Raw genomic sequence first — 84,996 nt, 5'->3', positions numbered from 1 at the left:
CCAGCACCCCGTCCCCCAGGTCCCACGCCTCCGCGCCTGGACTGGAGAGGACCGGGACCCGCCCGCCCCGCGGGACTGGCGCTCGCGGCGCGGCCCGGGGGTCCCCTGCCCCGCTCTCCAGCAACGGGTCCTCCAGCAGCCTCCGCTCGACGCCTGCTGGCACCGGCAGGCCGTCCCGCCGCATCCGGTCCGCGGTCTGCGTCACCCCGAGCGCGGCCCACATCGCGAACGGGCCGAGCTCCCACTGGAAGCCCCGCGTCAGCGCCACGTCCACGTCCCGGGGTGAGCGCGCCACCGCGCCCACGCAGCGGGCCGCGTGGGACAGGATTCGCGACACCACCTCCCAGGCGAAGCGGCCGGCCCGGCCCTCGTCCGCGATGAGCTTGCGCAGCCGCGCGCTCGCGTCGTCCTCCGCCAGCAACGGCCGCAACGTCCGCGTCAGCGTTGGGTCCGACTCCCGGCGTGCCGCCGGCGAGGGAGGTCCCGCGCGCCATCCGGGTGGAAGCTGGAAGCCAGCGCGCTCCTCTGGCAGCTCCGCGTGGCAGCGCTCCACGACGTCCACGAAGGCGCTGGCCCCCCAGTCCTCCAGGGCCTGGAAGCAGCCCCGCTCGCGCGAGAACAACAAGGCCGTCAGCCCCTCCACGTCCCCCAGCGCCAGCCCGTGCGCCTCCATCCGCTGGAGACAGGTGACGAACGCGTGGGCCGCGGCGCGCTCGGCGACGAGGTGCGGCGACTCCCGGGCCACCACGACGCTCAGGCCCAGCACGTCCCGCGCGAAGGCCCTCGCCTGTTCCACCCGGACCGCCTCCGTCCCGGGGCCCGGCACCAGCTCTACCAGGCGCGCCCTCCTCACGGGCGGCAGGAAGTGCATCCCCAGGAAGCGGCGGAGGAAGTCAGGAGCGCGCCCCGCCACCAGCTCGCGCAGCGGCAGCCGGGACGTGTCCACGGCCACCAGCGCCTGCGGTGCGAGCAGGGGCTCCAGCCGCGCGAGCAGCTCCGACGTCCCGGCCCGCGTCCCCTGCGTGGCGTCCACCACGAGCCCGCAGCCGCGCAGCGCCTCCGCGTCACCCGGGAGCGCACCTGGCGTCACGAGCCTCGCCAGGGAGCGGTGGAAGAACGGGGACGGCGTGGCGTCCAGGGCCCGCGCCAGGCCCTCTGCCGCGGCGCCGGGGCGCTCCACGTCGAGCAGGAGCACGGGGACGCCCACGTTGGCCAGGTGCGCGGCGAGCCCCAGAGCCGGGGCCCCCGTGCCCAGCACGGCGACGCGTTGGATGCGGGAGGCCATGGGCCCTCAGCTCCCCGTCCAGGGCCGGAGCACCCTCCGGAAGAGCTGGAGCAGCGGCTCGGCGCTCGTCCGCGGGAAGAAGTGGCCTCCGGGGAACATCTCCAGCGTGAAGGACTCCCGGGTCTGCTCGGCCCACTCCTCCAGGGCCACGCGCGCCACCGCCTTGTCGTCCTCGCCGCCCAGGACGGTGAGGGGCACCGGGAGCGGCGCCTCGCGCCGGTAGGTGTACGACTCGATGACCGCCCAGTCCGCGCGGATGATGGGCATCAGCATGTCCATCAGCCCGGGGCTCGCGAGCACCTCCGGGGGCGTTCCCTCCAGGCGCACGAGGAACTGGAGGAACTCCTCGTTGGACATCAGGTGCACCTGGGGCGACCACCGCGAGTGCTGGGGCGCGGCGAACGCGGAGATGAACAGGTGGCACGGCAGGGGCGCGTGCCGGCGGCGCAGCTCGCGCACGAGTTCGAAGGAGATGAGCCCGCCCATGCTGTGACCGAACAGCGCGAAGGGCCGGTCGAGCAGCGGCTCCAGCGTGTCCGCCAGTCCCTGGACGAGCGGCTCCAACCGCAGGCTCGGCAGCTCGCGGATGCGCGCGCCACGCCCCGGCAACTCGAGCGCGCACCCCTCCACCGACTCGGGCAGGTCCCGATGCCAGGTCCGGAACACCGAGGCTCCTCCCCCCGCGAAGGGCAGGAAGAAGAGCCTCACCCGTGCCCCGGGCCGAGGCACGGGACGGACGAGCCAGCGTGAATCAATCACCCCCGCCCGTCCTTGCCCGTGGAGCGGTCCCCGGGCGAGGCCGGAGGCGCGGAGGTGGACGCCTTCTTCGCGGGCGCACCGATGCCCTGGACGAACGCCTGCACCGCGTGGATCTGCTGCTGCGTGAAGATGAACCGCGTGTCGCGCTTGTCCGTCTCCTTGGAGCCGCCCGAGATGGCGCGCGGCAGGAAGGGATAATCACTGAGCAGCGCCTTCACCGCGAGGATGACCTGGCGGTCCAGCACGTGGCCCAGCCCGTCCAACCGGCCGCGGGACTGACAGGGCTTGCCCGCGTTGACGTCCGCCTTCAGCGTGGCGGCCATCCGCGTCAGCTCCTTGGACTTCTGCGCGTCGCGCTGGCCCTCGGCCAGCCGGGTCAGCGTCTCCTGGAGCGTGCGCGCCGTGAACATCTGCACGTCGCGGTGCAGGAGGCTCCAGCCCACCTGGAAGAGCTTCACCAGCTCCTGGCGCTCCAGCAGGTCCGCGGCGTCGTCGACGGTGGGGTCCCCGGGCCGGTTGCCCGCGGCCTCCCGCAACAGCCGCTCCATGCCCAGGTTGCAGACCGCCACCGCCGCGTCCGCGGCCTCCAGCGGACGGAACGCGCGGCCCGCATAGGCGCACCCGGAGATGAGGACGTTGGCCAGGTAGCTCAGCTCCCGCAGCCGGTCCATGTACGCCTTCGGCTCGCGGTCGCGGACCGCGAGGACGGCCCGCTTGAACAACGGCTCCGCGTGCGCGGCCTGTGGCTCCCCGGCGGCGAGCAGCGGGTGCTGGGCCGGCGCCTCCAGCACCTCCGCCTCGCGCAGCTCCTGGAGGAACTTCACCACCTTCTGCGACGGCGCGCCCTGCGGCAGGGCCTGCGTGGGTCCCTTCTTCGCCGCCTCCTTCGCCGCGCGATCCAGCGACTTGAAGTAGGACTGGGTGATGGGGTCCGGGGCGCGGGAGGCCACGAGTTCCTCCGTGGGCGTGACGCGCGCCAGGTTGAGGAAGCTGGCCGCCGACGAGGGCGCCACGTAGCCCTCCGCCTCGCGCCGGTCCTCGCGGTCCGCCGCCACGTCCGACTCCAGCATCTCCTCGCTGTTGAGGACGTTGAACAGACCGCCGTTGTCGTCGATGTACTCCGTGGAGATGTAGCAGCAGCGATCCAGCATCCGCATCAGGAAGTCATGGTGGTTCTTGTCCAGCTCCACCAGGACCGCGATGAGCGAATCCCAGCTCAGATGATCCTTGGCGATGATCTGGTATTCGGCGAACTCCTCATACAGACAGCTCTCCAGGGCCTTGTCCGTCAGGTCATCGTCGTCCGAGCGGCTGTTGCCAGACATCCGCTCGGCCATCGCGTCGATGTTGATGACCAGCACGTGCTTGCAGACGGCCAGGGTGACCAGGTCCTCGTCCAGCTCCGCCAGCTTTTGCGCGGCGAACTCCACCCCGGCCTCCATCATCACCTGGAGCCAGAGGCTGAAGCGCTCCGCGTCGAACGTCTGGTCCTTGCCAGGCTTCGCGCTGCGCCAGAGGTCCTCGTCGAAGATCTTCTTGAGCTGTTCGGTCGTCGCCAGGGCGACGATCTCCCCGGAGTCCTCCAGGCCGATGTGGTCGATGAGCTTGGAAAGCACGGGGGCTTCCAACCCCTGCACGATGCTGACCAGCTCCGGCTCCTCCAGGATGCGTGTCAGGAGTTGCTGCGGACGGCTGTTCGAAGAGGTCGACAATGCCTTCGTCATGACTTCTCCCCAAGCAATGCGCCTGCCCCACGGCGCTTCGCCAGACGAATACTAGAACGCCCCGAGCACTGACAGTCTTTTCTGGAATCCACTGAATTCAAGTGGACTCTCGTTCCTGGATGCCATTCCGGGCGGAGGCCGGCGGGACGGGGAGCTGGAGGCCGGCCACGTAGTGGGCGAGCTCGGAGAGCGTGCGGTGCGCGACCACGTCTCCCGGTTCCAGCATGACCCCGAAGTCCTCGCGCAGCTTGGCCACCATGAACATGACGTTGATGGAGTCCAGGCCGTACTCGCTGATGTCCGCGTGCATGTCGATCTCCGACTCGGACACCTTGAGGATGCGGGCGGCGGCCGCGCGCACCTTGGGCGCCACGCGCGTCTGGACGTCCGACTCCGGGGCGGGCGGAGGCGCGGGAGGGGCGTCCGCCTGGGGCTGCGTCCGCGCCCGGATGGCGTCCGCGATCTCCGCGATGCTGCCGCCGGACACCACCGTCATCGGTTCGAAGGCGGCGCCGAAGGCCGACTTGAGGCGCAGGATGATGGTCATCATGTCGAAGTGGTCCACCCCCTGGTCCTGGAGGGACTGGCGCGGGTCGAAGTCAGACGCCTGCCGCTTCATCACCTCCGCGGCGACATGGAGGATGCGCGCCCCCGGTTCATCCGGCTCGGGTGCGGCCCGGACAGGCTCGGCGACAGGCTCGACGGCTGCCTTGGCGGCGGGCTGAAGGACGGGCTCCGGCGCGGCCTGCGTGAACCAGCAGCGCTTCCGGTCGAAGGCGTACGTGGGCAGGTGGATGCGCCGCGGGCCGCCGCGGTGCAGCGAGGCCCAGTTGACCGTCGCGCCGCCGACCCACTGGCGGGCGAGCTCGCGCGGGTCGTGGGCGTGGCCGGTATCGCGGCCCTCCCCGGTCGCGGTGCCCTCCCACAGCCCGTCCACCGGCGCGCGGCCGGACAGGAACGCGTCCAGCTTCTCCACCACGTCGTCGAGCGACGTGACGACGAGCGCCAGCCGGGCGCTCCACGCCTTGCGGCCCACCTGCAGGGTGTAGAGCACGTCCTCGAGCGACAGCCGGTCGCGGTGCTGGCGCAGGAAGGTCCGCATCCGCTCCGCGCTGGCCCGCAGGGACTCCGGGCGCTTCGCGGAGAGGACGAAGACACCGGGGGCGGCCAGGGCCTGGCGGTGCGTGGCCTGCGGTGAGGCAGCGTGCTCCTCCAGGATGACGTGCGCGTTGGCGCCGCCCGCCCCGAACGAGCTGAGCCCCGCGCGCCGCTTCGCGTGTGCTCCGGCGCTGGCGGGCAGCTCCCAGGGGGCGAGCCGCTGCTGGACGTGGAAGGGCGAGCCTTCGAAGGCGATCTTCGGGTTGGCCGTGTCCGCGTGCAGCGTGGGCACCAGCATGCGCTCCTTGAGCTGGAGGACGACCTTGGTGAGGCCGGCGATGCCCGCCGCGGACTCCAGGTGGCCGATGTTCGACTTCACCGACCCCAGGGCACAGAAGCCCACCGCGGGCGTCCGGGTCCGGAAGGCCTTGGTGAGCGCGGCGACCTCGATGGGGTCGCCGAGCGCGGTGCCGGTGCCGTGCGCCTCCACGTAGGAGATGCTGTCCGCCGGGACGCCGGAGCGCTGGAGCGCGGTGGCCACCACCTCCGCCTGCGCGTTCAGGTTGGGCACGGTGAAGCCGCTCGTCCTGCCGCCGGTGTTGATGGCCGTGGCCTTGATGACGGCGTGGATGGGGTCGCCGTCGCGCAGCGCCTCGCGCAGGGGCTTGAGCAGCACCGCGCCCACGCCCTCCCCGTCCACGAAGCCGTCCGCGCCCGCGCCGAACGCCTTGTTGCGGTCATCCCGGGCCAGCATGTTCACGCTGCACAGCCGCTGGTAGTGCAGCGGGTGGAGGATGAGGTTGACGCCGCCCGCGATGGCCAGGCGGCACTCGCCCCGCTTCAGGCTCTCCACCGCCAGGTGCAGCGCGGTCAGCGACGACGAGCACGCGGTGTCCACCGTGAGGCTGGGGCCGTGCAGGTCCAGGTGGAACGAGACGCGGTTGGACAGGGTCCAGTGCGCGGCGTTCGCCCGGGTGAAGCCGCCCCGGGCGTGCACCTCGCCGCTGAACAGGTCGTAGTCCTGGTTCATGGCGCCCACGAAGACGCCCACGCGCCGGTCGACGGCGTCCAGCGCGGCGGGGCCCTGGGCCGCGTCCTCCAGCACCTGCCAGGCCGTCTCCATGAAGAGCCGGGCCTGCGGGTCCAGCACGTCCGCGTCCTCCGGCACCATGTTGAAGAAGGCCGCGTCGAACTGGTCCACGCCGGAGAGGAAGCCGCCGTGACGGCTGTAGACCTCCGCGCCCTGCGCCTCCGGACGCCAGCGCTCGGAAGGAACGGGCGTGATGGCGTGGCGGCCCTCGCGCAGGTACTTCCAGAAGGACTCCAGGTCCTCCGCCTGCGGGTAGCGGCCCGCGCATCCGATGATGGCGATGTCACCGTCCGCGGCCTCTGGGTGAACGGGAGCGCTGGGCTCCGGCGTCACGGGGGTGGACGGAGCCCGCGGCTCCGGCGGCGTCGGCGCGCCCCCGAGCAGCCGTTCGAGCGCGTCGCGGGACGTGGCGAGGAAGTGGTCCGTGAGCTTCACCAGCGTCAGGTGCTCGAAGAGCAGCGTGGAGGGCTGCTGGCCCAGGTCCGCCTCGAAGCGGGCGACGATCTTGAGGTTCACCAGCGAGTCGACGCCGAAGCGGTCCAACGGGACGTCATCCGGCAGCCGCTCCTTCGAAAGCCCCAGCAGTTCGGAGAAGACGCCCCGGACGTAGTCGAGCACGCGGCCCCGGAGCTCCCCTGCTCCGGCGGCGGACCGGGGCGTGGACGGCGCGGATGCTCGCGGTGCGAGGGGCGCGGCCTGGGACTCGCGGGCCTCCGCCTCCGTCCACGTGAGCCCGTCACTCACCGCCATCACCAGGCACTGGCGCGACACCTGGGGCGCGGCGATGGGCGAGCCCAGCGCCAGCGCCGGCTGGAAGCCGCCGGCCTTCAGCACCCGCAGCCACTGGCCCGCGTCGAGCAGGGGCGAGCCCTCCATGCGGACGCGGGCATCGTCGAAGCGCCACCAGCCCTTCATCAGGCCGAAGGTCATGGTGACATAGCCCTGCACCGCCGTGGCGTCGCTCACCACGAGCAGGCCCCCCGGCCGCAGCAGGCGCTTGAGGTTGGCGACGGTGCGGCGGATGTCGCGGGTGGCGTGCAGGACGTTGGCGCCAAAGGCGATGTCCACGCTGCCCGGCCCCAGGTCCTGCCGGTCCACCGGCGTCTCCACGTCGAAGGTGCGGAAGTCGGCGAACGGGTGGCGCGCGCCGTACCGCTCGGCGCCGTGCCGGACGAACGCCTGGGAGATGTCCGTGTAGAGGTACTTCACCCGGCCGCCCAGCCCGTCCAGCCGCTTCAGCACGAACTCACTCGTGCCGCCCGTGCCCGCGCCCACCTCCAGCACGGTCACCGTGGCCGTGGGGTCCTGCGCGAGCCGCCGCTCCACCTGCGCGCGGATGGCCTCCGCGCAGAGGTGGTTGAAGTAGTCCGACAGCGCCGAGCCCCGGTACACGCCCTCCACGAGCGACGTCGAGCCGCCCGGGAACATCACCTCCGGGGCGTCCACCCGGCCCGTGAGGACCTCCGGGTAGGCCTGGGCGCAGGTGCGCAGCAGCCGGACGTGCGGCTCCAGCACGGGGAACTCCTGGACGAGCCGCGCGGCGTCCGCCCGGCCCGCGGACTCCACGCGCGGCGTGGTGAGGAGCAACCGGCCCTCCGCCATGAGGAAGCCGCCGCGCACCAGGATGCCCAGCAGCGCGTGGAACAGCTTGCGGTGCGTGTCCACGACGCCCAGCCGGGCGCCCAGCTCCTCCGAGGAGGTGCGCTCTCCGGCGCGCAGGAACACGCCCATCCGCTGGAAGGTCTCCAGCAGGAGCGCCTGGCCCAGCCCGTCCAGCCGCTCGAAGCCAGCCTCCAGGTGCCGCAGCGACTCCAGGTCCGCGGGGACGGAGGGCACGGGCTCCAGCGCCACCGGCCCGCGCTCCGCCGCGAACAGCTCCTGGCGGCCGGTGGCGTGGACCCGGACGGTGCCCAGCAGCTTCACGTCTCCCTTGAGCACCACCACCTGGCCCAGGTGTTCGCGCCGCGCGAGGACCCGGCGGACAATCTCCCAACCCTCCGCGGGCTCGATGGAGTCCACGCCGCGCCGGGCGAGCTCGCGGCGGTAGCGCTCGCTGGCCACGATGCCCACGCTGCCCCAGTAGCCCCAGTTGATGACGACCACCGGGAAGCCCGCACCGCCGCGCTCCAGTGCCGCCTGGGCGTCCTCGAAGCGCGAGGCCGCGGCGTAGTTGCTCTGGCCGGCGTCACAGCTGAAGGACTCCGCGGACGAGAAGAACAGCATGAAGTCCAGCGGGGTGCCCCGGAAGACCTCGAACAGGCCCTGCGTGCCCAGCACCTTGGGGGCCAGCACCTCGTCGAGGACCGGCTCCTCCAGGGTCGCGAGCGTCGCGTCCTTGAGGACGATGGCGGAGTGGATGACTCCGTCCACGGCGCCGAAGCGCGCGCGGGCCCGGGCGTGCGCGTCCCGCAGCTGGGACAGGTCGCTCACGTCCGCCGGGACATAGAGCACCTCCGCCCCGAGCGCTTCGAGCTCACGCAGCTGCTCCTGCTTGCGCGCGTCCACGGCGCTCCTGCCCACGAGCACCAGCCGGGCCTTCACCGTGCGCGCCAGGTGCAGCCCCAGCTCGTAGCCGATGCCGCCCAGGCCTCCCACGATGAAGTACACCCCGCGCGCCTTGAAGGGCTCCGCGCCGGGAGCGGCCGGCAGCACCAGCCGATCCAGCCCCAGCTCGTAGCGGCGGCCCTCGCGCAGCGCGACCTCCGTCTCATGGGCGCGGGCCTGCTCGTCGAGGATGGCGCGGGCCAGGGTGGGGCTCGCGGGCTCACCGCCGCCCACGTCCACCTGGGTCACGCTCCAGCGGACCATCTCCCGGGAGAGCGACCGCACGAAGCCGCTGACCGCCGCGGCCATGGGGCGCGGCTGCTCGTCCCCCAGCACGCGGTGCGCATCGCGCGTCACGACCTTCAGCTCCAGCGAGCGCTCCGCGAAGCCTCGCGCCAAGAGCCGCTTCACGCACCGGAACAGGGAGCGCAGGTGCTGTTCCTGGCGCGCCTTCACGTCCAGGACGCGAGCCTCCGCGGGGGCTCCGGAGAGCACTTCGCCGCCTCCGGCGGACAGCACGTACAGGACACCGGGCGCGCCTTCGCCCAGGTCCGCGGGCACCTGCCCGTCATGCAGCGCGATCCGCTGGAGCTCCGTGCCGCGCCGCCCGGCCTCCGCCACGAGCTCCGCCGCCAGCGCGGCCTCCTCCGGCTGATCCGGACGGTAGAGGATGCCCCCGCGAGCTGCTCCGGAAGACGCCGTGTGCGGGGCCTCCATCGGCTGCTCCCGCCAGCGCGGCGCGAACAGCATGCCCCCGGTGCGGTCGGACATCGGCCGCAGCACCACGTCGTCGAAGGCCGCCCGGACGACGCCCGCGTCATCCAGCAGCAGCACCTGGAAGGACGCCGCCGCCGCGTCCTGCTGGCGGACGTACGCGAAGCCCTTCGCGGGCAGCGCGCCGGGGATGCGCACCGCGCCGATCGCGAACGGGACCCGCGCCGTGCCGGCTCCGGATGCCGCGTTCCCCAGCCCCAGCAGCGAGACGGCCTGCAGCACGGTGTCCAGCAGCACGGGGTGGAGCGGGCGGCGGGACAGCTCGCCCGCCGTCTCCGGGGTGGACTCGAAGGCCGCGAGCGCCTCGCCCTCCCCTGCCTGGCAGGCCTTGAGGCCACGGAAGCGCGGCCCGTAGCCGAGCCCCAGGGCCTGCGCCCGCGCGTAGAGCGCGTCCGCGTCGATGGAGGTCCGGCACCGCTCCCGCACCGCGCCCAGCGCGACGGGGCCCGGTGCGTTCCCAGCGTCATCCGGGTGAAGCTCTCCGGAGGCGTGGACGGTGCGCGCGCCGCTGGCATCCTGGCTGCGCAGGACGAGCCGGAGGACCGCGCCCTGCCGCGTCACCGCCACCTCCACGTCGCGATCCGTGGTCACGACGAGCGGCTGGTGGAATGCCACCTGCGCCATCCGCGTCCGCTGCGTCTCACCCAACAGCCGCCCGGCCTGGGCCATGAGCTCCAGCCACGCCGTGCCCGGCATCACCGGCTGGCCGTGCACCTGGTGATGCGTCACCAGGACGTCCTTAGCCGAAAGCCGGGTCTTGAGGACGAGCCCGCCCTCCTCCAGGCCCATCTGGAAGGTGGACGCCTCCGCCTGGAGGGGCGCGGTGCGCTCCGTCTTCCGGAACCAGCAGCGCTCCTTCGCGAACGGATAGGTGGGCAGCGCGAGCGGCTCCGGACGCGGCCCCTTGCGCAGGCGGGCCCAGTCCACCCGGACGCCCAGGGTCCACAGCTTCGCCACCTTCGCGAGCGAGCCGCCCGCCAGGAGCGCCTCCAGGTACTGCTCGCCCTCGCGGCCCTCCAGCAGCCAGTCCGCGTCCGAGCCCTCTTCGCGCTGCCGCTGGTGGTGGAGGTCGGAGCCCGAGCCGTTCGCGCCGTCCGCGAAGCGCAGGAGCTGCTCACGGACCTCGCGCGGCGACGACGCCACGAAGGCCAACCGCTCCTCCATGGCCGTGCGCCCCGTCTGGAGCGTCCACGCCAGCGCGTCGAGCGGGAGGCCTTCCGCGTGCTCCCCGATGAAGTCCGCGAGCCGCCGGGCCTGGACCTTCAGCCGCGCCTCGTCGCGGGCGGAGAGGACCACGACCTCGGACGGCGCGGGGACGGGGGCGCGCGCCGGAGCGGGAGCGGCGTACTCCTCCACCACGAGGTGCGCGTTGGTGCCGCTGAAGCCGAAGGAGCTGATCGCCGCCCGCCGGGGCGCGCCGGGCGCGGGGACCCAGTCGGACAGCTGCGTGACGACGTGGAACGGCGTGTCCTGGAAGCCGATGAGGCTGTTCTCCCGCTCGAAGTGGAGCGACGGCGGCAGCTGGCGGTGCTTGAGCGCCAGCAGCACCTTGATGAGGCTGGCGACGCCCGCCGCCGCGGACGTGTGGCCGATGTTCGTCTTCACCGACCCGAGCCCGCAGAAGCGCGTGCGCGGCGTGAAGGCGCGGAACGCGTCCGTGAGGGCCTTCACCTCGATGGGGTCCCCGAGCTTCGTGCCCGTGCCGTGCGCCTCCACGTACGTGAGGGTCTCCGGATCGATGCCGAAGCGGCGGTAGAGCGAGACCTCCAGCGCTGTCTGCGACTGGGCGCTGGGCGCGGTGATGCCGTTGGTGCGGCCGTCCTGGTTGGTCGCCGTCCCCTTGATGACGCCGAGGATTCGGTCGCCATCCCGCCGCGCCTTGTCCAGCCGCTTGAGGATGACGGCGCCCACGCCCTCACCGGGCACGAAGCCGTCCGCGCCCTGGTCGAACGTGTGACACCGGCCGGTGGGCGACAGCATCCCCGCCCCGTCCATCTTCGCGTAGGAGCTCTCCGACAGGTAGAGCGTCACGCCGCCCACGAGCATCAGGTCCGCCTCGTCGCTGACCAGGATCTGGCGGGCCAGGTGCATCGCGACCAGGGACGAGGAGCACGCGGTGTCGAGCTGCATCGCCGGGCCCTTGAGGTTCAGGAAGTAGGCGATGCGCGCGGCGAGGATGGAGTTCGCGTTGCCGGTCATCGCCTGGGCCTGGCGGACCGCCGCCGGGTCCGTGCCCAGCAGCTCGTGGTAGTCGTTGTTCATGACGCCCACGTAGACGCCGCAGCGCTGGCCCTCCAGCCGCTCCGCCGCGTAGCCCGCGTCCTCCAGCGCCGCCCAGGCCGTCTCCAGGAACAGCCGCTGCTGCGGATCCATCAGCGCCGCTTCGTTGGGCGAGATGTTGAAGAAGAGAGGGTCGAACGCGTCGACGTCGTCCAGGAAGCCGCCCCAGCGGCAGCGGTGTCCCGCGCGCGTGGCGTCCCACCGCTCGGAGGGGACCTCGCGCAGGGAGCACACGCCGTCCTTCAGGTTGCGCCAGAACGCGTCCACGTCCGGGGCGCCCGGCAGCTTCGCAGCCATGCCGATGATGGCGATGTCCTCGGACCCGGCCTCCGCCAGGGCGGTGCGCACGGGCTCGCGCTGGACCTCCACGGACGGCGGGGGCGCGGCGGCGGCCACCGGCGCGGGAGTGCGCACGGGCTCCACCGGCGCGCGCCACAGCTCCAGGAGCTCGTCACCGGGGAGGGACTCGTCCAGTCCGGGGGACTTCGCGCTGGCCCGCACCTCCACCACGGGCACGGCTTGGGGCACGGGCGCGGCTTGCGGCGCGGGGGCCGGGGCCACGACGGGTTCCGGTGCGCTCGGGGGCGCGGCCGTGCGGGGGGCCAGCTCCTGGAGGACCTTCGCCAGGCGGGGGATGTCCCCGTAGTCGAAGAGCTGCACCGCCTCCAGCGACGTGCCCATCCGCGCGTTGAGGTTCTTCACGAACTCCAGGGCCAGGATGGAGTCCAGCCCCATCTCCGCGAACGAGCGGCTTTCGGAGAGCTCCTCCTCGGGCACGTGGAGCGTGGCCGAGAGCAGCCCCTTGAGCTGACGGCGGAGCGTGGCTTGCGACACGGCCGGGGCCGGCGCGGACGGCACCGGGGCGGGCACGGACGGCGCGGGGGCCGGCCGCGCTTCCGGCACGGGCGCGGCGCGCTGTTCATCCAGGACCCGCGGGGACTCCTTTGCCTGGGGCTGCTTCAGCTTCAGCTTCATGACCGCCTTGTCCTTCCACCCGGTTTCCACCGCTTCCCCTCGCGTCGTCGCCGCGGGCCGCGCGAAGCGCTCCGCGTCACACCAGAACCGCTTCCGCTCGAAGGGATACGTCGCGAACGAGACGCGCCGGCGAGGCTGCCCCGCGTGCAGCGCGCTCCAGTCGACCTCCGAGCCATCCACCCAGGCCCGGCACAGCGCCTCCAGCGGCTCGGTGCCCGGGATGCGCGCTCCGGAAGGCCGGGCCTGGGCCTTGCCGCGGAACACGCCTTCTTGCGCCGTGCCGCCTTGCGCGAACGCCTCCAGCTTGCGCTCCAGGTCGCGCGGGTCCGACGCGATGACGGCCAGGCGCTCCGTCATGGCCTCGCGCCCCTCCTGCGTCGTGAAGGCGAGGTCCTCCAGCCGCACGCCGTCCAACGCGCCCGACCGCACGTCGCCCAGCAGCCGCCGGGCGTACTCCGTGAGGGCCGCTTCCGTGCGCGCCGACAGCAGCAGGGCCTGGGGGCCCGAGGCCCGCGCGGGCAGCGGAGGCGCGACGTACTCCTCGATGGCGACGTGCGCGTTGGCGCCGCCGAACCCGAACGAGCTCACGCCCGCCACGCGCAGCGAGCTGCCGTCCGCGCCCACCCGCGACTCCCACGGCTGAAGCCGCGTCGCCAGTTGGAACGGCGTGTCCTCCAAGCGGATCTGCGGGTTCACCTGTTCAAGCGTGGCGTTGGGCGGGATCCGCTTGTGCGCCAGCGCGAGCAGCACCTTCGCGACACCCGCGGCGCCCGCGGCGGCCTCCAGGTGGCCGGTGTTCCCCTTGAGCGAACCGATGGCGCAGCGGGCCTGACCGCCGTACGGCAGGTTCCACTCGCGGTAGAGCGTGTCGAAGGCCTTCTTGATGCCGTTGACTTCAATCGGGTCCCCGAGCGGCGTGCCGGAGCCGTGCGCTTCGATGAGGGACACGCGGTCCGGGGCGATGCCCGCCTTGCGGTAGACGGTCGTCAGCAGCTCCGCCTGCGCGTTCGGGTTGGGCGCGGTGAGCGAGTGCGCCCGCCCGCCGTGGTTCGTGGCGGAGGCCCGGATGACGCCGTAGACGTGGTCCCCGTCCGCGAGGGCCTTGTTCAACGGCTTGAGCATCAGGGCCACGACGCCCTCGCCCCGGACGTAGCCGTTGGCGCCCGCGTCGAACGCGCGCAGGCGGCCGTCCGGGCTCAGCATGCCCGCCGAGTCGAAGGCCACGAAGAGCGCCGGGCTGAGCAGCAGGTTGACGCCACCCGCGATGGCGGCGTCGCAGCTGCCTTCGCGCAGGGCCTCGCAGGCCCGGTGGATGGCGATGAGCGAGCTGGAGCAGGCCGTGTTGCACGGCTCGCTCGGCCCGTGGAAGTTGAACTGGTAGGAGATGCGGTTCGCGAGCAGCGCGTGCGCGGTGCCCGTGGGCGCCAGGGCCTCTCCCTCCAGGCCCCGCTCCTTCAGCAGGCCGCCGTAGTCGGAGGTCGCCACGCCCACGAAGAGGCCCGTGCGGGAACCCGACAGGCTGGACGGCTTGTAGCCGGCGTCCTCCAGGGTCTTCCAGACGGTCTCCAGGAAGAGCCGCTGCTGCGGGTCCATCAGCTCCGCCTCGCGGGGCGTGATGCCGAAGAACGCCGCGTCGAAGCCGTCCACGCGCGGCAGGAAGCCGCCCCACTTCGCGCGCGTGCGGCTGGTGTCCCAGCGGTCCGCGGGGATCTCCTCCGTCAGCACGTCGCCCGCTTCCAGGTGCCGCCAGAGCTCGCGCAGGTCGCTGGAGCGCGGCAGCTCGCCCGCCATGCCGATGACGGCGATGCCTTCGTCTCCGGGGCGCGCGGCGGGAGCCCGGACTTCCGGCACGGAGGCGACGGGAGCGGGCACGGGCGCGGGTGCACTCTCCGGCGGCGCCGTGGGGCGCGAGTGCTTGCGGATGGCGTCGCCGTGGTTCTTCATCAGGAACCCGGCGAACTCGCGGATGGTCGCGTGCTCGAAGAACGACGCGGGCGTGATGTCGAGCCCGTAGTGGTCGTTCATCCGGTTGGCCAGCTCGGTGAGGATGATGGAGTCGAAGCCGTAGTCCACGAGCTCGTCGTCCACGCTGACCGCGCCTCGGTCCACCTTCAGCAGCGAGACGACCTCGTCCACGATCCGCTGCCGCAGCGCCTCGATGACCGCCGAACCGTCCACGACCGACTCCTCGATACGGGCGGGAGAGGTCCCCCCGGTGGAAACTGGTGCATCCATGAATGCCGCGGGTGCTTCGGCCGGCCCGGCCACGTCGGCCAGGCTGGCGGTGCGCGCGGGGTCTCCGTACGCGACGACGACGTGCGGCTCGGAGATCCGCAGCGTCGCTTCGAACAGCGCGAGCCCCGCCGGGGTGTCCAGGGCGCGCATGCCCAGGGTCTTCTCCACCAGCCGCTCCAGCTCCGCGGTCACGGGGAGGCCGCCCTCCTTCCACAAGGGCCAGCTCACGGACACGGTCCGGCCCCGCCGGAAGCCCGCCTCGCGCAGGCGCTCCCGGTGGTGGGCGAAGTGGTCCATCACGGCGTTGGCGTAGGCGTAGTCCCCCTGCCCCGCGTTGCCGAGCACCGAGGAGACCGACGAGCAGAGCGCGAAGAAGTCCAGCGGCACGTCCCGCGTCGCCTGGTCGAGCGCGAACAGGCCCTCCAGCTTGGGCCGCAGGCACTCCTCCATCGCGGCGCGGCCCCTGCCGGCCTGGAGGGTGCGCAGATTGCCAGCGGCGTGGATGACGCCGTGCAGGTCGCCCAGCTCCGTCCTCGCGCGCTCCACGGCCTCGCGCACGGCGTCCGCGTTCGCGACGTCGCAGCGCAGGTAGAGGACGCGAGCCCCCTGCCGCTCCAGCTCCAAGATCCGCTCCCGCTGGGCGGTTCCCAGCTCGGAGCGCCCCAGGAGCGCCAGCCGCGCCTGGAACTTCGAGGCGAGGTGGTGCGCGAAGACGAAGCCAAGCGCTCCCGCTCCACCGGTGATGAGGTAGACGCCGCCCTGACGCGGCGTGGGGCCCTGGCGCGTCCAGGCCTTGGGGGACAGCTCTCGGAGGACCCGGAGGAACCGGCCCCCGGCGCGGTGGAGCACGGGCGCGGAGTCCTCACCGTCGCGCAGCTCCGCCACGATGAGCCCCGCGAGCGCTCCGGTGCCCGGGACCGTCACGCCGACGGTGCGGCAGCGAAGGGCCGGGTTCTCCGTGGCGAGCGTCGCGAACAGGCCGTCCACGCCGCCGTGGACCGGAATCGCCGCGTCCGCGTGCAGGGGGTGGAAGAAGAAGAGGCGCGTGGGGCCCAGCAGGTGCGAGCGCGCCATGGCCCCCGCGATCCGCACGAGGGAGTAGAAGCCCTCGTCCTTCTGGCGCTCGAGGCCGGTGGAGTCCTCGGGAGGACCGTCCAGGGCCCACAGATGGAGGAGGTCCACCGCATCGCGCGCGCCCGCGCCGCAGGCCGTGAGGAGCGCCGAGTAGGACTCCTCGTCGTCAGGCCGGACCTCGAAGGTGTCGGGACCGAGCGCGCGGAACGACGCACCCGGCCGGACCTGGACGGTGCGGACACCGGGGGTCAGGGCCCGCAGGCGCTGCCCCAGTTCGGCGTGGAGCGCGGCATCCCGGGTGAGGATGATGGTGACTCCGGCCGGCGCGGGAGTGCTCGCGTTGGACGTGAGGTCGCGCCTGCGCCACTCATACCGGAGGAGCCGCGCGGAGGAGGCCGACCCCGCGCTGGTGGCGGACGGGCTCCGGGCTTCCGTCGTCCGCGTGGGGCCAGGGCCAGCGCCGTCCGCAAGAGCGGCAGGCCGAGCCGCCGTGGAGGTGGGCGAAGCTTCCGCCACGATTGAGGCCTCTTGAGCGGCGGCGGGCGCGGCCCAGCAGCTGCGGCGCTGGAAGGGATAGGCGGGCAGTGGCACCAGCGTGTGGTGCTCGGCGGGGACCAATCGGGCCCAGTCGCATGTTCCGCCCGCGAGGAAGACGTCGCCAAGCGCGGTGAGCACCTCGCGGTACCCGGCCTCCGACAGCTCCTGCGTCGTGAGCTTCCGCACGAGCGCGTTGGCGTCCGGCATCGACTCCGCCGGACGCGGCGGGGACAGCGGGAGCCGGTGTGCTTCCAGCGCCCTGCCGACAAGTGCCTCCAGTTCCTCCCGGCTGCTCGCGACGAACGCGATGCGCCGGGCGTAGTGCGGGCGCTTGCACAGCAGCGTGAACGCGACGTCCCCGAGCGAGCACTCGTGGCCACTCAGCCACGCCTTCAGGTCCACCAGCGCGGCCCGGAGCGAGTCCTCCGTCTTCGCCGTGACAGGCACCAGCCACGCGGGCTTCACCGGCGCGGTGAGACGCTCGCGCCGGGGCGCCTCCTCCAGGACGACATGGCAGTTCGTCCCGCCGAAGCCGAAGGAGTTGATCGCCGCCATGCGCGGCTGGCCGTCGTGACCTTGCCAGGGCGTCTGTTGCCGGGCGACGCGGAACGGACCGTCGGCGAAGTCGATGAGGGGGTTCAGCTCCTCCAGGTGCAGTGACGGCGGCAGCGCTCCATGCTCCAGCGCGAGCAGCACCTTGATGACGCTCGCGATGCCGGCGCTGAACGTGGTGTGGCCGATGTTCGGCTTCACCGAGCCCACGGTGCAGAAGCCCACGTCCCGCGTGGACTGCTGGAAGGAGCGCGTCAGCGCCTCCAGCTCGATGGGGTCTCCCAGCGCGGTGCCCGTGCCGTGCGCCTCCACGTAGGTGATGCGGCGGGGCTGGATGCCGAAGCGCTGGTAGACGTCGCGCTGGAGCCGCTCCTGCGCCGCGGGGTTGGGCGCGGTGATGCCGTTGGTGCGGCCGTCCTGGTTGACGCCGAACCCCCGCACGACGCCGCGGATGGCGTCGCCGTCACGCAGCGCCGCGTCCAGGCGCTTGAGGACCACGGCGCCCACGCCCTCGCCCAGCGCGATGCCGTCCGCCTTCTTGTCGAAGGTGCGGCACCGCCCCGTCCGGGACAGCATCCCCGCCTTGCTCGCCTTGATGTGCAGCTTCGGCGTCACCATGACGTGGACGCCGCCCGCGATGGCCAGCTCGCTCTCCCCCGTCAGGACGCTCTGGCACGCCACGCTCAGGGCCGTGAGCGAAGACGAGCACGCCGTGTCCAGCGTCATCGCCGGACCCTTGAGGTCCAGGAAGTAGGAGATGCGCGCGGCCAGCACCGCGGGCGACAGGCCGGTGAAGGCCTGCGCCGTCGTGGCCTGCTGGGTCTCCGCGAGCAGTTCCTCGTAGTCGCTGACGGAGGCCCCCACGAAGACGCCGCAGGTGCGGTCCTTGAGGTCCTCCGGCCGCAGCCCCGCGCTCTCCAGGGCCCGGTAGGACTCCTCCAGGAAGAGCCGTTGCTGCGGGTCCATGATCTCCGCCTCCATGGGGGAGATGCCGAAGAACCCGGGGTCGAAGCGGTCCACTCCGTCCAGGAAGCCGCCCCACCTGCTCACCGTCCGCCCCGGCGCGCGGGGGTTCGGATCGTAGTAGCGGGCGTTGTCCCAGCGCTCGGCGGGCACCTCCGTGATGGAGTCCACACCGTCCATCAGGTTGCTCCAGAACGCCTCCGGATCCGCCGCCCCGGGGAAGCGGCCGGAGTAGCCGATGATGGCCACCGCCCGCTCATCGCCGTCGCGCGAGGCCACCGGCGCGGCGTGCTGCCGCGCGGGCGTCACGGAGAGGTCGTCTGGCTGGAGGCGCCGGACGCGCAGTTCGTGGATCGCGAACACGACCTGGCCGCTCGCGTCCAGCAGGTCCATGTCGAACGCCATGGCCTCGCCGTCATTGGACAGCAGCCGCGCCACGGCGGTGTGCGGTGCTCCGTCCACGTCTCCAGGCATGTCCACGCGCCTCGCGCCCACGGGGACGTAGACGCTCGCCGGATCACCGGACAGGTGGATGGCGGTGCTCAGCGCCGTCATCAGCAGCCCGTTGACGATGGGCGGCTGGAGCAGGAAGCGCGGCTCCCACGCGCGGCCCTCCTGCGAGGGCTCGATGCGCGAGACGGACACGCCCGCCTGGACGCGCAGCCCGTCCATCGTCTGGTAGAACGGACCGATACCCAGGTGCGGGTTGCGGCCGTAGACGTCGTCCTGGGACAGCGTGAGGGGCCAGGACCCGAAGTCCGGCGGCGGCACGGTGGACGCGCCCGCGGGGCCGGTCAGCTCCCGCACCTGGCCCTTGAGGTGCAACCGCCCCGTCGGGCCTCCGTCGCTCTTCACCGCGAAGCGCCATCCGGCCGGCTCCTCGCGGAACAGCAGCGTGAGGGAGGTGGGCGCGTCATGGGCGCCAACGACCGGCGCACTGATGACCAGGTCATCCAGCTCCACGCGCGACAGGCCCAGGCGCGTCTTCGCCACGGAGTACACGAGCTCCAGGTACGCGTCCGTGGGGAACAGCGGACGGCCGAAGACCTCGTGCGCGCTCAGGCACGGGTTCTCCGACGCGGACGTCTGGAACGTGAATGTCAACGAGCCGCTCATGACTCCCCTGCTCCGTTCGACGACCGGGAGGCCGCGGACTCGGACACGGCGAAGAACAGGCGCTTGTCCGCGCGAGGTTCCGGCGCGCCTCCCGCCGCCACGGCCTGCGCGATGTAGGCGCCAAGCCGCTCCAGCGACGGATGCTCGTAGACCTTGCTCGGGCTGACCTTGATGGCGAAGCGCTGGTTCACCTTGTCCATGAACTCGATGCCGAGGACGGAATCGAGGCCCAGCTCCACCAGCGGACGGGAGGCTTCGATGGCCTCCGGGTCGGTGAACAGCACGCCGGCCAGCAGCGCGCGCAGCACCTGTGTCGTCTCCGGCACGGAGCTGACCGCCGCGGGAGCCGGGGCCTGCTGGGGCGCCACCGCGGTCGGGGGTGTCTTCACGTCCAGGCTCCGGGCCAGCCCGCTCAGGGTCTGCTCGCCCTGGAAGTGGACCGTGCGCAGGGACGTCCCGAACTCCTCGTTGACCTTGCGGAAGAACTCATCCGCGAGCACCGGATCCAGCCCGAGGTCCGCCAGGGGCTCGTTCACGCCCACGGCCGCGGCGTCCACGAAGAGGACCTGCGCCAGCAGGGCCCGGAGGCGCTCGACGGGAGGCAAGGCGCCAGGCCGGGAGGACTCCGGGACGGGTGCGGCGGCCACGGGCATTGGCGCGGCGACCGGCGCCGGGGGGACGGCCACGAGCGTCGGCGCGGCGACCTGCGCCGGGGGGACGGCCACGGGCATTGGCGCGGCGACCGGCGCCGGGGTGACGGCCACGGGCATTGGCGCGGACGATTGAGACGCGACGGGCTTCGTCACTTCGGCCGCCACGGGGAGCCTCAGCGTGAGCTTGCCGGGACGCGCCACGGGAGCCTCCGCGGCCACGGGCGTCACGGGCGCCCGGGGCGGAGCCTGCACCGGGGGCGCGACCGGCTCCACCACGGGCCTGGGCTCGGGGACGGCCTGCGCCGCGACGGGCATCGGCGTGTGCAGGTCGTACCAGTGGGCCTCCTCCACGAACGGATAGGTCGGCAGCGGGACGCGGCGGCGCGCGCGGCCTTCGTGCAGCAGGCGCCAGTCCACGTCCACGCCCAGGGTCCACAGCTGGCAGAGCTTCGGGAGCCGGCCGTTGCGCGCGAGCGTGCGCAGGTACAGCGCGCCTTCCTCGCCCTCGATGAGCAGGCCCACCGCCGCGCCGTGCTCCGCCTTTCGGCCCAGGAACACCCCTTCCGTCTCCGGGGCCCCCGACGTGAAGGCCTTCAGCTTCGCGAGCAACTCCTGCCGGTTCGACGCGAGCACCGCCAGCCGGACGGCCATGGCCTCGCGGCCCACCTGCGTGGTGTACGCGACGTCCTGGAGCGCGACGGCCGGGCCCCGGGCCTCCAGGTCCTGGAGCAGGTCCGCCGCGTACCGGCGGAGGACCGCGTCCGTCCTCGCGGAGAGGACGAACACCTGGGCTTCCGCGTCCTCCTGACGGGGCGCGGGGGACTCCACGTGCTCTTCAATCACCAGGTGGGCGTTCACGCCGCCGAAGCCGAAGGAGCTGAGGCCCGCCACGCGAGGGCCCCGGGGGCTCTCCCACGCCTGGAGCGAGCCCGGGAGGTAGAACGGCGACCCCTCCAGGTCCACGTAGGGGTTGCGCTCACGGAAGTGGGCGTTGGCGGGGAGCTTCCGGTGCTTCAGGGCCAGCAGCACCTTCACCAGCCCGGCCATGCCCGCGGCGGCCTCCAGGTGCCCGGCGTTCGTCTTCACCGCGCCCAACGCACAGCGCGCGTCCGTGGCGGTGTCCTCCCCGGAGAGCTGGCGGAAGGCCTTCTTGAGCGCGTTGACCTCGATGGGGTCGCCCAGGCTGGTCCCCGTGCCGTGCGCTTCGATGTATGAGACGCGCGACGGGGCGATGCCCGCCTCCCGGTAGGCACGCACGAGCAGGTCGGCCTGGGCGTTGGGGTTGGGAGCGGTGAGGGAGTTGGCGCGGCCCGCGTGGCCCACCACCGCGGCGCGCACGATGCCGCGGATGGTGTCACCGTCCTCCAGCGCCTTGCGCAGCGGCTTGAGCACCACGGCGGCGCACCCCTCGCCGCGCACGTAGCCGTTGGCGTCCTTGTCGAACGTCTTGCACTGCCCGTCGGGGCTCAACATCCCCGCCTTGTCGAACGCGAGGAAGAGCGTGGGCGCGAGCAGCAGGTTCACACCGCCCGCGATGGCCACGTCGCACTGGCCGTCACGCAGGGCCGCCACCGCGCGCTGCACCGCCACCAGTGAGCTGGAGCAGGCCGTGTCCACCGGCTCGCTGGGGCCGGTGAAGTTGAACAAGTAGGAGATGCGGTTGACGAGGATGGAGTGGAACACGCCCGTCGACGTGAGCCCGTCGATGGGTGCGTTGCGCGCGCGCAGAAGCTCCGTGTAGTCGGAGGTCGCGACCCCCACGAAGAGCCCCACCCGGGCTCCCCACCAGTCCGACATCCGATAGCCGGCGTCCTCCACGCCCTGCCACAGCGTGCGCAGGAAGACGCGCTGCTGCGGATCCATGAAGTCCGCTTCCCGCGCGGAGATGCCGAAGAACTCCGCGTCGAAGTGCTCCGGGTGCGGGATGAAGCCGCCCCGCTTGCCGCGCACCGCGTCCAGCAGGCCCGGCACCGCCTGGCCATAGGCCGCCTTCCACCAGTCCCAGCGCTGCTCGGGGATGGGGGTGACCAGGTCCTCGCCCGCCTCCAGGCGCTTCCAGAACTGCTCCAGGTTCTCCGAGCGCGGCATGACGCCACTGACGCCAATGATGGCGATGGCGTCCTGTGCCGTCCGCGAACCCACGGGCTCGTGACGCACGGGCGCCGCTGCCGGAGGAGCCTTTGCCGCCGCTGGAGCCATGGGGCCGGCCATGGCCGGTGCACGGCGCGGTTCGACGGCGACGGCGGGCGCCGCGGGTACGGCGGGCGTCGCCGGCCGCACGGAGGCCACGTGGTCCGCCAGCGAGGCCAGCGTGGCGTGCTCGAAGAAGATCGCGGGCGACAGCTCCGTGCGGAAGTGCTCGTTCAGCGCGTTGGCGAACTGGGTGAAGGTGATGGAATCGAAGCCGTACTCGCGCAGGTCCTCGTTGGGGTGGATGTCCTGGCGGCCCACGCGGAGCAGCCGCGACATGATGGCCACCATGTCCGCGCGAACCTGTCCGGCCGCGTCCCCGGCCGGAGCCTCCGCGCGGCGGGCGGGGGCCTGGGCCCCGAGCAGGCCGTCAATCCTGTCCTTGTTGCCAGCGATGACCATGAGCTGCGACTCCCTGAATGTGAGCGCTCGTTCGAACGCCTTGAGACCTTCATCGCGAAGCAGCGGACGCAGTCCCATCGTCGTCGCCAGCAATGCCTCGCTCGCCGGATCCACCGTCATGCCGCCGTCGCGCCAGAGCGGCCAGTCGAGCGACACCGTCTGCCCGGACCGCTCACCCCGCTGCCGCAGCGCCTCGCGTTGCCACGCGAACGCATCAAGGAAGGCGTTGGCGTACGCGTAGTCACCCTGCCCCGTGTTGCCCAGCACCGCGGACACCGAGGAGAAGAGGACGAAGGCGTCCAGCGGTTCACCGCGGGTCGCCGCGTCCAGGTGCATGGCGCCCAGCAGCTTCGGGCGCAGCACCTCCTCCAGTTCCCGCCGCGTCTTCTTCAGCAGGAAGGCATCGCGGCGGACGCCCGCGCCATGCAGGACGACGTGCAGGGCACCGAAGTGCTCGCGCGTCGCGCGCACCCAGGCCGCGACGTCCTCCTGATTGCTGACGTCCCCCTGGAGATGGAGGACCCGCGATGCATCACCCAACCGCGCGAGCCGGGCCTGCTTCGCCGCGTCCAGCGCGGAGCGGCCGGTGAGCACCACACGCGCGTCGTGATGGCGGACGAGGTGCTCCGCGAAGAGCAGGCCCAGGCCTCCAGCGCCACCGGTGATGAGGTGCACACCGCCCCGCCGGAGCGCGGATGCCGCGCTGGCCGGAGCCTCCACGCCCGCCCAACGCCGCGTGAGCCGCAGCTCCCCGTCGTAGGCGACGTCCGAGCAGCCCGGGGACACCGCGGAGAGCTCCCGCCACAGCAGCGCCGCCGTTTCCCTCGCGGGTCGGGCGTCGAGGCCCACGCTCGCGCAGGAGAGTCCGGACTTCTCGCGCACCAGGGTCCGCAACAGGCCACCGGGCGCGGCGAGCACGGGGCTCGCGTCGGTGCCCGTGGGGTACGCGTACACCAGCGACACCTGGGGTGCCGCGCGCGCCTGGAGCAACGCCTGGAAGAGGAAGAGCAGCGAGAGTCCGCTCGCGGCGATCCGCGCATCCAGCGACGCGGCCCGAGCCTCGCCCGAGCGCAGCGACGCCACCTGGAGGATGCGCGTGGGACGGATGCCTTCGCGCAGCAGGGATTCGACGAGCGACTGGTAGCTGGCGGGATCCTCCACGTCCACCGTGAAGCCACCCTGCGACGGGCCCAGGGCCACGGGAACCAGCCGCGCGCCCTCCCCCGCCGCGTGCAGCTCCGTCCGAAGCGCGGAGACGAGAGCCTCGTCCGCCCCCAGCACCAACACGTCGCCCGAGGTGGGCGCACGCATGGCGGGCAGCGGCGTCTCATGCCACTCCGGCCGGTAGAAGTACGGACCGGTGCCCGGCGCTGCTTCCGGCTCCGGAGCGGCCATGCGGCCCAGGAACACGTCGCGCAGCGTGGCGAACACGCGCCCCGTGCCGTCCGCGAGGTCGATGTCGAAGCGGAAGCCCTCGCGCGAGGGCTCGCCCCTCCGGACGTGGGCGTGCGGTCCCTGACCGGGCTCGCCCAGCACGTCCAGCGCGCCCAGGGAGAACGGCACATGGGCCTCCGTGGCGTGCCCGGCATGCAGTAGCAGCGCCAGCGCCGACTGCAATGCGCCGTCCAGCAGGGACACCCACGCGTCCTCACGCCGCTCCCGGGGGTCGACCTCCAGGCTCGCCAGCGCTTCGCCCGTGCCCAGCGACACCCGTCCGATGCGCTGGAACCTCGCGCCATACCGCAGGCCCAGCGCGCTGAAGGCGGCGTAGCAGGCCGCCCCCGTCTTCAGGACCGGGCACCTTTCGCGTGCGCCCCTGAGGTCCAGCGCGTGCACCGGCGCCGCGTCCCCCGCCAGCACCGAGCCTTCGGCGTAGCAGCGCCGCTCCGTGCCCGCCCCCGACCAGAGGCCGAAGCGGATCCGGTCCTCCTTGGATTCGAGCGACAGCTCCACCTGCGCGCTGCCCCGCACCGATAGCGGCCTCATCCACACCGCGTTCCGGATGCGGCGCACCCGCGCTCCAGGGCCCGTGAGCCCTTCGGTGGCGAGCAGCTTCGCGAGCATGAAGACACCCGGCAGCGTTGGCTCACCGTGGAGCACGTGGTCCGCGAGCAGCGGCTCCTGCTCCGACAGCGTCTGCTCTATCGCCGGGCCGTCGTTCCCAGGATGCTCCCGCCGGCCGAGCAGCGGCTCCTGCTCCGGCAGTCCCTGAGCGGGCGCCGGTGGCGTGGGCGCGTCGATCCAGAAGCGCTCCCGCCGGAACGGGTACGTCGGCAGGCTCACGATGCGGCCTGACGCTCCGTCCAACGCGCGCGCCGGGTCCAGGCTCCCGCCCTGCCGCCAGGCCTCCGCCAGACGGTTCAGCTCCGTGGAGCGGGCGTCCTCACCAGCCGCGGCTTCGCGCGGATACGCCGCGAGCGCTGCGCGCAGCATGTCCCGGTCGCGGGCCACCACCGCCCACCGGGTGTTGAACGCGTTGCGTCCCACCATCAGCGTGTGGGCGACATCCGCCAGGGAGCACGCCCGGCCCTCCTCGGTGTCGAGGAACGCCAGGAGCCGCGCCACCTGCTCCTTCAGCCGCTCCGCGTCGCGGGCAGAGAACACGAACAGCCGCGGCGCCGGAGCCTCCTCGCGGACGGCCTCCGCCCGCGGGAACTCCTCCAGGATGAGGTGCGCGTTCGAGCCCCCCGCGCCGAACGAGCTGATGGCCGCGATCCGGGCCCGTCCGGACGGGGCCTCCCAGCCGCGCGTCTGCTTCACCACCTGGAACGGCGTCCGTGTCAGGTCCAGCTTCGGGTTCTCCACGTCGCCATGCAGGCTGCGCGGGAGCACCTGGTGGCGCATCGCGAGCGCGACCTTGATGACCGCCGCGATGCCCGCCGCGGCCTCCAGGTGCCCGATGTTCGACTTCACGGAGCCGATGGGACAGGGACGCCCGGGCCCCCGCTGCTCACCGAACGCGAGCTGGAGGCCCCGGATTTCAATGGGGTCGCCCAGCGACGTGCCGGTGCCGTGGCACTCCACGTAGCCGATGTCCTCCGGCCCCACCGCCGCGCGCGCCATCGACTTCTGGATGAGCTGGGCGTGCTGCTCCGGATTGGGGACGGTGAACCCCGCGGCCTTGCCACCGTGGTTGCTCGCCGAGCCCCGGATGACCGCGTGGATCCGGTCGCCGTCCGCCAGCGCCGCGGCGAGCGGCTTGAGCAGCACCGCGCCCACGCCCTCGCCCGGGACGTAGCCGTCCCCGCCCTCGCCGAAGCTGCGGCAGCGGCCGTCCGAGGACAGGAACTTCGCCTGGCTCAGGTAGATGTACTTGCCCGGGTGGATGGACAGGTTGACGCCACCGGCGACCGCCATGTCGCACTCGCCCGTCAGCAGGCTCTGGCAGGCCAGGTGGATGGACACCAGCGACGACGAGCAGGCGGTGTCCACCGCGAGGCTCGGCCCCTTGAAGTCCATGAAGAAGGAGGCGCGGTTCGCGATGGCCCAGGACAGCGAGCCGGGGCCCTTGTAGTCGCCCTGGAGCAGCCCCTTCTCGTGCGCGAGCAGTGAGTACTCGTTCCACATGGAGCCCACGAACAGGCCCACGCTCTGCTGCGCGTAGCGCTTGCGGGCCGCGTAGCCCGCGTCCTCCAGCGTCTCCCAGACGCACTCCAGGAACAGCCGCTGCTGAGGATCCATCTCCTCCGCTTCCTTGGGGGAGATGTTGAAGAACAGCGGGTCGAAGCGGTCCACGTCCTCGAGGAACCCGCCCCAGCGGCCATAGGAGCGCGCCCCCACGTCGGAACGGCTGCCCTGGATGGCGCTCGCGTCCCACCGCTCCAAGGGGATTTCCTGGATGCAGTCGACGCCGTCCACGAGGTTGCGCCAGAAGTCCCCCACCGTCCGCGCGCGGGGAAAGCGTCCGCTCATCCCGATGATGGCGATGTCGTAGCCCTGGCGGACCGGCGCGGCGCGAACGGGCTCGGGCGGCGCGGGAGTGGCCACGGGAGCCTCTGGCTCCGCGGGCCCCGACAGGCCCTCCTTTTCAAACCAGGCCACGAGCTTCTGGAGGTTCGGGTGCTCGAACAGCAGCGTGGGCGGCAGCTCCCGGAACGTCCGGTTCAGCTGCGACATCAGCTCCTGGAGGATGAGCGAGTCGAGCCCCATGGTGAAGAACGACTCCGTCGCGTCGAAGCCGGGACCGGGCAGGCCCAGCCGCGTCGCGACGAGCTCGCGCAGGTAGGCCTCCACGTCGCGCTTCGGCGCGCCCTGCTCCCGGGCTGGCCGGACCGGGGCCGCGGGGGCCTCCGCTCCCTGCACGAGCACCTGCACGTGCTCCTGCTGGGACAGCGCGGCGGTGAAGGCCTTCACGCCTTCGGCCACGGGGATGGGCCGCAGGTGGCGCAGCGCTCCGGTGAGCCCCTCCGCCATGCCCACGCCTTCCCACAGCGGCCAGTTCACGACCCGGCTCCGGCCCGGCGCGCCGCTCCGGTCGCGGAAGGCCATGAAGGCGTCCAGGAAGCTGTTGCCCGCGGCGTAGTCCGCCTGCCCCACGTTTCCCGTCAGGGCCACGATGGACGAGAAGCCGATGAAGAACTCCAGCGGCTGCGAAAGCGTGGCCTGGTGCAGGTGCAGCGTGCCCGCGAGCTTCGGGGCGAGCACGCGCTGGAAGTCCTCCCAGCCCTTGGTCATCAGCAGCCGGTCGTTCAGCACGCCGCCCAGGTGCAGCACGCCGTGCAGCGGACCGAAGTCCCGGGTGATGCGGCGAACGACGCCGTCGACCTGGGCGCCGTCCGTCACGTCGCAGCGCAGGAAGTGGACTTCACACGCGCGGGACGCCAGGTCCCCCAGCGGCGCCCGCACCGAACGGCCCAGCACGAAGACCCGGCAGGCCACGCGCGACGCCAGCGCGTCCAGCAGGGCACGGCCAATGCCGCCGCCGCCGCCCACGAGCAGGTAGTTCTTCCCGGCGCTGAAGGGGTTCACCGCCCCGGCCAGGTCCACCACCACGCCCCGCAGCTCCCGCATGAGCCGGCGTCCGTGGCGCCACGCCACCGGCTCCTCCGCCGGCTGCGCGGCGGTGCCTTCGCGAAGCAGCGCGTCCAGGCCCGCGTCGCCCGCGGTGTCCACGTCCACCAGCACCACCTGGAGCCGGGGACTCTCCCGCATCGCCGTCTTGGCCAGCCCCAGCAGCGCCGCCGCCGCGAAGCCCGTGCCCCGGTCCGTCGCGGTCGCGACGAAGGCCTCGCGCACGGCCACGACGATGCGCAGCTCCCGGTCGCTCGCGCGGGACAGGTGCGCCTTCACCAGGTCGAAGAGCGTGCGCAGGGCGCGCTCCGCCTCCGCGAGTCCGGAGGACTCCAACGCCTCCAGGAAGTAGAGCGTGGCCGCGCCGGATGCGCGCGTCAGCGCCTCCACCAGCGCCGCGACGTCACCCTCCGGGGACACCGCCCGCACGGTGCCGTGCACCGGTCGCGCCCGCTCCACGAACGCCTGGACCCGCGTGCCGACGACAGCGGCGCTCGGGGCCGGAGTCCGCGCGGCGGGCAGAGGAGCTTCGCTCCAGTGCGGCGCCTTCATCTCCCAGCCAGCGGGAGTCCTGGCCGCCAGCGAGCTGTCCGCGCGCTGGTAGATGACCTCGTGCAGCTCCAGCACCCGCCGGCCCTCCAGGTCCTGGCCGGTCACCTCCACGCAGAAGCGGTGCTCACCGCCCTTCGCGGGCTTGCGCTCCAGGTGGAGCCGGAGGACCTGCGGCAGCGCCCCGAAGCACCGCAGCGCGCCCACGAACGCCGGGACGAACCGGTCCTTTCCGAAGACGAGCGGACCGCCCACGTACCCAGTCAGCAGGCCCGCCTGGAGCACGGTGTCCAGGATGTGGGGCAGCAGCGCGTCGCCCTGCTCGCGCAGGCCCGCGGTGGACAGCTCCGCGAAGCACGACGCCTGCGCGCCGCCGAAGCGCCGCAGCAGCCGCAGGGACTCGCCGTACTGGAAGCCGCTGGCGGCCAGCCCCGCGTAGAGGGTGGCCACGTCGTGCACCGTGTAGAGGCCGTCCGTCGCCATGGGCGCGTCGCTCCGGGCGCGCCCTTCCCCTTCCCGCCCCACCTCCGCCTGGCTCAACCCGACGCCGTCCGCGGACACGCGCGACACGTCACCGTCCAGCACGGCGCGCAGCTCCACGGGCTGGCTCACGATGCCCGGCGTGTGGAAGACGACGTTGCGCAGCGACGCGCGCTCCCCCAGCCCCGCGTCCCTCGCCGCGCGCAGGGACAGGCTCATCATCAGCGCGCCGGGGATGAGCCGGTGGCCCGCGACCACGTGGTCCCGGAGGATGGGGTCCTCCGGCGACAGCGCGAGCCGGGCCCCCGTATCCGGGGACGCGTGCGACGGCGCCTCGGACACCTCACGGTCGCGGATCCAGAAGGCCTCGCCTTCGAAGGGATACGGCGGCAGCGGCGCCCGCGCGTAGCTTCCCGCGGGGTGCAGCCGCTCCCAGGCGATGGCCGCGCCCCGCTCCCACAGCGACAACACGGTGCGGTCGAAGAGCTCCCCCAGGTCGGTGGCCTCCGCCGCGTCCAGGCCGGGCTCCTCGATGACGTGGAGACCCGAGGGCGCCTGTCCTGACGGCGCCTCCAGCGCGGCCTGGAGCCAGTCCTCGCGGTCCGGCTGCCAGGCGAAGCGCTCCAGCAGGGGGTGCGGCTCCAGGCTCGGCGCCGCCTCCGCCGCGGACTGCGCGGCGCGGGCCAGCGACGCCAGGTCCGGCGTGTCGGACACCATCAACTCCACCGCCGCGGGCCTGGACAGCAGCCCCTCCGCGACCAGGCCGATGAGCTCCGTCAGCCGCGCGTCCGGGGCGAGCGGACGGGACTGGAAGCTCCACTTGGTGCTGAGCTTGCGGAACGCGCTCTCCACCGCGACGAACAGCAGCAGGCGGCGGCGGTCCTTCCCGGCGCCGGACACCTGGGCGTCGTGGAGGAAGCGCTCCATCGTGAAGCCCAGCGGGGAGAGCGCGCCATCCCACTCCTCCAGGAAGCGCTGGAAGGTGCGCTGCCCGTGGAACAGCTGCCGCGCGCGCGTCACACAGGCCGCGAGCGCCTCGTCCGGAAGCTCCACGTCCGCGACGAGGTGGGCCAGGTACTCCGGCCGGATGGACACCGAGGGGATGATCCGGCGGCTCACGGGATCGAGCACGCCCATGGCGGGGGAGCGCACGCGCGCGTTCCCCGGCTCCGCGCCGGACACGAGCGCGAGCGCCTCTTCTGGCGGGAGCATTCCGGAGAGGGCGAGCGCGACGGCGAAGCCGTGCTGTCCGCCGTGCACCTCCCGGGGGTGGAAGCCCAGGTCGCCCAGCGTCGCCCAGAAGGCATACCGGACGAGGCAGGACAGCACCGGCCGCGCCTTCTGGGACCATGACGCCGCGCGGAAGGCCGTCGCCAGGCCGCCGCGCACTCCCGGCACCGTGCACGCCTTCAGCAGCGCGTCCACGCGGTCGCGGAACAGCGCGTTGCCCTCATAGAGCGGCCGCACGCTCCGGAAGCCGGTGACGGCGTGCTCGCGAAGGACCAGCGTGCCAGGCGCGGTGGAAGGCCCCGCGGCCGTCCGGCCCGCGCCGTCCAGGAACGCGCGCAGCTCCGCGGCGCTCCCGACGAGCGCCCCGCGCCGCAGCGGATAGTGGGCCGCGGCCACGGCGTTCGTCACGCACACGTCGCCCAGCGCCGCGTCCTCCAGGCCGTCCTTCTCCAGCCACTCGCGCCACTGCTCCGCCCGGCGCGCGAAGCTGCCCGGCGACTTCGCGGACAGCAGGAACAGGTGCTTGCGGCCCGCATCGCGCAAGGAGCGGGCCGGCTCCGCCGCGTCCTCCAGGTGCTCCTCCAGCACGACGTGCGAGTTCGCGCCGCCGATGCCGAAGGAGCTGACGCCCGCCCGGCGGGGCTCGCCCGTGACGGGGCGCGGCCAGGCGGAGGGCTCCTGCGCGACGGTGAAGGGCGTCTGGGGAAAGTCGATGATGGGGTTGAGCGTCGTGACGTTCAGCGACTTCGGCACCTGGCCGTGCCGCATCATCAGCAGCACCTTGATGACGCCCGCGACGCCCGCCGCGGCCTCCAGGTGGCCGATGTTCGTCTTGACCGAGCCCAGCTTCGCGAACCGCACGTCCGGCGTGGAGTGGCGGAAGGCCCGCGTCAGCGCCTCCACCTCGATGGGGTCTCCCAGCGACGTGCCGGTGCCGTGCGCCTCCACGTAGCCGATGCTCCGGGCGCTGATGCCCGCGGACTCGATGGCGGCCAGGATGACGTCCCGCTGCGCGTCGATGCGCGGCGCCGTCATGGACGCCGTGCGGCCTCCGTGGTTGACGGCCGAGCCCTTCACCACGCCATGGATGCGGTTGCGGTCCCTGCGCGCGTCGTCCCGGCGCTGGAGCAGCAGCACGCCCACGCCGTCCCCCGGCACGTAGCCGTCCGCGTCCTTGTCGAACGTGCGGCAGCGCCCGTTGGGGCTCAGCATGCGGGACTTCGACCAGGTGACGTACTTCCAGGGGTGCAGGTTGAGGCTGACGCCCGCGACCAGCGCGTAGTCGCTCTCGCCCCGCTCCAGCGAGCAGCGGGCTTCATGGAGCGCCACCAGCGAGGAGGCGCACGCCGCGTCGATGGTGAAGCTCTTGCCCTGGAAGCCGAAGGCGTACGACAGGCGGTTGGCCAGGATGCAGACGTAGTTGCCCGTGCCCGCGAAGCTGTCCGCCTGGACGTCCGGGTGGACCGCCTCCTGGTGGTAGTCCGTGGCCATCACGCCCGCGAACACGGAGGTCCGCTTCGCGCGCAGCTCCGACAGCGGGACGCCCGAGTCCTCGATGCAGTGGAGCGTCTCCTCCATCAGGAGCCGCTGCTGCGGATCCATGCTCTTCGCCTCGCGCGGCGAGATTTCGAAGAAGCGGTTGTCGAAGCGCTCCACGCCGTCCACGAGCCCGCACCAGCGGCTCACCGACGTGCCCGGCCGGTCGATGTCCGGCGAGTAGAACTTCCGGGTGTCCCAGCGGCTGGGGGGAATCTCGCGGATGCAGTCCCGCCCGGCCATCAGGTTGTCCCAGAACGCGCGGGCATCGCCGGCCAGGGGGAAGCGGCAGGCGAGCCCGATGACGGCCACCCCGGGTGCCTTTGCGCTCGCGGCCATCACGCCACCCCTGCCGCGCCAGCGCTCGGACGCATGCCCACGAGCAGCCGCGAGAGCTTGCCCAGCGTCTGGTTCTCGATGACCTGCATCGGGTTGATGCTGAGCTCCAGCGCGTGGTTGAGCTGCTTCACCAGCTTGATGGTCATGATGGAGTCGAGCCCCATGTCCTTGAACTCGACGCCGTCCTGGATGGAGTCGGGCTGCGTGCCGAGGATGGCCGCCAGCGCCACGCGGATGAGGCCCAGCTCCCGGCCGGGCTCCTCCGCGGCCTCCTTCTTCGCGGGGGCCTCCACCGCCGGAGTGGCGCGGCCCAGCGCCCTGGGTTCGAGGCTCGGCTCGAAGGGCACCTCGTCGAACCAGTAGCGCTTGCGCGCGAACGGATACACCGGCAGCGACAGCCGCCGGGGCTTCGGGCCGGAGCGATTCAGCGCCCGCCAGTCCACGTCCTCGCCCGCCACCCAGCGAGCGCACAGCGCGTCAGGCTTCAGGGCTTCCGCGCCCTGCGCCGCGGACTCCTGGCCCCCACCGCGCAGCCCCTGGAACCGGCCCTTCGCCGGAGCGGAGCCCACGTGGATGGCCCCCGCGGGGCCCGCCTCTCCGCGCAGGAAGGCGTCGACGAGCCGGGTCAGCTCCGGCACGTCCCGCGCCACGAAGGCCACGCGCTCCTTCATCGCCATGCGCCCCGTCTGGAGCGTGTGCGCGAGGTCCCGGAGCGACAGCCCGCCCGCGCTCCCGGAGGCCACCGGCGCGGCGAACGCGTTGAACACCGCCCCCAGCGTCTGCGCGCTGGCCAGGGCCTTCACCTGCTGCGTCGTCCCCAGCCGCGCGTTCGCCTCCTCCACCAGCCGGGAGAGCGCGTGCGCGCCGAAGCCCAGGTCCACCCGGAGCTCGTCCTCGTCGAGCGCCGCCTCCGCCACGCCCAGGATGCGCGCGGCGACGTCCCGCAGCACCGCCCTGCCCTCGTGCGCCGGGACCGCCGGGGCGCCCCCCGCGTTGGCCCGCAGGTGCGCCGCCAGCCGGCCCAGGGAGGCCTTCAGCACCTCCGGGGTCTGCGCGGAGACCGGCACCACGAACGGCCCCGCGTCCGGCGCGGACACGGCGGGCCTGGCGGCGACGTACTCCTCCAGGACGACGTGCGCGTTGACGCCGCCGAAGCCGAAGGAGCTCACCGCCGCGCGGCGCGGCAGCGATGCGCCGTCGTCGCCCACCAGGGGCTCCCAGGGCTTCGTCTCTTCCAGGATGTAGAGCGGCGAGTCGTCGAGCTGGATGTACGGGTTCAGCTTCTCGAAGTGGGCGTTCTTCGGCAGCACGCCATGCTTCAGCGCGAGCGCGGCCTTCACGAGCCCCGCGATGCCGGCGGCGGTCTCCAGGTGCCCGATGTTCGTCTTCACCGCGCCGATGCCGCAGTGCTTGCGCGTTGACACCGGCTGGCCCCTGCGCCGGGCGAACTCCTTGAAGACGTCCTTGAGGGCGTTGAGCTCGATGGGGTCCCCGAGCGCCGTGCCCGTGCCATGCGTCTCGAGGTAGCCGAGCGAGGACGGGTCGAGGCCCGCCTGCTCCCAGGCGGCGACGATGACGTCGCGCTGGGCCATGGGGTTGGGTGCGGTGATGGAGGCGGTGTGGCCGCCGTGGTTCATCGCCGCGCCCTTGATGACGCAGTAGATGGGGTCGCCATCCTCCACGGCCTGGCGCAGCGGCTTGAGCAGGACGGCGCCCACGCCCTCGCCGCGCGCGTAGCCGTCCGCCCGGCTGTCGAAGGTCCGGCAGCGGCCATTCGGGCTGAGCATGCCCGCGTCGTTGAAGGCCACGTAGAGGTTGGGGCTCAGCAGCGTGTTGACGCCACCGGCGACGGCCACGGTGCACTCGCCGCGCTGGAGCGCCTCCACGGCCTTGCGCACCGCCACGAGCGAACTGGAGCACGCGGTGTCCACGGGCTCGCTGGGGCCGGTGAAGTTGAGCAGGTACGAGACGCGGTTGGGGAGCATCGCGTGCGCGTTGCCCGTGGCCATGTGCGCGGTGGCCTGACGCTCCAGCAGCAGGTTCGTGTAGTCGTGGTTCGCCACGCCGACGAACACGCCCACGCGCTCGCCCCAGTGCGACAGCGGATCCTGGCCCGCGTCCTCGAAGGCCTTCCACACGGCCTCGATGAACAGCCGGTGCTGCGGGTCCATCAGCCGCGCCTCTTGCGGCGACAGGCCGAAGAACTCCGGGTCGAACTGGTCCACGCCCGGCATGAACCCGCCCCAGCGCAGCGCGGGCGCCTCCTTCGCGAGCACCCCCGCGTTCCAGCGTCCCGAGGGGACCTCCGTCACCAGGTCATGGCCCTGGAGCAGGTGCTCCCAGAAGGCCTGGGGGTCTTCCGAGCCCGGGAACACGCCGCTCACGCCGATGATGGCGATGGGCTCGGACGTGGACACCGGGGCCGCCGGAGCGGCCCGCACCTCACGCGCGGGAGCACGCGGCGCTGGCACCGGCGCCACGGGGGCACGCCCCTGGTAGTGCGCGGCGAGGGTGCTCTCGAACTTCTGGTGGAGCGTCCGGGCGAAGCCCTGGATGGACACGTGGCCATAGAACAGGGGCGGCGTCGCGTCCAAACCGAGCCGCGTGTTCAGCGCCTCCACCATCTGCACGACGCGCATGGAGTCCAGGCCGTACTGGCTCATGTCGTCCTCCACGCTGAGCTCCTCCGGCCGCACCTTGAGGACGTGGCAGAGGATGTCCTTCAGGTCCTCGCCCACCGCGGCCACCAGGGCCTCCGCGTCCCGCGCGGGGACGGCGGTCTCCACCGGAGCGGAGGAGTGCGAAGGCGTCACCGGCGCCGGTCCAATCCAGCACCGGCGCCGAGCGAACGGATAGCCGGGCAGCGAGAGTCGCGCGGGCGGCGTGCCCGCATGGAGCGAACGCCAATCCACGCGCGTGCCCGAGACCCACTGCTCCGCGACCTGGAGCAGCGCGTCCCGAGTCCGAGCGGTTCCCACGTCCCGCGCGGGGCCTTCGTCCGTGCCTCGGACGTGCCCCATGCGCAGCCCCGGCAGGGCCTTGCTGGAGAGGAAACCGTCCAACGACTCGCGCAGCTCGCCGAGTGATTCCACGACGAACGCCGCGCGCTCCTCGAGCGGCTCGCGGCCGACCTGGAGCGTGTACGCGATGGACGCGACGTCGGAGTCGAACAGCGTGTCCCGGTGCCGGGAGAGGTGGTCCGCCAGGTTCCGGGCATGGGCCTGGAGCCGCTCCGCGCTCTTCGCCGACAACGGCACGAGCACCGGCCGGGCCGTGGCGGCGCCCTGCCGGGGCCGGGCCTCGCGGTACTCCTCCACGATGAGGTGGGCGTTCGCGCCGCCCGCGCCGAAGGCACTGATGCCCGCGCGCAGCGGAGCCTCCTGGCCGTCCTGCGACGGGCCAGGGCGCCACGGGGCCAGCGCGCCCTGGAGGCGGAAAGCGGAGTCCGCCAGCTCCAGCTCCGGGTTGGGCGTCCCGGCGTGCGGCGAAGGGAACAGCTCCCGCGTCCGGAACTGGAGCAGCACCTTCGTCAGCGCCGCGATGCCCGACGCGGACTCCAGGTGTCCGACGTTCGCCTTGATGGAGCCGACCGCGCAGAAGCCCTTCTCCGGCGTGTGCCGGGCGAAGGCCTGCTTCAGGCCTGACACCTCGATGGCGTCCCCCATGGAGGACCCCGCCGCGGCGCACTCCACGTAGGAGATGGACCGCGCCGGCACGCGGGCGCGGCGCAGAGCCTCGTCGATGACGTCCGCCTGGGCCTGGGGATTGGGCGCCAGGTAGCCCGCCGTCTTCCCGCCCGCGTTGATGCTGGAGCCCTTGATGACGCCGTGGATGAGGTCCCCGTCCGCCCGCGCGCGGGCCAGCGGCTTGAGGACCACGAGCCCCGCGCCCTCGCCGTCGATGAAGCCGTCCGCCCGCTCACCGAAGCTGCGGGTGCTGTCGCCCTTCGTGAGCAGGCCCGCGTGGGCCAGCCGCTCCAGGTGGTCCGGGTGCAGGATGAGGTTGACGCCGCCCGCCAGGGCCAGCTCGCACTCGCCGCGCAGCAGGCTCTGGCAGGCCAGGTGGATGGCGGTGAGGGACGCCGAGCACGCGCTGTCCACCGCGAAGCTGGGGCCGCGCAGGTTGAACCAGTAGGAGATGCGGTTGGCGATGGACCAGAACCGGCTGCTCGAACGGTTCGGCGTGCCCTCCGCCGAAGCGCGCGCACCCAGCCATTCGTAGTCCGGGTTCATCGCGCCAATGAAGACTCCGGCCTTCAGCGGCTGGCTCAGGAGCGCGCCGCGCGGCTGGCCCGCGTCCTCCAGCGCGTGCAGGGCCAGCTCCAGCAGGATGCGCTCCTGCGGATCCATCTCCTCGGCCTCGCCGGGCGAGATGCTGAAGAACAGCGGGTCGAACCGGTCCACGTCCTCCAGGAAGGCGCCGTGGCGGACGCCGCCCTCCGCCCCATTCCAGCGCGCGGCGGGGATGGCGCTGAAGGCGCTCCGACCCGCGCGGAGGTTGTCGAGCAGCGCGTCCAGCGTCGGCGCGCCGGGGTAGCGGCCGGAGAGCCCCGTGATGGCGATGTCCTGGGACTCGGCCTGCTGGGGACGCTCCTCGGAGGGCGTGCCGCGCGAAGGACGCCGCTCGAAGGAGACGGTCTCCTGGCGCGGTGCCGGAACGGACGCGGCGCCGGCGGTGCCCACCACCCGCGTCAGCTCCGCGACCTTGTGCTGCTCCAGGTATCCCGCGAGCGCGCGCACCGTGAGCTGTTCGAAGAGCAGCGTGGACGGCAGCCGGCCCAGGTCCTTCTCGAAGCGGCGGCGGACCTCCAGGCCCAGCAGTGAGTCGACGCCGTACGCGTCGAAGGTCGCGTCGTCACCCAGCGCGCCGGGGGACTGCTTGAGGACCTCCGCGAACACGCGCTTGACGTAGGCGCGGGTGCCGCCCTCCACCGGCGCGGTGACCGGAGCGGACACGGGCGAAGGACGCACGGGGGCGGCCTCGCGGACCACGGGCTTCGCGGCGGGGGCACGCGCCTCACGCGCACGCACGGCGATGCCGTCGCTCTGCGCCAGGAGGACGCTCTGCCACTCCTGGCCGGGGGACAGGCCCGGGAGCCCGCACGCGGACGCGCCCAGGAAGCCCTCGCGCGCCAGGAGCATCTTCCACGTCTCGCGGCTGACGACCGGCGAGCCCGGGATGCGGTGCTCCTCGTCGCGGTACAGCCACCAGCCCTTCATGGTGCCGAACGTCAGCGTCGCGAAGTCGCGGGCGGCGATGGTCTCGTTGAGGACGAGCAGGCCGTGCCGGCGCAGCATCCCCTTGATGCGGCGCAGGGTGGCGCCGAGGTCCGCCGTGGCGTGCAGCACGTTGGTGCCCAGCACCAGGTCCACGCCCTCCAGGTCCGCGTCCCGCTCCAGGTCCAGGGTGCGGTACTCCACCGGCACCGGGCTGTCCCGGAAGCGCTCGCGCGCCTTGTGCAGGAAGTGGACGGACAGGTCGGTGAAGACGTAGCGGACGCGCTCCGCGTACGGACGCAGGGCCTCCAGCACGAAGCGCGTGGTGCCACCGGTGCCCGCCCCCACCTCCACGAGGACCAGGGGCCGCCCGGGCTGCTCGGCCAGCCGCGCCTCCACGAAGGCGCGCACGGCCTCCGCGGTGAGCGCGTTGAGCAGGTCCGAGTGGAGGCTGGACGCGTAGACGTTCTCCACCAGCTCCGTGGAGCCGTCCGGGAACATGACGTCCATGGATGAGCGCCGGCCCGTCCACACGTCGGGAAGCGCCTCCACGCACCGGTCCAGCAGGTCCATGTAGGCGGCCAGGTCCGGCAGCCGCGTCAGCACGTCCGCGCGCAGCGCCTCCAGCGGACGCTCCCCGGCGGCGGCCCTGGCGCGGATGGCCAGGCACTCGCGGTAGAGCCGCGCCTGCTCCGGAAGGACCTCGTCCGCGCGCGGCTCGCGGTCCACCAGCGTGCGCCTCAGGCCGCGCCGCGCGTACTCCTCGAACAGCTCGAAGGCGGCGACGACGCGGCGGGCGGGCTCCTCGGGCCGCGAGCGCGCGAAGGCCTCCACCTGCTGACGGACCCCCGCCAGCAGCGCGGCGCCCGCGTCCCGCTGGACGGAGACGACGGTGCGCGTGCTCGCGTGGATGCGACCCAACACCCGCGCGTCGCCCTTGATGGCCACCACCTGCGGCAGGGGCAGGCCCAGCACCTGCTCCAGGGCGCGGAAGCCCTCCCGCGGAACGATGGAACCGAAGCCCTCCTCGCGCAGCAGCTGGTTGTACTCCGGCGTCGCCACCGCGCCGACGGTGCCCCAGAAGCCCCAGTCGATGACCTTCACCGGGAACGGGAACGACTGGGACAAGAGGAGCGCGAGCGCGTCCTGGAAGCGGCTGGCCGCCGCGTAGTGGGACTGGCCCGCGCCCCCGGAGATGCCCACCGCCGACGAGAAGAACACGAGGAAGTCGAGCGGCTCCCCGGCGAGCACCTCCGCCAGGACGAGGCTGCCCGCCACCTTGGGCGCGAGCACGCGCTGGAGCCGCGCCCGGTCCAGCTTCTTCAGCAGGGCGTCCTGCAGCACGAGCGCGGAGTGGAACACGCCGTGGATGGCGCCGAAGCGCTCCTTCACCCGGGCAACGGCCTGGCGCAGGGAGGCGGCGTCGGTGACGTCCGCCTGCATGAAGACGACGTCCCCACCGTGCGCGCGCAGCGCCTGGAGTCCGCGCTCCATCGCTTCATCCGGCGCGCTCCGGCCCAGCAGCGCCACCCGCGCGCCCCGTTGCCCCAGCAGGTGCTCCGCCAGCGCCAGCCCGATGCCGCCCAGGCCTCCCACGATGAGGTACGTGCCTCCCTGGCGGAAGATGGGGGCCTCGGACGCGGGCGCATCGAGCGCGCCCAACCGCCGCTGCATCAACGTCCCGTCGCGCAGCGCGACCTCCTCCGGCAGCTCCGCGCCCTGTGCCTGGAGGTAGCGCCGCAGCACGTCCGAGCGCAGGTCCTCCAGCGGCTGCCCGGCGCCCAGGTCCACCACGCGGAAGCGGCAGTGGGGGTACTCCCCCGCGAGCGAGCGCAGGAAGCCCCCCAGCGCCGCGCCCGTCAGCAGGAGCGGCTCGTCCGCGCGCGTACGCAGCGCGCCGACCGTGAACACGAGGACGTCCAGCGGCCCGGCGAGCGCGCCACGCGCGTCCAGCGTCCGCACCACGTCATAGAGGCAGTACAGCGCGCGGCTGTCCTCGGCGCGCACGGCCTCCAGGGATTTCGCCTCCGTGCCGGGGGCCAGGAAGAAGACCGAGTCCAGCGGGAAGCCGCCATCCAGCAGCGGCTCCAGGCCTCCGGCCTCCAGGTCCCGGAAGGACAGGGCCTGCGTCCGCGTGTACCGCTCTTCAATCTCCTCGCCCCATGCGCGCGAGAGCTCGCCCGCGTCGTCCGGGTAGACGATGAGCGCGCCGCGCTTCTCCACCGGCGATGCCACCGCCGCGTCCACGCGGACCGCGTCGAAGTAGGGGGCGTACAGCAGCGGGGCCTCCTCGGCCTTCAGCTCCCGGGCCTCCAGGCCGTGCACCTTCACCGCCACCCGCCCGTCCTCCGCCACGAGCGCGACGTCGAAGCAGCGGCCGTCCTCGCTCTTCACGTAGACGGCCATGGCCGGCGCCAGGGGCCCCAGCACCTCGACGGCGTCCACGACGAAGGGCAGCAGACGCTTCGCCCCGCCCTGCCCCTCCGCCGAGGCCACCTGGCCCAGGACGACGTGGAGCGCTGCATCCAGCAGGGCCGGATGCAGCTGGTAGTCCGCGAAACCCTCCGAGGCCTCGGGCGGCAGCGCGAGCCACCCCACCGATTCACGGCCGTCCGTCCGCATCCGCTGGAGGCAGCGGAAGAACGGGCCATAGCGAAGCCCCGCGCGCTCCAGCCGCGCGTAGACCTCATGGCCGTCCAGTTCCTTCGAGCAGCGCGCCGCGACGGCCGCCACGTCCAGCCGCTCCACCGGCGCCGTCCCGGCCTCCGGCTGGTACTCGCCGGTGGCGTGCGTCACGGGCCCGTCGGGGCGCAGGCTGGAGATGCTGAAGGACGTCGTGCCGCTGCCTCGGGTGAGCGCGATGGAGACGCGGACCGGCGCCTCCACCTCCAGCCGCTGCTGGAGCACGACGCGGGACAGGCTGAAGCGCTGGCCCTCGTTCTCCGGCAACTGGAACGCGCGCCACGCCATCTCCAGGTAGCACACGGCCGGGAGCACCCCGTGCGAACCCACCACGTGGTCGCGCAGGAAGGGCGCATCCGGCGTGAGCGTCGTCTCGTAGCGCAGCGTGTCCGCCGCCAGCGTGGGGACGACGTGGTCCACCAGCGGGTGGAGCGACGCGGGGCGCGCGGCTCCTCCCCGGACGAGCGATGCGTCCCAGTGACGCTCGCGCTCGAACGAATACGTGGGCAGGTGCAGGCGCCGCGGCAGCGGGCCCGTGTGCAGCCGGGCCCAGTCCACGTCCAGCCCCGCGACCCAGAGCCGGGCCACCTTGTCCAGGCGTCCCTTGCCCAACAGCCGCCACACGTGGTCCTGGCCGTCCTCGCCCTCCAGCGCCTCCATCAGCGCGGGCGAGCGCGTCGCCGGGTCGCCCACGAAGGTGGACTCCGCGGACGTGCCGCGCAGGAAGTCCTTCAGCCGCGAGCGCAGCTCCTCCACGTGGGACACGACCACCGCCAGCCGGTGCGCCATGGGCTCGCGGCCCACCTGGAGCGTGTGGCAGACGGCGTGGAGCCAGCACCGGGCCTCCGCCTGCCCCGTGGAGGGGCGGCGGTCGAGCTCCTCCAGCATCGCGGCGGCGGAGCGCTCCAGCGCGCCCCGCGTCTTCGCGGACAGGAGGAAGACGGCGGGCCCTTCCGGCGCGGGGGCCTGGCTGGCCTGCGCATCGGAGTCACCGCCGAACTCCTCGAGCACGACGTGGGCGTTGACGCCGCCGAAGCCGAACGAGCTGACCCCCGCGCGGCGGGGCACCGACGGCGCGGGCCGGTGCCAGTCCGCGGTCTCCGTCACGACGTAGAAGGGAGACCCTTCCAGGGCGATGTATTCGTTCTGCGCCCGGAAGTGGACCGTCGCCGGGAGCTTCCGGTGCTTGAACGCCAGCAGCACCTTCACGACCCCGGCGACGCCCGCCGCGGCCTCCAGGTGCCCGATGTTCGTCTTCACCGACCCCAGGCCGCAGGTGCGAGCCGGCAGGTCCGACCCGGCGTCCGAGGCCAGGGAGCGGAACGCGTTCACCAGGGCGCGCGTCTCCACGGGGTCGCCCAGCTTCGTTCCGGTGCCGTGCGCCTCCACGTAGGAGACGGTGGAAGGATCCACGCGGGCCTTGCGGTAGGCGCGCGTGAGCAACTGCTCCTGCGCGCGGGGATTCGGCGCGGTGAGCGTGTTGGCGTGGCCCCCGTGGTTGATGGCCGAGCCCCGGATGACGGCGTGGATGGCGTCGCGGTCCGCGAGCGCCTTCGACAGGGGCTTCAGGATGAAGACGCCCGCGCCCTCGCCCCGGACGTAGCCGTCCGCGGAGCGGTCGAACGTCTTGCAGCGGCCGTCCTCGCTGAGCATCCCGGCCCGGCCGAAGGCCAGGGTGAGGAACGGGGAAAGGATGAGGTTGATGCCGCCGACGACGGCCTGCTCGCAGTCGCCGTTGCGCAGGGACTCCAGGGCGCGGTGGATGGCCACCAGGGAGCTGGAGCAGGCCGTGTCGATGGCCTCGCTCGGCCCGTGCCAGTCCATGAGGAACGAGACGCGGTTGGGCAGCATGGTGCCCGCGATGCCCGTGGCGCTGTAGGCCTCCACGGTGTCCTGCTGGCGGACCTGGAAGGCGCCGTACTCGAGCGCGCCGACTCCGACGAAGAGGCCCGTGTTGCTGCCGCGAAGCTCGCTGGGGCGGTGGCCGGAGTCTTCAATGGCCTGCCAGACCAGCTCCAGCAGCAGCCGCTGCTTCGGATCCATCAGCGCGGCCTCGCGCGGCGTGATGCCGAAGAAGGCCGCGTCGAACCGATCCACGCCGGAGATGAAGCTCGCGCGCCAGGGCTCCCGCCCGTCGATGCGCAGGTACGGCCGGTCCGCCGGCACCGGCGTGACGAGGTCCGCGCCCCGCGCCAGGTGCTCCCAGAACTCGCGCAGGTCCTTCGACCCCGGGAAGACGCCCGCCAGGCCCACGATGGCCACGGGCTCGTCCAGCGCCGGCTCCGGCACCACGGCGGGAGCGGCCACGCGGGCCTGCTCCACCGCCGGGGCGGCGGGCGCGGACACGGCCGGCGACGGGAGGGATTGGGTGAACGCGGAGGCGTGCTCGCGCGCCAGGTGAAGGGCCAGGGCCCGGGGGCTCTGGAACTCGAAGACGAGCGTGGGCGACAGGGAGGCGCCCAGCTCCGTGCCCAGCGCCGTCATGAACTCCACGAGCGCGACCGAGGACAGGCCCGCCTCCATGAAGTTGCGGGACGGATCCACCTGCTCCACGGCGACGCCGAGCTTCGCGGCGATGCGCTCACGCAGGCGCCGCTCCACCCCCCTCGCCACCTCGTCCCCGGCGGCGAGCGGAGGGACGGCGGCCCTCGAAGGAGCAGGGACCGCAACGGGGGTGGTCGTCGTCGAGAAGGGATTGCCGAGCGCCGGGACGTTCTTCAGGGTGACTCCCGTCAACTCCACCAGCGGGCGGCCGGAGGCGTCATGCAGCCGCGCGTCGAGCACGAGCACCTCGTCGTTCGACAGGCGCACGCGGCTGGTGGCGATGCAGCGGGGACCGGGCGACTGGTGCACCACCAGCCGCTCCACGAACATGGGGATGCACGGTCTGCCGCGCGCGGCGAGCGGCTCGAAGGCCCCCGCCACGATGACGCCATCCAGGAGCGCCGGAGGAACGAAGCAGTCGGAGCCGGCGGAGGACTCCTCCGCGACGGCGAGCTCGCCCAGGACCTCACCGTCCCGGTGGAAGGTGCGCTGGACCGTGAAGAGCGACGGGCCATAGGCCACGGACACCTGGCGCATCCGCTCGTAGACGCTCGCGCCTTGCGTGGTGCGCGTGGCCTCCCGCTGGAAGCGCGCGACGTCCAGCGCGGTGGGCGCGGGGCCCGCTCCCGCGTCGAACAGGAACGTCCCCGTGGCGCAGCGGACCGGGGGCGCGTCGGGCGCCAGCTGAAACGACACTTCGAACGACGCGTCCCGCACCGACACCGTGATGCGCGCGGCTCCGCCCGGCCCGAGCACCAACGGCTGGTGGAAGAGCAGGTCGCGCAGGCCCACCGGCGGCCGCTCCTGGAAGTGCCGGCGGCCGGCCTCCAGCACCCAGGACGCGTACGTCACGCCCAGCAGCACGCGCTGGCCGAGGACGGTGTGGTCCCTCAGGGCCGGGTCGTCGTGCGTGAGCGTGAAGCCATCCTCCAGGCGTGCGCCCACGACGCGCAGGGCCCTGCGGGTCAGCAGGCCCCCTGTCGCGCGCGCCGGTCCCACCGGTTCCGGGCTGGATGAAGCGGTCGCCACCTTGTCGGACTCCACGGTCATGCCCCTCTCCCCGACTTCAGCCCCTCCGCGCGCGGCGCGGCGGCGTGTTCCCAATGGCCGTGGGTCAACGGTGCGTCGTCGCGGTGCGTGCGCTCGGCGGCCGGCGCGGTCACCGCGTCGAACCAGTAGCGCAGGCGCTCGAACGGATAGGTGGGGGCCGCCACGCGCGCGGGCGTCGCGTCCCCGTACAGCGCCATCCAATCCACCGCGTCTCCACGCACCCAGCCCCAGGCCAGCGCGCGCGGATCCGTCCCGAGCACCGGCGAAGGCTCGCGGTCCGCGGCGGTCCCTTCATGCGTGCGCGCATCCACCGTCCCCTCGCCGTAACGCGCGAGCGAGGACTCCAGCTCCGCCAGGTCCGAGGCCACGATGGCCAGCCGCTGGCCGTGCACGGACCGTCCCGTCTGGAGCGTGTACGCGAGCCGGGGCAGCGCCAGCGAGGAAGCCCCCCCCGCGCGCAGCTCCGCGACGTGCTCGCGCAGCGCCGCCGCGTACCTGCGAAGCGCGGACGCGTCACGCGCCGACAGCGGGATGACCTGGGGGCCCGGCGCCGCGACCTCACCGCGGGCCGGCGGCACGTACTCGTCGATGACCACGTGGGCGTTCGCGCCCCCCGCGCCGAAGGAATTCACCCCCGCGCGGCGCGGCAGCGCGTGCCCGTCCGCGTCGACCCGCGCCGCCCACGGCGTCGCCTGGGAGACGAGGTGGAACGGCGAGTCCCGCAGGTCCAGGTAGGGGTTCACGTCGTTCAGGTTCGCGAGCGGCGGCAGCGTCTGGTGGCGCAGCGCCAGCAGCACCTTGAGGACGCCCGCGATGCCGGCCGCGGACTCCAGGTGGCCGACATTGGTCTTCACGCACGTCACGGCGCAGGACGCCTGGGAGGTGGCCTCCCCTCCTCGCGCGCGGGCCATCTCCTGGAACGCGCGCTTGAGGCTGTTGAGCTCCACCGCGTCGCCAATCTCCGTCCCGGTGCCGTGCGCCTCGATGAGGGACACGCTGCGCGGGTCGATGTCCGCGCGCTCGTAGACCTGCCGGAGCAGCTGCACCTGCGCGTTGCCATTCGGGGCCGTGAGCGAGTTCGCGCGGCCGCCGTGGTTGACGCCCGTGGCCCGGATGACGCCGAGGATGCGGTCGCCGTCCGCTTCGGCGGCCCGCAGGGGCTTGAGCACCAGCGCGCCGGAGCCCTCGCCGCGCACGAAGCCATCCGCCCCGCGCGAGAACGAGCGGCAGGCGCCCGTGGGGCTGAGCATCCCCGCCTCGCTGAAGGTGATGTCCATGCGGGGGCTGGCGATGACGCTCACCCCGCCGACCAGGGCCAGCGAGCACAGCCCGCGCCGCAGGTCCTCCACGGCCTTGTGGATGGCGACCAGCGAGCTGGAGCACAGCGTGTCCACCGGCTCGCTGGGGCCGTGGAGGTTCAGCAGGTACGAGACGCGGTTGGCCAGGAACGCATGCGCGTTGCCGAACGTCGCGGCGGAGCGCACGCCGTCCGCGGCGGACTCCACCACGTCCGTGTAGTCACGGTTGGTGACGCCGACGTAGAGCCCGGTCCGCGTCCCGGACAGCGACGCGGGGTCGCGCCCCGAGTCCTCGATGGCGCTCCACACCGTCTCCAGGAACAGCCGCTGCTGCGGGTCCATGAGGCGCGCTTCCTCGGCGGGGATGCCGAAGAACGGCGCGTCGAAGCGGTCCACCGCCTCCAGGAAGCCGCCCCACTTCGACACGCTCTTGTTGCGCCCGGGCGCCTTCGCGTCGCCATGGAACGCACGCCAGTCCCAGCGGTCCGCCGGCACCACGCGCACGAGCGACCGGCCCTCCTCCAGGTTCTTCCAGAACGCCTCCAGGCTCGAGGAGCCGGGCATCCTTCCGCTCATGCCGATGATGGCGATGGGCTCATCCGCCCCCACGATCGCGGACGGCGCCGCGACGGCGGGCGTCTGCTCGACGGCGATGGCAGGTGACGGGGGCGCGGCAGTCGGGGCCGGCGGGGAGGCGTGCGCCGCCAGCTTCGCGCCGTAGCGCTCGCGCAGGTGCGAGGCGAGCGCGCCGAGCGACGGGGGCGTCAGCTCGAAGAACACGGCGGGCGTCAGCTCGGAGCCGAAGGTGGTGTTGAGCGCGGTCGCCAGCTCCGTGAAGGAGATGGAGTCGTAGCCGTACTCCGCCAGGTCCTTGCGCGGGTCCAGCGACGCCGGCTCCAGTTGCAGGAGCCCCGCGACGATGCCGCGGACCTCGTCCAGCAGGCCGGGCAGCGCGGCCGTGCTCGCGGGGGCCGCCGCGGGCACGGACACGCGCTGGGACACGGGTTCGGTGCGCTCCGGTGCGGAGGGCTCGGCCGCGGCCTTCAGGAAGCGCGAGGACAGCGCTCCCCCGCGCCCCAGCACCAGCGCCTCGGGGAGCCGCTGGCCGAGGACGGCGTCGAACGCGTCCAGGCCCGTGGCCGTCTCCAGGGGCTCGGTGCCGAAGAAGCTCCGGATGAACTGCTCGGTGGCGGCGTCGACCTTCATGCCGCCGTCGCGCCAGTAGGGCCAGGCGATGGCGTGGCTGGTGCCATGGCGCATCCCGCGCTGGCGCAGGCCGTCGCGGAAGGCGCGGAAGCCGTCCAGGAAGGCGTTGGCGAACGCGTAGTCCGTCTGCCCCACGTTGCCCGTGCGGGCCACGAGCGAGGAGAACACGGCGAAGAACTCCAGCTTCTCCGCCGCGAGCGCGCGGTCCAGCAGCAGTGTGCCGGTCACCTTCGGCGCGAGGACCGCCTCGAACTCACCCGCGGTCTTCTTCACCAGCCGCTGATCCCGGCGCTCCCCCGCTGCGTGGATGACGCCCTGGATGCCGCCGTAGCGGGCCCGCAGGGTGTCCACGAGCATCTCCACGTCGCCGGGCTCGGTGACGTCCGCGACGAAGTACTCCACGTCCGCGCCCTGCGCGCGCAGGGCGTCCAGCTCCGTCCGGCGGGCCTCCGTCAGCGCGGAGCGGCCACACAGGGCCACGCGCACACCGGGGCGCTTCAGCAGGTGCCGGGTCAGGTGCAGGCCCAGCGCGCCAGCGCCGCCGGTGATGAGGCAGGCGCCGCCATTCGGGAGCACGGGCCGCGCGGCATCCACTTCGCCGGAAGGCAGCGGCGCGAGGACCTCCACGAAGCGCGCCCCGTCCCGGTGCACCACGAAGGGCTCGGCCATCGCGCCCGCGCTCAGCTCCGCGAAGGCGGCGTCGGCCATGGCGTCGGGGCGCTCGGCCTGCACGACGGTGAGCTTCAGCAGGTCGCTCTCCAGCCGGACCGACCGCGCGAACCCCTTGAGCGCGGCGGACAGCGGATGCGGCCGGGCCTCCGTCGCGGGGAAGACGGACAGGAAGGGAAGCGGGCGCTCCAGCCCGTCCCGCAGCAGCGCCTGGCACAGGTGGAACACGCGCAGGGCGCCGTCCTGGAGCTGCGCCTTGAGCGCGTCGGCGTCGTAGGAGAACGCCGCCGTGGGGCCACCGTGGATGACCGCCGCCGGTGACAGCCCGCGGGCGCGCAGGGCCTCCAGCACCCGTCCCAGTTCCTCCGGGCGGCGGGCATCGAAGTCGAACACCTCACCGCCGTCCCCCGGATGGAAGCGCTCAGAGGGCCGGGCCCACACGAGCGAGGGCCGCGCCCCAGAGCCTCCCAGCAGCTCCCGCAGGCGCTCCACGAAGCCGCCGTCGCGCGACACCACGAGCACCGGTCCGGAGAGCTCACGCCGCGCGCGCGGCGTCAGGTCCGCGCGCTCCAGCACGGTCCGGTACAGCGTGGCCGCCTCCGGCTTCACGGCCTCGTCCCGCTTCACCGGGCGGACGCTGTAGTCCCGCACGCGCACCAGGACCTCGCCGCTGGGGCTCATCAGCGTGAGGTCGAAGCGCGACTGGAGCGACGGCCGGCCCTGGCCGTCCGCCACGCTCACGTGCACGCAGCAGGCCGCGGGGAGCGCGCGCCCGAAGAGCTCCACCGACCTCATGGAGAAGGGAAGGAACGCGACATTGCCGGAGCCCTCGGGCGTGAAGAGCAGGCCGGCCACCGACTGGAGCATCCCCTCCAGCAGCGACGGGTGCAGCACGAAGGCGTCCTGCGCCTCCGCGCCTTCCGGAAGCTGGAGCTCCACCAGCGCCTCGCGCGCGCCCCGGAGGACCCGCTCCACGGGCTTGAGACTCGCGCCGTAGGCGTAACCGAGCCCCGCGAACGGCTGGTAGAATCGCGCGCGGTCATCCGCCGTCGTGCAGCGCCGCCGGATGGCGTCCACGTCCACGCGCGCGGGGACGGCGCCCTCCACGGGCCCGGTGTCGACCCCGCCCTGCACGTGCACGTCGCCGTCCCCGGTGACGAGCTTGAACTCCACCGCGCCGTCCTTGCGCTCGAAGCGCGCCCACGCGTCCCGGGGTGCGCCGTCCACGGCGAGCGGCTTGAGCCACACCAGGTTGCGCAGCCGCGTGACGGGAGCGCCGCCCGACGCGAGCTCCCCCGCCATGCGGGCCATCTCCAGGGACACCACCGCGGGGAGGATCCGCTTCCCGCCAATCTCGTGATCCTTCAGGTAGCGGGCCTCCGGCTGGAGTCGCTTGCGGAACACCACCGCGTCGAGCGTGGACTCGTTGGCGTCCACGAGCGCGCCCAACGCCGCGGGCGCGCGCGCCTCGCCGCCTGGCGACAGGCTCCGGGGGCCGGTGCCCTCCGTCACCCAGTGGCGCTGCTTCTCGAAGGGATAGGTGGGCAGCGAAACCCGGCGCGGGCGCGTGCCCGCGTGCAGGACGCTCCAGTCCACGTCCTCGCCCGAGGCCCAGCGCAGGGCGCTCCGCGCCGCCTCGCCACCGGTGGACGCCATCGCGGTCTCACGGCCCTCCAGGAAGGCGGACAGCTGCTGCTCCAGCCCGGCCACGTTGGAGGCGACGAAGGCGGCCCGCGACTCCATGGCCGCGCGGCCGGTCTGCAGCGTGTACGCGACGTCCGCCAGACGCGCGTCCAGCCCCGCGTGCCGCCGCAGGTGCGCGAGCAGGTCTTGCGCGCGCTGGCGCAACCGCTCCGGCGTCTTCGCGGACAGGGGGAACACGAACGGACCGGCGGCCTCCCCTGCCCCGGCGCGCTCGGCGCCCTCCATCGGGAACTCCTCCAGCACCACGTGGCCGCTGGCCCCGCCGAAGCCGAACGAGCTGACGCCCGCGCGGCGCGGGTGGCCGTGCGCGGAAGCGGGCCAGTCCCGCGTCGCGGTCGCGACGGACAGCGGCGTCCCCGCCAGGTCGATGAGCGGATTCAGGGCGTGGAAGTGGAGGTTGCCCGGCAGCTTGCGCGTGCGCAGCGCCATCACGGCCTTGATGACCCCGGCGATGCCCGCCGCGGCCTCCAGGTGGCCGATGTTCGTCTTCACGGCCCCCATCACGCAGGCCGCGGGCGGCTGGAGCGGAGGCTGCCCCTTCTCGGCGTTCTCGAACGCGCTCGCCAGGCTCTGCACCTCGATGGAGTCCCCGAGCTTCGTCCCGGTGCCGTGCGTCTCGATGAACGAGACGGTGCGCAGGTCCACCTTCGCCTGGGCGTACGCGTCCGCGAACAGCTGCGTCTGCGCGTCCGGGTTCGGCGCGGTCAACGAGTTGGCGCGCCCACCGTGGTTGACGGCGCTGCCCCGGATGACGGCGTGGATGGTGTCCCCGTCCCGGCGCGCGTCACTCAAGCGCTTGAGCAGCAGCGTCCCGATGCCCTCGCCGCGCACGTAGCCGTTGGCGGCCTGGTCGAACGCCTTGCACCGGCCGTCCGGGCTCAGCATCCCGTTCTGGCTCAGGGCCAGGTAGAGGTTCGGGCTGAGGATGAGGTTCACGCCCCCGGCGATGGCGGCGTCGCACTCCCCCCCGCGCAGCGCGCCCACGGCGCGGTGGATGGCCACCAGCGAGCTGGAGCACGCGGTGTCCACGGCCTCGCTGGGCCCCAGCAGGTCGAAGAAGAACGAGACGCGGTTGGGCACGAGCGAGCCCGCGAACCCGGACAGCGAATACCCCTCCAGGTCCACGCCGTGCTCGCGCTGCACGTCCCAGTAGTCGGAGTTGATGGCGCCCAGGAAGACGCCCGTGCGCGTGCCCGCGAAGGCGGAGGGCGCGTAGCCCGCGTCCTCGAAGGTCTTGTAGACCGTCTCCAGCGACAGCCGCTGGCGGGGGTCCATCACCCGCGCCTCACGGGGCGAGACGTTGAAGAAGGCCGCGTCGAACCGGTCCACGTCGGAGATGAAGCCGCCGAAGAACGCGTCGGACTTGTTCTTCTGCGTCTTGGGGTTGCCGAAGTACGCGCGCGAGTCCCACCGCTCCAGCGGCACCTCGCGCACGGAGTCCCGGCCCGACAGCAGTCCCTCGAAGAAGCCCTCCGGGTCCTCGGAGCCCGGGAAGCGGGACGCCATGCCGATGATGGCGATGGGCTCCGGCACGTCCTCCCGCGCCGGAGCGGCCGTGGACGCCGCCGCCACCGGCAGGGCCACCCCGCGCTCCGCGAGGTGCGCCGCCAGCGCGCGCACGGACGGGTACTTGAAGAGCGCCGGAGGATCCACCTGGACGGACAGCCGCTCCAGCAGCCGCGCGCGCAGCGCGGTCAGCGTCACGGAGTTGAAGCCGGCCTGAGCGAACGTCGCCGTCAGCGGCAGCTGCTCCGGCCGGACGCCGAGCACCGACGCCGCGACCTCCCGCAGCGCGCCCTCCAGGTCTCCTGAAACAGGCGCGACCGCCGGGACCCGCACGGGGCCGCCAGCGGTCGGGACGGGGCCCGCGCCGTGGTCGCGCAAGAGCGCGTCCAGCTCCAACGCCGCGAGCGCCTTGCGGTCCACCTTCGCGTTGAGCGTCATCGGGAACGAGCGCATCCCGAGGAACACCGCGGGGACCATGTACTCGGGCAGCCGCTGCCGCAGGCGGGCCTGGAGGTTCTCCACATCCAGGGGCGCGGCACCGTCACCCAGACAGAAGGCGTGCAGCGCCTGCTGGCCCACCCGGTCCGCGCGCACCACGACCACGGCCCGGGTCATGCCCGAAACGGCCTGGAGGACCTTTTCAATCTCCTCCAGCTCGATGCGGTAGCCGCGCAGCTTCACCTGGTTGTCGACGCGGCCCGCGTACACGAGCGTGCCGTCCGGCCGGAGGGACACCTGATCCCCGGTCCTGTAGAGGCGGGCGGACGGGTCCTGGGAGAACGGATCGCGGATGAAGCGCTGCGCGGTCAGCTCCGGCTTGTGCAGGTAGCCCTTCGCGACGCCGACCCCGCCGATGCACAGCTCGCCCGTCGTCCCCGGCGGCACGGGCGCCAGGTGCTCGTCGAGCACGTGGAGCGTCGTGTCGCCAATGGGGCCCCCGATGCGGATCTCCTCGCCGGGCACCACCTTCCAGAGGGTGGACCAGATGGTCGTCTCCGTGGGGCCGTAGAGGTTCCACAGGCCGCGCACGCGCTCCAGCAGCGCGTCCGCCAGCTCACGGCCCAGAGACTCGCCGCCGCACAGGGCGGTGAGGCCGCTGGCGCCCCGCCATCCGGCGGACACGAGCATCTGCCACGTCGCGGGCGTCGCCTGCATGAAGGTCGCGGCGCCCCGCTCCAGCGCGTCCTTCAAGCGCAGGCCGTCCTTGCTGACCTCCTCCGTGAGGATCTCCACCCGGGCGCCGCACAGCAGCGGCAGGAAGAGCTCCAGGCCGGCGATGTCGAAGCACAGCGTGGTGACCGCCAGCAGGTGGTCCCTCGACGTCATGCCCAGGTGCTGCCGCATCGCGCACAGGAAGTGGGCCAGGCCCCGCTGGAAGACCTGGATGCCCTTGGGCTCGCCGGTGGAGCCGGACGTGAAGAGCACGTAGGCGATGTCGTCTGGCGTGGCCCGCGCCGCCACCCGGCTCGCCGCGTTCGGGAACATCTCGCGGGCGGCGTTGAAGAAGGCCCCGTCCACCTCCACGGAGCGGCCGGAGAACCAGCGCGGCGCGCCGTGCGCCCCCCGGTTCGTCAGCAGCAGTCCCAGCTCCGCCGTCCGCGCGATGTACCCCAGCCGCTCATCCGGGAACGTGGGATCCAACGGCACGTACGTCCCGCCGGACTTGAGCACGCCCAGCAGGCTGATGAGCATCTCCAGCGAGCGGTCGAAGAAGATGCCCACCGGCGTGCCGCGCGTCACGCCCAGGGCGTGGAGGCTCGCCGCGACCAGCGAGGACTGCTCGTCCAGCTGCCGGTAGCTGATGGAGCGCCCGGCGCACAGCGCCGCGACACGGTCCCCCTGCTCCCGCGCGCGCGCGGCGAACAGCTCCGCGAACGTCTTGTCCCGGGGGTAGTCCTGCACAACGGGGGTCGCTTCCGGACCGCCGGGCCTGCCGCCGCCCGGTCCGGAGCCGCCGCCACCGCCCGGGTTCGGGCCCTTGTCGGTGAACCAGTACCGCCGCTTGTCGAAGCGGTACGTGGGCAGGGAGACGCGCCTCGCGGAGGCCGCCGTGGCCAGGCGGCGCCAGTCCACGCCGCCCCCCGTCACCCACGCCTCGGCGAGCCGCTCCGCGTCGCCATCCGCGAGCACCGCGGTGGCGCCCGCGCCAGGCTCCGCGGCCTGCCCCGTGAAGAGCCTCCGGGGGGACGACTCGCCCCGGAGGAACGCGGCCAGCAGCACCACCAGCTCCGCCGTGTCGTGCGCCACCACGGCCAGCCGGTGCCGCAGCGGTTCGCGGCCCACCTGGAGCGTGAAGGCCACGTCGCGCAGGGAGAGCGCCGCGCCCGGGGACTCCACGAGGAAGGCCCGGAGCGCCTCGGCCTGGGCGCGCAGGGCGGCCGGGGTCCCGGCGGACAGGGGCACCGCGTACGCCCTGCCCTTCGGCCCGGCGTCGGCTTCCGGCCGGGACGCGACCTCCTCCAGCACCACGTGCGCGAGCGCGCCGCCGAACCCGAACGCGCTCACCGCGCCCCGGCGCGGACCCGCCGCGGGACGGGGCCAGTCACGCGTGCGGTCCACGATGTAGAACGGCGACCCGTCCAGGTGGATGTACGGGTTGAGCGCGTTGAAGTGCAGGTTGCCGGGCAGCACGCCGTGGCGCATGCCCAGCACGACCTTGAGCACCCCCGCGATGCCCGCCGCCTCCTCCGCGTGGCCGATGTTGCTCTTGAGCGAGCCGATGCCGCAGCTCCGCGGCGTCCACCGGGCCGGCTGGCCCCGCGACGACACCGCCCGTTCGAACGCGGCGCCCAGCGACGCCACCTCGATGGAGTCCCCGAAGGGCGTGCCCGTGCCGTGCGCCTCCACGTACTGGATGGAGGAGGGCTCCACCTGCTGCCGTCCGTAGACGTCCAGCAGCAGCGCCTCCTGCGCGTTCGGGTTGGGGGACGTCATCGAGTTGGAGCGCCCCCCGTGGCTGACGGCGCTCGCCCGGACGACGGCGTAGACGTTGTCCCCGTCCGCCAGCGCCTTGTGCAGGGGCTTGAGCAGCACCGCGCCAATGCCCTCCGCGCGGGTGTAGCCCGCCGCGTCCTTGTCGAAGGGGCGGCACTTGCCGTCCGCGGCGAGCACCCCGCCCCGGCCGAACGACACGTGCATGGCCGGCGTCAGGATGAGGTGCACCCCGCCGGCGATGGCCATGGTGCACTCGTCGTTGCGCAGCGACTGGAGGGCGCGGTGCAGCGCCACCAGCGAGCTGGCGCACGCGGCGTCCACGGCCTCGCTGGGCCCCTGGAAGTCGAAGAAGAACGAGACGCGGTTGGCCAGGATGGAGTTGGAGCGGCCCGTGGAGTTCTGCTCCTCGATGGCGTTCCCGCTGGCGCGGTAGAGCTCGTCGTACTCCGGCAGGCCCGCGCCAATGAAGACGCCCGTGCGGGAGCCCGCCACGTCCGACGCCCGGTACCCGGCGTCCTCCAGCAGCCGCCAGGTCGTCTCCAGCAGGAGGCGGTGGCTGGGGTCCATGATGACGGCTTCCTTCTCCGACACGCCGAAGAAGGCCGGATCGAACTGGTCGATGCCGTCCAGGAAGCTGCCCCACTTGATGTGCGTCTTGTTGGGGCCGCCGTGGGCCTCACCGAACCACGCGCGCCAGTCCCAGCGCTCGGCGGGGATCTCCGTCACCGGGTCCTTGCCCGACGTCAGCGTCTTCCAGAAGTCGAAGACGTCCTGGCCACCGGGGAAGCGGCCACTCACGCCAATGATGGCCACGTCCCGGGCATCCACCACGGCGGGGGCCGCCGGAGCGGCGGTCGGCTCCAGCCACCCCCAGCCCTTCGCGGAGCCATCCGCCGTGGCGGCCACCGGAGCCTGCGCAGGCGCGGACACCACCGGCGCGGGGGCCGGGGCCTGCGCCGCGCGGCGCGTGACGAGCCGCAGCGCATAGCGCTCCGAGAGCGCGGGATAGCGGGCCTCGTGCAGGTGCGCGATGAAGGCGCGCAGCCTCTTGTACTTGAAGAACAGGATGGGCGTCAGCGACAGGCCCAGCTTCGTCCCGATGCGATCCGCCAGCCGCGTGAGGGAGATGGAGTCGAAGTGGGCTCCGCTCGCGGAGTCCAGGTCCATGGACATGCCCAGGTCGATGGACGCCGGGGGCTTGCCCAGCATGTCCGCGACGATGCCCACGACGTCCGCGGTGAGCAGCCGCAGGACCTCCGCGCGGGTCTCCTCGCTGTTGAAGTCGATGCGCGCGGCGCCCGTGTCCTGGGCCTCGTCCGCCTCCCGCACCTCCAGGCGCGGCGCACCCTCCATGAACAGGGACGTGCCCATGCGGCGGCCCGCCCGGGTCAGCTCCGCGCGCAGGCCGTTGAAGGACCGGGCCAGCGCCCACGCCATGCCCGCCTCCGGGCGCGGCGCGACGAGCGCGAAGAAGTCCAGCGGCAGCTCGGACGTGATGTCATCCAGCGCCAGCACCTGCTCCAGGGTGCGCGGGATGTGTCCCGAGGGCTCAAGGTACTGGATGACGCCGTCCAGCCGGCCGAAGTCGTCCTGGATGCGCTTGCGCACGGAGGCGCGCAGGGACTCGAAGTCCTCCAGCGCGTCCGCGTGCACGGTCATCACGCGGCAGCCGTGCGCGCCGGTGAGCTCCTCCACCAGCGGCCGGGACGCGGCACCGGACGGATCCACCACCAGGTAGACGCCGCCCTTGCGGCACGCCAGCCGCTCCGCCGCGCCCGGCGACACCGCCGCGGGCACAGGCAGGGGCTGACCCCGCACCACGGACTCCAGCGCGGACATCAGGCGCCGGCTGGACTCCTCCAGGTCGGGCAGCCGCCGCTCGACGTGGAGCGGGTGGAGCACCAGGGGCGGCCCCTCCGCGGGCCCCGCGCCGACGATGGCGTTGTGCGGCTGGGCCTCCAGCCCTTCACCGTGGTGCACGTAGACGAGCGGCGTGTGGCCGCGGCCCGCCAGCGCGCCCCGGAGCTTCTCCACGGCGCCCAGCGCGAACCTCCAGTTGCCCGCGATGGAGTCCGTGAGGCTTCTCAGGTTCCGGCGGCCGGCGTAGTCGACGTTCCACGCCTCGTAGTTCCACAGGTGGAGGATGGCGCGGACGCGGCCGTGCGCCGCCTCCACCTCTAAGAGCAGGCGGCCGAAGTGCGCCGCGTCGTCCGGATCCACCTGGAAGAGCCGCTCCCCCAGCCGGCGGAAGACGCGGCCGGGCTTGACGAGCACGAACGCCGCGCCCGACAGCGCTTCCACCTGCTTCGCCCGCTCGGTGAGCCTCGCGTGCAGGTCATCGCGCCGCGCCAGCACCAGGACGACGTCCCCTGTCCCCACCTGCGCGCTCATGAGCGCCCCCCGCCCACCACGTCGAGCCGGCCCGCGGCATTGGCGAAGGTGGCAATCGAATAATCATCGAACAGCGTGCGGTCCACCTTCATCTCCAGTCCCGCGTCGTTGGCGTAGTCCGCGATGAGGAAGTTGCCGGCGACGTCCAGCCCCACCGTGCGCGCCAGCTCCGTGATGTCGTCGAAGCCGGTGTTCCAGGGCGCGCCCAGCGAGCGGAAGCCGTCCAGCAGCGCCTCCGACTTGCGGTAGCCCGTCGCCTTGGTGATGAGCTTCTTCGACAGGTAGTCGAAGGTGATCTCGAAGCGCTTGAGCCGGTCCCTCAGCGCGATGAGGGTGTTCACCGCGCTCTGGTATTCCAGGTAGAAGACGTTGCCCTCCCAGAGGATGAACGTCTGGGCGTCGAAGTCGAACCCCTGCGCCTCCAGCGCGGAGAGGAAGTCCACGCTGGTGTACTCCGCGGGCACGAACGTCGCGGCCTGCGCGTAGCCGTGCTGCTCCAGCTGCTTGCGCTTGAACTCCAGGACGTGGCCCTGCTCCACCTCGAAGTAGCGCACGCCGTCCGCGGCCAGGCGGATGGGGCGCGTGTCCAGGCCGGAGCCCAGGATGAGGAACTGGCGCACGCCCGCGGCGATCTTGTCCAGGAACGTCTGGTCGAAGTAGCGCGTGCGGTAGCGCACCAGGTAGCGCGTGGACGGAGAAGCGGAGGCGATGGCGTTCGACGCCTCCGTGGCCTCCGCGTTCAGGAAGGCATTGGCCACGTGGTCGCTGAACAGGGGACTCGCGGCTTCCGTCTCCTCCGCGCGCCAGTTCGCGATCACGAAAGCGGTCCGGCCCACCATCTCATAGGCAGTGCTCATCAGGATTTCCCAGGGGAGTCGTTGGGGTGGACCGGGCCGTCAGGTCCCGAAAAGTCTTTCAATCTTCTCGCGTACGTCTGGCTGCGCGAACGTCTGCCGGTGCATGGCCCGCTCGCCTTCAATCACCCGCTGCAATTCCTGGCGGGTCGTCTGATTCAGGTGTGCCTTCAACAACCGCAGGGAGAGCAGCGGCTTCTCCGCCAGGTCCGCGGCCATGCGCAGGGCGGCCTTCACCACGTCCGCCTTCTTCTCCACCTGGACCTGGGCGCCGCGCGTCTTGAGCTCCAGGCCGTAGTAGTTGCGGGCCGTGAAGAGCATCTCCGCGCCCAGCGTCGCCCCCAGCCGCTTGGGGAGGATGTACGTGGAGCCCATCCCGGGGGTGAAGCCATACTTCATGAAGACGGCGCTGTAGATGCACTCCTCCGCGAGGATGCAGAAGTCCGCGAAGAGCCCCAGCGCCAGGCCCCCGCCAATGGCGTGCCCCTGCATCGCGGCGATGACGGGCAGCTCACAGCGCAGGAACAAGTCGTAGAAGAGGAGCCCGTCCAGCGACACGCCCCGCGTGTCCTGGGATTGCACGCCCTCCACCAGCCCGACGAGCTCCTCCTTCGTGCCGCCGCAGCAGAAGTAGTTGTCGAAGCCGTGCACCACCACCACGCGCAGGTCCGGCGTCCGGGCCACGGCGTCGAAGGCCTGCTTGAGGTCCCTCACGAAGGCCGGGGAGAAGGTGTTCTTGCTCTGGCGGTCCTCCATGGCCACCACGCCCACCGCCCCCTGGCGCGTCAATGTGACGGTGGAGTTCATCGCGAGCCCTCCTGCTCCCAGGGCAGGCTCTGGTGGGTGAGGAAGGCGTGGATGCGCTGGCGCACCGCGGGGTCCAGGGCGAGCCCCGTGGTCGTCTGGACAGCCAGGGCCTCCACCCGCTCGTCGATGGGGAAGACGTCGTTGGCGTAGCGCTTGAGCTTGAGGATGCCCTCGGCCGGAATGCGCTTGAAGCGCAGGAGGAGCCGCTGGAGCGCGCGCTCGGAGTCCTCGCCCAGCTCGTCGACCAGGCCCAGCTCCAGCGCCCGCTCCGCGCCCAGCTGCTGCGCCGTCAGCGCCAGCTTGTAGGCGTGGTGCATGCCCACGCGCCGGGCCAGGAAGGGCAGCACCATGGCGGGGAGGATGCCCCAGAGGATCTCCGGCAGACTGAAGGACGCGGCGTGGCTGGCGAGCACCAGGTCGCTGGCGGCGACGACCCCCACCCCGCCCGCCATCACCTTCCCCTCCACGAGCGACACCACCAGCTTGGGGAAGCTGGCCAGCCGCCGCAGCGTACGGAAGTAGAGGGCGCAGGACGCGTTCATGCCCCGGGCGCCGGGCTCGCCGGACGACATCAGCTCCGTGAAGTCCATGCCGGAAGAGAACGTGTCGCCCTGCGCGCGCAGGACGACCACCTTGGTGGACGCGGAGCGCTCTGCCTCGTCCAGCGCCTCGTTGAGCGCGGTGAGCAGCTCCAGGTTGATGCTGTTGCGCGCGTCGGCGCGGTTGAAGGTCAACCGCATGGACAGCGCGTCGGACTCGCGGAGGATGGCGGGGGGGCGCATCTTCAGCTCCACTCGTATTCGCGGTGGTAGTCCTTGATGCGCCGGAGCACCAGGCGCCGCTGCCCGGCGAAGGCCTGCTCGTGGATGCGCCCGAAGCGGGACAGCCCCACCTCCAGGTCCTTCGCCCCGAAGGGGAAGGCGCGCAGGTCGTCCAGGAGCGCGTCGTACTCCTGCATGGACAGCCGGTAGCGCTGCTCCAACCGGCGGCGAATCTCCATCCGCGCCAGCGCCCGGGTGGACGCGGGGCCCACGAGGCCGCTGAAGAACTCCGACGAGCAGCCGGAGCCATACGAGAAGAGGCCCACGCGGGTCTCCTCCTGAGCGCCCAGGTGGTCGATGAGGCTGGCGAGCGCCATGTACAGGGAGGCTGAGTACAGGTTCCCCACCCGCATGCAGTACTCCAGCGAGGGAGCGACCCGCGCCGTGAAGTCGCGCTCGATGGCGGCGCTGTCCAGGCCGCCGAACTTGCGCACGAGCTTGCGGTGCGCGCCCTTCACCATCCCGCCGAATGGCGTGTGGAACGCGAGCGCGCCGAACGTCTTCACGACGTCCGCGCCCTCCACCCGTTCCGCGTACGCCTCGAAGCAGCGCTCCATGCAGTCCAGGTACGAAAAGAGCGACACGTCCGGGTTGCCGGTCTCCACGTCGTAGGACGGCCGGCAGGTGTCCATGACCTCGTAGCCGTGGAAGCCCGTGGCGCCCACGTCCAGCTCCAGCACGTCCGGGGACGTCCCCACCAGGAACGCCACCGCGCCGCAGCCCTGTGAAGGCTCCGCGTAGCTGAGCTTGTCCGCGGAGCGCGCCACGTCCGTGGCGATGACCAGCACCTTGGGGTCGTACGCCGCGTGGGCGAGCACGTGGTTCGCCGCGATGCCCAGCGCCGCCGTGCCGCCGTAGCAGGCCTGCTTCACCTCGAAGAGCTTGCAGCGGCGGCTCAGGCCCAGGTGGTGGTGGACGTAGGTGCTGATGGACTTGCCGAAGTCGATGCCGGACTCCGTCGCGGTGACGACCATTTCGATGCGGGCCTTCTGCGCCTCCGTCAGGCCGTCCACCAGGGCCTTCGCCGCGTTCACCGCGTGGGTGACGGGGTCCTCCCAGGGCAGGCCCACGGCCTTCTCTCGCATCAGCAGGTTGTCGAACCGGTCCAGGTTCAACCCGCGGGCGTGGAAGATGTCCTTGACGCCAATGACGGCGGCGCCGCCGTACACGTTCATCCGCTCGATGCCGACTTGCATGTTCAGGTCCTCGCCTCGCCCAGCACGACGCAGGCGTTGATTCCACCGAAGCCGAACGCGTTGCTCAGCGCGTGACGCAGGGGCCGCTGCGTCGCGCTCGGGCCCGCGAAGCGGCACTCGCCGTCAATGGGCTCTTCCAGGTTGGCGTTGGGGTGGACGAAGCCGTGCCGCAGCTGGCCCACCGTCGCGATGGCCTCCACCAGGCTGGCGGCGCCCAGACAGTGGCCGGTCAGTCCCTTGGTGGAGTTGATCTCCACCTCCCCCACCCGCGCGCCCCACACGCGCCGGATGGCCTCCACCTCCGTGCGGTCCCCCAGCGGGGACGCGCTGCCGTGGGCGTTGAGGTAGTCGATGGCGCCGGGGTCGACGCCCGCCTGCGCCAGCGCGCGGCGCATGGTCCGGACCTCGCCGTCCACGTTGGGGTCGGAGGACGCGTTGCCATCCAGCTGCACGGCCACGCCCAGCAGCCGGCCCTGGACGGGCGCCCCGCGGGCCCGGGCGAACGCTTCACGCTCCAGGACGACGCAGGCCGCCGCCTCGCCCGGGACGAAGCCGTTGTGCCGCCGGTCGAACGGGCGGCACGTGCGCGACGGCGCGTCCGTGAAGTCCTTGTAGAGCGCGCCCGCGTTCGCCAGCGCCTGCAGCTCCAGGACGGACAGGTCCGCGGGAGGGGCCACGACCACGCAGACGTCGCACAGGTCCAGGGCCAGCAGCTGGTGCGCGCGCGCCAGCGCCACGTTCCCGGACGCGGACGCGCCGCCCACGGTGCCCCCTTCGCCCTTCGCGCCCAGCAGCTCGGAGACGACGCCCAGGTGGAAGGTGTCCAGGAACTGCAGGGCGTAGCGCGGGTTGATGAAGGTGGGGTCGCTCCCGTATTCGCCGTGCGTCTGGAAGACGTACTGCTGGGTCAGGTTGTTGCCGGCGATCAGCACCCCCACCCGCTCCGGATCCACGCCCGAGGGCTCCAGGGCCGCGGCGCTCCACGCCTCCAGCGCGGCCACCACGGACGTCTGGACGGTGAAGGGCGCGCGGCGGCCCAGCTTCAGGGCCCGGGCCTTGCGCTCCTCCGGGAGGGCGCCCACGCGCTCCAGGGCCGAGTCGAAGGAGAAGCCGCGGATCTCCGCGCCAATGCGGCAGCCGTCCGGGAGCGGCCTGGCCGTCCGCTCGCGCAAGGCGATGCCGGAGCGGCCCGCCCGCAGTCCCTGCGTGAGCGCGTCGACCCCCTGGCCGAGCGCGCACACGACTCCCATTCCTGTGATCGCCGTGGCGGTCATTGGTCGCACATCACCGAGGTCTGTCGTTCGCGCGTGGGGGCTTCGTCAGGCCGCGCCGCGCTGGGCCTTGGCGTGGAAGAAGCCCACCAGGTCCCGGATGTTGTCCACGTTGGAGAGCTCCACGAGGGAGAACCTCAGCCCGAGCGACTCCATCGTCATCGTGACGATCTCCAGCCGGTCGATGGAGTTCGCGCCCAGGTCCACCAGCCGTCCCTCGAAGGGAACGGACTCCGGGGAGATGGAGAGGACGGAGGCCGCGTGGCCCCGCACGATGGAGAAGATTGCGTCGTGTCCCATGACAGTCATCGCGCGCGCCTCAGTAGGTGAAGACCATTCCAACGAAGGACACACCGGACCCCGTTCCCGTCAGCACGCCGCGCTCGCCGCGCCGCAGCCCGCCCACCTTGACGGCCTCGTAGAGGGCCATGGGCATGGAGGCGCCAATGCAATTGGCGTAGCGGTCGATGATGCGCACCAGCTTGTCGTCCGGATAGGTCAGGCTGAGGTAGTCCAGCACCACGCGGCTCGGCTGGTGCGGAATGACATACCGGCAGTCCTTGATGGTGATGTCCGGGCACTGCTTCCACAGCCCCTCGTTGAAACGGGGGAGGTACTCGAAGCCAATCTTGAGCAGCTCCGCCCCGTTCATGTGCAGGTAGTTGTCCTCCGGCGTGGTGTTCTTGCCGTTGGGGTGCCGCCGGGAGCCTCCGCCGGGCACCATGCTGAACTCCGCCCCATAGCCATACGTGCGGACCTGGGAGGCGTGGATGCAGCTCTTCTCCCCGGGCTCCGGCAGGGTGACGACCGCCGCCGCGGCCGCGTCCCCGAAGAGGGTGAAGTTCTCCGGCTTGCGGAAGTCCAGCGCCACGGAGGAGATGTCCGAGGAGACGATGAGGATGCGCTTGTAGCGCCGCATGTTGAGGGAGTTCGCCGCGACGTCCAGCGCGACGAAGAAGCTCAGGCATGAGGCGTTGACGGTGATGGACGGGACGCCGGAGCGGCCCAGCCCCAGCTCCCGCTGCACCAGCGGCCCGCCGTCCGGCACCGCCTGCTCGGGGGAGCCCGAGGCGTTGATGATGAGGTCGATGTCCTCCAGCTTGAGGCCGGCGTCGCGCACCGCCTCCTTCGCGGCCTCCGCGCCCATGAACGACGCCGTCTCGTCCTTGACCCAGCGCCGCTCGCGGATGCCCTGCTTCTCCACGCACCAGCCTGGGGGCAGATCGTATTTCTTCTCCAGATCGCTGCTCAGGACGACGTCCGCGGGCACATACCGGCCCAGACCGGCGATCTTGAACGGCAACGGAAAGCCACCACCCTGATTCATTTCCATGCTCCGGCCAGGAGAGACACTGCCTTGACGCCGTTCGGGAGCTACATTCCCAGCGACGCGATTTTTTCTTCAAGAAATGACGCGGTGTCGGAGAGCAGCTTCGCGGTGATCCGCGCCACTCCCCGGTTCTGCCAGGGCTCCAGGTCGGTCCCCTTCACCCAGGCATTGAAGGCGCCCAGGGCGGGACCGCAGTGGATTTGATAGTCGACGCGCCCCTCGGGGTCGCCCGCCAACGCCAGACGCGTGGAGTAGGCGAAGTACCAGCGGAACACGAGCGCCATCTTGTGCTTGGGATTGGAGCGAGCCTTCTCCAGCTCCTCGGGCGCCCGGGTGCGGAAGTACGCCTGGGTCTCCTCGAACACCTGTTCGAGCGAGCGCTTGAAGTACTTCGTCTCCAGCTGGTTGCGCGTCTTCGCGTCCAGGGTGTCCAGCGATTCGTGCTGGCGGTACAGCTCGTAGAGCTTGTTGGCGCGGGCCGGGAAGAAGAGCCCCCGACGGAGGACCTGGACGCGCGCGCCCAGCTCGAACATGTCGCCGGCCGGAGCGGTCGTGGTGTCCTGGACGCCCGCCTCCTGGAGCAGGGCCTTCATCGCGTCGGAGGCGCCGCTTTCGACGGTGCACTGGTTGATGCTGCCGGTGACGATGTAGTCCGCGCCCATCATGAACGCGGCCGCCGCGGCCTGGGGCGTGCCAATGCCTCCCGCGGCGCCCAGGTGGACGCGCGGGCCTTGCGGCAGGGTGCGCGCCAGGCGGTCGCGCAGGGACATCATCGCGGGCAGGAGCGCGAACGCGACGCCCTGGTCGGTGTGGCCGCCAGAGTCCGCCTCCACGGTGAGGGCGTCCGCCATGGGGACGGCGCGCGCCAGCTGGGCCTCCTCCGGGGTGAGCTTCCGGGCCGCCACCAGCTGCTCCAGGAGCCGCTCGGGCGCCGGGCTCAGGAAGGACTGCGCCACCTCCGGCCGGGACACCTTGCCCACCACGCGGTGCAGCCGGGTGACGGTGCCGTCCGCCTCGCGGCGCAGGCCCCTGGCGCGGTAGCGGACCAGGGCGGGCGTCATCTGCATGAACGCGGAGGCCTCGATGAACCGGATGCCGCGCTGGAGGAAGAGGTCCACCAGTGCGTCCTCCGTCTCCGGGCGGTTGAGATCATGGAGCAGGTTCATCCCGAACGGCGTCTGGGTTCCCAGCGCAGCCTGGAGCTCCTGGATGGCCTTCTCCACGCGCTCCAGGGACAGGCCCGCGCTCCCGAAGAAGCCCATGCACCCCGCGCGCCCCATGGCGATGACGAGCGCCGTGGAGGCGATGCCCCGGTACATCGCCCCGGAGACGCACGCGTAGCGCAGGCCGAAGTCCCGGCGGAACTCCGCGGACCCCAGCCGCTCCGGCGCCAGGGGCTGGACGCGCCGCGTGGAGGCCGGGGCGGGCTCTCCAACAGGCTTGGAGACGGGCGCGGAAGGGGGCTCCGGGGCCCTGGGCGGGGCAGGCTGGAAGGTCAGCGGCGCTGCCTCCGCGCGGATCTTCCGCAGCATGCCGGTGAGGACGTTGCCGGGGCCTACCTCCTCGAAGCTGACGCCCTCCAGGGACAGCAGGCGCCGCATGATCTCCGCCCAGCGGACCGGGCGGGAGATCTGCGCCGCCAGCGTCTCGTGCAGGAGGTGCGGCTCGTAGGGCAGCGCGTGGACGTTGGAGAAGACCGGGAAGCGCGGCGGCGCGAAGCGGAAGCCAGACAGGAAGGCGGAGAACTCCTGCTCCGCATCGATCATATAGCGCGAGTGGAAGGCGGCGCTGACCCGCAGCATCACGAAGTGCCGGGCCCCCTTCGCCAGGAGCGGAGCCTCCGCGCGGGCGACCTCGTCCCTGGGCCCGGAGATGACCAGCTGGCTGGGGGTGTTGAAGTTGGCGATGCCGACCCCGGAGAGGTTCTCCGCGGCGAGCGTCCGCTGGATGTCCTCCTCGCCCAGGCCAATGACCGCGGCCATCCCACCGCCCTTGGCCCGGCCCATGAGCTGGCCGCGCTTCTGGACGAGCCGCAGCCCGGTCTGGAAGTCGAACACGCCCGCGGCGAAGAGGGCGCTGTACTCTCCCAGGCTGTGGCCCGCGGCGTACGCGGGTGACAGGCCCGCCTCCTGACCCTTCAGGTAGGCCAGGGCGCTGACGACGTACAGCGCCGGTTGGGTATAGGAGGTCTCCTCCAGACGTCTGTCCGGGTCTTCAAGACAGAGGCTCCGGATGGAGTACCCCAGAATTTCGTCTGCCTGCTGGACCTGTCTGGGAAATTGATCGAAAAGGGCGGCGCCCATGCCTTTCGATTGGGCGCCTTGTCCAGGGAACATGACGACAGGGGTCATCGCAGCCCCCCGCGTGAGCGCCAGGCAGTGGGATTGTCCAATGACATCCCAGGCAATGAGCTCCACAGCGCAGGCACGCGAGCCTCCCCGACGGCAACCCCACTGACGCCCCAAGCGGCAGTGAAGCCAATCCATACTGATCGTCACTTAACCTGTCAATCAGGTCTAAATAGACCAACAAACTATTTGCGAAATGCGCGCAAGATCTTGAATTCCTGAAACTTTCCAGTGACGCCTGTGTTGCCTGCCAGTCCCGCGTTTGTAGCCTCGCAGGCAACAACTCCACGGCCGTATGTCCTTGCATTACCGAAGCGCGCGTCACGCGGTCCGCCGAGCCGCCCCCCGACATTCCTCCGCCCGGTAGGGGTGCTAGCGTCCCGGATGTGTCCCCTGCTCCCACCCCCCTGGCCTCCGCTTTTCTCGCGGCGCCTGGCCGCGCGCCCGCTTCACTTCCGGAGCCCACGCACTTGGAGGAACTGCTCCGCGCGTCGCTCGAGCGCGCCCGGTCGCGCTGGCCCGGACTGGAGCTGGAGGCGCTCGCCTTCGTGGTGTTCGTCGCTGAGCGATTGACGTCTCCAACGGGGCTGCTGGAGGCGCTCGAAGGGGCCTCGCCTGCCTTCTCGGAGTTGTACCTGGCCTTCGGGTGCCTGCGGCACAACCGCGCCGCGCTCCAGTTCTTCGAGGACGGCTACCTGCGCGATGTCGGCGCGTTCGTGTCCGGCGTGGACCGCTCGCCCGCTTTCGTCGCGGAGGTGCGGCAGGTGCTCCGGGAGAAGCTGTTCACGGCTGCCGCTGGCTGTGAGCCGAAGATTTCGGAGTTCACCGGCGGCGGCGCGCTGGGCGGATGGGTGCGGGTGGCGGCGCTGCGCATCGCGCTCAACCTCAAGCGCTCCGAAGCCCGGGCCGACACCGCCGCGCAGGACTCCGTCGAGTCCGCGTTCGGCGAGCAGCTGGGGCCAGAGCTCGAACACCTGCGCTCGCGGTACCGCGAGGCCTTCACGGAGGCCGTGCGCACGGCGCTGGGTGAGCTGTCCGACCGGGACCGCACGCTGATGCGCCTGTACCACGTGGAGTCGCTGTCGCTGGACGCCATCGCGGCGCTCTACCGCGTCCACATGTCCACGGTGTCGCGGTGGCTCAGCCGCGCGCGGGAGCAGGTGGCGGAGGCCACGACGCGGCGGCTGTGCGAACGCCTGGGGGTGGGCGCGTCCTCGGTGGACAGCATCGCGGCGCTGGTCGTGAGCCAGGTGGACCTCAGCCTGACGCGGCTGCTCGGTCCGGGGGGCTGAACTTTCGCTGCAAGGGATTTCCCGGCCGGTGTCAGGGCGTCGAAAGGCCCCTTCCGGGCCTCACCGAGGAAAGCCCCATGCGCGTCTCTTCCTGGCTGTCCGTCGTCACCCTCGCCGCCACCGTCTCCGCCTGCGAGCCGTTCCCCGACGATGCCCCCTCCATCCCCACCGAGGTGCAGTGGCCCGGCGAGGCCTTCTTTCCAGAGGGCATCGCGGCCTCGAAGGACGGCACGCTCTACGCGGGCAGCCTGGGCACCGGCGCCATCGCGCGCGCCAAGCCGGGCTCGCTGGGGGCCGAGGTCTTCATCCCGGGCCGGGCCTCATTCGGCGTCTACGGGCTCGAGGTGGATGAGGCCCACGACACGCTCTGGGCCTGCACCTACGACGACCTGCTGCTGCCCGCGCAGGCCTCGTACCTGAACGGGTATGCGCTCTCCACGGGTGCCCTGAAGGCCAGCCATGCCATGCCCAGCCAGGTCAGCTTCTGCAACGACGTCGCCGTCGATGCCGCGGGCAACGTGTACGTGACGGACTCGTTCGGGAACGCGGTCTTCCGGCTGGCCGTGGGTGGGACGGCGCTCGACACGTGGTCCTCGGATGCCGCGTACGAGCCCTCCGAGCCGGGCCTCATCACGCTCAACGGCATCGCCTACGACGGGGCGAACCGGCTCTACGTCGTGAAGAGCGACACGGGCGCGCTGTTCTCCATCGATATCCAGCCGGATGGCAGCGCGGCGGCGCCCGTGAACATCCCGGTGACGCCGGCGCTGGAGACGCCGGACGGGGTCGAGTGGGTGGATTCGGGCCGGCTGTTCGTCGTGGAGAACACGGTGGGGCGGGCTTCGCTGGTGACGCTGGGTGAAGGCGCTGGCGCGAAGGAGGTGCTCGCCAACGGCTTCGTGGAGCCGACCGCCGCCGCGATCACGAAGGACGGCGCGTGGGTGCTGGAGTCGCAGATGGGGTTCTTCTTCGGCACGCCGGGGACCCCGGCCCTGCCCTTCCGCGCGTACCGGGTCGCCGTCCCTCCTCTTCTGCCCTGAGCGCGAACAATCCTAGAGTCGCGTCCCACCATGTCGGGATGTCCCTCCGAGGAAACGATTCTCGCCTTCGTGGAGGACCGCCTGCCGCATGAGCAGCGCGCCCTCGCGGAGACGCACCTGTCCCGCTGCGATTCCTGCGGGTCGCTGCTCGCGGCCGTCGCGGCGACGTGGCACGCGGAGGGCCGGTTCGTGGAGGCGGCTCCGCCCCGCTCGTTCGCTCCTGGGGAGCGGGTGGGGCCGTACGTCATCGTCGCCCATGCGGGCAGTGGCGCGATGGGGGACGTGTACCGGGCTCGCGATGGGCGGCTGGGACGGGACGTGGCCTTGAAGGTGCTCCCGCTCCGGTTCGCGCAGGACGCGGAGCGCCTGGCCCGTTTCCGACAGGAGGCCCGCGCGGCGGGCGCGCTGTCCCATCCCCACCTGCTCACGCTGTTCGACGTGGGGACCCACGAGGACGTGCCGTACCTCGTCACCGAGTGGCTGGAGGGGGGCACCCTGCGGGCGCGGCTGATGCGTGGGCCGCTTCCACCAGAGCAGGCGCTGCGGCTGGGCATCCAGTTGTCACAGGGGCTCGCGGCCGCGCACGCGCGTGGCGTCATCCACCGCGACCTCAAGCCCGCGAACATCTTCCTGTGCTCGAACGGCAGCGCGCGGGTCCTCGACTTCGGGCTGGCCCGGCTCACCGAGCGCATCGAGGACGCCTCGCTCACCCAGAGCGGCGCGGTGGTGGGCACCGCCGGGTACATGGCTCCGGAGCAGATCCGCGGCCAGGGCGTGGATGCTCGCGCGGATGTGTTCTCGCTCGGCGCGGTGCTCTACGAGGCCGTGAGCGGCCGTGCTCCCTTTGGCGGTGACAGCCCGGTGGAGCGGATGAGCGCCGCGCTCCGCGATGCGCCTCCCGTGCTGCCGGGAGAGCTGGGGACGGTGATTGCTCGCTGTCTGGCGAAGGATCCAGGCGAACGGTTCCAGTCCGCGCAGGACCTGGCCTTCGCCCTGGAGTCCATCGCGGCTCGTGGTGCGCCCCTGGCCTTGCGGCGCGGAGTGTTCCCACGCCCTGCCCTGTGGGTGGCCGCGGCGGCCGTGCTGCTGTCTGTCGTGGGTGGCTTCCTGGCGTTCGGACACAGGCCGGCGACTGCGGCGGTGCCAACGGCGCAGTCCTCACGCCCGACGTACCGCCCCGTCACGTTCCGCCGGGGCCACGTGCTCAACGCCCGGTTCTCCGCGGACGGACACACGTTGCTCTATGGCGCGGCGTGGGAGGGAGGACCCGCGGAGCTCTACAGCGCGCGCACGGAGCGTCCGCTGTCACAACCGCTGGGGCAGCACGCGGATGTGCTCGCCGCGTCCTCGAAGGGGGAGCTGGCGGTGCTGCTCGAGCCCCGGTTCTTCGACGCCGAGCATGGCAGCGGGACGCTCGGCTTGATGCCGCTCGCGGGCGGCGCGCCCCGGGCCGTGCTCGATGGCGTGCTGGAGGCGGACTGGGGACGTGCGGATGGACCGCTCGCGGTGGTGCGCCGCGTGGGCGAGAACTTCCGGCTGGAGCAGCCCCCCGGCACGGTGCGCTTCGAATCCCAGGGATGGATCAGCCACGCACGCGTCTCCCCCGACGGAGCGCGGATCGCCTTTCTGTTCCATGCACATCCCAAGGACGACCGGGGCGGGGTCTGGGTGCTGGAGAAGGACGGTCCGCCCCGCGAGCTTTCGTCGGACTGGGCGAGCATCCGGGGCCTGGCGTGGTCTCCCGATGGAAGCGAGGTGTGGTTCACCGCCTCGCGTACAGGCGCGGACTCCGAGCTGTTCGCGGTCGACCTGCGCGGCACGACGCGGCCGGTGGATCGGATCGCCGGGCGGATGGTGCTGCATGACATCTCCCAGGACGGCTCCGTCCTGGTGGATCACCCGATGATCCGCACGGGGCTGGCGTTCGGGCACGCGGGCACGGAGCGGGACCTGACGTGGTCGGACTCGTCGTTCATGACGGACATGTCCCGCGATGGCCGGACCTTCCTCTTCACCGAGGGCGCGGAGGTGGAGGGCCCCACCTACGGCGCCTATCTGCGCACCTCCGATGGCGCACCACCGATCCGCCTGGGCGACGGCATCCCCATGGCGCTGTCTCCGGACGGCAAGCAGGTGCTGCTGGTGCGCTACGGCGAACAGATGGAGTTCCTGCTGCTGCCCACGGGCGCGGGCGAGCCTCGGTCGCTGTCGCTCGCTCCTGTCACCACGGTGCTCACGGCGCGCTGGTTCCCGGATGGGAAGCGGTTGCTCCTTCGCGCGCACGAAGAGGGACGTCCTGCCCGGCTCTGGGTCTTCGAACCCGGCTCCGGAGCCCCCAGGCCCATCACGGAGGAAGGCACGGGCTTCCACACGGTCATCTCACCCGATGGCCTCCGCCTCGCGACCGTGGACGCGGAGGGAAGCCTCCGCCTGTTCTCCCAGACGGGTGAGGCGCAAGGCACCGTCCCCGGCCGGTTCACGGATCAATGGGTGGCGGGCTGGGACGCGAGCGGAACGGCGCTCTACCTGCGAAGCGTCTCGCTCCCGGTGCGCGTCTCCAGGGTCGACGTGAAGACCGGCGCGAGCACGCCACACCTGACCCTTCCAGCGGGGGGCGTCATGCCAGGCCTCATCTCCGTGATGACGATGGCGATCTCCGAGGACGGAAAGTTCTACACATACAGCTACAACGAGGCGCTTTCCCGGCTGTATCTGGTGGAGGGATTGGTGGGAGCCCGGTCTTCCCCGCAATAACGGTGCTAGACTTCCATTGCGGTCCAAACCCAACCGGAGGTCGTGATGAAGCTCAAGATGGCGCTGGCGGCGATGGCGGCATGTCTGGGATTCGCGGCGGGATTCACCAACACCCAGGCCGAGGCGGCAGGTCCCTGTCCGTACTGTATCGACATGCGCGCCCGGTGCATGCGCAACGCGACGACTCCGGCGCAGGAAGAGGCCTGCTACGTCCAGTTCGACAAGTGCCGCATTGACTGGTGCGAGCCGCGCTGAACGCATCCGAGAACCGCGCCGCTCCGGACCGTGCCGAGCCGGGCCGCGCGGTTCCCGTCACTTCACTTCACATCAGGCGTTCTTCAGGTTCTCGTTCACGAAGTCCCAGTTCACGAGGCTGTTGAGGAAGGTCTCGATGAACTTGGGGCGCAGGTTGCGGAAGTCGATGTAGTAGGCGTGCTCCCAGACGTCGATGGTGAGCAGCGCCTTCTTGCCGTGCTTCAGCGGCAGGTCCGCGTTGGACGTCTTCATGATGGACAGCTTGTTGCCGTCCTTCACCAGCCAGGCCCAGCCGGAGCCGAACTGCGTGATGGCGGCTTCGGTGAACTGCTTCTTGAACTCGTCGTAGGAGCCGAAGTCGCGGTCGATGGCGGCCGCGATGTCACCCGTCGGCTTGCCGCCGCCGGCCGGCTTCATGCAGTTCCAGAAGAAGGTGTGGTTCCACACCTGGGCCGCGTTGTTGAACACGGGGCCGTCGCTGCTGAGGATGACGTCCTCCAGCGACTTGCTGGCCTCGGGCTTGCCCGCGGTCAGCTCGTTGAGCTTGTTGACGTACGCGGCGTGGTGCTTGTCGTGGTGGAACTCCAGCGTCTCCTGGCTCATGTGAGGGGCCAGCGCGTCCTTCTTGTACGGGAGCTCGGGCAGCGTGAAGGGCATCGGGTGCGTCCTTTCCGGGTTCAGTGAGGTTTCAGCTACTCGTTCGCTACTTCGGGGCGGGCCCTGGCTCCGGGTGCGCCGTCAGCGCGCGATACCCCCGGTTCCAGTAGAGCAACGGTTCTTCGTCCACTCCCCGCTGGATGCGCTCCACACGGCCCACCAGCAACAGGTGATCGCCGTAACGGTGCACATCCAACAGAGCGCACGCCAGACCCACCAGGCTGTCCTGCACGAAGGCACCTTCGTCGAACATCCGGCCTTCGGCCTCCCCCTTCGCGCAGCGGACCGACACGTCGCGTTGGATGGTGGACAGCACGCTCACACTGAAGCGGCGGGCGGCCTCCACGCGCTTGAGCGTGCGGGAGGACTGCTGCAGCGCCAGGGCAATCAGCGGAGGCGTCAGGGAGAGGGAGCTGAAGGAGCTGACCGTCGTCGCCGCGATCCCGTCCGCGTCACGGACGGAGACCACCGCCACCCCGCTCGCCCACCGGGACATCGCGTCCCGGAAGTCCAGGGCCGACACCCCTTCAGTACCACTCTGAGTCATGTGCCGGTCTCTACCACCCGCCCCGCCACCCGGTCAGCACTTCCTCCAATCCATTGGCGGAATACCAACGCAGTGGAACCTGCCCTCCGGGCCCGTCCATGGCCGGATCCACCCGCCCTCCGTATGCTGGCCGGCTGGAGGCGCCCATGGATCCGTTGTGGGGGGAGACGCTGAGGCGTCTGGATGCGCTGCTCGTCCAGGTGTGTGACCTGGAGGAGGCCCGCGCTTCGAAGCTCCGGGGGGAACAGGAGAATGGCTGGGATGCCGTGCGCACCACCGTGCGCCCTTCCACCGCCGAGCTCGCCTTCAGCTCGGCGCTCGCGGAGACGCCGCTCCTGGGGACTTCGCCTCCCCTTCCCTTCGCGCGGCTGCGGGCTTCACTTCGCGTCGACACCGTGGAGGAGGAGGCGCTGTTGCTCCTGCTCGCGACGTGGCTGGAGCCCCGGTACTCGCGCCTGTTCGCCGTGCTCCAGGACGAGACCGCGCAGGGATGGAACGTGGAGCGATTGCTGCTCACCGTCCTGGGACGTACGCCTGCTCGCGCGCAGCGCTTGCTGGCGTCCCTGACCGACAGCGGACTCCTGGTGGGCGGTGGATTGTTGCAGACGGGCGCTGGCGCTTTTCCTCCCATGCTCCGGCCCGTGGACCTGGCTCCGGAGGTCCGCGAGGCCCTGCTGGAACTGCCCCGTCCCTCCGTGCTGGGCGAGCTCTCGCTGGAATGGCATGGACCGGAGGTGCCGCCTTCTTCGTCACTCGGGACGTTCGCTGTCGTGCATGGCGAGGGGGAGCGACTGGGCGTGGCGATGAGCCTCGCTGACGAAGCCGGTGTGCCGCTGGTTGTCGCTCGGTGGGCTGGGGCTCCGGAGCCGGTTTCCATGGCCCGGGCCCTGTGGCGTCTGGCGTCGGTGCGCGGCGCGATGCTGGCCGTGGACATGTCCGGTGGGGAGCGGGGGCTGGCACTCTCCGTCACGGAGACGCTGTCTGGATTGTGCCAACGGTTTGGCGGGCGGGCCCTGGTACTCGCGGACTCCGCGCAACCCTTCGCCGTGCCGCACCATGAGGCTCCCGCTCCAGGCTTCGTCCAGCGGCGGACCCTGTGGATGGAGGAGGCACGGGTTCGGGGACTGTCATTGACGGAGGCGGATGCGGGACGGCTGGCGTCTGGCTTTCGGGGCGGGGTTCAGGAAATCCGCCGCGTGTTCGACTCGGCTCCCGGCGGTGACGTGGATGCGCTTCGTGCCGCGGCCTCGCGGCTGGTCCAGGTGCCCTTGCGCCATGGCTACCGGCTGGAGACATCGCGAACGTTCGAGGACCTCGTGGTGCGTGACACCACTCGCGCGGCGTTGGAGCGCCTGTTGTTCTACGTGGCGCAGCGCGATCGCGTCGCCGAAGAGCGTGGCCTGTCACGTCGCTTCCGGATGCACACGGGCCCGGTGGCGCTTTTCTCCGGACGCTCCGGCACGGGAAAGACCCTGGCGGCGGAGGTCATTGCCCATGCGGTGGGCCGGCCGCTGTATGTCATCGACCTGTCCCGGCTCGTCAGCAAGTACGTGGGTGAGACGGAGAAGAACATCGACGAAGTGCTGTCCCACGGCGAGCGCTCCGGCGCCGTGCTGTTCTTCGACGAGGCGGACTCGCTGTTCTCCGCGCGCACGGAGGTCAGCAACGCCAATGACCGCTTCGCCAACCTGGAGGTCGGCTTCCTCCTCCAGCGCATCGAACGTCACGACGGGCTGATCATCCTCGCCACCAATCTTCAGACGGCCATCGATGAAGCCTTCTTGCGCCGCTTCCACGCGCGCATCGAGTTCCCCTTCCCCGAGGTCGACGAGCGACGCCGCATCTGGGAGCTGATGCTTCCGGAGGGCGTGCCTCGCGCGGGGGCTCTCGACCTGACGGGCCTGGCGCAGCGGCACCGGCTGGCGGGCGGTGACATCCGCAACGCCGCGCTCAAGGCCATCTTCCTCGCCGAACAGGCGGGTGCTCCGCTGTCTCAGGAGCACCTGGAGCGCGCGGTCGCACTGGAGCTGTATGAACTGGGCCGGCTCTCGCGGCGTCCGGAGGCGGAGGCTCCTTCGGACGCGGGCACACGCCTTCGTCGCGTGGCGGAAGTGTTCCAGGAGGCACTGGACTCGCAGCTCAGACAACACTTCCTCAAGGAGGTCCACATCCTCCACGGCTCTCCCACCCGGGAGGCGCTCGCGGGGAAGCGGCCCGCCGTGTCGCTCGCGCTCTACCGGCTGGCTGTCACCCAGAACGGTGCGCTGCGGCTGGGGCTCATCGTCTCCGCGTGGTCCCACCGCGCGGAGGAGGAACATGAGCTGCTTGGCGTGTTGCATGGGTTGCTCTCACGTGGACTCCCGCACGAGCTGGATGGCCGCAAGCTCACACCTCGCGTCCAGGAGAGTTATGACTTTGACCTGCTCCATCGCTTCTGGAGCAGTCATGGACATCCCATCCGGGCCTCGCTGGTCCTCGATGTGGAGATGACCTAGCGTCCCTCGCGCTGATGGTGCGGGGGGGACCGTGCGCATCCGTGACCAGGGCCCGAAGGCCTCCGCCAAGGCCATGCTCCGGAAGAACTCCGGGCGCACTCCCTCGTCCTCCGCGGCCCTTCCTCGTGCTCCGGGTGTCGTTCCCCGGGGCCCTTCCTCGTCCAATCCCGCGCGTGAGCTGGCGGCGCGGCTCGCGTCGCTGAAGGGCGCGGCCCCTGCTCTCCACGGGCCTGTGCTCCGTGATGCCGCTCGCGACATGGAGCGCCGGTGGAGCGACCCAGCGTGGCGGATGCTGGGCGGTCCGCGCTCGCATCTTTTCGAGCCTTGCCCGGTCCACCCGCCGGAGGTCGCGCTGCTCTCCACTCCCGGCGCCGTCGAGGCGGAGCTGGGCATCCATGGGCTCGCGCCACAGCCGAACACCGGGCTCGCGCAGGCGGCTGGCGCGTCCCAGCCCGCGACCCTCGCGCAGCAGGAGGAGGATGCTCGACGGCGTGATGCGGCGCGCATGGCCGTCCTGCCTCTGGGCTCCGCTGAGCAGCTCGGAGACACCGCCGCGCGGCTCGCCGAGGCCCGTGATTCAGACCTCGAACCCTCCACGGTCACTGAGGAGTCGGAGGCGGCGGGACTCGGGGGCAGCACTTCTCCAGCGCCTGATGCCATTGCAGCAACCACCGTCGAAGCGCCCAGCGCGGGCGGCGACGTGGCAACGCCTGAGCAAGCTCCCGCGCCGGCATCCATCCCCACGGGGACCGCTCCGGGCGGCATGGACGACGCCGCGCGCATCGACACGCTGGTGTCCGCGCTGTCGAGCCAGAGCGATGTCCACATCGTCGTGCGTCAGGCCTCCCCTGGCGCAGGGCCCCAGGAGCCTCCTCCCATCCAGACGGATGCCGCGGTCGACACAGGCCCCAGGGTGCCCGTGCCTCCGGCCGCGATGGAGTGGCAGAAGGAGCTGGCCGCGGCCCATGCGCAGGGCGTCCAAGGCATCAAGCACGGTCTCGAAACCGCTCCGGATCCGACGGGTGCCGTCGCGGCGGTGGAGCCCCCCGCCAGCCTTCCCGCGCCGCCTCCTGCTCGGGCAGCACCTGTCACGGCGGGGCCCATCCCCGCGGCGCCAGCGGTGAGCGCGGACGCGGATCCGGTCGCCGCATGGAAGGGCCGCATCGCCAGCAGCACGGCGCAGGTGCCAGAGCCACAGCTTCCTCCGGCGCCCCGCTACACGTTCAAGATCACCCAGGCCGCCGTGGACCCCAACGCGGTCCGCGCCGCGCGCCTCAAGCAACTGGAGGACGAAGGCAAGAAGGCCATCACCCCGGCGAAGCAGCCGAAGGACCTTCCAGCCATCCCGGATGATCCCACCGGCAAGGCCTCTTCGCTGGTGGATGCGAAGTGCGACCGGAAGCTGGACGTCAAGGACGCCAAACTCCCCGACCTGCGGAAGAGCCCGCTGGGCCACGTGCCGGAGATTGGCGCGCAGCTCGTGCGCGACGACGGCGGGCACATGCTCATCAAGGGCCCGCTCGGCGACCTCGTCTACAAGCCCGGCGGCCCCAAGCCCACCGACCCGGAGCAGCTCAAGGACTGGACGCGCCTCCAGAAGAAGATCACCGCCGAGGCCGACAAGCAGAAGAAGGCGAAGGTCCAGCCCAAGGAACCCGCGAAGGGCATCACCGTCCTCGAACAGGCCGCCCCCGCGCCCATCAACGTCCCCGACTTCGCTCGCGTGGACATTGGCGACGTGCTGGCTCGGCTGCTCGCCGCTCCGGACAAGTACGCGGACGCCTCCGTCCAGAAGGCCCGCGAGGCCTATGTCCCGGGCGGCCTGGATGCGTCCTGGGGCATCGCTCTCATCGCCGCCGAACGCCCCATCTTCGCCGCAGAGCTCCAGCGCGTCGCGGACGCCGCTCAGATCAAGAAGGAGGACCTGGACGCGAAGGTGGAAGCCCGCCGCAAGCAACTGGTGGACTCGCACGTCGCAACCACCGGCACGCTCAGCAAGGCGCACGAGGACGCGAAGAAGAGCCTGGAGGAGGGCGGCAAGTCGTTCGCTGATTCCCTGTCGCGCATGCGCGCGTCGCTCGATGCGCAGTCCGAGGCCAAGGCCGCCGCCATCAAGGGCGGCGTCGACCTGACCGAGGCCCGGCGCAAGCGCGATGCACTCATCGCAGCCGTGGACACCAAGGTGAGCAACTGGGTCGTCCGGTACGACCAGAACGGCAAGCGCTTCAAGGAAGCCTTCGTGAAGGCCGCGAGCGACCAGATGCACGCCTACGAGCTCGCCGCGCTCCAGGACGAGTGGGAGCTCAAGAAGGACGCCGGCGATGATCCGGTGAAGCTCAAGGCCGCCACGGAGGCGTACCGCCCCACCAAGAAGTGGATGGACGACCGCCGCAAGGAGATTGGCGCTGTCGTCGCGAAGGCGAAGCGCGACATCGACCAGAGCGTGGAGCGCTATCAGCAGGAGCTGCGCGACGCGGGCAAGGAGGCCCGGGAGGTCATCCGCGATTGGCACGCGAAGCAGATCGGCTACGAGCGCGGCTTCTGGGACCGGCTGCTCGGGTGGATCATCGACTGGCTGGCGGCCGCCCACGACGAGAGCCGCGCTTGGGAGACCGCTCGCGCGGCGGAGAACAAGACGTCGCTGGATCAGAACATGCTGTTCCTCGCGGAGGTGCGCCTGCGCCAGGGCGAGGAGCTGGACGAGGAGACCATCAAGGGGAACAACGCCCTCAGCGAGGAGCAGAAGGCCATCCTGCTCTCCTACTACGGCAAGGGTGGCAAGGACGCGGTGCAGGCGCTCGCGGAGGGACTGGCCGTGCGCATCATCGGCCAGCGCCGCAAGCCGCTCATGGAGGCCCTGGAGAAGGAGCTGCTCGCGTCCACCGACCTGGAGCGGCTCAAGGTCGTCGTCGACCAGCAGGAGCCCCTCTTCAGCAACCGCGCTCGCAACATCTCCCTCAAGGTCTGGGAGGGCGTGGACCAGTGGGGCACGGACGAGAAGAAGATCTTCGACGCGCTCGCCAACCTCAACCCGCTCCAGGGCCACTACATCGAGCTCCTCTACCAGCAGGAGCACAACGAGAACCTGCGCGAGCGGCTCAAGAGCGAGCTGGACGACTTCTTCAGCACCACCACGCACGACTGGGACAAGGCGGAGGCGCTGCTCTCCGGCAACGCCTCCAAGGCCGCCGCCGTCGAGCTGAACGACGCCATGGAGGGCACCTTCCTCGGGACCGGCTGGGGCACGGACGAGGACGCCATCTTCAACCTGCTTCGCGGCAAGACGCCGGAGCAGATCGAAGCCATCAAGAAGGCCTACCAGCTGAAGTACGGCAAGGACCTCGTCGCCCAGATGGACGACGAGCTGCGCAGCGGCGCGCGCACGACGCACGACGCGGACGAGATGCACGCCCTGGTGGAGGGCCGCACCGAGGACGCGCGCGCCATCGAGATGGACCGCGCCATGCGCGGCGGGTGGTTCTTCGGCCTGGGCACCGACCGCAAGGCCATGGAGGGCGTCTACGACCGCATCCGCAAGGAGACGGAGGCCGACGCCCAGCAGTACGGCTGGGACACCCAGACGTTCCGCGCGGAGCTGCTCAAGCGCAACCAGGCCATCGACGCGTCGTATGAGCAGCAATACGGCACGGATTGGACCCAGCGCACCGCGGGCGAGAGCGCGCTCAGCGCCGCGTTCCACGACGAGATGAAGGGCGAGGACCTCAAGCTCATCGAGGGCCTGCGCGACGACAAGGGACTCCAGGTGGATGCCGCGCGCATCCGCATCGAGCACACCAGCGTCTTCTACGCGGACGACAAGGTCATCCGCGACGCCATGTCCGCGCAGGGCAAGCGGCAGATCGCCGACGCGCGCCGCGACGGCTACCTGGACATCCAGGAGCGGATGGACATCGAGCGCGGCCTGGACGAGGCGAAGGTCAAGCCCGCCAGCGAAGGCCCGCTCACCGAGGAGGACCGCCGCAAGGGCCGCATCAGCGAGCTCGAGTTCCTGGAGAAGTGGAGCCCGGAGAAGGTCCAGGCCCGCATCGCGAAGGAACACAAGGAGGTGGACGTCAAGGCGAAGGCCCAGGCCCAGGCCGACGCCATGGCGAACATGAAGGCGCTGGCGGCCGAGTACGACAGCGCCTACGTGGAGGGCACGCACCTTCAGGCGAGCTTCGAGCAGGCCGTCCTGATGGACACGTCCGGCGCGGACCGGGACGCCGTCGCGGCGATGCTGAAGAAGGGCTACCTCACCGACGCGGAAGTCGTTCAGTACGCCGTGCAGGGCGTGGGCACGGACGAGGACGCGCTCAAGGAGGTCTTCGCCGGGAAGACGAAGGCGGAGATCCAGGCCATGGCCGAGGAGTGGGCCAAGGACCACCCCGCCGACCCTGGCGACACGCACACGCCCTTCGAGCGCTTCCGCGCGCGCATCGACGAGGAGCTGAGCGGACGCGAGGCCTTCGACATCCTCGACATGGTGGACTACGGCGAGCCCGTCACGCCCCGTGAGAAGGCGGACCGCGCCTGGCGCCGGGTGCACTTCGAGGCGAGCTCCACCAACAGCCTGGCGTCCTCGGAGTACCAGCTGGTGCTGGACCAGGCGTCCGCGCTCGACGCGGAGGTGAGCGCGCTGGAGCTGCACGAGCGGATGCGCCCCAAGCCCGGGGACAAGAACTACACCGCCGACGGGCTGCGCAAGTGGCAGGACGACTGGGAGAAGAAGTCCGAGCGCGTGCAGCGCCAGGGTGATTACGCCGACGAGTCGGTGCAGATGCACCGCGAGCAGGTGGACTTCATCACCGACCGGCTGGTGATGGTCCTCACCGCGGTGGTGATGGCGGTGGTGGTCATCATCGGCGTCATCGTCAGCATCTTCTTCCCGCCCGCGGGCGCGGGGTTCTGGGCCGCGTTCGGCGCGTTCATGGCCAGCACGCCGGTGCTGGTGGGCACTGCGGTGGCGACTGCCGCCGTGACGATGCTGACCAAGGCCGCCATGAAGGGCAGCGCCTACGGCTGGGAGGAGGCCGCCACCGACGCGGGCATGGGCGCGGTGGACGCCCTCACCGCCGCGGCCACCGCCGGCATGGGCACGAAGCTGCTCAAGCTGGGGTTCCTGGCGCGCATGGCGGAGGAAGGCGGCGTGCTGGCGCGGATGACGGCGCACGGCCTGGCCCAGGGCGCGGAAGGCCTGGCGCAGTCCGTGCCCTCCGCGTTCCTGGGCAACGTCCTCAACGACGCGAACTACAAGGGCGGCAACGCGCTCTTCAACGTGCTGGCCGGCACCGCCCTGCAGGCGGCGCCGGGCGCGGTGATGGCCGGAGGGCTGGGCGCGCTGGGCGGCATCTCCAAGCCCCACGTGCCACCGCGCACCCAGGACCTGCTCAACTTCCGGGGCACGCCCAAGGAGCGGCTGACCCTCTTCAAGAAGTGGAAGGCGGAGAACCCCGCCGGGAACATGAAGGAGTTCCTGCGCGAGTTCGACGAGGGCCTGCTCAAGCAGATGTCGGGCGACTTCGACCGGCAGCAGCTCCAGCGCGCCATGCGCAAGGAGCTGCTGGAGCACATCCCGCCCGCGCAGCGAAAGGCGTTCGCGAACACGCCCATCGAGCTGATCTCCGAGGCGGACTTCGAAGCCCTCACCGGCAGCAAGTCCGCGCAGGCCGTCACGATGTTCCGGCGCGGCAAGCCCACCATCATCGTCAAGGCGGGCGCGGACCTGTCCGACCTGGGCGAGGAGGGCCTGCACCTGCTCCAGCGCCACGACAAGGCGACGCGCGACCTGATCAAGGCCCTGGACGAACGGGCGCTGCGGAACTGGGACAAGCTGCCCATCGAGAAGCAGTTCGAGCTCTATCGCAAGAAGCTGCTCCTGGAGATCGACGCGCAGGAGTCGCTGCTCACGTCGCTGGAGGGCAAGCGCGGCGTGTCCATGGAGCAGGAGGAGGCGACCCGCCGCATCCGGCAGGGCAAGAAGACGCTGGAGAACCTGCGCCAGCGGATGAAGGAGGTGGATGCCTTCACGCCCCTGGACATGGCGGAGTTCGGCCAGGGCGTGCGCTCGAAGCCGCAGTACCTGAATGAGCCTCCACGGCTGTTCAGCAAGAAGAAACCGCCCGTGCCTCCGCCGGAGGCGGAGGGGGCCAGGCAGCTGGAGATGGAATTCACCCCGGCGAAGCCACCGGAGGTGGTCGTTCCGGAAACGAAGCCGCCGGCGGTCACGACGCGCGGAGGTGGGAAGAAGAAGGCGCTGGTGCTCACCGTGACGGACACGGAGCCGGTCATCCGGCAGTCAGGCCGGCCCAACGACGTGTGGCCCAACACCGTGCTCCACGCCGACCACCCGGAGGTGGGGCCGTTCTCGAAGGGGGGGCCGGAGCTGGATGATCCGTTCATCAAGAGCGCGCCGCGCCAGGTGTTCACCGACGCGCAGCGGGCGCGCACCACGCTGGTGCTGGATCCGTCGGACACGGTGGCGCAGATCGGCCCCGCGTGGCAGGAGGTCAAGTACCGCCCCAAGGAGCTCCGCTACTACAAGCTGGTGGAGGTGACGCGCGCCAGCGGTGAGACGGAATACATCGAGCTCATCCTGTCCAAGCGCTCCGGCAACCGCTGGGAGCCGCGCGGCTTCATCACCACCGAGGCGGGCGAGGTGGTGGAGAAGCAGAAATCCCTGGCGTTCACGGAGGCGCTGCTCGGCGAACGGCTGGGGCCGACGGAGCGATTCCGGCGGCTGGACTTCAAGCCCAGGGGCGCGGAGCAAGGCAGCGGCATCGATGAAATCATCGTCGAGTTCGACCACGCCGCGGATCCGACGAGCGCGAAGCTCCACCTGGTCGAGGTGAAGGGCGGCAAGCACGCCCCCAGGCTCAAGGACTTCACTGCGGTGGGAGAGAACCTCCGCAAGAACCTGGACGACCTGCAAGCGCAGCTGTCGGACCTGGCCTGGGCCCGGGCGAGAGGCCTGGGGCCGGCGCACCTGGAGGCGCTGACCAAGGCCATCGACGAGTGGCGGATCTCCATCGAGCTGCGCGTGGGGCCCATCACCCCCATGCCTCCGCCGGGCTGGGAGCTCGTCGACCGCGTCGAACGCATCGCGGACGCGTGGCGCAAGATGTCGCTGGTCCGGGAGGTCATGCCCCACGGTTCGGCCCCCCGCGCGGAGCTCGATGCCCTGATGGTTGCCTTCAGGGACGAGCTGAAGAAGGGCCGCGTCGGGGCCACGCTGAAGGTGCTGAAGAAGGTGGAGTCAGCGCTCAAGGGCACGAAGCGCAAGCCAGGCCTGCTGGCCCAGTACAACATCGATCCAAAGCAGCTGAAGGGGCTCATCCACAGCCTGGACCCGAACGTGAAGCCGGGGGAGATCGCCCGGATCATCGAACCGTTCGAGACCGCGAAGCGCATTCGCACGATAGGTCCCACCGGCAACGTGCTGGGCTGGGGGGACTTCGACATCACCGTCTCTCGCAGCTGGAGCAGCCGCCGGTTCAAGCGCTTCGAGCTGGCGCAGATGCGGGACCTGCAAGCGGGGCTGGAGGACATCCCGGAGCTGGACCCCTCGACGTTCGGCACGCTGTCGCTCCGGGACCGGCAGCAGGCCCTCAAGAAGTCGGTGGGCGCGGCCATGGACGCAATGGGCATCCCCCGGTCGCGCCGTCCACAAGTCCAGTTCCAGAACCTGCCGGCTGGGGACTACGGATGGATGGAATGGGACTTCAACGTCACGCACCAGGGCCGGCTCGCGCCCGTGAGCCGGCGTGGCGTCATCGTCATCAACGAGAACCTGGACGTGGGCGACGCGGTGGGCACCGCCGTCCATGAGTCGCGTCACTACTATCAGGCGTATCAGGCCTACCAGTACTCGATAGGCCGACAGTCGCATCCGTTCTCACGCCGGTGGTGGCGCAACCTGCCTGGCTCCGGCGGCCACTACTACGGGCCGGGAGACCCCCGGTACTTCCGGCAGCCCATTGAAACGGACGCGGAGAGCTTCGGCCGCCGCGTCATCGATCTCTTGCCGCCCCGCTGGCCTCCTCCATGATGAGGTTCCGACATGCGCGTCGCTCCTTCCACCTCCGTCACCTGCTTCGTGTGCGGCTCCACGTTCACCGTCCACAACCGGGTGGACCTGACCGGAGGCCGGCGGACCGTCCTCCAGGAACCGTCGGCCTGTCCCTTCTGTGATGCGCCCCTGCGGAGCATCCCCAGGCTGGACGTGGGCGTGGCCAAGAGCCTGTTGCTCACCGAGGCCGGCGCGCCGGAGGAGAAGAAGACATACGGAACGGTGGAGCGGTTCCTGGAGCGCTTCACCCGCACGGAGGCGGAGGTGGACACGCTGCTGACGTTGGCGCGCGAACTGGACCTGGAGGCCTGGGAGTCGGGCAACCTGGCGCGGCTCCAGCGGAGCAAGGATGCGGGGCTGAAGACGGAGACGAAGTTCGTCTCGAAGCTGCGCGAGGAGGCGGAGGACGGTGGCCTCTTCGAGCGATTGCAGCGCGCCGCGACGACCGTCAAAGATGCGCACCGCGCCCTGTGGAAGCACCACATGGCCCTCTTCCAGCAACGGCAGCAGCCGTGAACGAGGCGGAGTGACATGGCTGGAATCCCCGTGAACGTTCCAGGCACCTGGGCCGGGCTCTTCTCCGCCGAGTGGGGAGAGGACACCCACGCGCGCGAGCTCATGAAGCGCTTCTCGCCCATCGCGCTGACGAAGGCGAACACGCCCGTTCAATACCTGCGGACGCTGGCGGATGTGCTCGCGTCGCTCATCGTGTTGACGGGAGCCGAGGAGGCCCGCACTGCGGCCGCGCCCCTGGTGCCGCTGTGTGCGGCCGGAATCGAGCAGGCCGGGGGGTTCTTCGATTCGGTGGATCCGCCGCGAGTCGCCCTCCAGGTGCTGTCCTTCGTGAACGCGGCGGAAGCGTGCGGGGCCGCGCAGGGAATGGTGACGGCTTCGCCCGCGAAGGCGTGGCTGGAGGCCCTGGCGAAGAAGGTGAAGAAGCTGGATGACGTGTTGCTCTATCGCTGCGGGCTGGTGGCGCTCTGTCTGGGGGAGCCGGACCTGGCGGCGAAGCTGGTGGGGGGTGGGAAGCTTCCGGAGACGCTCACGCCCGGGGAGCAGTTCGGCTTCAACGTCCAGGGCTTCGTGCGCTACCTGGCGACGGCGATGAAGGTCGGGGCACCGTCTGAAGCGGTGCGGCCGGCGTGGGAGTCCTTCGTGGAGGGCTTTCCGAAGATCAAGGCCGCGGAGCAGGTCTCGTGGAGTGACCTGCTTTGGGCGGCTCGCGCGTACTTCGTGGGCGTGGAGGGGCGGCCGGTGGCGCGGGTGGGTGAGTCGCTGCATGCACTCGTGAAACCGACCTGATGCGCTCCCCTGCTCTCGTTGCCCGACCTGAGGTTTCTTTCGAGGCGATGGACCGGGTGCTGTCCGCGCTGGGCTGGCTCCTCCAGTCCGAAAGCCAGACGCCTCCGCTCATCCCAGGCGAGCCGGAGTTCGCGGTGTACGTGAAGCGCGGGACGGACTCGGCGATCCATTACACGTTCAACCCGGTGCTCCGGCTTCGGGTGCTGGAGTTCTCCGGACCTGACGCCGTGGGGGAATGGGTGGCCGTGCGCAAGGCGGTGCCGGTGATGGAGGCCCCGGCGCTCGCGGCGCTGCTGGCTTCGTCGGAGACGCGGGAAGTGTTGCTGGGGTTACTGGCCACGGAGACGCTGCGCGAGCGCTCGTCGATGGAGCGCGTGGCGGCGCTGCGCTTCCATCCGGAGTTCAGCGTGTCTCGGACCGCGGAGCGCGTGCTGGCGTCGCTGGTGCCGGATGGGACGGAGGAAGCGTTCGCGCGGTTGAAGGCGGAGAAGGAGGCGCACCCGGACCGCTCCGTGCTGTTCGCGCACCTGCCAGGGGAGGAGCAGCGGCGGCAGGTATTGCGCTGGCTCATCCATGATCAGGCGGCGTCCAATCCGGACGTCGACGCGGTGCTGCGCTCCGCGCTGGTGGACGCGGACGCGGAGGTTCGGGTGACGGCGGTGATGGCGGCGGCCCGGCTCCAGGCGAGGGAGGTGCTGCCGGCGCTGCGCGAGGCTCGGATGCCTACGTCGACGCGGGAGGGCGCGGACCCGAGGGACCGGCAGTTCTATTCGAACCTGCGGGACCTGGTGGTCCATGTGCTCGCGGGCCGACCGCTGCCTCCAGAGGGCTCACCGAAGCGCGAGCGGATGGCTCCGCTGCTGCGCGCGCTGTCGGGCCCCGCGGATGTTCGGGACGACCCCACGCTGCTGTTGCATGCGCTCACGACGCCGGTGGATCTGGGGCCGCGCCCGGTGGGACTGCCCGAAGCAGTGGTGGAACGGGACGGCACGTACAGGCTACGCCGGTCCGGGTTGGAGGCGCGCTGGGTGCCTCCGGTGGAGCATTGGCTGGGGACAGGGCCGACGCTGCGGCGGGTGATTTCTCCGGGGTTCTTCGTTGCTCGGGTACCCGTGAGCCGGGCCGCGGCGGCCTGGGCGATGGCGGCTTCACAGGGGCCGATGGGGACCGCGGGGCCGGACGCGGAGGAACCACTGCCGTGCACTCTCGTGGAGGCAGAGGAGCTGTGCTCGGCGCTGTCACGCATTGAAGGCGTGGCGCTGCGGCTGCCCTCCAGCGAGGAATGGGAGATGGCGGCCCGTGGGCCAGATGGGCGGCTGTTCCCCTGGGGTAATTCGATGCGGGACGACGGGGCTATTCGGGCTTCGCCCTGGGGCGTGGAGAAGCTCGTGGCTTCGCTTCCGCAGTGGGCGCGGGCGGGACTGCTGTGCGGGGGACGGGAACAGCCGCTGTGCGCTTCGCGCCGCGAGGTGTCGGCGGGGGTGGGCGCCGTGCGGTGGGTGCTGGCCTCCTGAAGCTGACTGGCAGTGCGAGGACGCCGGGACTGCCGCGCACGAAGCTGGGCCCCCTGGGATGGCGAGAAGTTTCAGGCTGGCCGCCACCTCCGGGAGCAAAGCGCCTCAAACCTGTCCGACTGTCGGACAGGTTTCCCGAGGCCGCAGGCCCGGGGCCCGTTCCCCGTGGAGCCACCGGCCACTGTCCTCGTCCGTCGAGTCGGGCGGGCTACTTCTTTGGCATCCGGATGTTGGGGTTCGCCGTGACTCGGGGGGCGCTCTTCGCCTTGAAGCTGCCGCCGGCCGCAGCCTTCATCGTGGGCCCCTTGGCCGCGGTTCCCAGTTGGGCCCTGGCTGTGTCCGTCTTGGGCTGCTGCGACGGCGCGATGGCCTTGTTCATGGCGGGCTTGCGGTCGGGTGTCTTCCGCGTCTGGGACGTCATTGTCTTCATGGGTTGCCTCCGGGAATGCGTCCGGCGGGGATGCCTTCCAGCTTGAGCGACACACCGGGCTGCGCTGGGACTTCCAGGTCCACCAGGCCTCCTGCGCCAGTGAGGTGCACGTCCGGGCCAATCTCCAGACGGCAGCCCACGGCCGGGCGTCCCGTGTGGTCCTGGACCAGCAGCCTGCGCCGGTCGTCGCTCACCACCACCGACGGGCGCCTCAATGTGACCTGCGCCTGCGCGATGAGCACGCAGCGCTGACCCTTCACGCTCGCTCGGACCTGGGCCCGGACCCGGGCGACTCCGGGGGCCTTGCCTTCGGGAGGTCTCGCCAGGAGCGTGGCACTGGCCGCGGGTGGACCTGGGAGGACCGCGCCTTCCCAGACCGCCTCGAGCCCTTCGTCCAGCCCCACCGCCGCGAGCGACAACGGCACGCGGATGGGTTCCGCGCCCAGCCAGAGTTCGTCTGGCGCGACGATGGCCACTTCGGGCTCCAGTTGGACGTCCGCGATCCAGGACCAGCGCTCTGTGAGCAGGTCCGCGAGCCAGCCGGCTTCTTCTGGCGACATCCGTTCCAGGGCCTTCTCCACGTGCGCCGGATCCGCCAGTCGTTGGAGCGCCGAGGCGCCCTCCCGGAACCGGGCGTTCTCCAACAGGCCGTCGAGCTGGTCCGGAAGCTGTTTCGCGAGGGAGCGCAGCAGGTGGCCCAATCGCTGTCTTGGAGGAAGTGCGTTCATCCTCGCCTCCTCCACAGCGAACGGCCGACCATCCGGCGCCGCAGTCGCTGTTCTGCTTGATGGAGCGCTTCAGCGTCCCTCGCCGTGAGTCGGCGACCGTTCATGAAGAAGGCCCGTGTGCTGGGTTCCAGTTCGTGTCCCGGGGCTTCTTCCCACACGGGCTCTTCATCAGGGACTTCGGGTCGTGGCGGTGCCTGGACTCGCGGCGGAGGAAGCAACGTCTTCACTTCGATGTGCACCGGGCCTGGTGTGGTGTGCCTCGTGGCCCGTGATGGGGAGAGGATGGATTCGCCCCGTTCCTCCGATTGAGATGGATGCGGAGTCCGTGGCTCAGGTCTGTCATGACGACGTGGCCCGAGTTCCTCATGGAACGGTGGGGCCCTTCGTGTGTCCGGTGCCGGCAGTCGATCCAGGGCTCGGGGTGTCCGTCTCCTCCGTGGCGATGCCCGTGGGGACGTCTCTCTTTGCTCCACTGGGAGCGCCTGTGGTGGCGCTTGGGTGGTGGCGCGCGCGACGCGATGGCGGCGTGTTGGAGACTCCGGGACCCGTGCGCGGATCCGTGGGGGTTCGGCGCTTCTCTCCACAGCGGGTCTCGGCACCCGACTCCTTCGCGGACTTGGAGCCTTCACGCGTGTTTCGACGGCGAGAGGGACCTCAGGGGCCTTCTGGCTTTCAGGTTCGGGCCGGTCGCTTCG

General features: G+C 71.7%; 28 protein-coding genes. 9 read left to right on the top strand and 19 right to left on the bottom strand.

From position 1 onward, the window contains the following. The 15 genes from D7Y15_RS01485 to fabD all read right to left on the bottom strand — a co-directional run. On the bottom strand, positions 1–1,285 hold a 1,285-nt coding region (locus D7Y15_RS01485), incomplete at its 3' end, for a 3-hydroxyacyl-CoA dehydrogenase NAD-binding domain-containing protein (protein ID WP_233604799.1). A gap of 6 nt (positions 1,286–1,291) precedes the next feature. Then, entirely contained in the window at positions 1,292–2,044 is a 753-nt protein-coding gene (locus D7Y15_RS01480; RefSeq protein WP_121751480.1) for a thioesterase II family protein, read from the bottom strand. Further along, positions 2,041–3,768 carry a DUF6178 family protein gene (locus D7Y15_RS01475; RefSeq protein ID WP_120574527.1) on the bottom strand — a complete coding sequence of 576 codons (1,728 nt, stop codon included), beginning with the start codon at positions 3,766–3,768 and terminating at the stop codon, positions 2,041–2,043. Before D7Y15_RS01475 ends, D7Y15_RS01480 begins: the two co-directional genes overlap by 4 nt. Positions 3,769–3,865: 97 nt before the next feature. After that, positions 3,866–19,006, bottom strand: a complete 15,141-nt coding sequence (locus D7Y15_RS01470; protein ID WP_121751479.1) for an SDR family NAD(P)-dependent oxidoreductase — start codon at positions 19,004–19,006, stop codon at positions 3,866–3,868. Beyond that, positions 19,003–31,395, bottom strand: coding sequence for an SDR family NAD(P)-dependent oxidoreductase (locus tag D7Y15_RS01465; RefSeq protein WP_121751478.1), 12,393 nt, complete (start codon positions 31,393–31,395; stop codon positions 19,003–19,005). The genes D7Y15_RS01470 and D7Y15_RS01465 overlap by 4 nt, the downstream gene beginning before the upstream one ends. Continuing rightward, a complete protein-coding gene (locus D7Y15_RS01460) occupies positions 31,395–42,887 on the bottom strand; it encodes an SDR family NAD(P)-dependent oxidoreductase (RefSeq protein WP_121751477.1) in 11,493 nt (3,830 codons plus the stop codon). The genes D7Y15_RS01465 and D7Y15_RS01460 overlap by 1 nt, the downstream gene beginning before the upstream one ends. After that, complete coding sequence (locus D7Y15_RS01455; RefSeq protein ID WP_121751476.1) at positions 42,884–54,595, bottom strand: amino acid adenylation domain-containing protein; 11,712 nt, start codon at positions 54,593–54,595, stop codon at positions 42,884–42,886. Before D7Y15_RS01455 ends, D7Y15_RS01460 begins: the two co-directional genes overlap by 4 nt. Then, positions 54,592–55,452 carry an SAM-dependent methyltransferase gene (locus D7Y15_RS01450; protein WP_121751475.1) on the bottom strand — a complete coding sequence of 287 codons (861 nt, stop codon included), beginning with the start codon at positions 55,450–55,452 and terminating at the stop codon, positions 54,592–54,594. Before D7Y15_RS01450 ends, D7Y15_RS01455 begins: the two co-directional genes overlap by 4 nt. 39 nt (positions 55,453–55,491) lie before the next feature. Further along, positions 55,492–56,256 (bottom strand): polyketide synthase, encoded by a 765-nt coding sequence (locus D7Y15_RS01445; protein ID WP_121751474.1) that lies wholly within the window; start codon positions 56,254–56,256, stop codon positions 55,492–55,494. Then, complete coding sequence (locus D7Y15_RS01440) at positions 56,253–57,038, bottom strand: enoyl-CoA hydratase-related protein (protein WP_121751473.1); 786 nt, start codon at positions 57,036–57,038, stop codon at positions 56,253–56,255. Before D7Y15_RS01440 ends, D7Y15_RS01445 begins: the two co-directional genes overlap by 4 nt. A 2-nt stretch (positions 57,039–57,040) precedes the next feature. Beyond that, complete coding sequence (locus D7Y15_RS01435) at positions 57,041–58,273, bottom strand: hydroxymethylglutaryl-CoA synthase family protein (RefSeq protein WP_121751472.1); 1,233 nt, start codon at positions 58,271–58,273, stop codon at positions 57,041–57,043. Between the two features lie 2 nt (positions 58,274–58,275). After that, positions 58,276–59,547, bottom strand: a complete 1,272-nt coding sequence (locus D7Y15_RS01430; RefSeq protein ID WP_121751471.1) for a beta-ketoacyl synthase N-terminal-like domain-containing protein — start codon at positions 59,545–59,547, stop codon at positions 58,276–58,278. A gap of 45 nt (positions 59,548–59,592) precedes the next feature. Continuing rightward, on the bottom strand, positions 59,593–59,844 hold the full coding sequence (locus tag D7Y15_RS01425) for a phosphopantetheine-binding protein (RefSeq protein ID WP_121751470.1): 252 nt from the start codon (positions 59,842–59,844) through the stop codon (positions 59,593–59,595). A 19-nt stretch (positions 59,845–59,863) separates the two neighbouring features. Then, positions 59,864–60,871, bottom strand: a complete 1,008-nt coding sequence (locus tag D7Y15_RS01420) for a 3-oxoacyl-[acyl-carrier-protein] synthase III C-terminal domain-containing protein (RefSeq protein WP_158628986.1) — start codon at positions 60,869–60,871, stop codon at positions 59,864–59,866. Between the two features lie 47 nt (positions 60,872–60,918). After that, the gene (fabD, locus tag D7Y15_RS45140) at positions 60,919–63,210 is read right to left on the bottom strand and encodes an ACP S-malonyltransferase (RefSeq protein WP_255430321.1); all 2,292 of its coding nucleotides are present in this window, start codon (positions 63,208–63,210) and stop codon (positions 60,919–60,921) included. 482 nt (positions 63,211–63,692) lie between these two features. Here fabD and D7Y15_RS01410 point away from each other — a divergent pair, with 482 nt between their 5' ends. From D7Y15_RS01410 to D7Y15_RS01395, 4 genes are all read left to right on the top strand, one after another. Beyond that, positions 63,693–64,514, top strand: a complete 822-nt coding sequence (locus D7Y15_RS01410) for a sigma-70 family RNA polymerase sigma factor (protein WP_158628985.1) — start codon at positions 63,693–63,695, stop codon at positions 64,512–64,514. Between the two features lie 77 nt (positions 64,515–64,591). After that, complete coding sequence (locus D7Y15_RS01405; protein WP_121751466.1) at positions 64,592–65,554, top strand: SMP-30/gluconolactonase/LRE family protein; 963 nt, start codon at positions 64,592–64,594, stop codon at positions 65,552–65,554. A gap of 30 nt (positions 65,555–65,584) precedes the next feature. Continuing rightward, positions 65,585–68,308, top strand: a complete 2,724-nt coding sequence (locus D7Y15_RS01400) for a serine/threonine-protein kinase (RefSeq protein WP_121751465.1) — start codon at positions 65,585–65,587, stop codon at positions 68,306–68,308. A gap of 45 nt (positions 68,309–68,353) precedes the next feature. Further along, positions 68,354–68,563, top strand: coding sequence for a hypothetical protein (locus D7Y15_RS01395; RefSeq protein ID WP_120574521.1), 210 nt, complete (start codon positions 68,354–68,356; stop codon positions 68,561–68,563). Between the two features lie 72 nt (positions 68,564–68,635). Here the strand turns inward: D7Y15_RS01395 and D7Y15_RS01390 are convergent, their stop codons facing one another. After that, the gene (locus tag D7Y15_RS01390) at positions 68,636–69,220 is read right to left on the bottom strand and encodes a superoxide dismutase (protein WP_120574520.1); all 585 of its coding nucleotides are present in this window, start codon (positions 69,218–69,220) and stop codon (positions 68,636–68,638) included. Between the two features lie 46 nt (positions 69,221–69,266). After that, the gene (locus D7Y15_RS01385) at positions 69,267–69,767 is read right to left on the bottom strand and encodes a flavin reductase family protein (protein WP_120574519.1); all 501 of its coding nucleotides are present in this window, start codon (positions 69,765–69,767) and stop codon (positions 69,267–69,269) included. 146 nt (positions 69,768–69,913) lie between these two features. On the opposite strand from D7Y15_RS01385, the gene D7Y15_RS01380 reads away from it, so the two are divergent. From D7Y15_RS01380 to D7Y15_RS46510, 5 genes are read left to right on the top strand one after another with little or no spacing between them, the layout of a single operon-like run. Next, positions 69,914–72,262 (top strand): AAA family ATPase, encoded by a 2,349-nt coding sequence (locus D7Y15_RS01380; RefSeq protein WP_158628984.1) that lies wholly within the window; start codon positions 69,914–69,916, stop codon positions 72,260–72,262. 31 nt (positions 72,263–72,293) lie between these two features. Further along, on the top strand, positions 72,294–80,306 hold the full coding sequence (locus D7Y15_RS01370) for a hypothetical protein (RefSeq protein ID WP_158628983.1): 8,013 nt from the start codon (positions 72,294–72,296) through the stop codon (positions 80,304–80,306). Positions 80,307–80,318: 12 nt separating this feature from the next. Next, complete coding sequence (locus D7Y15_RS01365) at positions 80,319–80,843, top strand: hypothetical protein (RefSeq protein ID WP_120574515.1); 525 nt, start codon at positions 80,319–80,321, stop codon at positions 80,841–80,843. Between the two features lie 15 nt (positions 80,844–80,858). Further along, a complete protein-coding gene (locus tag D7Y15_RS46515; protein ID WP_148712672.1) occupies positions 80,859–81,629 on the top strand; it encodes a hypothetical protein in 771 nt (256 codons plus the stop codon). Further along, entirely contained in the window at positions 81,629–83,143 is a 1,515-nt protein-coding gene (locus D7Y15_RS46510; protein WP_148712671.1) for an SUMF1/EgtB/PvdO family nonheme iron enzyme, read from the top strand. Before D7Y15_RS46515 ends, D7Y15_RS46510 begins: the two co-directional genes overlap by 1 nt. Before the next feature lie 208 nt (positions 83,144–83,351). Here D7Y15_RS46510 and D7Y15_RS01350 read toward each other — a convergent pair whose 3' ends face one another. Together D7Y15_RS01350 and D7Y15_RS01345 are read right to left on the bottom strand one after the other, a co-directional pair. Beyond that, on the bottom strand, positions 83,352–83,573 hold the full coding sequence (locus D7Y15_RS01350; RefSeq protein ID WP_139916135.1) for a hypothetical protein: 222 nt from the start codon (positions 83,571–83,573) through the stop codon (positions 83,352–83,354). Then, positions 83,570–84,301: a hypothetical protein gene (locus D7Y15_RS01345; protein ID WP_148712670.1), complete on the bottom strand. Its 732-nt coding sequence runs from the start codon at positions 84,299–84,301 to the stop codon at positions 83,570–83,572. The genes D7Y15_RS01350 and D7Y15_RS01345 overlap by 4 nt, the downstream gene beginning before the upstream one ends. Positions 84,302–84,996 lie beyond the last annotated feature (695 nt).

This window comes from Corallococcus sp. AB030 (assembly GCF_003668965.1).
GTDB classification, from domain to species: domain Bacteria; phylum Myxococcota; class Myxococcia; order Myxococcales; family Myxococcaceae; genus Corallococcus; species Corallococcus exiguus.
This window is presented reverse-complemented; position numbering and strand designations above follow the sequence as displayed.

What these genes read in the sequence shown, in the direction of transcription:
- D7Y15_RS01385 (WP_120574519.1), bottom strand. Translation starts at nt 69,767, where the DNA reads ATGACTCAGAGTGGTACTGAAGGGGTGTCGGCCCTGGACTTCCGGGAC.
- D7Y15_RS01460 (WP_121751477.1), bottom strand. Translation starts at nt 42,887, where the DNA reads ATGACCGTGGAGTCCGACAAGGTGGCGACCGCTTCATCCAGCCCGGAA.
- D7Y15_RS01365 (WP_120574515.1), top strand. Translation starts at nt 80,319, where the DNA reads ATGCGCGTCGCTCCTTCCACCTCCGTCACCTGCTTCGTGTGCGGCTCC.
- D7Y15_RS01470 (WP_121751479.1), bottom strand. Translation starts at nt 19,006, where the DNA reads ATGAGCGGCTCGTTGACATTCACGTTCCAGACGTCCGCGTCGGAGAAC.
- D7Y15_RS01475 (WP_120574527.1), bottom strand. Translation starts at nt 3,768, where the DNA reads ATGACGAAGGCATTGTCGACCTCTTCGAACAGCCGTCCGCAGCAACTC.
- D7Y15_RS01435 (WP_121751472.1), bottom strand. Translation starts at nt 58,273, where the DNA reads ATGCAAGTCGGCATCGAGCGGATGAACGTGTACGGCGGCGCCGCCGTC.
- D7Y15_RS01445 (WP_121751474.1), bottom strand. Translation starts at nt 56,256, where the DNA reads ATGAACTCCACCGTCACATTGACGCGCCAGGGGGCGGTGGGCGTGGTG.
- D7Y15_RS46510 (WP_148712671.1), top strand. Translation starts at nt 81,629, where the DNA reads ATGCGCTCCCCTGCTCTCGTTGCCCGACCTGAGGTTTCTTTCGAGGCG.
- D7Y15_RS01350 (WP_139916135.1), bottom strand. Translation starts at nt 83,573, where the DNA reads ATGAAGACAATGACGTCCCAGACGCGGAAGACACCCGACCGCAAGCCC.
- D7Y15_RS46515 (WP_148712672.1), top strand. Translation starts at nt 80,859, where the DNA reads ATGGCTGGAATCCCCGTGAACGTTCCAGGCACCTGGGCCGGGCTCTTC.
- D7Y15_RS01465 (WP_121751478.1), bottom strand. Translation starts at nt 31,395, where the DNA reads ATGGCCGCGAGCGCAAAGGCACCCGGGGTGGCCGTCATCGGGCTCGCC.
- D7Y15_RS01400 (WP_121751465.1), top strand. Translation starts at nt 65,585, where the DNA reads ATGTCGGGATGTCCCTCCGAGGAAACGATTCTCGCCTTCGTGGAGGAC.
- D7Y15_RS01345 (WP_148712670.1), bottom strand. Translation starts at nt 84,301, where the DNA reads ATGAACGCACTTCCTCCAAGACAGCGATTGGGCCACCTGCTGCGCTCC.
- D7Y15_RS01450 (WP_121751475.1), bottom strand. Translation starts at nt 55,452, where the DNA reads ATGAGCACTGCCTATGAGATGGTGGGCCGGACCGCTTTCGTGATCGCG.
- D7Y15_RS01430 (WP_121751471.1), bottom strand. Translation starts at nt 59,547, where the DNA reads ATGACCGCCACGGCGATCACAGGAATGGGAGTCGTGTGCGCGCTCGGC.
- D7Y15_RS01425 (WP_121751470.1), bottom strand. Translation starts at nt 59,844, where the DNA reads ATGGGACACGACGCAATCTTCTCCATCGTGCGGGGCCACGCGGCCTCC.
- fabD (WP_255430321.1), bottom strand. Translation starts at nt 63,210, where the DNA reads ATGTTCCCTGGACAAGGCGCCCAATCGAAAGGCATGGGCGCCGCCCTT.
- D7Y15_RS01405 (WP_121751466.1), top strand. Translation starts at nt 64,592, where the DNA reads ATGCGCGTCTCTTCCTGGCTGTCCGTCGTCACCCTCGCCGCCACCGTC.
- D7Y15_RS01440 (WP_121751473.1), bottom strand. Translation starts at nt 57,038, where the DNA reads ATGCGCCCCCCCGCCATCCTCCGCGAGTCCGACGCGCTGTCCATGCGG.
- D7Y15_RS01395 (WP_120574521.1), top strand. Translation starts at nt 68,354, where the DNA reads ATGAAGCTCAAGATGGCGCTGGCGGCGATGGCGGCATGTCTGGGATTC.
- D7Y15_RS01420 (WP_158628986.1), bottom strand. Translation starts at nt 60,871, where the DNA reads ATGAATCAGGGTGGTGGCTTTCCGTTGCCGTTCAAGATCGCCGGTCTG.
- D7Y15_RS01380 (WP_158628984.1), top strand. Translation starts at nt 69,914, where the DNA reads ATGGATCCGTTGTGGGGGGAGACGCTGAGGCGTCTGGATGCGCTGCTC.
- D7Y15_RS01390 (WP_120574520.1), bottom strand. Translation starts at nt 69,220, where the DNA reads ATGCCCTTCACGCTGCCCGAGCTCCCGTACAAGAAGGACGCGCTGGCC.
- D7Y15_RS01455 (WP_121751476.1), bottom strand. Translation starts at nt 54,595, where the DNA reads ATGAGCGCGCAGGTGGGGACAGGGGACGTCGTCCTGGTGCTGGCGCGG.